The organism is Tersicoccus mangrovi, from assembly GCF_036881825.1.
Lineage (GTDB): Bacteria > Actinomycetota > Actinomycetes > Actinomycetales > Micrococcaceae > Tersicoccus > Tersicoccus mangrovi.
This window is the reverse complement of the sequence record NZ_JBAJMW010000004.1, coordinates 1-111,687: the sequence shown is the minus strand read 5'-3', so window position 1 is coordinate 111,687 and position 111,687 is coordinate 1. Positions and strand designations below refer to the sequence as shown.

Annotated in this window: 113 protein-coding genes, 1 tRNA gene and 1 pseudogene (1 of these 115 only partly in view); 62 read left to right on the top strand and 53 right to left on the bottom strand. The window is 71.7% G+C overall.

Features of this window, described 5'->3' with window-relative positions; all coding sequences use genetic code 11:
* The 3 genes in view from V6N00_RS09025 to V6N00_RS09015 are tightly spaced (at most 58 nt apart) and all read left to right on the top strand, a layout consistent with a single transcriptional unit that may run on beyond the window.
* Positions 1 to 954 carry the 3' portion of a 3-oxoacyl-ACP reductase gene (locus V6N00_RS09025; protein ID WP_334231758.1) on the top strand. It extends 384 nt beyond the left edge of the window, so 954 of the gene's 1,338 nt are visible here — the last part of the coding sequence; the start codon falls outside the window, past its left edge; its stop codon occupies positions 952 to 954.
* The gene (locus tag V6N00_RS09020; protein ID WP_334231757.1) at positions 954 to 1,868 is read left to right on the top strand and encodes a MaoC family dehydratase; all 915 of its coding nucleotides are present in this window, start codon (positions 954 to 956) and stop codon (positions 1,866 to 1,868) included. The genes V6N00_RS09025 and V6N00_RS09020 overlap by 1 nt, the downstream gene beginning before the upstream one ends.
* A gap of 58 nt (positions 1,869 to 1,926) precedes the next feature.
* Positions 1,927 to 3,516: a glycosyltransferase family 39 protein gene (locus V6N00_RS09015; protein WP_334231756.1), complete on the top strand. Its 1,590-nt coding sequence runs from the start codon at positions 1,927 to 1,929 to the stop codon at positions 3,514 to 3,516.
* A 98-nt stretch (positions 3,517 to 3,614) separates the two neighbouring features.
* Here V6N00_RS09015 and V6N00_RS09010 read toward each other — a convergent pair.
* The 7 genes and pseudogenes from V6N00_RS09010 to V6N00_RS08980 form a co-directional block, all read right to left on the bottom strand.
* Positions 3,615 to 3,699, bottom strand: a tRNA-Leu gene (locus V6N00_RS09010).
* A gap of 113 nt (positions 3,700 to 3,812) precedes the next feature.
* Positions 3,813 to 4,961 (bottom strand): cysteine desulfurase family protein, encoded by a 1,149-nt coding sequence (locus tag V6N00_RS09005; RefSeq protein WP_334231755.1) that lies wholly within the window; start codon positions 4,959 to 4,961, stop codon positions 3,813 to 3,815.
* Positions 4,958 to 5,887, bottom strand: a complete 930-nt coding sequence (gene nadC, locus V6N00_RS09000) for a carboxylating nicotinate-nucleotide diphosphorylase (RefSeq protein ID WP_334231754.1) — start codon at positions 5,885 to 5,887, stop codon at positions 4,958 to 4,960. The genes V6N00_RS09005 and nadC overlap by 4 nt, the downstream gene beginning before the upstream one ends.
* Complete coding sequence (locus tag V6N00_RS08995; protein ID WP_334232222.1) at positions 5,878 to 7,428, bottom strand: L-aspartate oxidase; 1,551 nt, start codon at positions 7,426 to 7,428, stop codon at positions 5,878 to 5,880. Before V6N00_RS08995 ends, nadC begins: the two co-directional genes overlap by 10 nt.
* A 57-nt stretch (positions 7,429 to 7,485) precedes the next feature.
* Positions 7,486 to 7,568, bottom strand: a pseudogene (locus V6N00_RS08990) (hypothetical protein); the annotation flags it as partial.
* 17 nt (positions 7,569 to 7,585) lie between these two features.
* Positions 7,586 to 8,842: a quinolinate synthase NadA gene (gene nadA, locus V6N00_RS08985; protein WP_334231753.1), complete on the bottom strand. Its 1,257-nt coding sequence runs from the start codon at positions 8,840 to 8,842 to the stop codon at positions 7,586 to 7,588.
* The gene (locus V6N00_RS08980) at positions 8,839 to 9,504 is read right to left on the bottom strand and encodes an NUDIX hydrolase (RefSeq protein WP_334231752.1); all 666 of its coding nucleotides are present in this window, start codon (positions 9,502 to 9,504) and stop codon (positions 8,839 to 8,841) included. The genes nadA and V6N00_RS08980 overlap by 4 nt, the downstream gene beginning before the upstream one ends.
* A 162-nt stretch (positions 9,505 to 9,666) precedes the next feature.
* Between V6N00_RS08980 and V6N00_RS08975 the strand changes: the two genes are divergently transcribed.
* On the top strand, positions 9,667 to 10,857 hold the full coding sequence (locus V6N00_RS08975; RefSeq protein ID WP_334231751.1) for an acyl-CoA dehydrogenase family protein: 1,191 nt from the start codon (positions 9,667 to 9,669) through the stop codon (positions 10,855 to 10,857).
* Positions 10,858 to 10,914: 57 nt separating this feature from the next.
* On the opposite strand, the gene V6N00_RS08970 is transcribed toward V6N00_RS08975, so the two are convergent.
* Positions 10,915 to 11,148: a DUF5703 family protein gene (locus tag V6N00_RS08970; RefSeq protein ID WP_334231750.1), complete on the bottom strand. Its 234-nt coding sequence runs from the start codon at positions 11,146 to 11,148 to the stop codon at positions 10,915 to 10,917.
* 40 nt (positions 11,149 to 11,188) lie between these two features.
* Between V6N00_RS08970 and V6N00_RS08965 the strand changes: the two genes are divergently transcribed.
* The 3 genes from V6N00_RS08965 (at position 11,189) to mshC (ending at position 13,851) form a co-directional block, all read left to right on the top strand.
* Positions 11,189 to 11,494: a hypothetical protein gene (locus V6N00_RS08965; protein WP_334231749.1), complete on the top strand. Its 306-nt coding sequence runs from the start codon at positions 11,189 to 11,191 to the stop codon at positions 11,492 to 11,494.
* A gap of 102 nt (positions 11,495 to 11,596) precedes the next feature.
* Positions 11,597 to 12,430, top strand: a complete 834-nt coding sequence (locus V6N00_RS08960) for an undecaprenyl-diphosphate phosphatase (protein ID WP_334231748.1) — start codon at positions 11,597 to 11,599, stop codon at positions 12,428 to 12,430.
* Positions 12,431 to 12,477: 47 nt separating this feature from the next.
* Positions 12,478 to 13,851, top strand: a complete 1,374-nt coding sequence (gene mshC / locus V6N00_RS08955) for a cysteine--1-D-myo-inosityl 2-amino-2-deoxy-alpha-D-glucopyranoside ligase (protein ID WP_334231747.1) — start codon at positions 12,478 to 12,480, stop codon at positions 13,849 to 13,851.
* A gap of 28 nt (positions 13,852 to 13,879) precedes the next feature.
* Here mshC and V6N00_RS08950 read toward each other — a convergent pair whose 3' ends face one another.
* Entirely contained in the window at positions 13,880 to 14,749 is an 870-nt protein-coding gene (locus V6N00_RS08950) for a PAC2 family protein (protein WP_334232220.1), read from the bottom strand.
* Positions 14,750 to 14,929: 180 nt separating this feature from the next.
* Between V6N00_RS08950 and V6N00_RS08945 the strand changes: the two genes are divergently transcribed.
* From V6N00_RS08945 to V6N00_RS08860, 18 genes are all read left to right on the top strand, one after another.
* Positions 14,930 to 15,628 carry an HAD family hydrolase gene (locus V6N00_RS08945; protein ID WP_334231746.1) on the top strand — a complete coding sequence of 233 codons (699 nt, stop codon included), beginning with the start codon at positions 14,930 to 14,932 and terminating at the stop codon, positions 15,626 to 15,628.
* Complete coding sequence (locus tag V6N00_RS08940) at positions 15,625 to 16,812, top strand: site-2 protease family protein (protein WP_334231745.1); 1,188 nt, start codon at positions 15,625 to 15,627, stop codon at positions 16,810 to 16,812. Before V6N00_RS08945 ends, V6N00_RS08940 begins: the two co-directional genes overlap by 4 nt.
* A 57-nt stretch (positions 16,813 to 16,869) precedes the next feature.
* Positions 16,870 to 17,973, top strand: a complete 1,104-nt coding sequence (locus V6N00_RS08935) for a tRNA (adenine-N1)-methyltransferase (protein ID WP_416385059.1) — start codon at positions 16,870 to 16,872, stop codon at positions 17,971 to 17,973.
* Positions 17,974 to 18,051: 78 nt separating this feature from the next.
* Positions 18,052 to 19,782: a proteasome ATPase gene (gene arc / locus V6N00_RS08930; RefSeq protein ID WP_416385058.1), complete on the top strand. Its 1,731-nt coding sequence runs from the start codon at positions 18,052 to 18,054 to the stop codon at positions 19,780 to 19,782.
* A gap of 22 nt (positions 19,783 to 19,804) precedes the next feature.
* Complete coding sequence (gene dop, locus V6N00_RS08925) at positions 19,805 to 21,430, top strand: depupylase/deamidase Dop (protein WP_334231743.1); 1,626 nt, start codon at positions 19,805 to 19,807, stop codon at positions 21,428 to 21,430.
* Between the two features lie 4 nt (positions 21,431 to 21,434).
* The gene (locus V6N00_RS08920; protein WP_334231742.1) at positions 21,435 to 21,635 is read left to right on the top strand and encodes a ubiquitin-like protein Pup; all 201 of its coding nucleotides are present in this window, start codon (positions 21,435 to 21,437) and stop codon (positions 21,633 to 21,635) included.
* A 6-nt stretch (positions 21,636 to 21,641) separates the two neighbouring features.
* Positions 21,642 to 22,517: a proteasome subunit beta gene (gene prcB / locus V6N00_RS08915; RefSeq protein WP_334231741.1), complete on the top strand. Its 876-nt coding sequence runs from the start codon at positions 21,642 to 21,644 to the stop codon at positions 22,515 to 22,517.
* Between the two features lie 2 nt (positions 22,518 to 22,519).
* The gene (prcA, locus tag V6N00_RS08910; protein ID WP_334231740.1) at positions 22,520 to 23,257 is read left to right on the top strand and encodes a proteasome subunit alpha; all 738 of its coding nucleotides are present in this window, start codon (positions 22,520 to 22,522) and stop codon (positions 23,255 to 23,257) included.
* Positions 23,254 to 24,702 carry a Pup--protein ligase gene (pafA, locus tag V6N00_RS08905; protein ID WP_334231739.1) on the top strand — a complete coding sequence of 483 codons (1,449 nt, stop codon included), beginning with the start codon at positions 23,254 to 23,256 and terminating at the stop codon, positions 24,700 to 24,702. Before prcA ends, pafA begins: the two co-directional genes overlap by 4 nt.
* Positions 24,703 to 24,790: 88 nt before the next feature.
* On the top strand, positions 24,791 to 25,741 hold the full coding sequence (locus V6N00_RS08900) for an FKBP-type peptidyl-prolyl cis-trans isomerase (protein WP_334231738.1): 951 nt from the start codon (positions 24,791 to 24,793) through the stop codon (positions 25,739 to 25,741).
* Positions 25,742 to 25,796: 55 nt separating this feature from the next.
* Complete coding sequence (locus V6N00_RS08895; protein ID WP_334231737.1) at positions 25,797 to 26,192, top strand: FKBP-type peptidyl-prolyl cis-trans isomerase; 396 nt, start codon at positions 25,797 to 25,799, stop codon at positions 26,190 to 26,192.
* 113 nt (positions 26,193 to 26,305) lie between these two features.
* Positions 26,306 to 28,366 carry a helix-turn-helix transcriptional regulator gene (locus tag V6N00_RS08890; protein WP_334231736.1) on the top strand — a complete coding sequence of 687 codons (2,061 nt, stop codon included), beginning with the start codon at positions 26,306 to 26,308 and terminating at the stop codon, positions 28,364 to 28,366.
* 114 nt (positions 28,367 to 28,480) lie between these two features.
* On the top strand, positions 28,481 to 28,693 hold the full coding sequence (locus V6N00_RS08885) for a hypothetical protein (RefSeq protein ID WP_334231735.1): 213 nt from the start codon (positions 28,481 to 28,483) through the stop codon (positions 28,691 to 28,693).
* Positions 28,694 to 28,721: 28 nt separating this feature from the next.
* The gene (gene tatA / locus V6N00_RS08880) at positions 28,722 to 29,063 is read left to right on the top strand and encodes a Sec-independent protein translocase subunit TatA (RefSeq protein WP_416385057.1); all 342 of its coding nucleotides are present in this window, start codon (positions 28,722 to 28,724) and stop codon (positions 29,061 to 29,063) included.
* A 48-nt stretch (positions 29,064 to 29,111) separates the two neighbouring features.
* Entirely contained in the window at positions 29,112 to 29,909 is a 798-nt protein-coding gene (gene tatC, locus V6N00_RS08875) for a twin-arginine translocase subunit TatC (RefSeq protein WP_334231733.1), read from the top strand.
* A 75-nt stretch (positions 29,910 to 29,984) separates the two neighbouring features.
* Positions 29,985 to 33,098, top strand: a complete 3,114-nt coding sequence (locus tag V6N00_RS08870; protein ID WP_334231732.1) for a DEAD/DEAH box helicase — start codon at positions 29,985 to 29,987, stop codon at positions 33,096 to 33,098.
* Positions 33,095 to 34,288 carry a hypothetical protein gene (locus V6N00_RS08865; RefSeq protein ID WP_334231731.1) on the top strand — a complete coding sequence of 398 codons (1,194 nt, stop codon included), beginning with the start codon at positions 33,095 to 33,097 and terminating at the stop codon, positions 34,286 to 34,288. Before V6N00_RS08870 ends, V6N00_RS08865 begins: the two co-directional genes overlap by 4 nt.
* An 825-nt stretch (positions 34,289 to 35,113) precedes the next feature.
* Complete coding sequence (locus V6N00_RS08860; RefSeq protein ID WP_334231730.1) at positions 35,114 to 35,857, top strand: polyprenol monophosphomannose synthase; 744 nt, start codon at positions 35,114 to 35,116, stop codon at positions 35,855 to 35,857.
* Between the two features lie 95 nt (positions 35,858 to 35,952).
* Here the strand turns inward: V6N00_RS08860 and V6N00_RS08855 are convergent, their stop codons facing one another.
* From V6N00_RS08855 to V6N00_RS08835, 5 genes are all read right to left on the bottom strand, one after another.
* Entirely contained in the window at positions 35,953 to 36,300 is a 348-nt protein-coding gene (locus tag V6N00_RS08855; protein WP_334231729.1) for an RNA polymerase-binding protein RbpA, read from the bottom strand.
* A 128-nt stretch (positions 36,301 to 36,428) separates the two neighbouring features.
* Complete coding sequence (locus V6N00_RS08850) at positions 36,429 to 37,424, bottom strand: SPFH domain-containing protein (protein ID WP_334231728.1); 996 nt, start codon at positions 37,422 to 37,424, stop codon at positions 36,429 to 36,431.
* Positions 37,421 to 37,888, bottom strand: coding sequence for an NfeD family protein (locus V6N00_RS08845; RefSeq protein WP_334231727.1), 468 nt, complete (start codon positions 37,886 to 37,888; stop codon positions 37,421 to 37,423). Before V6N00_RS08845 ends, V6N00_RS08850 begins: the two co-directional genes overlap by 4 nt.
* Before the next feature lie 192 nt (positions 37,889 to 38,080).
* The gene (yczR, locus tag V6N00_RS08840) at positions 38,081 to 39,550 is read right to left on the bottom strand and encodes a MocR-like transcription factor YczR (RefSeq protein ID WP_334231726.1); all 1,470 of its coding nucleotides are present in this window, start codon (positions 39,548 to 39,550) and stop codon (positions 38,081 to 38,083) included.
* A gap of 163 nt (positions 39,551 to 39,713) precedes the next feature.
* On the bottom strand, positions 39,714 to 40,547 hold the full coding sequence (locus tag V6N00_RS08835) for an alpha/beta fold hydrolase (protein WP_334231725.1): 834 nt from the start codon (positions 40,545 to 40,547) through the stop codon (positions 39,714 to 39,716).
* A gap of 85 nt (positions 40,548 to 40,632) precedes the next feature.
* Between V6N00_RS08835 and yczE the strand changes: the two genes are divergently transcribed.
* Positions 40,633 to 41,220: a membrane protein YczE gene (yczE, locus tag V6N00_RS08830; protein WP_334231724.1), complete on the top strand. Its 588-nt coding sequence runs from the start codon at positions 40,633 to 40,635 to the stop codon at positions 41,218 to 41,220.
* A 29-nt stretch (positions 41,221 to 41,249) separates the two neighbouring features.
* Here yczE and V6N00_RS08825 read toward each other — a convergent pair whose 3' ends face one another.
* A complete protein-coding gene (locus V6N00_RS08825) occupies positions 41,250 to 42,218 on the bottom strand; it encodes a class I SAM-dependent methyltransferase (protein WP_334231723.1) in 969 nt (322 codons plus the stop codon).
* 146 nt (positions 42,219 to 42,364) lie between these two features.
* On the opposite strand from V6N00_RS08825, the gene V6N00_RS08820 reads away from it, so the two are divergent.
* The 4 genes from V6N00_RS08820 to V6N00_RS08805 all read left to right on the top strand — a co-directional run bounded on the left by V6N00_RS08820 (position 42,365) and on the right by V6N00_RS08805 (position 48,643).
* A complete protein-coding gene (locus tag V6N00_RS08820; protein ID WP_334231722.1) occupies positions 42,365 to 44,473 on the top strand; it encodes a S9 family peptidase in 2,109 nt (702 codons plus the stop codon).
* A 160-nt stretch (positions 44,474 to 44,633) separates the two neighbouring features.
* The gene (locus tag V6N00_RS08815) at positions 44,634 to 45,419 is read left to right on the top strand and encodes a DeoR/GlpR family DNA-binding transcription regulator (RefSeq protein WP_334231721.1); all 786 of its coding nucleotides are present in this window, start codon (positions 44,634 to 44,636) and stop codon (positions 45,417 to 45,419) included.
* Complete coding sequence (locus tag V6N00_RS08810; RefSeq protein WP_334231720.1) at positions 45,416 to 46,384, top strand: 1-phosphofructokinase family hexose kinase; 969 nt, start codon at positions 45,416 to 45,418, stop codon at positions 46,382 to 46,384. Before V6N00_RS08815 ends, V6N00_RS08810 begins: the two co-directional genes overlap by 4 nt.
* Positions 46,385 to 46,465: 81 nt before the next feature.
* Positions 46,466 to 48,643, top strand: a complete 2,178-nt coding sequence (locus V6N00_RS08805) for a PTS fructose transporter subunit IIABC (protein ID WP_334231719.1) — start codon at positions 46,466 to 46,468, stop codon at positions 48,641 to 48,643.
* Positions 48,644 to 48,732: 89 nt separating this feature from the next.
* On the opposite strand, the gene V6N00_RS08800 is transcribed toward V6N00_RS08805, so the two are convergent.
* The 5 genes from V6N00_RS08800 to V6N00_RS08780 all read right to left on the bottom strand — a co-directional run bounded on the left by V6N00_RS08800 (position 48,733) and on the right by V6N00_RS08780 (position 51,073).
* Entirely contained in the window at positions 48,733 to 49,065 is a 333-nt protein-coding gene (locus V6N00_RS08800; RefSeq protein WP_334231718.1) for a DUF3140 domain-containing protein, read from the bottom strand.
* Positions 49,062 to 49,592 carry an SRPBCC family protein gene (locus tag V6N00_RS08795; protein ID WP_334231717.1) on the bottom strand — a complete coding sequence of 177 codons (531 nt, stop codon included), beginning with the start codon at positions 49,590 to 49,592 and terminating at the stop codon, positions 49,062 to 49,064. Before V6N00_RS08795 ends, V6N00_RS08800 begins: the two co-directional genes overlap by 4 nt.
* 88 nt (positions 49,593 to 49,680) lie before the next feature.
* The gene (locus V6N00_RS08790) at positions 49,681 to 50,340 is read right to left on the bottom strand and encodes an aspartate/glutamate racemase family protein (protein WP_334231716.1); all 660 of its coding nucleotides are present in this window, start codon (positions 50,338 to 50,340) and stop codon (positions 49,681 to 49,683) included.
* Positions 50,341 to 50,478: 138 nt separating this feature from the next.
* Complete coding sequence (locus V6N00_RS08785; protein ID WP_334231715.1) at positions 50,479 to 50,682, bottom strand: hypothetical protein; 204 nt, start codon at positions 50,680 to 50,682, stop codon at positions 50,479 to 50,481.
* Positions 50,683 to 50,815: 133 nt separating this feature from the next.
* The gene (locus tag V6N00_RS08780; RefSeq protein WP_334231714.1) at positions 50,816 to 51,073 is read right to left on the bottom strand and encodes a hypothetical protein; all 258 of its coding nucleotides are present in this window, start codon (positions 51,071 to 51,073) and stop codon (positions 50,816 to 50,818) included.
* Positions 51,074 to 51,156: 83 nt separating this feature from the next.
* On the opposite strand from V6N00_RS08780, the gene V6N00_RS08775 reads away from it, so the two are divergent.
* On the top strand, positions 51,157 to 51,681 hold the full coding sequence (locus V6N00_RS08775; RefSeq protein ID WP_334231713.1) for an O-acetyl-ADP-ribose deacetylase: 525 nt from the start codon (positions 51,157 to 51,159) through the stop codon (positions 51,679 to 51,681).
* 47 nt (positions 51,682 to 51,728) lie between these two features.
* On the opposite strand, the gene ybaK is transcribed toward V6N00_RS08775, so the two are convergent.
* Complete coding sequence (ybaK, locus tag V6N00_RS08770) at positions 51,729 to 52,220, bottom strand: Cys-tRNA(Pro) deacylase (protein WP_334232218.1); 492 nt, start codon at positions 52,218 to 52,220, stop codon at positions 51,729 to 51,731.
* A gap of 70 nt (positions 52,221 to 52,290) precedes the next feature.
* On the opposite strand from ybaK, the gene V6N00_RS08765 reads away from it, so the two are divergent.
* The 3 genes from V6N00_RS08765 to V6N00_RS08755 all read left to right on the top strand — a co-directional run bounded on the left by V6N00_RS08765 (position 52,291) and on the right by V6N00_RS08755 (position 53,482).
* Positions 52,291 to 52,833, top strand: coding sequence for a beta-eliminating lyase-related protein (locus tag V6N00_RS08765; protein WP_334231712.1), 543 nt, complete (start codon positions 52,291 to 52,293; stop codon positions 52,831 to 52,833).
* 84 nt (positions 52,834 to 52,917) lie between these two features.
* On the top strand, positions 52,918 to 53,148 hold the full coding sequence (locus V6N00_RS08760) for a ribbon-helix-helix domain-containing protein (RefSeq protein ID WP_334231711.1): 231 nt from the start codon (positions 52,918 to 52,920) through the stop codon (positions 53,146 to 53,148).
* 10 nt (positions 53,149 to 53,158) lie between these two features.
* A complete protein-coding gene (locus V6N00_RS08755; protein ID WP_334231710.1) occupies positions 53,159 to 53,482 on the top strand; it encodes a type II toxin-antitoxin system PemK/MazF family toxin in 324 nt (107 codons plus the stop codon).
* A gap of 57 nt (positions 53,483 to 53,539) precedes the next feature.
* Here V6N00_RS08755 and V6N00_RS08750 read toward each other — a convergent pair whose 3' ends face one another.
* The gene (locus V6N00_RS08750) at positions 53,540 to 54,148 is read right to left on the bottom strand and encodes an RES family NAD+ phosphorylase (RefSeq protein WP_334231709.1); all 609 of its coding nucleotides are present in this window, start codon (positions 54,146 to 54,148) and stop codon (positions 53,540 to 53,542) included.
* Positions 54,145 to 54,669 carry a hypothetical protein gene (locus V6N00_RS08745; protein WP_334231708.1) on the bottom strand — a complete coding sequence of 175 codons (525 nt, stop codon included), beginning with the start codon at positions 54,667 to 54,669 and terminating at the stop codon, positions 54,145 to 54,147. The genes V6N00_RS08750 and V6N00_RS08745 overlap by 4 nt, the downstream gene beginning before the upstream one ends.
* A gap of 229 nt (positions 54,670 to 54,898) precedes the next feature.
* Here V6N00_RS08745 and V6N00_RS08740 point away from each other — a divergent pair, with 229 nt between their 5' ends.
* Positions 54,899 to 56,596, top strand: a complete 1,698-nt coding sequence (locus V6N00_RS08740) for a thiamine pyrophosphate-binding protein (RefSeq protein WP_334231707.1) — start codon at positions 54,899 to 54,901, stop codon at positions 56,594 to 56,596.
* A 12-nt stretch (positions 56,597 to 56,608) separates the two neighbouring features.
* On the opposite strand, the gene V6N00_RS08735 is transcribed toward V6N00_RS08740, so the two are convergent.
* Positions 56,609 to 57,247, bottom strand: a complete 639-nt coding sequence (locus V6N00_RS08735) for a maleylpyruvate isomerase family mycothiol-dependent enzyme (RefSeq protein WP_334231706.1) — start codon at positions 57,245 to 57,247, stop codon at positions 56,609 to 56,611.
* 141 nt (positions 57,248 to 57,388) lie between these two features.
* On the opposite strand from V6N00_RS08735, the gene V6N00_RS08730 reads away from it, so the two are divergent.
* Genes V6N00_RS08730 through V6N00_RS08720 form a run of 3 tightly spaced genes read left to right on the top strand, consistent with a single transcriptional unit; the run spans position 57,389 to position 60,675 of the window.
* Positions 57,389 to 58,726, top strand: a complete 1,338-nt coding sequence (locus V6N00_RS08730) for an ABC transporter substrate-binding protein (RefSeq protein WP_334231705.1) — start codon at positions 57,389 to 57,391, stop codon at positions 58,724 to 58,726.
* Between the two features lie 34 nt (positions 58,727 to 58,760).
* Entirely contained in the window at positions 58,761 to 59,732 is a 972-nt protein-coding gene (locus tag V6N00_RS08725; RefSeq protein WP_334231704.1) for a carbohydrate ABC transporter permease, read from the top strand.
* 16 nt (positions 59,733 to 59,748) lie between these two features.
* A complete protein-coding gene (locus V6N00_RS08720) occupies positions 59,749 to 60,675 on the top strand; it encodes a carbohydrate ABC transporter permease (RefSeq protein ID WP_334231703.1) in 927 nt (308 codons plus the stop codon).
* Between the two features lie 18 nt (positions 60,676 to 60,693).
* On the opposite strand, the gene V6N00_RS08715 is transcribed toward V6N00_RS08720, so the two are convergent.
* Complete coding sequence (locus V6N00_RS08715) at positions 60,694 to 61,692, bottom strand: MBL fold metallo-hydrolase (RefSeq protein ID WP_334231702.1); 999 nt, start codon at positions 61,690 to 61,692, stop codon at positions 60,694 to 60,696.
* Between the two features lie 85 nt (positions 61,693 to 61,777).
* Between V6N00_RS08715 and V6N00_RS08710 the strand changes: the two genes are divergently transcribed.
* Complete coding sequence (locus V6N00_RS08710) at positions 61,778 to 62,008, top strand: alpha/beta fold hydrolase (RefSeq protein ID WP_334231701.1); 231 nt, start codon at positions 61,778 to 61,780, stop codon at positions 62,006 to 62,008.
* Here V6N00_RS08710 and V6N00_RS08705 read toward each other — a convergent pair.
* A complete protein-coding gene (locus V6N00_RS08705; protein ID WP_334231700.1) occupies positions 61,962 to 62,315 on the bottom strand; it encodes a VOC family protein in 354 nt (117 codons plus the stop codon). The two genes, V6N00_RS08710 and V6N00_RS08705, sit on opposite strands and share 47 nt — an antisense overlap.
* 190 nt (positions 62,316 to 62,505) lie before the next feature.
* Between V6N00_RS08705 and V6N00_RS08700 the strand changes: the two genes are divergently transcribed.
* Entirely contained in the window at positions 62,506 to 63,657 is a 1,152-nt protein-coding gene (locus V6N00_RS08700) for a metallophosphoesterase family protein (protein WP_334231699.1), read from the top strand.
* A gap of 137 nt (positions 63,658 to 63,794) precedes the next feature.
* Here V6N00_RS08700 and V6N00_RS08695 read toward each other — a convergent pair whose 3' ends face one another.
* From V6N00_RS08695 to V6N00_RS08685, 3 genes are all read right to left on the bottom strand, one after another.
* Positions 63,795 to 64,778, bottom strand: a complete 984-nt coding sequence (locus V6N00_RS08695; protein ID WP_334231698.1) for a hypothetical protein — start codon at positions 64,776 to 64,778, stop codon at positions 63,795 to 63,797.
* Between the two features lie 30 nt (positions 64,779 to 64,808).
* On the bottom strand, positions 64,809 to 65,999 hold the full coding sequence (locus V6N00_RS08690) for a hypothetical protein (protein WP_334231697.1): 1,191 nt from the start codon (positions 65,997 to 65,999) through the stop codon (positions 64,809 to 64,811).
* A gap of 430 nt (positions 66,000 to 66,429) precedes the next feature.
* Positions 66,430 to 66,891: a MarR family winged helix-turn-helix transcriptional regulator gene (locus V6N00_RS08685; protein WP_334231696.1), complete on the bottom strand. Its 462-nt coding sequence runs from the start codon at positions 66,889 to 66,891 to the stop codon at positions 66,430 to 66,432.
* 48 nt (positions 66,892 to 66,939) lie between these two features.
* On the opposite strand from V6N00_RS08685, the gene V6N00_RS08680 reads away from it, so the two are divergent.
* The 8 genes from V6N00_RS08680 (at position 66,940) to V6N00_RS08645 (ending at position 76,956) form a co-directional block, all read left to right on the top strand.
* Positions 66,940 to 68,025, top strand: coding sequence for a substrate-binding domain-containing protein (locus V6N00_RS08680; RefSeq protein WP_334231695.1), 1,086 nt, complete (start codon positions 66,940 to 66,942; stop codon positions 68,023 to 68,025).
* Between the two features lie 135 nt (positions 68,026 to 68,160).
* Positions 68,161 to 69,594 (top strand): APC family permease, encoded by a 1,434-nt coding sequence (locus tag V6N00_RS08675; protein ID WP_334231694.1) that lies wholly within the window; start codon positions 68,161 to 68,163, stop codon positions 69,592 to 69,594.
* A 1-nt stretch (position 69,595) separates the two neighbouring features.
* Positions 69,596 to 70,603: an acetamidase/formamidase family protein gene (locus tag V6N00_RS08670; RefSeq protein WP_334231693.1), complete on the top strand. Its 1,008-nt coding sequence runs from the start codon at positions 69,596 to 69,598 to the stop codon at positions 70,601 to 70,603.
* 474 nt (positions 70,604 to 71,077) lie between these two features.
* Complete coding sequence (locus V6N00_RS08665; protein ID WP_334231692.1) at positions 71,078 to 72,499, top strand: tannase/feruloyl esterase family alpha/beta hydrolase; 1,422 nt, start codon at positions 71,078 to 71,080, stop codon at positions 72,497 to 72,499.
* Between the two features lie 91 nt (positions 72,500 to 72,590).
* Positions 72,591 to 73,319 (top strand): SDR family oxidoreductase, encoded by a 729-nt coding sequence (locus V6N00_RS08660; RefSeq protein WP_334231691.1) that lies wholly within the window; start codon positions 72,591 to 72,593, stop codon positions 73,317 to 73,319.
* Positions 73,320 to 73,401: 82 nt separating this feature from the next.
* Entirely contained in the window at positions 73,402 to 74,250 is an 849-nt protein-coding gene (locus V6N00_RS08655) for a tryptophan 2,3-dioxygenase (RefSeq protein WP_334231690.1), read from the top strand.
* A gap of 107 nt (positions 74,251 to 74,357) precedes the next feature.
* Positions 74,358 to 75,881 (top strand): L-arabinose isomerase, encoded by a 1,524-nt coding sequence (gene araA / locus V6N00_RS08650; RefSeq protein WP_334231689.1) that lies wholly within the window; start codon positions 74,358 to 74,360, stop codon positions 75,879 to 75,881.
* Positions 75,882 to 75,963: 82 nt separating this feature from the next.
* On the top strand, positions 75,964 to 76,956 hold the full coding sequence (locus V6N00_RS08645) for a LacI family DNA-binding transcriptional regulator (RefSeq protein WP_334231688.1): 993 nt from the start codon (positions 75,964 to 75,966) through the stop codon (positions 76,954 to 76,956).
* A 40-nt stretch (positions 76,957 to 76,996) separates the two neighbouring features.
* Here V6N00_RS08645 and V6N00_RS08640 read toward each other — a convergent pair whose 3' ends face one another.
* The gene (locus tag V6N00_RS08640) at positions 76,997 to 78,616 is read right to left on the bottom strand and encodes a xylulokinase (RefSeq protein WP_334231687.1); all 1,620 of its coding nucleotides are present in this window, start codon (positions 78,614 to 78,616) and stop codon (positions 76,997 to 76,999) included.
* A 190-nt stretch (positions 78,617 to 78,806) separates the two neighbouring features.
* Here V6N00_RS08640 and V6N00_RS08635 point away from each other — a divergent pair, with 190 nt between their 5' ends.
* The 3 genes from V6N00_RS08635 (at position 78,807) to V6N00_RS08625 (ending at position 81,638) form a co-directional block, all read left to right on the top strand.
* Complete coding sequence (locus tag V6N00_RS08635; RefSeq protein ID WP_334231686.1) at positions 78,807 to 79,484, top strand: L-ribulose-5-phosphate 4-epimerase; 678 nt, start codon at positions 78,807 to 78,809, stop codon at positions 79,482 to 79,484.
* 87 nt (positions 79,485 to 79,571) lie between these two features.
* Complete coding sequence (locus V6N00_RS08630; protein WP_334231685.1) at positions 79,572 to 80,969, top strand: sugar porter family MFS transporter; 1,398 nt, start codon at positions 79,572 to 79,574, stop codon at positions 80,967 to 80,969.
* Positions 80,970 to 81,005: 36 nt separating this feature from the next.
* On the top strand, positions 81,006 to 81,638 hold the full coding sequence (locus tag V6N00_RS08625; RefSeq protein ID WP_334231684.1) for a cation efflux transmembrane domain-containing protein: 633 nt from the start codon (positions 81,006 to 81,008) through the stop codon (positions 81,636 to 81,638).
* Here V6N00_RS08625 and V6N00_RS08620 read toward each other — a convergent pair.
* The 6 genes from V6N00_RS08620 to V6N00_RS08595 form a co-directional block, all read right to left on the bottom strand.
* A complete protein-coding gene (locus V6N00_RS08620) occupies positions 81,554 to 81,790 on the bottom strand; it encodes an MOSC domain-containing protein (RefSeq protein WP_334231683.1) in 237 nt (78 codons plus the stop codon). The two genes, V6N00_RS08625 and V6N00_RS08620, sit on opposite strands and share 85 nt — an antisense overlap.
* Before the next feature lie 194 nt (positions 81,791 to 81,984).
* Positions 81,985 to 82,266 (bottom strand): MOSC N-terminal beta barrel domain-containing protein, encoded by a 282-nt coding sequence (locus V6N00_RS08615; RefSeq protein ID WP_334231682.1) that lies wholly within the window; start codon positions 82,264 to 82,266, stop codon positions 81,985 to 81,987.
* A gap of 119 nt (positions 82,267 to 82,385) precedes the next feature.
* Positions 82,386 to 84,089: a phospholipase C gene (locus V6N00_RS08610; RefSeq protein ID WP_334231681.1), complete on the bottom strand. Its 1,704-nt coding sequence runs from the start codon at positions 84,087 to 84,089 to the stop codon at positions 82,386 to 82,388.
* 171 nt (positions 84,090 to 84,260) lie between these two features.
* On the bottom strand, positions 84,261 to 85,928 hold the full coding sequence (locus tag V6N00_RS08605; RefSeq protein ID WP_334231680.1) for a phospholipase C: 1,668 nt from the start codon (positions 85,926 to 85,928) through the stop codon (positions 84,261 to 84,263).
* 206 nt (positions 85,929 to 86,134) lie between these two features.
* Positions 86,135 to 87,049 carry a class I SAM-dependent methyltransferase gene (locus tag V6N00_RS08600; protein ID WP_334231679.1) on the bottom strand — a complete coding sequence of 305 codons (915 nt, stop codon included), beginning with the start codon at positions 87,047 to 87,049 and terminating at the stop codon, positions 86,135 to 86,137.
* Between the two features lie 58 nt (positions 87,050 to 87,107).
* Positions 87,108 to 87,692, bottom strand: coding sequence for a helix-turn-helix domain-containing protein (locus tag V6N00_RS08595; protein ID WP_334231678.1), 585 nt, complete (start codon positions 87,690 to 87,692; stop codon positions 87,108 to 87,110).
* Positions 87,693 to 87,777: 85 nt separating this feature from the next.
* Between V6N00_RS08595 and V6N00_RS08590 the strand changes: the two genes are divergently transcribed.
* Entirely contained in the window at positions 87,778 to 88,800 is a 1,023-nt protein-coding gene (locus tag V6N00_RS08590) for an NAD(P)/FAD-dependent oxidoreductase (RefSeq protein WP_334231677.1), read from the top strand.
* Positions 88,801 to 88,951: 151 nt separating this feature from the next.
* Here the strand turns inward: V6N00_RS08590 and V6N00_RS08585 are convergent, their stop codons facing one another.
* Entirely contained in the window at positions 88,952 to 89,689 is a 738-nt protein-coding gene (locus tag V6N00_RS08585; protein WP_334231676.1) for an MBL fold metallo-hydrolase, read from the bottom strand.
* A gap of 130 nt (positions 89,690 to 89,819) precedes the next feature.
* Between V6N00_RS08585 and V6N00_RS08580 the strand changes: the two genes are divergently transcribed.
* Positions 89,820 to 90,095, top strand: a complete 276-nt coding sequence (locus V6N00_RS08580; protein WP_334231675.1) for a hypothetical protein — start codon at positions 89,820 to 89,822, stop codon at positions 90,093 to 90,095.
* 37 nt (positions 90,096 to 90,132) lie between these two features.
* On the opposite strand, the gene V6N00_RS08575 is transcribed toward V6N00_RS08580, so the two are convergent.
* Positions 90,133 to 90,972, bottom strand: a complete 840-nt coding sequence (locus tag V6N00_RS08575; RefSeq protein ID WP_334231674.1) for an SDR family NAD(P)-dependent oxidoreductase — start codon at positions 90,970 to 90,972, stop codon at positions 90,133 to 90,135.
* A gap of 107 nt (positions 90,973 to 91,079) precedes the next feature.
* On the opposite strand from V6N00_RS08575, the gene V6N00_RS08570 reads away from it, so the two are divergent.
* On the top strand, positions 91,080 to 91,646 hold the full coding sequence (locus V6N00_RS08570) for a GNAT family N-acetyltransferase (protein ID WP_334231673.1): 567 nt from the start codon (positions 91,080 to 91,082) through the stop codon (positions 91,644 to 91,646).
* A 187-nt stretch (positions 91,647 to 91,833) separates the two neighbouring features.
* Here V6N00_RS08570 and V6N00_RS08565 read toward each other — a convergent pair whose 3' ends face one another.
* Positions 91,834 to 92,601, bottom strand: a complete 768-nt coding sequence (locus V6N00_RS08565) for a PIG-L deacetylase family protein (RefSeq protein ID WP_334231672.1) — start codon at positions 92,599 to 92,601, stop codon at positions 91,834 to 91,836.
* Positions 92,602 to 92,814: 213 nt separating this feature from the next.
* On the opposite strand from V6N00_RS08565, the gene V6N00_RS08560 reads away from it, so the two are divergent.
* Positions 92,815 to 93,636, top strand: a complete 822-nt coding sequence (locus V6N00_RS08560) for an SDR family NAD(P)-dependent oxidoreductase (RefSeq protein ID WP_334231671.1) — start codon at positions 92,815 to 92,817, stop codon at positions 93,634 to 93,636.
* A gap of 47 nt (positions 93,637 to 93,683) precedes the next feature.
* On the opposite strand, the gene V6N00_RS08555 is transcribed toward V6N00_RS08560, so the two are convergent.
* The 6 genes from V6N00_RS08555 to V6N00_RS08530 form a co-directional block, all read right to left on the bottom strand.
* The gene (locus V6N00_RS08555) at positions 93,684 to 94,274 is read right to left on the bottom strand and encodes a TetR/AcrR family transcriptional regulator (RefSeq protein WP_334231670.1); all 591 of its coding nucleotides are present in this window, start codon (positions 94,272 to 94,274) and stop codon (positions 93,684 to 93,686) included.
* A gap of 30 nt (positions 94,275 to 94,304) precedes the next feature.
* The gene (locus tag V6N00_RS08550; protein ID WP_334231669.1) at positions 94,305 to 94,637 is read right to left on the bottom strand and encodes a hypothetical protein; all 333 of its coding nucleotides are present in this window, start codon (positions 94,635 to 94,637) and stop codon (positions 94,305 to 94,307) included.
* Between the two features lie 81 nt (positions 94,638 to 94,718).
* Positions 94,719 to 95,831 carry a Gfo/Idh/MocA family protein gene (locus V6N00_RS08545; protein WP_334231668.1) on the bottom strand — a complete coding sequence of 371 codons (1,113 nt, stop codon included), beginning with the start codon at positions 95,829 to 95,831 and terminating at the stop codon, positions 94,719 to 94,721.
* The gene (locus V6N00_RS08540) at positions 95,831 to 96,103 is read right to left on the bottom strand and encodes a DUF2277 domain-containing protein (RefSeq protein WP_334231667.1); all 273 of its coding nucleotides are present in this window, start codon (positions 96,101 to 96,103) and stop codon (positions 95,831 to 95,833) included. Before V6N00_RS08540 ends, V6N00_RS08545 begins: the two co-directional genes overlap by 1 nt.
* Positions 96,104 to 96,200: 97 nt before the next feature.
* The gene (locus V6N00_RS08535) at positions 96,201 to 96,794 is read right to left on the bottom strand and encodes a dihydrofolate reductase family protein (RefSeq protein ID WP_334231666.1); all 594 of its coding nucleotides are present in this window, start codon (positions 96,792 to 96,794) and stop codon (positions 96,201 to 96,203) included.
* Positions 96,795 to 96,880: 86 nt separating this feature from the next.
* A complete protein-coding gene (locus tag V6N00_RS08530) occupies positions 96,881 to 97,888 on the bottom strand; it encodes a GNAT family N-acetyltransferase (protein WP_334231665.1) in 1,008 nt (335 codons plus the stop codon).
* 82 nt (positions 97,889 to 97,970) lie between these two features.
* Here V6N00_RS08530 and V6N00_RS08525 point away from each other — a divergent pair, with 82 nt between their 5' ends.
* Entirely contained in the window at positions 97,971 to 98,528 is a 558-nt protein-coding gene (locus V6N00_RS08525) for a DUF3054 domain-containing protein (protein WP_334231664.1), read from the top strand.
* Positions 98,525 to 98,803 (top strand): Lrp/AsnC family transcriptional regulator, encoded by a 279-nt coding sequence (locus V6N00_RS08520; protein WP_076693188.1) that lies wholly within the window; start codon positions 98,525 to 98,527, stop codon positions 98,801 to 98,803. Before V6N00_RS08525 ends, V6N00_RS08520 begins: the two co-directional genes overlap by 4 nt.
* Positions 98,804 to 98,880: 77 nt before the next feature.
* On the opposite strand, the gene trpD is transcribed toward V6N00_RS08520, so the two are convergent.
* Positions 98,881 to 99,978 (bottom strand): anthranilate phosphoribosyltransferase, encoded by a 1,098-nt coding sequence (gene trpD, locus V6N00_RS08515; protein ID WP_416385056.1) that lies wholly within the window; start codon positions 99,976 to 99,978, stop codon positions 98,881 to 98,883.
* Between the two features lie 190 nt (positions 99,979 to 100,168).
* On the opposite strand from trpD, the gene ctaE reads away from it, so the two are divergent.
* From ctaE to qcrB, 4 genes are all read left to right on the top strand, one after another.
* Positions 100,169 to 100,807: an aa3-type cytochrome oxidase subunit III gene (gene ctaE, locus V6N00_RS08510; RefSeq protein WP_334231663.1), complete on the top strand. Its 639-nt coding sequence runs from the start codon at positions 100,169 to 100,171 to the stop codon at positions 100,805 to 100,807.
* A 148-nt stretch (positions 100,808 to 100,955) separates the two neighbouring features.
* Positions 100,956 to 101,753 (top strand): cytochrome bc1 complex diheme cytochrome c subunit, encoded by a 798-nt coding sequence (gene qcrC, locus V6N00_RS08505; protein WP_334231662.1) that lies wholly within the window; start codon positions 100,956 to 100,958, stop codon positions 101,751 to 101,753.
* Between the two features lie 90 nt (positions 101,754 to 101,843).
* Positions 101,844 to 102,872, top strand: a complete 1,029-nt coding sequence (gene qcrA / locus V6N00_RS08500; RefSeq protein WP_334231661.1) for a cytochrome bc1 complex Rieske iron-sulfur subunit — start codon at positions 101,844 to 101,846, stop codon at positions 102,870 to 102,872.
* Positions 102,872 to 104,554, top strand: coding sequence for a cytochrome bc1 complex cytochrome b subunit (qcrB, locus tag V6N00_RS08495; protein WP_416385055.1), 1,683 nt, complete (start codon positions 102,872 to 102,874; stop codon positions 104,552 to 104,554). The genes qcrA and qcrB overlap by 1 nt, the downstream gene beginning before the upstream one ends.
* A 111-nt stretch (positions 104,555 to 104,665) precedes the next feature.
* Here the strand turns inward: qcrB and V6N00_RS08490 are convergent, their stop codons facing one another.
* Entirely contained in the window at positions 104,666 to 105,109 is a 444-nt protein-coding gene (locus V6N00_RS08490; RefSeq protein WP_334231660.1) for a MarR family winged helix-turn-helix transcriptional regulator, read from the bottom strand.
* Positions 105,110 to 105,170: 61 nt separating this feature from the next.
* Here V6N00_RS08490 and V6N00_RS08485 point away from each other — a divergent pair, with 61 nt between their 5' ends.
* Positions 105,171 to 105,539: a VOC family protein gene (locus V6N00_RS08485; RefSeq protein WP_334231659.1), complete on the top strand. Its 369-nt coding sequence runs from the start codon at positions 105,171 to 105,173 to the stop codon at positions 105,537 to 105,539.
* A 49-nt stretch (positions 105,540 to 105,588) separates the two neighbouring features.
* On the opposite strand, the gene V6N00_RS08480 is transcribed toward V6N00_RS08485, so the two are convergent.
* The 6 genes from V6N00_RS08480 to V6N00_RS08455 all read right to left on the bottom strand — a co-directional run bounded on the left by V6N00_RS08480 (position 105,589) and on the right by V6N00_RS08455 (position 111,595).
* Positions 105,589 to 106,323: a GntR family transcriptional regulator gene (locus V6N00_RS08480; RefSeq protein WP_334231658.1), complete on the bottom strand. Its 735-nt coding sequence runs from the start codon at positions 106,321 to 106,323 to the stop codon at positions 105,589 to 105,591.
* A gap of 136 nt (positions 106,324 to 106,459) precedes the next feature.
* Positions 106,460 to 106,861, bottom strand: coding sequence for a cytochrome c oxidase subunit 4 (locus tag V6N00_RS08475; protein WP_334231657.1), 402 nt, complete (start codon positions 106,859 to 106,861; stop codon positions 106,460 to 106,462).
* A gap of 3 nt (positions 106,862 to 106,864) precedes the next feature.
* Complete coding sequence (gene ctaD / locus V6N00_RS08470; RefSeq protein WP_334231656.1) at positions 106,865 to 108,586, bottom strand: aa3-type cytochrome oxidase subunit I; 1,722 nt, start codon at positions 108,584 to 108,586, stop codon at positions 106,865 to 106,867.
* Positions 108,587 to 108,593: 7 nt separating this feature from the next.
* On the bottom strand, positions 108,594 to 109,463 hold the full coding sequence (ctaC, locus tag V6N00_RS08465) for an aa3-type cytochrome oxidase subunit II (RefSeq protein ID WP_334231655.1): 870 nt from the start codon (positions 109,461 to 109,463) through the stop codon (positions 108,594 to 108,596).
* Between the two features lie 215 nt (positions 109,464 to 109,678).
* Complete coding sequence (locus tag V6N00_RS08460) at positions 109,679 to 110,050, bottom strand: HesB/IscA family protein (RefSeq protein WP_334231654.1); 372 nt, start codon at positions 110,048 to 110,050, stop codon at positions 109,679 to 109,681.
* A gap of 144 nt (positions 110,051 to 110,194) precedes the next feature.
* A complete protein-coding gene (locus V6N00_RS08455) occupies positions 110,195 to 111,595 on the bottom strand; it encodes a dipeptidase (RefSeq protein ID WP_334231653.1) in 1,401 nt (466 codons plus the stop codon).
* Positions 111,596 to 111,687: the final 92 nt, after the last annotated feature.

Genomic DNA, 111,687 nt, shown 5'->3' with positions numbered 1-111,687 from the left:
GCGGCCCGGCGCGGTGTCGAGGGCCTGCTGCGGTCCCTGGCCCACGAACTGCGCGGCGGCGCGACCGGCAACGGCATCCTCGTCCGCGACGGGCTGCCCGTCACGGTGACCTCGGTGGTCGGCGCCCTGCGGTTCCTGCTCTCGGGCCGCAGCGCCTTCGTGGACGGGCAGTTCCTCACCGTCGTCGACGGCCAGGGCACCCCGGACCCGGACGCGGACCGACCGCTGACCGGCAAGGTCGCCGTCGTCACGGGCGCCGCCCGCGGGATCGGCGCGGCGATCGCCCGCACGCTGCACCGCGACGGCGCCCACGTCATCGCGGTCGACGTGCCGGCCGCGGGGGAGGCGCTGGCCGGGGTCGCCAACGAACTCGGCGGCACCGCCCTCCAGCTGGACATCACCGCCCCGGACGCCGGGGAGCGGATCCTCGCCCACGCCCGGGACCGGCACGGGCGGCTCGACGTCGTCGTGCACAACGCCGGCATCACCCGCGACAAGCTGCTGGCCAACATGGACGCCGCGCGCTGGGACTCGGTGATCGCGGTCAACATCGCCGCGCAGCTGCGAATGAACGAGCAGTTCCTCGCCTCGGACGTGTTCGGCGCCGGCGGGCGGATCGTCAGTCTCGCCTCGACGAGCGGCATCGCGGGCAACCGCGGGCAGACCAACTACGCCGCCTCCAAGGCCGGCGTGATGGGGATGGTCGCCGCGACGGCCGGGCTGATGCCGGCGGGCGCGACCGTCAACGCGGTCGCTCCGGGCTTCATCGAGACCGAGATGACGGCGCGGATCCCGTTCGCGACCCGCGAGGTGGCCCGACGACTGAACAGCCTGCAGCAGGGCGGACGGCCGACCGACGTGGCCGAGGCCATCGCGTTCCTGGCCAGCGACGCCGCCGGCGGCATCACCGGGCAGACGCTGCGCGTGTGCGGGCAGAACCTGGTGGGCGCCTGATGGCCGCGCCGTCGCGGACGGTCGAGTTGTCATCCCTGCCCTCCCTCGCCGGGATCTACGCCCGGCAGGTGCCCGCCGCCCTCGCCGGCGCCGTGCGGCGGGACCGGTCCGTCGGTGCGCTGCCCGCTGTCGCCTACCGGGCGACCGGCCTGCGCCCCGACGCCGCGCGGCTGACGGACTTCGGCCACCTGACCCGGGCGCCCGGCACGGACGTGCTGCCGGCCGGTTTCGTCCACGCCACCGTGTTCCCGGTCGCGATGGCCCTGATGGCCCGGGACGACTTCCCGCTCCCGCTCCCCGGCCTCGTCCACCTGCGCAACCTCTGGACGCAGCGGCGCCCGCTCACCCTGGACAGGGCGCTGGCGGTGACCACATGGGCGGAGGACCTGCGACCCCACCGGTCCGGCACGCTCGTCGACGTCGTCAGCGAGATCCGGGACGAGCGCGACGGCGCAGGCGACGCGGGGGAGCGGCCCGTCGCCGTCGACCGGTCCACCTACCTGGCCCGCGGGCGCTTCATGTCCGGGGCGGACCGGCTGCAGGGGGAGGAGCGGCCCTCGTTCACACCGCCGGTGCCGACGGGCCAGTGGCGGCTGGGCGCCGACGCCGGACGACGGTTCGCCGCGGTCAGCGGGGACTGGAACCCCATCCACGTCAGCGCTCCGACGGCACGCCTGCTCGGCATGAAGGGCGCGATCGCGCACGGCATGTACACGGCGTCCCGGGGCCTGGCGACGATCCGCCTCCCCGAGGCGTACACCTGGGACGTCTCCTTTGCGGCTCCCGTCGTCCTTCCCGCGACGGTCGCCGTGCGCGTCGACGGGACACCGCACGACACCGACGGAGCCCGGTTCACCGGCTGGAACCCGCGGTCCGGACTGCTGCACCTGACGTCGAGCGTGACCACCGCCTGACCCCGGGAGCGCCATGCTAGATTGACGCCGACCACTCGCCCCGGCATCAGGACGGTCCATGGCCACGGCATCCGCCAACCGCGTCGCCGGGCGCGCGTCGCGACTTGAGGGCATCGACCACGTGCTGGCCGCTGTGCTCGCGATCGTGGCCGGTCTCGTCAGTGCCCTCTTCTCGTGGGTGCCGTCGTTCTGGACGGACGAGGCGGCGTCGATCGCCAGCGCGGACCGCCCACTCGCCGAGATCGGCGCCCTCATCGGATCGATCGACGCCGTGCACGCCGTCTACTACGTGGCGCTGCACGTCTGGAGCCTCGTGGTGGGCGACGACGAGTTCGGCATCCGGGCGCTCAGCGTCGCAGCGGTCGTGCTGGCGACGGCCGGGATGTACTGGCTCGGCCGGCTCACCGGGGGCCGTGCCCTCGGCGTCGCCGGGGCCCTCGTGTTCGCCCTCCTGCCGCGGGTCACGTGGGCGGGCATCGAGGCGCGGCCGTTCGCCCTCGCGCTGGCCGCCGCCGTCTGGGCCACCGTGCTGCTCGTCGTGGCCGCGCGTCGTCGTCGTGCCGGGTGGTGGATCGCCTACGCCGTCGTCGCCGGCCTGGCCGTCGCGACGAACATCTATGCCGCCCTGCTCGTCGTGGCGCACGGGCTCACCCTGCTGCTGCTCCGCTCCGGTCGCGGTGTGCTGCTGCGCTGGCTCGGCGCCGCCGTGGCCGCGGCCGTGCTCAGCTCACCGGTCCTGGTGCTGGCCCTCTCCGAGAGCGGCCAGATCGCCGACAACAGGATCGGTGCGGGGGAGTGGCTGCGCAACGTCGTGGTCAACCAGTGGTTCCTCGGCGGAACCCCCACCGGGGTGCTTCCCGAACACGGCACCCCGGTGTGGCAGGTCGCCGCCCTCGCCGCGGCCGGCATCGGCTGGCTGCTCGTCCTCGTCGGTGTCGTCGGCGCGCTCCGGGGCCGGCACGGCGCCACCGGACCCGGGGTGTCGAGACCCTCGGTGTCGACGAGCGTGGCCTGGGGCGTACCGGCCGTCGTGCTGCCGACCGCCGCGCTCGGCGCCTCCCTCCTGCTGGCCGACCCGATCTACAACCCGCGGTATCTGACCTTCACGAGTTTCGCCGTCGCGGTGCTGATCGGCGCCGGCCTGCTCGTCCTGCGACGGAACGCTCTCCGCGTCGTCGCCGTGCTGCTGCTCGTGGTCGCGGTCGCGCCCGTCTGGTGGTCGCAGCGCACCCCGGATGCCAAGAGCGGCAGCGACTACCGGGCGGCTGCCGAGTACCTCCGCGACCACGCCCAGCCGGGTGACGGCATCTACTACAGCGCGCTCACGACCGAGCCCGGGCGCCTGGTCGGCGCCACGACGAGGCGCGTCGCCGTCGCGTACCCGCAGGACCTCAGTCGCCTGACGGATGTGACGTGGGCGGAGGACGCCACGTCCGCCGACACGATCGACGACCTCTCGCGTCCGCTGGCCCAGGTGTCGAATCGGCTCAGAACGGAGGATCGGCTGTGGGTCGTCCGCCGGGTCGACACGCCGCAGGCGCAGCGCTCGGCCGACGACGCGGTCCTGCGAGCGGCCGGCCTGACCGGGGGCCGCACGGTCTACTCGGGCAGCTTCGAGCAGATCGCCGAGTACACCCGGGCCGGCTGACCGAATCCGCCCACGGCCTTCGAGGACGCCGGAATCGGATGCCGGTCGTGAACGACGGAAGCCCCGGACCAGTGGCCCGGGGCTTCCGTCGTTCATCGTGCGCGGAGGGGGACTTGAACCCCCACCCTCTATGCGAGGACTAGCACCTCAAGCTAGCGCGTCTGCCTATTCCGCCACCCGCGCGAGTGGCTCTCCGTCGCCGGAGCAGCGTCAAGAACTCTAACACGGATGCGGCCTGCTTCCCGCATCGGCGGAGCCCCGCGGCGCGCCGTCGTCCGCGGGTGACCGGGCCACAGTCAGGCCAGCGACCGGACCAGGCCGACGGCGTCCCGCAGGGCGGCGGCCGTGGTCGCCAGCTCGGCAGTCGTCGTCGCCGGGCCGAGGCTCACCCGAACGGCGGACCGGGCGAGATCCGGATCGATCCCCATGGCCAGCAGGACGGGGGAGGGTTCGTCGGAGCCGGCGGCGCACGCCGATCCGCTCGAGACGGCGATGCCCCGAACGTCCAGCTCCACCAGCAGGGACTCCCCGCTGATGCCGGCGAAGCAGAACGAGGCGCTGCCGGGCAGGCGGTGCTCGTCCGAGCCGGTGAGGATCGCGCCGGGCACGGAAGCGAGCACCTCGGCGACGAAGGCGTCCCGCCGGGCGGCGAGCGCGTCGCCGTCCCGCTCCCGGGCCAGCCGGTCCTGCTCCGCGAGCCGGAGCGCGACGGCGAGGCCGACGGCGCCGGCGACGTCCTCGGTGCCGCTGCGCCGTCCCCGCTGCTGCCCACCGCCGTGCAGCAGCGGTTCGACGGGCACGCGGGACCGGACCGCGAGGGCGCCGGTGCCGCGCAGGGCGCCCACCTTGTGCCCGGCGATCGAGACGGCGTCCACGCCGAGGTCGGCCAGCCCGACCGGGAGGACACCGGCGGCCTGCACCGCGTCGGTGTGCACCGGGACACCGCCCGCGTGTGCGAGCCCGGCGAGCTCGCGGACGGGCTGGACGGTGCCCACCTCGTTGTTGGCGAGCTGGACGGTGACCAGGGTCGTGTCGTCGCGGATCGCCGCGGCCGCCGCGTCGAGATCGACGCGGCCGGTTCCGTCGACCGGCAGGACGGTGATCGCGAAGCCCTGCCGCGCCAGGGCCGCGCAGCTCTCGAGGACGGCGGGATGCTCGACGGCGCTCGTGACGACGTGCCGGCCGCGGGGACGCGCCAGGGCGATGCCCTTGATCGCGAGGTTGTCGCCCTCGGTACCGCCGGACGTCAGCACGACCTCACCCGGCCGGCATCCCAGCACCCGGGCGATGTCCGCGATCGCCGCGGTCAGCGCTCCGGCGGCAGCCACCCCGGGCCCGTGCCGGCTCGAGGGGTTGGCAGTCCCCCCGGCCAGGTGCGGCCACACCGCCTCGAGCACCTCGCGGCGCACCGGGCTCGTCGCGGCGTGGTCCAGGTAGATGGTCATGCCGGGGCGCCCTGCCGCACCGCCGCCTGGTCCTCGGCTTCGTCGTCCGCCGCGTCGCCGGCACCCTGCACGACCACGTCGTCGGCGTCCAGCCCGAGGTCCAGGGCCCGGGCGCTGTGGGTGAGGGCGCCGACCGCGATCACGTCGACGCCCGTCGCGGCGATCGCCCCCACGGTGGACAGGTCGACCCCGCCGCTGGCCTCGACGATCGCGCGGCCGTCGATCAGCGCCACGCCCGTCACCAGGTCCTCGAGCGAGAAGTTGTCCAGCATCACGGTCTGCGCGCCGCCGGCCAGCACCGCCTCGATCTGGTCGAGGCGGTCCACCTCGACCTCGAGGTGCGCCGTGTGGGGCAGCTGCTCGCGGACGCGCCGCAGGGCGGTCGTGAGGTCGGCGCCCCCGGCGGTCAGCACCGCGAGGTGGTTGTCCTTGGCCATCACGGCGTCCGAGAGGCTGAACCGGTGGTTGCGGCCCCCGCCGGCGACGACGGCGTGCCGGTCGAAGGCCCGCAGGCCCGGCGTCGTCTTCCGGGTGTCGGCGATCCGGGCACGGGTGCCCGCGACCTCGGCGACGTAACGAGCGGTGAGGGTGGCGACCCCGCTCATCCGCTGCACGAAGTTCAGCGCCACCCGCTCGCCGGTCAGCACCCCCCGCGCGGGGCCGGACACGGTCGCCAGCACGTCGCCGGCGGCGAAGGCGGCCCCGTCCGGTTCGCGCAGGGCGACCGTGATCCGCGGGTCCGTCAGGGCGAAGGCCGCCATGAACACGTCGCCCCCGGCCAGCACGCCCGGCTCCCGGGCGACGAGCGTGGCGCGCAGGGTGGCGTCGGCGGGGATGAGGGTCTCGGCCGTGAGGTCGCCCCAGGGGGCGTCCTCGGCCAGGGCGGCGCCGACGGCGCGGTCGATGAGGGTGCGGGTCAGAGCCATGGGGTACCTCCGGGAACAGGGACGGGAACGGGCAGCAGGGGCGGGCCGTCGACGGGTGCCGACGTTCCCGCTGCAGCAGGGACCGGGTCGATGACGGGGGTGTCGACCACGGGCGCGACGGGCAACCGGAGGAACCGGGAGGACGCCTGCCGAGGGTCGACGGCGGGGTGGTCACGACGGGCGTGGGCGCCGCGGGACTCGGTGCGCGCCCGCGCGGCGTGGACGAGCAGCGACCCGGCCAGGAGCAGATTCGCGTCCTCGTGGGCCAGCGGCGTCGCGGGGGAGGGGCCGGCGGCGCGCCAGGCGGTGAGGACCGCGGCGGCACGACGGAGGCCTTCGTCGTCCCGGGCGAGTCCCGCGTGGGTCCACAGCAGATCCTGCAGTGCCGTACGGGAGAACGGTGGCACGGGCTCGGGATGGGGGGTAGCGCCCGACGCGTCGAGGTCGACGGTCTCGACGCGCCCGCCGGTGACGGACGGCCCGTTCGTCACGGGCCAGGCGTGGCCACCGTCGTGCACGATCGCCCGGCCGGAGCGGTCGGCCGTCACGAGAGCCTCGAGCAGGGAGTTGGAGGCGAGCCGGTTGGCGCCGTGTACCCCGGTGCGGGCGACCTCGCCGACCGCCCACAGTCCGGGTACGGAGGTGCGGCCGTCCGCGTCGACCGCGACCCCGCCCATCCAGTAGTGCGCCGCAGGCGCCACCGGGATCGGCTCCCGGCTCCAGTCCAGGCCAGCGGCACAAACCGACGCGTCGATCGTCGGGAAGCGGGAGGCCAGGTCCGGCACGCCGCGCGCATCGAGCAGGACCGGCTCACCGCCCTGCCGCGCCATCCGGTCCGCGATGGCCCGGGCGACGACGTCCCGCGGGGCGAGCTCAGCGGACGGGTGGACGTCGACCATGAACCGGCGGCCGCCGCCGTCCAGCAGCACCGCACCGGCGCCACGGACGGCCTCGGAGACGAGGGGAGTGCCGGGCACCGCGAGCGCCGTCGGGTGGAACTGCAGGAACTCCAGGTCGGCCAGGACGGCGCCGGCGCGGGCGGCGAGGGCGACCCCGTCCGCCGTGGCACCGTCCGGGTTGGTCGTGTGCCGGAAGAGCTGGCCGGCGCCGCCGGTGGCGAGCACGACGGCGTCGGCGAGGACGTCGCGGCGGAATCCGCCGGCCAGCACCGTCGCCCCCGCGACGTGACCCCTGTCGAGGATCAGGTCCGTCACCGTCGCCTGCTCGAGCACGGTGACGGGTGATCGGCGCACGGCGGCCGTGAGCACGGACGCCAGCGCCGCCCCGGTCGCATCACCCCCGGCGTGCAGCACCCGTGCCACCCCGTGCGGGCCTCGCGGCCCCGGTCCGGGCCGTCCGGGCCGCCGTCGAAGACGAGCCCGAGCGCCGTCAGGTCCGCGATCCGGGCCGGACCGTCGGCGGCGAGCCGGTCCGCGGCGGAACGGTCGACCAGCCCCGCCCCGGCCGCGACGGTGTCCGCCGCGTGCAGCGCCGGGCTGTCGTCCGGGCCGGTGGCCGCGGCGATGCCCCCTTGCGCCCAGGCGGTGTTCCCCGTCCCCAGCGTGTCCTTCGTCACGAGGGTGACGTCGGCGGCGCTTCCGCCGGCCGGGTCGGCGACCCGCAGCGCGACGGACAGGCCTGCCGCGCCGCCGCCGACGACGAGGATGCGGGGCCGGGTCACGGGCCGCCGGGCCGGGCTCACGGCGTCGCCGCCAGCATCCGCTCGAGCGCGACCCGGGCGTGGCCCGCGGTCCGCTCGTCGACGGTGATGCGGTTGACCACCTCGCCCGCGACGAGCCGTTCGAGCACCCACGCGAGGTAGCCGGGGTGGATCCGGTACATCGTCGAGCACGGGCACACGACCGGGTCCAGGCAGAAGATCGTGTGCTGCGGGTACTGGTTCGCGAGCCGGTTGACCAGGTTGATCTCGGTGCCGATCGCGAAGGTCGTCGGTTCGGTCGCCGCCGCGATCGCCTTGACCAGGTAGTCGGTCGAGCCGGACCCGTCGGCCGCGTCCACGACCGGCATCGGGCACTCGGGGTGCACGAGGACCCGCACGTTCGGGTGCTCGGCACGGGCCCGGTCGATCTGATCGACGGTGAACCGCTTGTGCACCGAGCAGAACCCGTGCCACAGGATCACCCGGGCGGCCGCGAGGTCCTCCTCGGTGTTGCCGCCGAGGACCTTGCGCGGGTTCCACATCGGCATCGCCTCGACCGGCACGCCCATCGCCTTCGCGGTGTTCCGTCCCAGGTGCTGGTCGGGGAAGAACAGCACCCGCTGTCCCCGCTCGAACGCCCACGTCAGCACCGTGGCGGCGTTCGAGGAGGTGCAGACGATGCCGCCGTGCTCGCCGCAGAACGCCTTCAGCGCCGCGGAGGAGTTCATGTAGGTGACCGGGACGACGGGGACCCGGCCGTCGGCGTCGGGCTCCGTGCCGTACAGCTCGGTCAGCTCCTCCCAGCAGGACTCGACCGAGTCCAGGTCCGCCATGTCGGCCATGGAGCAGCCGGCGGCGAGGTTGGGCAGGATGACGGCCTGCTCCGGCCCGGAGAGCATGTCCGCGGTCTCGGCCATGAAGTGGACGCCGCAGAAGACGATCGCCTCGGCCTCGGGGTGCTGCCGGGCGGCGCGGGCCAGCTGGAACGAGTCGCCGACGGCGTCGGCGTGCTGGATCACCTCGTCGCGCTGGTAGAAGTGGCCGAGCACGACGACGCGGTCGCCGAGGGCGTCCTTCGCCGCGCGGATCCGGGCGTGCAGCTCGTCCGTCGACGCCTCCCGGTAGGCCTCCGGCAGGCCGCCCTGGCGGGGCGCCGTGCCGGGGATCGTGTCGGCCTGGCTGGCGCCTGGCCCGTAGCCGGGGCGCGTGTCGATCGCCCACGGGTCGTCCGCCAGCGCGGGGGAGCACGTCGACGCGCTCGGCGCGGTGCGGATCTGGATGTCGACTGAGGTCATCGAAGGAGCTCCTCCTGGGCGGTGGACCGGTAGAGAGCGGGCGGCCGGTGCCTGCCGCCCGCCTGGAAGCGGCCGGTCGGTTCGACCGTGCCGCTGGCCTCGACCTGACGGCGGAAGTTCGCCGCGTCGAGACGACGGGAGAGGATCGCCTCGGTGACCCCGCGCAGGTCGGCGAGGGTGAACTCGTCGGTGAGCAGGGCGTGGGCGATCCGGGTGTAGCCGACCTTCGCGCGCAGCCGCTTGAGCGCCCACATGACGATCTCGTCGTGGTCGAAGGCCAGTTCGGGCACCTGGTCGGCGTCGAACCAGGCGACGTTCTCGCCGAGCCGGGCGCGCTCGGCCTCGTCGTCGCGCACCAGCGCCCAGTAGACGATCGACACGACGCGGTCGGAAGGGCTGCGCTCGACGGCGCCGAAGGTGTAGAGCTGCTCGAGGTGGCGCGGGTCCAGGCCGGTGGTCTCGCGCAGGTTGCGGCGCGCCGCGTCCCGGAGGGACTCGGTGGGGTGGAGGGGACCGCCGGGAAGCGCCCACCGGCCCAGGTACGGCTGCCGGACCCGCCGCACCAGCGGCAGCTCCAGATGGCCGCGCTCGCCCTCCTGCTCGCGGTGCACGCGGAAGATCACCGTCGACACCGCGATCGCGGGACTCGGATCCTCGGGCATGGCCCTCCTGCCGGTTGCGGGGCACCAGGTTGTCGACCCCCGGCCACCGCTAGTTAAAGTCATGACGACTTGAACAGCGTTGAAAGGAGCCTACTCCCGTTGTGGTCCAGATGACATGAAGTCGGCCGATCCCGTGCAGTCACGCATCAGTACGCTGGAACGATGAGTGCTGCGCGCGTTCCCGACGCCGTCGTCGATCCCACCGAGCCGGGCCGACGCCTCCTGACCGACGAGCTCCTCGCCCGGATCCACGACCGCGCCCCCGGCTATGACGAGGCCAACGCGTTCTTCGCGGAGGACCTGGACGACCTGCGCGCGGCCGGTTACCTCGGCCTGTGCGCCCCGCCGGCGTACGGCGGAGCCGGCGCGGGCCTGCGGCAGACGAGCGACGCGCAGCGCCGGCTCGCCGCGGCGGCCCCCGCGACGGCCCTGGGCATCAACATGCACCTGGTGTGGACGTCGGTCGCCCGGATCCTCGCCGAGCGCGGCATCGACACCCTCGACTTCGTGCTCCGCGAGGCCGCGGCGGGCGAGCTGTTCGCCTTCGGCGTCTCCGAGCCCGCCAACGACCTGATGCTCTTCGACTCGACCACGACGGCCCGGCCCGAGGCGGGTGGTGGTTACCGCTACACCGGGCGGAAGATCTTCACCTCCCTGTCCCCGGCGTGGACCCGGCTCGGCGTGCACGGGCGCGAGGAGACCCCGGACGGCCCCCGGCTCGTGTGGGGCTTCATCGACCGCGCCGACGGCGGGACCCGCTCGCTGGGGGACTGGGACACGCTCGGGATGCGGGCGAGCCAGTCGCACACCACCGAACTGGAGGACGCGCTCGTGCGCGCGGACCGGGTGATCGCGACCCTGCCGGTCGGCCCCGTGCCGGACCCGCTCGTTTTCGGCATCTTCGCGGCGTTCGAGGTCCTGCTGGCCAGCGTCTACGCCGGCATCGCCGAACGCGCGGTCCAGCTGGCGGTGGAGGCGGCGCGCCGGCGGACCTCGCGGCGCTCGGGGGCGGCCCTCGACCAGGACCCGGACACCCGATACCGCATCGCGGAGGCGCAGCTGCTCGTCGACGGGCTGCTCGCGGACCTCGCCGCGACGGCGGACGACGTCGACGACCGCGTCGACCACGGCGCCCGGTGGTTCTCCCGGCTCTCCGGGGTCAAGGTGCGGGTCACGCGCACCGCACGGGAGGTCGTCGACCTCGCCCTGGCGGTCGGCGGCGGTGCGGGGTTCACCCGTACCTCCGAGCTGGCCCGGCTGCACCGCGACGTGACGGCCGGCGCCTACCACCCGTCCAGCGACTCGTCAGCCCACGCGACCATGGCGACCGCCCTGCTCGGGCCGCTCGCCTGAGCAACGACGCTGTCGACACGACGGCGTCGAGTGCCCGGGGAGGCGCCCGCCGACGGGTCAGGCGGTGCGCTCGATGCGCATCACCTTGCGCCGCAGCCAGTACCGGCGAGCACCGCCCATGTAGAGGCGCGTGCGCTCCAGTTCCCACTTGCCGTACTCGGCGTGCTCGGTCAGCATCTGACGCGCTTCACCCCGCGTGGCCTGCGGCGGAACACTGAGCACGAGGTATTCGTACTGTCGCGCGAAGTCCCGCTCGCGGCGCACCGAGGTCCCACCAATTTGTTGCCTCATGGCACCCCATTTTCTTTCTGGAACCGATAACGTCTAGGACATGAGCATTGATCCGCGTGTCGCCCTGCAGTCCCTGGTCGCTGCCTTCGAGGAGCACCTCGCTGCCGCCGCCGCGCGGCGTGGAGACGACGATCCCGCGGTCGAGTCGGCGCACCTGGCCATCGCCGATGCCTTCGAAGTCTACGAAGACGCTCTCTACGACACCTACAACGAGGTCACCCCGCTCGTCATCTATGAGGACGACGGCGACGACGACAGTGACGACGACGACGAGGACGACGACGACCTCGAGGAAGACGACGAGGACGAGGACGACGACGTGGAGGACAACCGCGACCGCGGCTGACGCATTCCCCGCGAGCCGTCACCGGCGCCCCTCCACCGACCGGCCCCCGCTCAGGGCCCGTCCGATTCGGTCGGCCGGACCCCGAACCCCTAGAGTCGGACCGTGACGTGGATCGAAGCGGCCATCCTCGGGTTCGTGCAAGGACTGACCGAGTTCCTTCCCATCTCCTCGAGCGCTCACCTGCGCATCGTGGGCGAGTTCCTCCCCGGTGCGGCCGACCCGGGCGCCGCGTTCACCGCGATCACCCAGCTCGGTACTGAGACCGCGGTGCTCGTCTTCTTCTGGCGTGACATCGTCCGCATCGTGCGCGCCTGGGCCGGCTCCCTCGTCGGCCGCGTGCCGCGCAACGACCCGGACGCCCGCATGGGCTGGCTCGTCATCATCGGCAGCCTGCCCATCGGCATCCTCGGCGTGCTCTTCCAGGACGCCATCGAGACGACCTTCCGCAGCCTGTGGATCGTCGCCGTCATGCTCATCGTCTTCGGCATCCTGCTCGCCCTGGCCGACATCTACTCCCGCCAGCAGCGCGAGCTCGACCAGCTGACCTGGCGCCACGGCATCCTCTACGGCCTCGCGCAGGCACTCGCGCTGGTGCCCGGCGTCTCTCGCTCCGGCGGCACCATCACGGCCGGTCTGGCCATGGGCTACACCCGTGAGGCGGCGGCGCGGTACTCGTTCCTGCTGGCGATTCCGGCGGTGTTCGCGAGCGGGCTGTACCAGCTGGTCAAGGTCGCCCGCGACGGCGGGGACAGCGGCGTCTACGGCGCCGGCCCGACCGCGCTGGCCACGATCATCGCCTTCGTGGTCGGCTACCTCATCATCGGGTGGTTCCTGCGCTACGTCTCGACCCGCAGCTACCGCCCCTTCGTGCTGTACCGGATCGCCCTGGGCGCCGCCCTGATGATCCTGCTCGGCACCGGTCTGATCGCCGCCTGACGCGGCCCTCGGCCACCCACCTCAATCGCGTCCACCCGAGGAGAAGCATGCAGTCCTGGCCCACGCCCGGCCTCACCCCGCTGGAGCCCGCGCCCGGATCGGTGCATCTCTACGACACGGCCGCGCGCCGGGTGCTGCCCGTCGAACTGACCGAGGAGCGGGGCCGTGCCACGGCCGGCCTGTACGTCTGCGGCATCACCCCGTACGACGCCACGCACCTGGGCCACGCGGCCACCTACCTGGCGTTCGACCTGCTGATCCGGCAGTGGCGGGACACGGGCGCCGCGGTGACGTACGTGCAGAACGTCACCGACGTCGACGACCCGCTGCTCGAGCGCGCCGAGGCGACCGGGGTGGACTGGCAGGACCTCGCCGTCGAGCAGACCAACCTGTTCCGCACCGACATGACCGCCCTGCGCGTGCTGCCGCCGGACCACTACATCGGCGCCGTCGAGGCCGTGCCGTGGATCGTGCCCGCCGTCGAGGCGCTCGTCACCGCCGGCATCGCCTACCGCGTGCCCGGCCGGGACGGGGAGCCCGACGGCGACGTCTACTTCGACGTCGAGGCCGCCCGCGGCACCGGCTGGCGCGTCGGCGCCCTCGGCGGGTACGGCGCGGAGGAACTGCTCGCCCTCTTCGGCGAGCGCGGCGGCGACCCCGACCGGCCCGGCAAGCGCAACCCGCTCGATGCCCTGCTGTGGCGGGTCGCCCGGGAGGGCGAACCGCGCTGGCCCGGCGGCGTGCTCGGCGCGGGCCGGCCCGGTTGGCACATCGAGTGCTCGGTGATCGCCGAGCGGTTCCTGGCCACCCCGTTCACCGTCCAGGGCGGCGGCAACGACCTGATCTTCCCGCACCACGACATGAGCGCCGGGCACGCCCAGGCCCTCACCGGGCGGCCGCTGGCCCGCCACTTCGCCCACACCGGCATGGTGGGGTTCGAGGGGCACAAGATGAGCAAGTCCCGCGGCAACCTCGTGCTCGTCTCCCGGCTGCGGGAGACCGGCGTGGACCCGGCCGCCATCCGCATCGCCGTGCTCGGCCAGCACTACCGGTCGGCGTGGGAGTACACGGACGCGCTGCTGACCGTCGCACAGGACCGCCTGGCCCGGTGGCGTGCCGCGGCCGCCGTCGGCGACGCCGCGAGCGGTGCCCTGCGCCACGAGGTCGACGACGCCGACGCCCGTCTCGTCGAGCGGCTGCGGGAGCGGTTGCGCGACGACCTGGACACCCCGGCCGCGCTTGCCGCGGTCGACGCCTGGGCCGCCACCGTGCTCGGTGCCGGCTCCGGCGACGGGGTCGACCCCGTGCCCGACGGCGGGACCGCTGCCGGCACGACCCGCGAGCCGGGTCTCGGCCGGCGCGCGGTGGACGCGCTGCTGGGCATCGACCTCGCCCCCGCCGCGGAGGACGACGCCGCGTAGCGCCGTCCAGCGTCGTGAGGTCGCCGGCTCAGCGTTCCTTGCCGCGCCGCTTGAGGTAGCGCTCGAACTCGCGGGCGATGGACTCGCCGCTGGCCTCGGGCAGCTCGGCGGTGTCCTTCGCCTCCTCGAGCTGGTGCACGTAGGCCTGGATCTCCGGGTCCTCCGTGGCCAGCTCGTCCACGCCCCGCTCCCAGGCCTCGGCGTCCTCCTTCAGGTCGGCGTCGCCGACCATCGAGACGTGCACGAGCTCCTCGAGCCGGTTCAGCAGCGCCAGCTGCGCCTTGGGGGAGGGCGCCTGCGCGACGTAGTGCGGCACGGCCGCCCACAGCGAGACCGTGGGGATGCCGGCCAGCTCCGCGACCCCGCCGAGCACCCCGAGGATCCCGGTCGGCCCCTCGTACGTGGACGGGTCGGCGTTCAGCTCCTCCTGCAGGGTGGCGTCGTCCGTGGACACCGACACCGGGATCGGCCGCGTGTGCGGGACGTCGGCCAGCAGGGCGCCGAGCAGGACGAGGTAGTCGACTCCGAGGTCCGCGGCGTGCGCCATCAGGTCCGCGGTGTACGCCCGCCACCGGTAGGACGGCTCGACGCCGTGCACGAGCACGACGTCGAGGTTCGAGTTCGGCACCGAGACGGTGGACAGCCACGTCGTCGGCCACTGGATGCGCCGCTCGGCGCCCGTGCGCACGACCATCGGGCGGGTGAACTGGAAGTCGTAGTACGAGTCGGAGTCCAGGGCAGCGACGCGGGACGCGGCCCAGCGCTCGTCGAGCCGGTTGAGGGCGTCGCTCGCCGCGTCGCCGGCATCGTTCCAGCCCTCGAAGGCGGCGATCATCACGGTGACCCGGTCCCGGCCCACCGCATCCTCCCCGGTACGGACACCGAAGACGCTGGTCAGCGACTCGCCGGCCCGCTCCGAACCCGCGTCGTCCGCCGTCTCGTCCGCACCGGGCACCTCGGCTCCGTCCTCGGGCTTCTCGTCATAGGAACTCACTCGTCCAGCGTAGTCCCGGCACCTGCACGCGATGCGTGACACACCTGGGCCCGGCGGGCGGCCCGTCCTCGTAGACTGGAGGGCATGGCCGCCCCTTCCGATCCCTTCCGCCTGCGCGCCGTCCTCTGGGACATGGACGGGACCCTGGTGGACACCGAGCCCTACTGGATCGCCGCCGAGCGCTCCCTGATGGACCGGCACGGGCTGCGGTGGACCATGGAGGACTCCGAGTCGATGGTCGGCCAGGCGCTCCCTCGGGTCGCCGCCGCGATGCAGGTGCGCGGTCTGGACCTGCCGATCCGCACGATCCTCGACACCGTGATCGGCGACGTCCTCGCCGCGGTCCGCCGGCAGATCCCCTGGCGCCCCGGTGCCCGGGAACTGCTCGAGCAGCTGCGTGACGCCGGCGTGCCGTGCGCCCTCGTGACCATGAGCGAGGCGGTGCTGGCCCGCGCCGTGGCCGACCAGCTGCCCGCCGGCACCTTCGACTTCGTCGTCACCGGCGACATGGTGACCAACGGCAAGCCGCATCCCGAGCCGTACGAGCAGGCGCTCGCCCGGCTGCGGCAGGCCGAGCCGGAGCTGCCGACGCCCGCCGTCATCGCCCTCGAGGACTCCATCCCGGGCGTCGAGTCCGCCCGCAGCAGCGGCGTGACGACGATCGCCATCCCGCACGTCGTGCCGGTCCCGCACCACCCCGACGTGCAACAGTGGGAGACCCTGGCCGGCAGCACGGTCGACGACCTGCAGCGCGCCCTGCGCGCGCGGGCCGCCCTCTCGTGAGCGGCCCCGGCGCCCCGTCGCCCGCCGAGGGCACCACCGGGACGGGGAGGGTGCGCAACGACGGCATCCCGCTCGGCCGGATCTTCGCGGTCCCGGTCACCCTCGCCTGGTCCTGGTTCCTCATCGCGGCGTTCATCGTCATCAGCTTCGGGCCGGTCGTCGCCTACCAGTTCCCGGGCATCGGCGCCGGCGCATGGCTCGTCGCCTTCGCCTACGCCGTGCTGCTGCTGCTCTCGGTGCTCGCCCACGAACTGGCGCACGCGCTGAGCGCCCGCGCCTTCGGCTGGCCCTCCTCCCGCATCGTGCTGACCCTGTGGGGCGGCCACACGTCGTTCGAGACGATGCCCACGAGCGCCGGGCGGTCCCTCGTCGTCGCCCTCGCCGGGCCGGCCGCGAACCTCGCCCTCGCCGGGGTCGGCGCCGCCGTCACCTTCGCCCTGCCCGCCGGGACGGTGGCCTGGTTGCTCGCCTCGGTGTTCACCGTGGCCAACCTCTTCGTCGGCGTCTTCAACGTCTTGCCCGGGCTGCCGCTGGACGGCGGCCGCATCGTCGAGTCCGCCGTGTGGCGGGCGACGGGGGACCAGGACCGCGGCACCGTGGCCGCGGGCTGGGCCGGGCGCGTCATCGCCGTCGTCATCCTCGTCGTGGTGCTGTGGCCGCTGTTCGTCGGCCGCGGACTGCCCAGCCTCGGCACGCTGGCCATCGGGGTGCTCATCGCGGCCTTCCTGTGGGCGGGCGCGAGCGCCGCGATCCGCAGCGGCCGGCTCCGGCAGCGGCTCGGCGCGATCAGCGCCGGCCGGCTCGCCCGACCGGCCGCCGGGGTGCCCGCGTCGGCGTCCGTCGCCCAGCTGAACGCCCTGGCCCGCGACCTGCGCACCGGCGCCGGCACCGAGCTCGTGCTCGTGGACGACCGCGGGGTGCCGGTGGCCGTGGCCGATCGCGACGCCCTCGCCGCCGTACCGTTCGAGCGGGCCGCGACGACCGGTGCCGTGGCGGTCGGCCGGCCGCTGGCCGCCGGCGCCGTCGTGCCCGCCGTCGCCGAGGGACACCAGCTCGTCCAGTACCTGGCCCGGCTCGCCGGCTCGGAGTACGCCGTGATCGACGCGCGCGGCGTCGTCGTCGGGCTCCTCACCCAGAGCGCCGTGCTCACCGCCCTGCAGGGGCGCACCGACCCCTGGTCGTGACCGCGCCGCCTTCCCGTCCGGCACTGCCCGGCACCTCTACGTACGTCTGATCAGGAGATGACCATGACCGACGCCACCACGGGCGCCGCCGCCCGCCGCGGGCCCTTCCGGGACGGCGAGCGCGTGCAGCTGACCGACGAGAAGGGGCGGATGAACACCATCACCCTCACCGCCGGGCAGGCCTTCCACACCCACCGCGGGGTGCTCGAGCACGAGACCCTGATCGGGGCCGACGAGGGCACGGTGGTGACCAACTCGGCCGGGAATCGCTACCAGGCGCTGCGCCCGCTGCTGAAGGACTTCGTCCTGTCGATGCCGCGCGGTGCGGCGGTCATCTACCCCAAGGACGCCGCCCAGATCGTCACGATGGGCGACATCTACCCCGGCGCCCGGGTGGTCGAGGCCGGCGTCGGCTCCGGCGCCCTGACCATCTCCCTGCTCCGCGCGGTCGGCGACACCGGGCACGTGCACTCCTTCGAGCTGCGCCCCGAGTTCGCCGACGTCGCCCGCGGCAACGTCACCACGATGTTCGGCGCGGACCACCCGGCCTGGCAGCTGACCATCGGGGACCTGGCCACCGAGCTCGGCGTCCACGAGGAGCCGGGCAGTGTCGACCGGATCGTCCTGGACATGCTCGCCCCCTGGGAGTGCCTCGACGCGGCCGCGACGGCGCTGGCCCCCGGTGGCGTGCTCGTCGCCTACATCGCGACCGTCACCCAGCTCTCGCGCGTCGCCGAGGCCGTGCGTGACGACGGGCGGTTCACCGAGCCCGAGTCGTGGGAGACCATGCTGCGCGGCTGGCACGTCGAGGGCCTCGCCGTCCGGCCCGACCACCGGATGGTGGCCCACACGGCGTTCCTGCTGATGACGCGGCGGCTCGCCGACGGGTCCGAGCGGCTCGCGCCCCGCCGCCGTGCGTCGAAGACCGACTACACCGAGGAGGACCTCAACGCCTGGACCCCGGGCGCGGTGGGGGAGCGGCCGGTCTCGGACAAGCGGCTGCGCAAGGTCGGCCGGGACGCGATCCGGCTCGCCGAGCGGGCACGGGAAGCGGGCGCCGACGGTGGCTCCGGGAGCGGTGCCGTGAACGGCGCCGCGGACGATGACGGTGCTGGTCACGCGCCCGTCACGGATGCCGCCGCGGACTCCCCGACGAACTAGGGTGGAAATCAGGACCGGCAGGCCGCGCCGACCGCGCGGGCGCTGCTCGGTCGCGGTGCTGCGAAGGAGGTCACGGCCATGTCCGAGCCCACACCCACGGGTTCCACCGGTGCGACGAACGGCGCGGATGCCGCCGGCCGCCAGCTGGCGGTGCTGCGCGACAAACTGCGCCTGCTGGACCGTCAGCTCGCCGGCGCCACGGCCCAGAACGGCACCCTGGTCAAGGCCCTCCAGGCCGCCCGCGACGAGATCGTCCGCCTCAAGGGCGCCCTGGAGCGCGACGGCGCCGCCCCCTTCGGCTTCGGCACCGTCATCGCGATCAACCCGGCCCGCCCTGCCGAGGCGGCGCGCGGCGTCGCCGTCGCCGCCGAGACGGTCGACATCGTCAACGCCGGCCGCAAGGTGCGCGTGGGCGTCTCCCCGCTGGTCGGCCTCGACGCCCTCGCCGTCGGTCAGGAGGTGCTGCTCAACGAGTCCCTCACCGTGGTCGGGGCGCTCGGCTACGAGCGGGCCGGCGACGTCGCGACCGTCAAGGAACTGATCGGCGCGGACCGGGCCCTCGTCGTCGGCCGGTCCGACGACGAGAAGGTCGTCCGCCTCTCCGGCGGGCTGCAGGGCGCACCCCTTCGCGTCGGGGACGCCGTCACCGTCGACGCGCGCCTGGGCTACGCCCTCGAGAAGATCACCCGCAGCGAGGTCGAGTCCCTCATCCTCGAGGAGGTGCCCGACATCTCCTACACCGACATCGGGGGCCTCGGCCCGCAGATCGAGCAGATCCGCGACGCCGTCGAACTGCCCTTCATGCACCCGGACCTCTACCGCGAGCACGGCCTCAAGGCCCCCAAGGGCATCCTGCTGTACGGGCCGCCCGGCTGCGGCAAGACCCTCATCGCCAAGGCCGTCGCCCACTCGCTGGCCGCGCGCGTCGCCGAGCGGCGCGGCACGGACGTGACGAGCTACTTCCTCAACATCAAGGGCCCCGAGCTGCTCGACAAGTACGTCGGCGAGACGGAGCGGCACATCCGCCTCATCTTCGCTCGCGCCCGCGAGAAGGCCTCGGCCGGCAACCCCGTCGTCGTGTTCTTCGACGAGATGGATTCCCTGTTCCGCACGCGCGGCACCGGCGTCTCCTCCGACGTCGAGACGACCATCGTGCCGCAGCTGCTCAGCGAGATCGACGGCGTCGAGCGGCTCGACAACGTCATCGTGATCGGCGCCTCCAACCGCGAGGACATGATCGACCCGGCCATCCTGCGGCCCGGCCGCCTCGACGTGAAGATCAAGATCCACCGCCCCGACGCGGAGGCCGCCGCCGAGATCTTCGGCAAGTACCTCACCCCCGAGGTGCCCCTGCACGAGGAGGACCTCGGCGAGAACGGCGACGACCGTGGTGCGACCGTGGACGCGATGATCCAGCGCACCGTCGAGGCGATGTACGCGACCGACGCGTCGACCGAGTACCTCGAGGTCACCTACGCCAACGGTGAGTCCGAGGTGCTCTACTTCAAGGACTTCAACTCGGGCGCCGTGATCCAGAACGTCGTCGACCGGGCCAAGAAGAACGCCATCAAGGACCTGCTGACGACGGGGCAGAGGGGCCTGCGCATCGAGCACCTGCTGCGCGCCGTGACGGACGAGTACCACGAGCACGAGGACCTGCCCAACACGACCAATCCCGACGACTGGGCGCGGATCTCCGGCAAGAAGGGCGAGCGGATCACCTACATCCGCACGATCGCCCACGCCAAGACCGGCCAGTCCCGCGGCCGGGCCGTCACGACCGCCACCGACACCGGGCAGTACCTGTGATGCCGTCCTCCACCGACCACGGATGACCGTCCACCGCATCATGGGCAGCGAGACCGAGTTCGGTGTCCTCGCGCCCAGCGCCCCCGGCGCCGACTCCACCGTGCTCGCGACCCGTGTCATCAACGCCTGGGCGGACCTGACCGGACTGAACACCCGGGCGGTCGCCTCGTCCGGGGGAGCGGGCTGGGACTACTCCGACGAGGCGCCCCTCGCGGACGCCCGCGGGTGGATCCAGTCGCGCGCCTCGGCGGACCCCAGTCAGTTGACCGACGAGCCGGACGTGCTCACCGCGGAGCAGGTGGCGGCCGTGGGAGCGGACGAGGTCGAGGACGACGGCACCGATCCGATCACCGACGGCATCCTCGTGAACGTCGTGCTCGGCAACGGGGCGCGCCTGTACGTCGACCACGCCCACCCCGAGTACGCCGGCCCCGAGGTCACCAACCCGCTCGACGCGGTGCGCTGGGACGCCGCCGGCGACGCCGTGGGCCGGGCGGCCATGGACCGGATCACCGCGACCGGTGGTACCCCGATCCAGCTCTACAAGAACAACACCGACGGCAAGGCCGCCTCCTACGGCAGCCACGAGAACTACCTGATGCCCCGCGAGGTGCCGTTCGGCTCGATCGTCGCCGGCCTCGTGCCGTTCTTCGTCAGCCGGCAGGTGATCTGCGGGGCCGGGCGCGTCGGCATCGGCGTCGACGGCGCCGCCCCCGGCTTCCAGCTCAGCCAGCGCGCCGACTTCTTCGAGGCCGAGGTGGGGCTCGAGACGACGGTGCGGCGTCCCATCGTCAACACCCGCGACGAGCCGCACGCCGTCGCCGAGCGGTTCCGCCGCCTGCACGTCATCATCGGCGACGCCAACCTCGCCGAGGTCTCGGGGTACCTCAAGTTCGGCACCACCGCGCTCGTGCTGTCGATGATCGAGGCCGGCACGGCGCCTGCCGTCCAGGTGCTCGACCCGGTCCGGGCCCTCCAGACCGTCAGCCACGATCCGACCCTGCGCGCCACGGTCGAGCTGGCCGACGGCCGGCGGGTCACCGGACTGGACCTGCAGCGGATCCACCTCGACGCGGCCCGCGCCCACTGCGCGCGCACCGGGGCAGAGGCGGACCCGATGACGGCCGACGTCCTGGACCGGTGGACCGCGATCACCGACCTGCTCGCCAGGGACCCGGCGGCGGCCGCCGACCAGCTGGACTGGGCGGCCAAGCTCGCCCTCGTCACCGCCTACCGGGACCGGGACGGCCTGGCGTGGGACGACCCGCGGCTGGCCCTCGTGGACCTGCAGTACTCCGACGTGCGCACCGGCCGAGGGCTGTACCACCGGCTCGTCGCCGGCGGTCGGATGCGGCGCCTGCTCGACGACGACGCGGTCGCCGCCGCCGTCACCGACCCGCCCGAGGACACCCGCGCCTGGTTCCGCGGGCAGTGCCTGCAGCGGTTCTCCCGCAACGTGGCGGCGGCCAACTGGGACTCCGTCGTCTTCGACCTGCCGGGCGCCCGCCGACTCGTGCGGATCCCCACGAAGGAGCCGCACCGGGGCACCCGGGCGCTGACCGAGTCCCTGTTCGCGGAGAGCACCGACGCCGCCGACTTCGTTCGCCGTCTCGGCACCGCTCCGGACCCCGGTGGCGTGGCACGATAGACGCATGAGCGAACAGCAGCGCGCCTCCGCGGCCTCCCAGGAGCAGCAGACCGAGGACGCCGTCGACCCCACGCCGCCGGCCGCCGAGGCCAGCCCGAGCGCGGCCACCGCCGGCGTCGACGACCTGCTCGACGACATCGACGGCGTGCTCGAGGCCAACGCCGAGGAGTTCGTGCGCGGATTCGTGCAGAAGGGCGGCCAGTAGGCGTTCATGGAGCACATCGGCCGGTACGGCAGAGACGGGTACGGCGGAGCAGGCTACGGTGAGGCCGGGTATGACGCCGCGGGCGCCGGGACGGGATCCTCGTTCAGCGCCTGGCTGCAGGCCGAACACCCCGACCTGCTCCCGTTCGGGCGCACCCCGCTCGGCGCGCCCGGATCCCCGGTGGCCGGTGAGTCGCTCGCCCCGCACGGCACCACGATCGTCGCCATGACCTACGGCGGCGGCGTGCTGATGGCCGGTGACCGCCGGGCGACCATGGGCAACGTCATCGCCAGCCGGCACATCGAGAAGGTGCACCCGGCGGACTCCTACTCCGTGCTCGGCGTCGCCGGCACCGCGGGCATCGCCCTGGACGTGATGCGCCTGTTCCAGGTGGAACTCGAGCACTACGAGAAGATCGAGGGCACGCTGCTCAGCCTCGAGGGCAAGGCCAACCGGCTCGGCGCCATGGTCCGCGACAACCTGCCCCGCGCCGTCCAGGGCCTGGCCGTCCTCCCGCTCTTCGCCGGATACGACACGACCCGCGCCGTCGGCCGCATCTTCTCCTACGACGTCACCGGAGGGCGCTACGAGGAGATCGAGCACCACACCGTCGGCTCCGGCTCCGCGTTCGCGCGGGGTGCGCTGAAGAAGCTGTGGCGCCCCCACCTGACCGAGGAGGAAGCGGTGCGCGTGGCCGTCGAGGCGCTGTTCGACGCTGCCGACGACGACTCCGCGACCGGCGGCCCCGACGCCATCCGCCGCCTGTGGCCCGTCATCATGACCGTCGGCTCCGCGGGGCACCGCCGCATTCCCGAGCACGAGCTCGCGGAGGTCTGCGAGTCCGTCCTCGAGGGCCGCTCCAGCGCCGGACGGGAGGCCTGAGCATGACGCAGCCGTTCTACGTCTCGCCCGAGCAGCTGATGAAGGACCGGGCGGACTTCGCGCGCAAGGGCATCGCCCGCGGCCGGTCCGTCGTCGTGCTCTCGTGCGCCGAGGGCATCGCGCTGGTCGCCGAGAACCCGTCCCCGTCGCTGCACAAGGTGGGGGAGATCTACGACCGGATCGCGTTCGCCGCGGTCGGCAAGTACAACGAGTTCGAGTCGCTGCGGCAGGCGGGTGTGCGGTACGCCGACCTGCGCGGCTACGCCTACGACCGTGAGGACGTCACCGCCCGCGGCCTGGCCAGCGTCTACACCCAGTCCCTCGGCGCCGTCTTCACGACCGAGGGCAAGCCCTTCGAGGTGGAGCTCGCCGTCGTCGAGGTCGGCGCGGTGCCCGACGAGGACCGGCTGTTCCGGCTCCTGTTCGACGGGTCCATCTCCGACCAGCGCGGCTTCGTCGTCATGGGAGGTGACGCCGAGGCCATCGGCGGGGTCCTCGCGACCCACCACGACCCGGGCGCGACCTTCGCCGGGGCCGTGAGCACCGCCGTCGACGCGCTGCGCCGGGCGGGCGAGAACGGCGAGGAGACCGCCGCGGGCCGCGAGCTGCCGGCCGAGCAGCTCGAGGTGGCTGTCCTCGACCGTGATCCCCTGACGCTGCGCGGCAGCCGCCGCGCCTTCCGGCGACTGGGCACCGAGGCGTGCGCGGCGCTGCTGGCGGGGGAGCGGGTCGGACCGTGAAGCGGCGCATCGTCGGTATCGAGACCGAGTTCGGGCTCTCCTACTCGCCCCGCGGCGGCTCCCCGCTCTCCCCGGAGGAGGTGGCCCGGTACCTGTTCCGGAAGGTCGTGCACTGGGGTCGCTCCTCCAACGTCTTCCTCGCCAACGGGGCCCGGCTCTACCTGGACGTCGGCTCCCATCCGGAGTACGCGACCGCCGAGTGCGACGACGTCGAGGACCTGCTCGCCCAGGACCTCGCGGGCGAGCTGATCCTCGACGACCTGTGCCGCGAGGCGGAGGAACGCCTGGCCGCCGAGGGCTACCACGGGTCCGTCTACCTGTTCAAGAACAACACCGACTCGGCCGGCAACTCCTACGGCAGCCACGAGAACTACCTGATCCCGCGCACCACGTCCTTCACGCGACTCGCCGAGATCCTCATCCCGTTCCTCATCTCCCGGCAGCTCGTCGCGGGCGCCGGGAAGGTCGTCACCGGTCCCGGCGGCGCCGGCTACGCGTTCAGCCAGCGCGCCGACCACATCTGGGAGGGCGTCTCCTCGGCGACCACCCGGTCCCGGCCCATCATCAACACCCGGGACGAGCCGCACGCCGATGCCGAGCACTACCGGCGCCTGCACGTCATCTCCGGGGACTCCTCGATGAGCCAGAGCACGACGGTGCTCAAGATCGTCAGCGTCGACCTGCTGCTGCGCATGATCGAGGACGGCGTCATCATGCGGGACCTGCGGCTGGAGAACCCCATCCGCAGCATCCGCGACATCTCCCACGACCCGACCGGCCGCCATCTCGTGCGGCTCGCCGACGGCGGCACCATCAGCGCCCTGGACCTGCAGCGCTACTTCTGGCAGAAGGCCACCGACTACGTCGCGACCGCCGGGGCGCACCACGACCGGGTGGGCTTCGCCCTCGACCTGTGGGACCGGGCGCTGACCGCGGTCGAGACGGGGGACACCGGCGGTATCGACACCGAGATCGACTGGGCCATCAAGAAGAAGCTGATCGACGCCTACCGTCAGCGCAGCGGCCTGCCCCTGGACTCCCCGCGCATCGCGCAGCTGGACCTGACCTACCACGACATCAACCGCGGCCGCGGCCTGTTCCACCTGCTGCAGTCCCGCGGGGCGGTGCGCACCCTGATCAGCGAGCAACGGGTCAAGGCCGCGATCGACGACCCGCCCGCCACGACCCGCGCCCGGCTGCGTGGCGAGTTCGTCCGCGCCGCCGTCGCCGCCGGCCGGGACTACACCGTCGACTGGGTGCACCTGAAACTGAACGACCGCACCCAGCAGACCATCCTCTGCAAGGACCCGTTCAAGTCCGAGGACCCCCGGGTCGAGGAGCTGATCGAGACCATCCGGGCCTCCACGCTCGCGACCGGATCGGGCGCCGGCACCGGTCCGGTGACGGGCGATGGAGGCAATACCCAGCCTGGTCCGCTACCGTAGACGGGCGCGCGGCAACCCGGTCCGGGTGAGCCGTCGAACCCGACCCCGTTCCGAGGATTTCCCTGTGCGCCGTTTGTTTGCTCTTCTGATGATCCCGCTGCTGCTCGTGCTCGCCGGCTGCTCCGGCAACAACTCGGGCGGCTCGTCCTCCTCGTCCGCGGCCGCCGCGGGCAACCCGCTGGACTCGATGAAGGTCACGAGCACCGAGGACAAGAAGGTGCCCGGCCTCGACTTCACCAAGCCGCTGATCTCCAAGGACGCCGCCGCCAAGGTGATCAAGGACGGCGACGGGCCCACGGTCAAGGCCGGCCAGTCCGTCAGCTACGTCGGTGCCGTGATCAGCGGCGCGGACGGCTCCGTCCAGAACGAGACGTTCACGACCGGCAAGACCGAGAGCCTGCTGCTCTCCGACTCGGTCAAGCAGCAGAACGAGGTGCTCTACAACGCCCTCGTCAACGCCAAGGTCGGCTCGTACGTCGCCTTCGCCGCGCCCGCGCAGACGCCCACCGCCTCGCCGAGCGCGGGTGCCAGCGGCGGCGCGAGTGCCAGCGCGAGCGCCACCCCCACCGCGTCGAACGTCATCGTGCTCAAGCTGCAGTCCGCCAAGAGCATCCCGACGCGGGCCTCGGGCACCGCCGTCGCGCCCAAGGCCGGCCTGCCGACCGTCAAGCTCGCCGCCAACGGCGCGCCGACCATCACCGTGCCCAAGACCAAGGCGCCGACGAAGCTCGTCTCACAGGACCTGATCACCGGCAAGGGCAAGAAGGTCAAGGGCACCGACACCATCACCGTGCAGTACCACGGCGTGAAGTGGTCCGACGGCTCGGTGTTCGACTCCAGCTGGAAGAACAACAGCCCCGTCACCTTCCCGCTGACCGGCGTCGTCAAGGGCTGGACCCAGGGCCTGACCGGCAAGACCGTCGGCTCCCAGGTGCTGCTCGTGGTGCCGCCGAGCCTCGGTTACGGTAGCCAGGCGGGTTCGCCGCTGCAGAAGGAGACGCTCGTCTTCGTGGTCGACATCCTCGACGACGCCTCCTGACGCCTTCTCGACCCGAGTCCACCCCTTTCACCCCCCCTCACGATTGGAGACCGACGTGTCCTTCGGCAAGCGCGAGTACGACCGGGTCAAGCCCGAGATCGAGTTCCCGGACCACGAGGCGCCCGCCGACCTGGTGATGGAGGACCTCATCGTCGGTGACGGTCCCGAGGCCACGCGCGGCAGCACCGTGAGCGCCCACTACGTGGGCGTCGCCTTCTCCACCGGCGAGGAGTTCGACTCGTCCTGGAACCGCGGCGCGCCGCTGGACTTCCGGCTCGGCGTCGGCCAGGTCATCGCCGGATGGGACGAGGGCATCGACGGGATGAGGGTCGGCGGCCGCCGTCGGCTGGAGATCCCCGCGAACAAGGCCTACGGCGACCGCGGCGCCGGCGGCGCCATCGCGCCGGGCGAGTCGCTGATCTTCGTCGTCGACCTCGTCGGCGTGCGCTGACCCCGGTCCTGCGACCCGGTTCGACCCGAGCCTCGACGGTCCGGTCCCGTTGCCCTGACGCCCCGGCGTCGGCGCACCGGGACCGGGCCGTCGCGCTGTTAGCGTAGGCGACTGTGGCACCCAAGCGGACCGAGCGACTGCTCAATCTCCTGATCGCCCTGCTGGAGCGCAAGCAGGGCTACTCCAAGGAGGAACTGCGGCGCGTCATCCCGCCGTACGCGGCCGCCGGGGACGAGGCGTTCGAGCGGATGTTCGAGCGGGACAAGGCGGACCTGCGGGACCTCGGCCTGCCGCTCGAGTCCTTCAGTGACGACTCGTACTTCGACGCCGACCTGCACACCGTCCGCTACCGCATCGACCCCCACCGGTACCGGCTGCCGGCGGTGCGCTTCACGACCGACGAGTCCGCGGTGCTCAACCTTGCCTCCCGCATGTGGCAGCAGGCCTCGCTCTCCTCGGCGGCCGGTCGGGCGGTGCGCAAGCTCTCGGCCCGCGGCGTCGACCCCGGTCAGGACGTGCTCCTCGGCGTCGAGCCCCGCATCCGCGCCACCGAGCCGGCCTTCGGGCCGCTGCTCGAAGCCATCGTGCGCCGCCGTCCGGTCAGCTTCGGCTACCAGCGTCCCGAGGCCGAGGCGCCGCAGACCCGCCGCCTGCAGCCGTGGGGGATCGGCAACCGGTTCGGCCACTGGTACGTCGTCGGCCACGACGAGGACCGCGACGCCGAGCGCACGTTCCGCCTCTCCCGGATGACGACGCCCGTGGTCTCCCGGCCCGGCACCTACACGATCCCGGAGGGCTTCACCGTCGCCGGGGCACTGGCGTCCCTCGTGCAGCGCACGCCGAGCGAGATCGCCACCGTCGCGGCCCGGCCCGGTACGGCGCTGTCGCTGCGGCCGCCCGCCGGGGGAGAACCAGCGGCAGAAGCCGAAGCCGCCCCGCACCCGGACCCGGCCGACCCGGACTGGGAGCGCTTCACCGTGCCGTACTCGGACACGGAGATCCTTGCCGAGGAGCTGGCCGGGCACGGGCCGCACGTCCGCGTGCTCGATCCTCCGACCCTGCGCGACGCCGTCGTCCGGCGGCTGCGCGCCGCGCGCGACCTGGCCGACCGTGCCCCGGTGCCGCGCGCGGACCGGGACGCGCCGGCCCCGCCGCGGACTCAGCGCACGTCCCGCGACGACCTGACGCGACTGCTGGACCTCGTCCCGTACCTGATGGAGCACCCCGGTGCCGACCTGGCCGCCACGGCCCGGCTGTTCGCCATCACGCCCGCGCAGCTGGTCAAGGACCTCGAGCTGCTGTTCGTGTGCGGGCTGCCCGGGTACGGGCCGGACCAGCTGATCGACGCCAGCTGGGAGGAGGGGGCCATCTACCTCGGCAACGCCGACGAGCTGAGCGAGCCCGTGCGGTTGAGCGTCGACGAGGCCGGTGCCCTGATCGTCGGCCTGCAGGCCCTCGGGGCTGTTCCCGGCATCGGGCAGCGCCCGGCCGTCGAGTCCGCGCTGGCGAAGATCTCCTCCGCGGCGTCGGACGCGATCGACCTGACCGCGTCCCTGCACGCCGACGTCGCCGGTGACGGGGACGGGCTGCTGCCGACCCTGCAGCGCGACGTCCGGGACGGCCGCCGGGTGGTGCTCGAGTACCTCGTGCCGCACCGCGACGAGGTGACCCGGCGCAGCGTCGACCCGTGGCGCCTGTTCTCGGCCAACGACGTCTGGTACCTGCAGGGCTGGTGCTACCGCAGCGGCGGGGTGCGCAACTTCCGGCTCGACCGGATCCGCTCGGTCAGCCCCGACGGGGACGCCCTCGTGGACCGGGAGCGGATCGCCGAGCACGACCGCACCGACACCGAGGTCGAGCTGTTCACCCGCTCCGAGGACGACGTCGAGGTCACCGTGCTGCTCTCCCCGCGCGGGCGCTGGGTGGCCGACCACTTCGACGCCGAGGCTGCCGTCGAGGCCGGGAATCCCGCCGGAGACGGTACCGGAGACGGCGCGAGCTGGGACGGCTGGTTGCTGGCCCGGTTGCGGGTCGGCACCACGGCGTGGCTGCCGGGCCTGACGACGCGGGCGGGCGGGGACGTGCGGGTGCTCGCTCCGGACGACGTGTCCGCCGCCTGCTCCACCTGGATCGACGACGCCCTCGCCGTGGCGAACGCGACCCTGCCGTCCTGATCGTTCCTCGTTCGCCGTCCGTTCACCCGGGGGACCGGTTCCGGCCACTCCGCTGCGGCACCGTCGAATGCGGTGATTGGGGGAGCCGGAGGGCCGACGCCTACACTGGCGACCGTGCCGTGGTGGTCCTGGATCCTGCTGTGGGGAGGGCTCGTGCTGGCCTCCGCCGTGGTGCTGGCCCTGGCCTGCCGGCGCGTGGTCCGTGCGGGTCTGGCGCTGGTGCGTGAGGTCGACCGTGCGGCGACCGTGCTGTCCCTTCCCGACCCGCCCGTCGCGACGGCGGACGAGGCGAACGACGTCCCGTCCGGTGCCCGCGATCTGACATAGCATGGTGACCGAGGAAAGGACCCCACCCGTGCGTATCTTCGAGAACCCGTGGCTCATCGTCATCCTGGTGGTGGCCGCGCTCCTGCTCTTCGGCGCCCCCAAGCTTCCCGGCATGGCCCGCAGCCTCGGCCAGTCGATGCGGATCTTCAAGTCCGAGGTCAAGCAGATGCGGGACGACGACGCCCCGCAGGCGTCGTCCGCGCCGCCGGCTCCCCGCCCGTCCGCCGAGGCGAACCAGCAGCTGACCCCGCCGTCGACCGACGCCACCACCACCGGAACCCCCGCCGCCGGGTCCGTCCCGCCGCAGCACGACGCCGTCCGTGACCCGCAGGGCCCGACCAGCGGCACCGGTGGCACCGCCACCCACTGACCCACGGTGACACCGAGGTCTCGTCGCCGGTCCAACCCCGAGGGCCGGATGGCTCTGCGCGACCACCTGCGGGAGGCGCGCAACCGGCTGATCGTCGCGCTCATCGCCGTGCTGCTCGGCGCCGTCGTCGGCTGGTTCCTCTACCAGCCGGCGTTCGAACTGCTGCAGCGGCCGATCCAGACGATCTCCGCGCACGACGGGCGCACCGCGCTGATCAACTTCGAGGGCGTCGCCTCCTCGCTGGACATGCAGGTGCAGGGCGCCGTCTTCATCGGCATCCTGATCGCGTCCCCCGTCTGGCTGTACGAGATCTGGGCCTTCGTCACGCCCGGGCTGACCCGGGCCGAGCGGCGCTACGCGGTCGGTTTCCTCTCCGCCGCCGTGCCCCTGTTCGCCCTCGGCGCCTTCATGGCCTGGACGGCGCTGCCCGGCGTCGTGACCGTTCTGACGCAGTTCACGCCGCCGGGCTCAACGAGCAACATCATCCGGGCGCAGGACTACCTCGTCTTCGTGATGCGGATGATCCTCGTCTTCGGGGTCGCGTTCGTGCTCCCGGTGCTGCTGGTGGGCCTGAACATGCTGCGGATCCTGCGCGGCCGGCAGATCCTCAAGGCATGGCGGATCACCGTGTTCGGCATCTTCGTGCTCGCGGCCATGGCCGCTCCCGGCGCGGACGCGCTGTCCATGTTCTACCTCGCGCTGCCGCTCGTGCTGCTCTACTTCCTCGCGATCGCGCTGTGCATGATCCTGGACCGCCGGCGGGACCGGCGCGACGCGCGGACCTCGGACGCGATCGAGCTCGACGCCGGCAGCGCCACCCCGCAGGAGCGGCTCGGCGAGCTCTGAGCACGGCGCTCGTCCCTCCGGGAGGGCAGCCGCCGGCGTGCCGGGACGGCGGTCCGACGCTTGTAGGCTGACCATATGTCCACGCCGTCCGAACGGTACGCGGCTGCCCGGGAACGGAACCAGCACGCGAAGACCCGGCTCGCCGCCTTCGAGCGGACCCAGTCCTTCGACCTCGACGAGTTCCAGCGGGAGGCGTGTCGCTGTCTCGAGGCCGGGCACGGCGTCCTCGTCGCCGCCCCGACCGGTGCCGGGAAGACCGTCGTCGGGGAGTTCGCCATCCACCTGGCCCTCGCCGACGGTCTCAAGGCGTTCTACACGACGCCCATCAAGGCCCTGAGCAATCAGAAGTTCGCCGAGCTGACCGCCGTCCACGGCTCCGACCGGGTCGGCCTGCTCACCGGCGACACGAGCATCAACCCCGAGGCGGACGTGGTCGTGATGACCACCGAGGTGCTGCGGAACATGCTGTACGCGTCCTCGTCGACGCTCGACGGGCTCGGCTACGTCGTCATGGACGAGGTGCACTACCTCGCGGACCGCTTCCGCGGCGCCGTGTGGGAAGAGGTCATCATCCACCTGCCGGACAGCGTCCGGCTCGTCTCGCTCAGCGCCACCGTCTCCAACGCCGAGGAGTTCGGCGCGTGGCTGGACACCGTCCGCGGCGAGACGGACGTCATCGTCTCCGAGCACCGGCCGGTGCCGCTGTGGCAGCACGTCATGGTCGGGGACCGGATCGTCGACCTGTTCGCCACGCCCACGAGCTTCGACGCCGCCGCGGTGCCGGCCGGGAACGGCGCGGAGGAGAACGCATCGACCACCGACCGGACCAGCACCGACCGGAACGGTGCGCGGGACGGGGCGTCCGGCCGCGACACCGAGGACGCCCGGCACCGTCCCGGCGGGGGTCGGCCGTCCAAGACCAAGGCCAAGGACCGGCGCCGCGTCGAGGCCCTGCAGCAGCAGGAGCAGCGGGCCCGCGCCGCGGCGACGCGCACCGAGCAGCAGGAGAGCGGCATCACCGTCAACCCCGAGCTCAACCGGCTCGCCCGGATGGAGAGCCGGGTGCCCCGGCAGGCCCACCGGGGCCGCGGACGCCGTCCCGACCGACCGCCCGTGCGCGAGTCCGTCCGCCGCGCCTCCCGGCCGGCGATGATCCGGCAGCTGGACCGCGAGGCGCTGCTGCCGGCCATCGTGTTCATCTTCTCCCGTGCCGGCTGCGACACGGCCGTCCGGCAGTGCGTGGATGCCGACCTGTGGCTGACCACCCGCGCCGAGCAGCGCCTCATCCGGGAGGAGCTCGACGAGGCCGTCAGCGAGCTCTCCCCGGAGGACCTGGAGGTCCTCGGCTTCTGGACGTGGCGGGACGGCCTGCTGCGCGGTGTCGCCGCCCACCACGCCGGGATGCTGCCGCCGTTCAAGGAGGTGGTCGAGCGCCTGTTCGGCGCCGGCGTCGTCAAGGTCGTGTTCGCGACCGAGACCCTCGCCCTCGGCGTGAACATGCCCGCGCGCTCGGTCGTGCTCGAGAAGCTCGAGAAGTTCAACGGCGAGGCGCACGTGCCGGTGACGGCGGGGGAGTACACCCAGCTGACCGGCCGGGCCGGGCGCCGCGGCATCGACGTCGAGGGCCACGCCGTGGTCCTGTGGCAGCCGGGCACCGACCCGTCCGCCGTCGCCGGCCTCGCCTCGCGGCGCACGTATCCGCTCAACTCGAGCTTCCGGCCCACCTACAACATGAGCATCAACCTGATCGCCCAGTTCGGGCGGGAGACGGCGCGGGAGATCCTCGAGTCCTCCTTCGCGCAGTTCCAGGCGGACCGCTCGGTGGTCGGCATCGCCCGGCAGATCCGCAGCCGGGAGGAGTCACTCGCCGGCTACGCCGAGTCGATGCGCTGCCACCTCGGCGACTTCCCCGAGTACGCCCGGCTGCGGCGCGACCTGACCGACGCCGAGCAACGGGCCGCCTCGACCCGCAGCCGCCGCACCCGCGACGCGGCCATGGCGTCGCTGGACCGGCTGCGGCCGGGCGACGTCATCGAGGTGCCCACGGGGCGCAGCTCGGGCTTCGTCGTCGTCATCCGGCCCGAGACCAACGGGTACGAGCCGCGCACCACCGTCCTCACGCTCGGGCACCAGGTCCGCCGCATCACGGCCCAGGACCTGCAGGGTGAGGTGCGCACGGTCGGCTCCGTGCGCATCCCCAAGCACTTCGACGCGAAGAACGCTCAGTCCCGGCGCGATCTGGCCTCGTCCCTGCGCAACGCCCTCCACGACCAGCGGCCGGACCGGAGCGGCCGGCGCACCGCCGTCGCCGCTGACGACGCGCAGGAGGCCCGCATCGCCGACCTGCGCCGCCAGGTCCGCTCGCACCCGTGCCACGGCTGCAGCGACCGCGAGCAGCACGCGCGGTGGGCCGAGCGGTGGCACCGGCTCAACCGGGAGACCGAGGGGCTCAAGCGGCAGATCCAGGGCCGCACCAACACGATCGCCCGCACCTTCGACACCGTGTGCGACGTGCTGGCCGGCTACGGCTACCTCACCGACGCGCCCGCACCGACCACGGAACACGGGCAGGACCCGGAGGCCAGCCGGCAGATCGGTGCGCTGCTGCGCGACGGACTGCCGCCGGAGGAGGCGGACCCGGCGTCCGCCCTCGACTGGACGCCCGGCCCGCTGCGGATCACCCCCGACGGGAGCCGGCTGCGGAGGATATACGGGGAGAAGGACCTGCTGATCGCGCTGTGCCTGAGCGACGGTGTGTTCGACGGGCTGGACGCGGAGGAGCTCGCGGGCCTCGCCAGCGTCCTCGTCTACCAGGCCAAACGCGAGGAACGAGGAGTGCGACCCACCATGCCGACGCCCGCCCTGGAGGACGCCGTGCGCGGCGTCGTCCGCCGCTGGTCCGAACTGACCGACGTCGAGGAGGCCGCGGGCCTTCCCGAGACGAGCGAACCGGAGCTCGGGCTCGTCCGGCCGATGATCGCCTGGGCCCGCGGCCGCACCCTCCAGGAGGCGCTGCGCGGCACCGACCTCGCGGCGGGCGACTTCGTGCGCTGGTCGAAGCAGGTGATCGACCTGCTGGACCAGCTGGCCGGCGTGCCCGAGATCACCGGCCGGCTGCGGAGCCGGTTGCGGTCCGCGATCGACCTGGTGCGCCGCGGCGTCGTCGCCTACTCGGCGGTGGCCGCATGAGCCGCACCCTGTACCGCAACGGCGCGATCTACTCGACGCACGACCCGTTCGCGACCGCCCTGCTCGTCGACGGGGCCACCATCGCCTGGCTCGGCTCCGAGGAGGCCGCCGACGGGATGGCCGCCGGCGACGTGACGGTCGTCGACCTCGCGGGCGCCCTGATCACCCCGGGGCTCTACGACTCGGCCTTCGCCGTCCCCGCCGACGACACCGCGCACTCGGCCGCGGCCGCCGCGACCACCGCCGGGTACGTCGCCGTCACCGCCCACGCGGCTGCCGACGGCGTCGAGGCGGCCGGTCACCTGCGGGCCCTCGCCGCGGAGGCGGAGAACCCGGCCTCGGGGCTGCCCGAGGTGCGGCTCTGGGCTCGGGCCACCCTGGCGACCCCCGAGGACACGGCACGCCTGCGCGACGCCGACGGTCCGCACCTGACCGGCCTGGAGCCGGCGACAGGGGACCGCGCCGACGCCGCCACCCTGACGGCCCACCTGACCGCCGCGACGCGTGCCGGCCTGGCCACCGGGTGGGCCGTCGACACGACCGCCGAACTGGACGCCGTGCGGGAGGCGCTGCCGGCCGCCGCCGCCGAAGGCGCCCCGCTGCGCACGGCCGGGGTGCACCTGGCCGTCTCCTGCGACCTCGACGACGCGGACCGGTCGGTCCTCGCCCGGCACGGGGTCACCGTCCTGGCAACCCCGGCCGCCGGCACACCCCTGCGTACGCCGCTGGCCGCTCTGGCCGCCGACGGCGTGCCACTGGTGCTCGGGAGCGCCGCATGGGCCGGCGACGGCAGCGCCAGCGACACCGGCAGCGCCGGCGGCGACCCCGTGTCGCCCTGGGAGCTCGTGCGGGCCTGTGTCCAGCACCCGGACCCTGCCCAGCGGCTCTCCTCCCGCGCGGCCTTCCTCGCGCTGAGCCGCGGCGGTTGGCGTGCCGCGCACGCCGCCCACCCGCTGCTCGGCCAGCTCGTCCCGGGCGCCCCGGCCAGCTACGCCGTCTGGGAGGCCACCGAGCTGATGGTCCAGACCCCGGACAGCACGGTCGCGGCGTGGAGCACCGACCCACGCGCACGCACGCCCCTGCTGCCGGCGCTGGACACGGGCCGGGATCCGCGGTGCCTGCGCACCGTCCGCGAGGGACTCGTGCTGCACGACGACGGCACCCTGGCGACTGACCCGCAGGCCCGCTGAGGACCGTCGGCACTGCTGCCGCAGCCCGTCCCAGGACACGCCGTGCTCATCCGGGACCGGGCGCTGTATCCCCATCAGCCGCTGCGTGTCGCGGGACCGGGTGCGCATCGTCCAGCACCAGAAGGGAGTCGGGACGGACCGGCCTCCCGGTGGGGCCGGCCGACGACGAGCCGGCCCGCCGGCGAGGACGTGAGGGACGTCTCACGGCTGCTCCGACCGGCCGTCGAGGACCGCGCCCGAGACGTGTCGGTGTCGTGGTCCGAACCGCCCGTCAGACGTGGCTCGGACCGGCCCGTCAGACGTGGCCCGGACCGCCCGTGAGACGTGGCGAGAACCGCCGGTGGGTCATGGGAGGACGTACAGCGCGACACACCGTAGCGACACGCCACGAGCCCGGAGGATGTCGATTCCGCGGTACCCCCGGACGCCCGCGCCACGCCGGGGCTGACCAGTGACGTCGACCTGGATCGCAGGTCAGAGGCCGATTGACACGTCGATGCCAACCCGTAATATCGATTCACAGGGCCGTCGCGCAGCGGTGGCCATCGCCGGAAAGCGGGCGTGGAGACGCGCCGTCAACCGTTCACCGGCACCAACGGGCAGGTCCCGGCGTCAGCAGAAAACAGGTCGTCCGCGAGTCCACCTCGGCGGGGGCCTGGACCGAAGGCGCCGGGGCCTGCCCGCCGTCGTCGGCGCTGCCGGAGTCCGCTGCCGCGGGGGCCGTGCGATGTCGTATATCCTGAGTGGTCCCGCCCGATCCGCGGTGGGTTCCATCTCTTCCTCGACACGCCCCGGTTCCGCCGGCCGGGGCAGGCAGGACTGCCCGTGCGCGTACTGACGATCATTCCGACCTATGACGAGAAGCTGTCGCTGCCGACGACGCTCTCCCGGCTGCGCGCCTCGGTCCCGGAAACGGACGTCCTGATCGTCGACGACAACAGCCCGGACGGCACCGGCGTGATGGCGGACGGGTACGCCGCCGAGGACGCCCAGGTGCACGTGCTGCACCGCAAGGGCAAGGAGGGTCTCGGCGCCGCGTACCGCGCCGGCTTCGCCTGGGGTCTGGAGCGGAACTACGACGTCCTGGTCGAGATGGACGCCGACGGCTCGCACCGCCCCGAGGACCTGCCGCGCCTGCTCGCCGCCGTCGAGGACGGCGCCGACCTGGCCGTGGGCTCCCGCTGGGTGCCGGGCGGCTCCGTCGTCAACTGGCCGCTGCAGCGCAAGGTGATCTCCCGCGGCGGCAGCTTCTACGTCCGTACCATGCTGGGCCTGCCGTACCGCGACGCGACCGCCGGCTTCAAGGCGTTCCGCGCCTCGACCCTGCGCCGCATCGACTACGCCTCCGTCCAGTCCGCCGGTTACGTCTTCCAGGTGGACCTGCTGTGGCGCACGCACCTGGCCGGCCTGCGGGTCGTCGAGGTGCCCATCACGTTCGTCGAGCGCGTCGCGGGCGATTCGAAGATGAGCGGCGCCATCGTGGCCGAGGCGATGCAGCGGGTGACCCTGTGGGGCCTCTCCGCCCGGGCGCGGGTGCTGAAGAACGTCGCGACGTCCGTCAAGCGCTGACGCCTCCCCGCCCACGGGGCGGGACATGACGAACGAGAGGGCCCGGACCGATGTCGGTCCCGGCCCTCTCGGTGTGTCCGTGGCTGCCGAAGCGGCTAGGCGGAGGTCTTCTCGCCGCGCCGCTCGCGCAGCAGGTTGAGCCGGTCGGTGAGGATCTGCTCGAGCTCCTCGACGCTGCGGCGCTCCAGCAGCATGTCCCAGTGCGTGCGGACGGGCTTCTCGTTGCCCGGCACCGGCTTCTCGCCGTCGACGAGGAGCGCCTCCTTGCCGGTCTTGGAGATCCACGTCGGGGGGATCTCGGCCTCGGCGGCGAAGGTCACGAACACCCGCTCGCCGTCCTGGCACCGGTACTCGACACGCTGCCGCGGCGCCGGCTCGACGCCGGCCTCGGTCTCCATGCTCTGCGAACCCAGACGCATGCCGCGCAGGCTGCGGTCACTCATGTTCCATCCTCCGAATCATCGTGTGTGCCCCGTGTGCTCCCGCCGTGGGCGGTGCCGGCGCACTCCACGCATGTCAACGCGCGGGAGCGGCCGTGTGTTCCCGGGGCCAGCCGTCCAGTATACCGGGCTCAGGCCTGCGGCGGCGCTGACGGGGCCGGCGGAACCGATCCCGACGTCGCCGTGTGCCCGGACGAACCGTTGCTCGAGGTGGCCCGCGACGCGCCGAACAGGGACGCCCCGTCGCCGCCCATCGCTCCGCCGATGCCCTTGAGGGCCTCGCTGACCTCGGACGGGATGATCCAGAGCTTGTTGGACGTGCCCTCGGCGAGCTTCGGGAGCGTCTGCAGGTACTGGTAGGCCAGCAGCTTCGGGTCGGCGTCGCCCTTGTGGATGGCGTCGAACACCTTCTGGATGGCCTGGGACTCGCCGTCGGCCCGCAGGATCGCGGCCTTCGCCTCGCCCTCGGCCTGGAGGATCGCGGCCTGCCGCTGACCCTCGGCGGTGAGGATCTGCGACTGCTTGGTGCCCTCGGCCGTGAGGATCGCGGCGCGGCGGTCACGCTCGGCGCGCATCTGCTTCTCCATCGAGTCCTGGATGGACAGGGGCGGCTCGATGGCCTTCAGCTCGACGCGGGAGACGCGGATGCCCCAGCGCCCGGTTGCTTCGTCGAGGACGCCGCGCAGCTGGCCGTTGATCTGGTCCCGCGAGGTCAGGGCCTCCTCGAGGTTCAGGCCGCCGACGACGTTGCGCAGCGTGGTCGTCGTCAGCTGCTCGACCGCCTGGATGTAGTTGGCGATCTCGTAGGTGGCGGCCCGCGGGTCGGTGACCTGGAAGTAGACGACCGTGTCGATGGAGACCACGAGGTTGTCCTCGGTGATCACCGGCTGCGGCGGAAAGGAGACGACCTGCTCGCGCAGGTCGATCATCGGCAGCAGGCGGTCGACGAACGGGATCAGCAGGCTCAGGCCCGGTTGCAGGGTGCGCTGGTACTTGCCGAGGCGCTCCACCACACCCGCGCGGGCCTGCGGGATGATCCGGATCGACCGCACGAGGACGGTGATCACGAACACCAGCACGACCACCAGCAGGACGGCGACGACGACGCCGCCGATCGAGTCGTTCATCGGGAGGAACTCCTGTTCTCGGGATGGGCGACGATGGCCGTCGCCCCACTGATCCGGCGCACACGCACCGGGCTGCCGACCGGGATGGCCGTCCCGTCCACGCTGCGCGCGGTCCAGGTCTCGCCACCGATCTTCACCAGTCCGGCGTGCTCGCCGACCGGTTCGAGCACGACGGCGGCCTCACCGATGAGGGAATCGACGTTCGTGCGCTGCCCGACGGCGGGTTGCTTGAGGTGGGAGAGGGCGACGGGCCGCACGATGACGACGAGCAGCAGGGCCACGATGCAGAAGGTGAGGATCTGGACGACCAGGTTGTCGGTCGCGAGCGAGACGGCCATGGCGGCGAGCGCTCCACCGGAGAGCATGATGAAGAAGAGGTCGAGCGTGATCATCTCGATCAAGGCCAGCACGAGGACCAGGGCCAGCCACGCGACCCACGTGTTCTGAGCGATCCATGCGAGCATCGGTGCGTCCTCACCTGTCCAGCGTCATCGACGAACCGGCGGCATCGTCGATACCTCCATTGTGGCTGCTGACCAGCGTCTCCGCCACTGTTCCGCCCTCAGCGCAGTGCCGATCCAGTGGCGAAGCAGTGCCGATGCAGGGCCGATGCAGTGCTCGTTCGGTGCCCGCTCAGCGTGGTGTCCAGCGAGCTTTCAGACGACGGGTGCGAGCGCGGACGCGGCGGAGCGTCGCCGTGCGGGTGAGCCCTCCTCGACCCGACGGACGGCCGCCGCGAGCGCCGTGAGCACCGGCTCGATCTCCGGCACGGGCACGACGGCGGGCACGCGGATGAACCGCTCGAAGGCGCCGTCGAGCCCGAACCGGGGCCCGGGCACCAGCGTGATGCCCTCCGCGCGGGCGGCGAGGGTCAGCGCCGAGCTCGACAGGTCGCCCAGGCCCACCCACAGGGAGAGGCCGCCGGGCGCCGGGGGAAGGGTCCATCCCGGGAACCGGGCGGCGAGCCCGGTGAGCATCGCGTCGCGCTGAGCGCGCAGCTGCGTGAGCCGGGCGTCCACCATGGTGCGTTCGTCGTGGAGCAGGACCGTCGCGGTGAGCTGTTCGAGGATCGGCGTGCCGAGGTCGATGCTGCGCCGCTGCAACCGGATGCTCTCGAGCAGGTCCCGCCGCCCGCGGATCCACCCCACCCGCACGCCGCCCCACGCCGTCTTGGACAGCGAGCCGATCGTGACCACGTTCTCCCCGTGCGCGGCCAGCGGCGTCCGGGGCCCGCGGTCGAGGTCGAGCATCGCCGTCGTCTCGTCGGCGATCACCACGGTTCCCGCGCTGCGCGCGGCGAGCGCGATGCGGGCGCGGTCCTCGTCGTCCAGGGAGCTGCCGGTCGGGTTCTGGAAGTCGGGCATCAGGTAGGCCAGGGGCGGCCGGTGGGCGCGCAGCAGGCCGACGACGGCCTCGACGTCGGTGCCGTGGACGTCCACGGGCGCGGCGATCAGCCGGGCCTTGAGCGACCGGAAGGTGTCGATGGCGTGGGGGTAGGTCGGCTGTTCGAGCAGGACCCGGCCGCCGGGCAGGTGGATGTGCTGGGCGACGAGCCGCAGGCCGTGCTGGGCGCCCAGGGTGATCATCACCTGATCCGGCGCGGTGGGGACGCCGCGCTCCTCGAAGTGCCGGGCCACGGCCTCCCGGAGGGCGGGCAGTCCACCGAGGTCTAGACCGGCCTCGGGCATGTAGCCGGGCAGCACCTCCAGGGCCTGCCGGTACGCGGCGGCCAGGCCGGCGTAGGCCGGGGGAGCGGACTGCGTGAGGTCCCACCGCTGAGCCTCGTGGGCGGGCCCGGCGTCCTCGGTGAGTCCGGCGGCGGTGTCGGCGCGCGTCGGCGTCGTCGTGCACTGCAGTGACAGGACGCTGCCCGAGCCGCGCACGCTGGTCAGGTAGCCACCGGCGCGCAGGGTGGCGTAGGCGCCGGCGACCGTGGTGCGGCTGACGCTCAGGGTCGAGGCGAGTTCCCGCTCGGCGGGCAGGCGGGTACCGGACGGGAGCCGGCCGTCCAGCAGCAGCAGCCGGATCCGGTCCGCGAGCGCCCGGTAGGCGGTGCCGGCGGAGTCCGTCGACCGCCACGGACCGAGCTCACGCGCGAGGCGCTGCGCGGAGTAGACGAGCGACATCGGGATCCTCGGGGGCCGGACGGACGATTGGACCGGTTGGTCGATGCCAATCATACGAGCCGGTGCTCGGACGGGGAGCCAGGCGTGCCGACGGCGTCACGGGGTGTCGCCGTTCCCGAGCACAGGCGTGCGTGCTCGGAGTAGCGAGTTCGGCTCCGGCGGTTCAGGGCGTCGTGGGTGGATCGAGCAGATGCTCGACGGCCCGCTCGACGAGGTCGCCGACCAGGTCCGGTTCCACCAGGTGGACCCAGTGCCCGGCGGCCTTCTCCGCGAGATCGACGTACCGCACCCGGTCGGTCAGCCGCGCGAGGGCGTCCGCGTCCACCGGGCGATCGCTGCGCAGGTACACGGTCGGCACGGCCAGCTCGCGCCACGTCCGCACCGAGTCGAGCCGGAGCACGGAGAGCCAGAACTGGCGGATCACCCGCTCCGGGGCGGCGTCGACGCCGGCCATGACCTGCCCCCAGGCGGTGCCACCGATGTCACGCGGGCCCCAGGAGCGACGCATCGACGCGGTGAACGCCGCGCGCAGCTCGTCGGGCGGGAGCCGGTCCAGCGCGGCGGCCCGGTCCTGTTTGTCCCGGACCTGTCGTGGATCGGTGGGCAGGTTCGTGTCGATCAGCACGGCGCCGCGCACGGATCCGAGCCGCCGCGCCACCTCGAGGGCGACGATGCCGCCCGCACTGTGCCCCACGACGACCCGCGGCGCGACCGCGTCACGGTCCAGCCGGTCGGCGATCGCGGCAGCCGTCCCGGTGACGTCGAGCCGAGGCAGCGCCTCGCCCCACGCGAGCGACCGCCCGGTGCCGGGCAGGTCGAGGCGGACCACGCGGTGGCGGTGGGCCAGGTGCCGGGCCAGCCCGTCGAGCTCGTCGGCGCTGCCGGCGGTCCCCGGCAGGAGCAGCACCGTCGCGGCCTCCGCCTGGTCGTCAACCAGGGGACCGTCGACCAGCTGCGGCGCGTCGTCCAGAGCCCCGGCCGGCGGAAGCGTCGTCACGGGTGATCCTCTTCTCGTCGTCGTCGTTCTTCCGTCACTGGCGTCGTGCCCCGTCCATCGCACCACGTCGTGATAGGACGACGAGGTGAGGACGACGGGACGGGTGATCGTGTTGCTGGCCGGTCTCGCGCTGTACGGGATGGCGATCGGCCTGATGATCCGCTCCGAACTGGGCGCGAGCCCGTGGGATGTGCTCGCGCAGGGCGTCTCGCGCCGGGTCGGCCTGAGCTTCGGCGTCGCCGTCATCCTGGTCAGCGTCGCCGTACTCGTGTGCTGGATCCCGCTGCGCGTGCGTCCCGGCTGGGGCACCCTGGCCAACGCTGTGCTCGTCGGCCTCTTCGCGGATGCGACGCTCGGCGTCGTCGCCCCGACCGGTCAGTGGCTGCAACGCACGGGCATGCTGGTCGGCGGCGTCGTGCTGATCGCGTTGGCGACCGCGGTGTACCTGCGTCCCGGGCTCGGACCCGGGCCGCGGGACGGCCTGTTCACGGGACTCGTGCGCCGCACCGGGCTGCCGGTGTGGGTGGTGCGTGGCGGCCTCGAGATCACGGTGCTGATCGTCGGGTGGCTGCTGGGCGGGACCGTGGGCATCGGCACGGTGGTGTTCGCGGCGGTCGTCGGTCCCCTCGTGCACGTGTTCCTGCGGTGGCTGCGCGTCGACGTCCGGCACTGACGCCTCCCGACCGGCCCCGGCGGGTCTCGTCAGTCGGCGTCGTGCGCCTGCGGACGCAGCGTGTGAACGGTGACCCGCGCCGTCACCCGGATCGGGGTGTCGACGCCGGCCAGCCGCTCGGCGAGGTCCTCGGGGCTCGCGTGGTGACCGGCCGGTCCCATGAAGGCGGCGTCGGCCGCGTCCGCCGTGCTCAGCTCGAGGGGCACGTCGACGTCGCGCTCGCCGGCCACGGTGAACCGGCCGGCCAGCGCGTGGTGCAGCCGTTCCTCCTTGTCCGGCTCGACGGCGAGCATGCCCGTGAGAGTGCGCAGCTCTTCCAGGTGACCCGGCCGGGGCGTGACGAGGACGAGGACACCCTGAGGCGCGAGCACGCGGGCGAACTCGAGGATGTTGCGGGGCGCGAAGACCGCGAGCACGACGTCGACGGCCGCATCCGTCAGCGGCAGCGGACGCCACGTGTCCCAGACCAGGGGAAGCGCGGTCGGCACCGCACGCGCGAGGCGGCGCAGCGCGGCGGGGGAGAGGTCGGTGGCGACGGCGACGGGGTCGGCGGCCGTCCCCCTCCCCGATCCGCCGCCCGTGAGCGCGCTCAGGACGGCGTCGAGGTAGTACCCCGTGCCGGCGCCGGCGTCCAGCACCGCGGTCCCGCCGGGCTTCGCCTCGGTGACGGCCTCGGTGACGGCCTGCGCCACGGCGCCCGCGATCGGCGCGTAGTGACCCGCGCCGAGGAACCGGTCCCGCGCCTCGACCATGGCCGCGCTGTCCGGCGTGAACCGGGTGCCCGCACCGGTGAGCAGATTGACGACACCAGCCCGGGCGGCGTCCCAGTGGTGAGCCGCCGGGCACGTCAGCCCGCCCACCCGCGCGCGTCGCGCGGTCGCCACCACGCCGTCGGCCCCGCACACCGGACAGCGCAACAGTGCGGCGGCACGCGTGAGGGCCTCCGGCAGCACGTCCTCGGTGGGCGCGGCTGACGGGGGACGGTCGTCGGAAGTCACCGGTCCATCCTAGGAACCGCTTCATCCCAGGAGCCGGCTTCATCCCAGGAGCCGGCTCCTGGGATCGGCGCCTGCGGGCGCCGCCGGCCCGAACCCGGATGTGACGTGCGCCTCGTCGCGCGCGGCAACGCCAGTAGGCTGATCGAATGCGCCCAGAACAGATCGAGCTGCTGGTCACCCCCGGCACGCCCACCATCCACCCCGACGGCACCCGCGTCATCGTCGCGACCTCCCGGCCCAGCCTGGCCGCCGACGCGTACGTGGGCCAGCTTCTCTCCGTGTCCCTCGGTGACGGCGGGAGCGGCACCCCGCACCGCCTCACCCAGGGCCGTCATGACACCAGCCCGCGGTACAGCCCCGACGGGCGGCTGGTCGGCTTCCTCCGCTCGACCGGCGGACCCGCCCAGCTCGCCGTCATGTCCGCCGACGGCGGTGAGCCGCGCGTCGTCACCGACCGGCTGCTCGGCGTCAGCGACTTCGCGTTCTCGCCGGACTCCCGGCACGTCGTGATCGTCTCCCGCGAGCCGGACGCCGGACGCTACGGCTCGCTCGACGGCGTGGGGGCGACGGCCGAGGACCCGCGGATGATCACCGGCCACCGCTACCAGGCCAACGGCCTCGGCTACATGCGGGACCGTCCCGCCCAGCTGTTCCTCCTCGACCTGCCCGACCTCGACGCCGAGCCGCCGGTCGAGCCCGTCGGCCGGGCCAAGGAGGCTGCGAAGAAGGACGCCGACACGTCCGCCGACCAGCCTGCCGACCAGACCGCCGGCAGGACCGCCGACCGCGACGACGACCACCCGCTGGTCCCGCAGGTCACGCAGCTCACCGACGGCATCGCCGACCACCGCGGCCCGGTGTTCGCCCCCGACGGGCGCACCATCTACTTCGTCGCCGCCCTGCACGCGACGCAGGACACGGACCTGCGCGCCGGCGTGTACGCCACCGACGTCGACGGCAACGGCCCCTGGCTCGTCACCGCCGGCGCGCCGGACCTCGGCGCCTCCTCCGTGGTCCCGACGCCCGACGGCCGCCACCTGTACGTCCTCGCCGGGGACACCGGGCCGGAGGGCCAGGACTTCGTCGCCCGCAACCAGGCCGTGTACGTGCTCGAGACGCCCGCCGGCCCCGACGCGACCGGCGCGACCCCGCGCCGCCTGACCGACCCGGAGACGATGGACCCCTCCGGCGGGGACGATCGGCTCGTGCCCACCGGTGACGGCGCGGTCCTCGTCGTCGTCAACGCCCGCGGACGCGGCGAAGTGGTGCGCGTCAGCGCGGGTGTCGACGGGCGCGCCGAGGTGCGCACCCTGCACAGCGGCGACGACGTCGTCACCGGAGTCGCCGCGGCGGCCGGCCGGATCGTGGTCACCGTCAGTACCCCCACCTCGGCCGGGGACCTCGCCGAGGTCACCGACGGCGACGACGAACTGCGGACCCTGACCGACCTCAGCGCGCCCCTGCGTGCGGCCACCGACGTCGTCGTGCCGGCGGAGCGCACCGTCACCGCCGCGGACGGCTACCCCGTGCACGGATGGGTGCTCACGCCGACCGGCCCGGGACCGCACCCGGTGCTGCTGAACATCCACGGCGGCCCGTACGCCCAGTACGGCTGGAACCTCTTCGACGAGGCGCAGGTGTACGTCGAGGCCGGCTACGCCGTCGTCATGTGCAATCCGCGCGGCTCCGCCGGGTACGGCCAGGAGCACGGCCGCGCCATCAAGGAGGCGATGGGCACGGTCGACGCCTCGGACGTCATCACCTTCCTCGAGGGGGCGATCGCGGCGGACCCGGCGCTGGACGGTGACCGGGTCGGCGTCATGGGCGGCTCCTACGGCGGGTACCTGACGGCGTGGCTGATCGCGCACGACCACCGGTTCGCCGGCGCCATCGTCGAGCGCGGCTTCCTCGACCCGGACGGCTTCGTCGGCACCTCCGACATCGGCTCGTTCTTCGGACACGAGTACGTCGGCCGGGACCCGGAGGCCATGCGCGCCCAGAGCCCGTTCGCCGTCGCCGACCAGGTGCGCACGCCGACGTTCGTGCTGCACTCCGAGCAGGACCTGCGCTGCCCGCTGCCCCAGGCGCAGCGGTACTTCGAGCGCCTGCTCGACCTCGGCGTCGAGACGCAGATGCTCGTCTTCCCGGGCGAGAACCACGAGCTCTCCCGCTCCGGCACACCGCACCACCGGGTGCAGCGTTTCGACGCGATCCTCGACTGGTGGAAGCGGCACCTGCCCGTCTCCGCCGGCTGATGCCGCGCCGCTGAGCTGCGGCGATCGACGACCCGACGTGGGTTCGTCTGTGTTTGTTTGGTTTTGCTTGACATACACAGATGAACCCACGTACGGTGGTGCCTGTCACACGCTGTGAGGCCCGTCACCGGCCTCGCCACGGACAGGTCGGAGGGAAGCGATGTTCGCCGAGGAACGTCAACTGCGCATCGCGCGGTGGGTCACCGACTCCGGGCGCGTCAGCGTCGGGGAACTGGCCAGCGCGTTCGACCTGACGCAGGAGACCATCCGCCGCGACCTCAGCCTCCTCGAGAACGAGGGCGTGCTGCGCCGCGTGCACGGGGGAGCGGTCGCCGCCAACCGGGTCAGCCTCGCGGAGGCCTCGCTGCCCGAGCGGCAGAACCGCAACGTCGACGCCAAGGCGCGCATCGCGGAGGCCGCCCTCGCGCTGGTGCCGACCTCCGCGACGGGCTCGGTCGTCCTGGACGCGGGCACGACGACGACGGCTCTGGCCGCCCAGCTCGGCCCGGCCTGCGCCAACCGCGGCACCGCCCTGCTGCTCATCACCAATGCCCTGCCGGTCGCCTCCGCGCTGACCGGTGCCCCCAACGTCGACCTCGAGGTGCTGGGCGGTCGCATCCGGCCCACGACGGGCGCCGCGGTCGGCCCCGTCGCCGTCGAGCGGATGAGCCGCCTGCGCCCCGACATCGCCTTCGTCGGCACCAACGGCATCGACGCGACCTTCGGTCTGAGCACCCCGGACGCCCAGGAGGCGTCGATCAAGAGCGCGTTCGTGCGCAGCGCGCACCGCGTCGTCGTCCTCGCAGACGCCACCAAGCTGGGAGTCACGGCGCTCGTCCAGTTCGCCGAGCTCGACGCCGTCGACACCCTCATCACCGACACCGAGCCCACCGGGACCCTCCGGGAGGCGCTGCACGAGGCGGAAGTCGAGGTCCTGGTCGCATGATCATCACGTTCACCGCGAATCCCAGTCTGGATCGCACCATCGAACTGCCCTCCCCGCTCGCCCGCGGTGAGGTGCAGCGCGCCGTCGCCGCGAGCCAGCAGCCCGGCGGCAAGGGCGTCAACGTCAGTCGCGCGCTCGTCGCCTCCGCCGAGGAGTCCCTCGCGCTGCTGCCCGGCGACGACGACGACCCCGTGGTCGCCGCCCTGCGCGCCGAGGGCATCCCGCACCGCACGCTGCCGATCGGGCAGGCGCTCCGCAGCAACGTCACCGTCACCGAGCCGGACGGCACGACGACGAAGATCAACGAGCCCGGCCCCACGCTGACCGGCGCGCAGCGCGCCGAGCTGCTCGCCCTGATCGCCTCGCACAGCGCGGGCGCGTCCTGGCTCGTGCTCGCCGGCTCCCTGCCGCCGGGCCTGCCGGGCGACTTCTACGTCGAGGTGATCCGCGAGGTCCGCTCCCGCTGGGGTGAGCAGGCGCCGCGCATCGCCGTCGACTCCTCCGGGGCGCCGCTGGCCACCGTGCTCGCGGCCGGGCTGGACGCGGCCCCGGACCTGATCAAGCCGAACGCCGAGGAGCTCGCCGAGCTCACCAGCGTCGGCCACGGCGACAGCCTCGAGTCCGAGCCGGAGGAGGCCGCCCGCGCGGCCGCCGGCCTGGTCGAGCAGGGTGTCGGCACCGTCCTGGCGACGCTCGGATCGAAGGGGGCGCTCGTCGTCACCGCGCAGGAGTCGTTCCGGGCCACCCATCCGCCGGTCACCGCCCGCAGCACGGTCGGCGCCGGGGACTCGTCCCTGGCCGGTTTCCTCATCGCCAGCACGCGTGGCGCCGACCTCGCCGGGTGTGCCCGGCAGGCCGTCGCCCACGGCGCGGCCGCGGCCTCGTTGCCCGGATCCACCGTGCCCACCCTCGAGCAGACGACGCCCGACGCCGTCGTGCTCACCCCGTTCGCCCGCACCGCCTGAGGCAGCACCGCTTCACGCAGCACCTCATGCACCACCGCCTGAATCGACACCCGCCGGGTGCCAACCACAAGGAGAGATGACATGTCATCGATGATCATTCCGGAGCTGGTGACTCTGGACCAGGACCTCGGCGGGGACAAGTCCGCCGTGATCCGGCACCTCGCCAGTTCGATCGTGTCCGCCGGCCGCGCGGACGACCTCGAGGGCCTCTACGGTGACGCGTGGAGCCGCGAGGCGAAGACCGCGACCGGCGTGCCCGGCGGCATCGGCATCCCGCACTGCAAGTCGGCGCACGTGACGACGCCGTCACTGGCGATGGCGCGGCTGCCGCGCGGTGTCGAGTGGGGAGCCAACGACGGTCCCGCCGACATCGTCTTCTTCATCGCCGCGACCGAGGGGGCGGACCAGGCGCACCTGAAGCTGCTCGCGAAGCTCGCCCGGTCCCTGATCAAGAAGGACTTCACGGCGGCGCTGCGCGCGGCGCGGACCCCGCAGGAGGTCGTCGACCTCGTGGAGAACGCGATCAGCGACCAGCCCGCCTCCGCGGCCACGCCGACGTCGGCCGGCGCCGGCACCGGCGTGACGGAGGCCGTCGCGGACGAGCGCCGGGCCAACGCGGGCGCCGAGGCGGCCGGGGCCACGGCCGCCGGGGCCGCCGTGGGTACCGCCGCCGGCGAGGGTGCCGGGACGGGCGCCGCGGGCGGGTCCGGGGGAGGCAAGTCCCTCGTCGCCGTCACCGCGTGCCCCACCGGCATCGCCCACACCTACATGGCCGCCGACTCGCTGCAGGCCGCGGCCGACGAGATGGGTGTGCCGCTGCAGGTCGAGACGCAGGGTTCGGCGGGGGCGACCCCGCTGCCCAAGCAGGTCATCGACGACGCCGCGGCCGTGATCTTCGCGGTCGAGGTCGACGTGCGGGACAAGGGCCGGTTCGCCGGCAAGCCCGTCATCCAGGGGCCGGTCAAGCGCGGCATCGACGAGCCGAAGCAGATGATCGAGGAGGCCCTCGCGGCCGCCGACAACCCCAACGCGCGCCGCGTCGGCGGCGCTGGGGACCCGTCGGGGGCGGTCGAGGACGACGGCGCCGGCGAGAGCCTGGGTGCGCGGACCAAGCGAGTCCTGCTCACCGGCGTCAGCTACATGATCCCCTTCGTCGCCGGTGGCGGTCTGTTGATCGCGTTGGGCTTCCTGTTCGGCGGCTACGACATCACCAAATTCGCCGACGACATCGTGCTGAAGAACCAGCTGTGGAACCTGCCGGTCGGCGTGGAGACCCACAGCCCGCTGGCCTTCCTCGGCCCGTTCGGCATCTACCTCGGCGCGGTGCTGTTCAAGATCGGCTCCCTGTCGATGGGCTTCCTGGTCCCGGCGCTGGCCGGCTACATCGCCTACGGCATCGCGGACCGACCGGGCATCGCCCCGGGCTTCGTTGCCGGCGCCGTCGCGGGTTTCATGGGTGCCGGGTTCCTCGGTGGCCTGGTCGGCGGTGTGCTCGCCGGTGCCGTCGCCCACTGGCTTGCCGGGCTGCCGGCACCGCGCTGGCTGCGCGGCCTGATGCCGGTGGTCATCATCCCGCTGGTCGCCTCGATCGTCGCCAGCGGCCTGATGTTCATGGTCCTCGGTGGCCCGATCGTCTGGCTGACCCAGTGGCTGAACACCACCCTGACCGGCATGAGCGGGGCCGCGGCGGTCGTCCTCGGCATCGTCCTCGGCCTCATGATGGCGTTCGATCTGGGTGGCCCGGTCAACAAGGTGGCCTACTCCTTCGCCGTCGCCGGCCTGGGCGCGGGCAACGTGGTGACCAACCCGGCGCCGCTGGAGATCATGGCCGCCGTCATGGCCGCGGGCATGGTGCCGCCGCTGGCGCTGGCCCTGGCGACCACGCTGGACAAGAAGAGCTACAGCCTCGCGGAGCGGGAGAACGGCAAGGCGGCCTGGCTGCTGGGCGCGTCCTTCATCTCCGAGGGGGCCATCCCGTTCGCGGCGGCCGACCCGCTGCGCGTCATCCCGGCCTCGATGCTCGGTGCCGCGGTGACCGGCGCGATGGTGATGGGCTTCGGGGTCACCTCGCAGGCGCCCCACGGTGGCATCTTCGTCTTCTTCGCGATGAACAACCCGCTGCTGTTCATCCTCTCGATCGTCGTCGGCACGGCCGTCTCGGCCGCGGCACTGATCGCCCTCAAGCGGGTGGGCAACCGCCGGCGCGAGGCCGACCGCGACGAGGTCGTCGCCCCGGCCCGGCAGACCGCCGCGGCCTGACAGATCACTTCCACCCACGCGAACGGGCGGTGACTCCGAGGAGTCACCGCCCGTTCGTCGTGCCCTGGTGGTCCGCCGGCTGTCTGCGGCTACTTCTTCAGCGGGTCGTTGCCCCAGTTCATCAGCGAGTACCGCCACCGGCTGTGCTCGACGTCGTTCTTCGGCTTCTGGGCGGAGTGCCGTTTGACATAGCCGACGACCTTGACCATGTGGTCCCAGTCGCCGTCCGTGAGATCGGCCTTCTTCGTCTTGAGGATCGTCACGATGCGTCGGCCGCTCTCGTGGCCGGTCGACTCACCGCCGCCGTCCTTCTGGCCGACCTCCTTCGCCTCGTCGGTCTTCAGCCACCGCTCCAGTTCCGACGCCGTCATGTTGACGGCCTCCCCGAAGTCCTTCCAGGTGGTCTCGCGGTCCTCGCTCACGCGTGCTCCTCTCGTCCGGTCTCGTCGGTCGCGTCCCCGGCGGCGGCGCCGGGGCGTCCGCTCCAGCCGCGCGTCGCGGCGGCGGCCAGCTGCTCGAGGCCCTTCTCGAAGTCCTCGCCGACGAGCTTGTCCATGGGCACGATCCGGGCGACCAGGCTCCAGAGGCCACGGTTCTGCCCGGTCATGGTCCAGGTGACCCGAGTGCTCCCGCCGCCGGCCGCGTCGAAGGTGAAGGTCGTGGGGTTGACCGCCTTGAACGGCTTGGTGAACTCGACGGTCAGGCCGATCCGGGTGTGCGGGACGGACTCGGTGATCTCCATCGACCCGGTCCCGGCCTTGCGGTCGCCGCGCCAGGAGTAGCGGGCACCGACGCCGGCGGTGGGCCCGGAGTAGGTGCGCTCCAGTTGCGGGCCGGCGCCTTCCCACGGCGACCAGGCGGTCCACCGGTGGAAGTCGTCGACGAGGGGGAACAGGGTCTCGGCGGGCGCGTCGATGACGCGGCTGCGGGAGATCGCGAAGCTGCTCATGCCGGTCAGTGTAGAAGGTGCGCGCTCTGCGGGACCGGGTGCGGCGCCGGGTCCGCCTCGACGAAGCCCGGCGCCGCCCCGATCCGGCTCAGACCAGATGCGCGTGCGTCTGCCGGGCGGCGACGCCGGAGGCGAGCATCGAGCCCGCCGCGATGACGGCGTCGATCACCGGCAGGTCGAGGCGGCGGCGCAGTTCGGCGGCCATCCCGATGCTGGAGAGCCCGGTGGTGCCGAGGACGATGACGTCGGCGCCCGCGTCCGCGAGCAGGTGGGCGTCGGTGATGGCGTCCAGGACGCCCGTCGGGGTGAGGTAGTCGGCCGGCCGGTGGGAGGCGCCGGCGCCGTCGATGACGAGCATCCGGTCGCCGATGGCGTCGGCGATCACGGTGGGCGCCGTGCGGCTGAGCCCGAGGACGCCGACCGTGCCCCCGAAGGCGGCGGCCGTGGCCGCGGCGGCGGACCCGGCGCCGACGACGGGGATGTCGACGAGGGAGCGGGCGATCTCCAGGCCCGGGTCGGCGGCGCAGCTGATGACGATGGCGTCGACGTCGGGCGCGAGCTCGACGGCCACGCGGGCGACCTTCGGCGCCGCGGCGGCCAGGGAGGCCTCGTCGAACACGCCGTCGGGCTGGTCCTCGATGGCGCGGGTGATCACCTCGAAGCCGAAGGTGTTCTCGAGGGCGGCACCGTGGCTGTCGAGCAGGCGGGGATCGGTGGTGGTGACGGCGCGGATCAGTCCGACCTTCATGATGGCGTCTCCTGGGGGTGGGTCGTTCGGGGACACCACCCACGCTAGGAGCCGCATGTTTCGCCCGGATGTGCGCGCGATGACGATCCGCTGTGGGGTGCGGATCACACCGGAGTCAGCAGGAAGGGAAGCGGTGCCTCAGGACGCGGCGCTGAGAGCGCTGCGCGGCTGCCGGGTCGGCGGCTCCGGGATGCGGCGCTGCGCGGCCTCCATCTGAGCCCGTGCCGCCATCCGGGCGAGGAACCGCCGGCGCTGCCACACGACGAGGAGCGTGGCGATCAGCAGACACGCGGCGAACGCGAGGACCGAGAACGAGATGACGGTGCTGACCAAGGACTCCATGACGGCGACGCTACCGACGTCCCGGTGACTCAGCGGCAGCGGGACGGTGACGATCCGGTTGCACTTCCATCACGACCTCGGAACGGCCGTGAGGAACGCTGTGAGGGGGCCGCCGCAGGGCCGCCGGGGCGGCTCAGGTGGGGTCCGTACCGCCGTCGGGCTCATCGCTGTGCGGCTCTCCCTCGTGGCGCCCGAGCGTCGGTCCACCCACCTGCTGACCGGCGTTGGTGAGGGTCGCGGCGGCGTCGGGGTCCGTGCCGTCGACGGTCTCGGCCGCGTCGCCGGAGCCCTCCTGACCGGCCCGTTCGGTGTCGTCGGTGCTGCCCACCTGCCGGCGCAGGAGCTCGGCGTCGGTGAGGTGCTCGTCCGGGGTGGGGTTCTCACTGCTCATGGGCCCAGCGAACCACCGGGGCCGCGGGCTGACAAGAGGCCGGTGTCCGGCTCCGGGCCGAGCGCTGTGCCACGATGACGGGCATGGACATCGAGCTGGCGCAGGGCGACATCACGACGTGGCGGGTCGACGCGATCGTCAACGCGGCCAACCACACGCTGCTGGGCGGCGGCGGCGTCGACGGTGCGATCCACCGGGCCGGCGGCCGCGCGATCGTCGAGGAGTGCCGGCTGCTGCGCGCGGACCGGTATCCCGAGGGGCTGCCCACGGGTGAGGCCGTCGCCACCACCGCAGGGGACCTGCCGGCCCGGTGGGTGATCCACACCGTCGGGCCGACCTGGGCGAAGACGACGGACAAGTCGGAACTGCTGCGGTCCTGCTACCGGACCAGTCTCGCGGTCGCCGACGAGATCGGGGCCGCCACCGTCGCGTTCCCGCTCGTCTCCGCCGGGGTGTACCGGTGGCCCAAGGAGGACGCGATCGTGCAGGCACTGACGACGCTCGGGTCCACGCCCACCGCGGTGAGGACGGCGACGCTGGTGCTCTACGACGAGCCCACCTACCGGCTGGCGGAGCAGGTCGCCGCCCGCTTGGCCGACCGGGGCTGACGGCGCCGCGTCGTCGTCCTCGGGGGGTCGCCCGCGTCGGTCGTTTCCTAGCCGGCAGCAAGGGGAGCGACGGTCGCCTTCGTCAGAGCCGCGAGGTCGTCCGGCGCCAGCTCGACGTCGAAGCCGCGCCGGCCGCCGCTGACGAGCACGGTGGCGTGACCCGTCGCGCTGGCGTCCAGCACGGTGGGCAGCGCCCGGCGTTGCCCGAGCGGGGAGATCCCACCGGCGACGTACCCGGTGACGCGCTCGGCGTCCTTCACGTCGGCCATCCGCACCCGCTTGGCGCCGAGGGCCGCGGCCATCTTCTTCAGGTCGAGCGTCGTGTCGACGGGGACGATGCCCACCGCCAGGCCGGCCCCCGTGTCGACGAGGAGGGTCTTGAACACCCGCGCCGGCTCGACCCCGAGCGCGGTCGCGGCCTCGAGACCGTAGGAGGGCGCGGCCGGGTCGTGCTCGTAGGGCCGCTCGGCGAAGGGCACCCCGGCGTCGGCGAGGACGCGGGTGGCCGGGGTCCCGCCGGTGCTGTGTCCGTGCCGCATCATGCCGTCACCGTATCGCGACGCCAAGCGCCGCGACCGTGCCGGGATGCCGCCGCGTCAGCCTGACCGGATGACCGACGATGCGCGCACCCGCCTGTGGACCGCCAGCCGCCGAGCGACCCGGATCCTCTCCGGCGAGCGCCCCCTGACCATGGCGGAGCGGCTCACGACTCTCGCCGCGGCACCCCTGGCCAACGGCCGGCCCGACGCGTACGGCAACGGCGTCGTCGAGGTCCTCGAGCAGCGGGTCGCGGAGCTGCTCGGTAAACCCGCCGCCCTCTGGTTCCCCACGGGGACGATGGCGCAGCAGGCGGTGCTGCGCGTGTGGGCCGAGCGCGCCGGCACGCCGCGCGTGGCCCTGCATCCCGCGCACCACAACCAGGTCCACGAGGAGGACGCCGGGCACCTGCTCACCGGCCTGGAGCCGGTGTTCCCCACCACCGAGCCCCGGCACCCCACCGCCGAGGAGCTGGACGCGACACCCGGTCCGCTCGCCGCTGCCGTTCATGATCGTGTTCGCTTTCTCGTCGGTGACCGCCGACCGCCCCCAGTCGGTGGCCCGCGAGTCGCGGACTTATCATGCCTGATCAGCGAGCTCACGGAGAGCACATAGCCGCAGGTCAGCACTTGTGTCTCACGGCTAGATGCTGCTTGACGTGGTTCCGGGCATCGGTACGACCGGAGTAGCATCGGCGGTATGAAGCTCAGTATCAGCCTGACCGATGCCGACGTGGAGGCTCTCGACCGCTTCGCCGAGCGGACCGGTCTGCGGTCTCGGTCGGCCGCCGTTCAGCGCGCTATCCGCCTACTCGGCCAGCAGCAGCTCGAGAGCGCCTACGAGGCAGCCTGGGACGACTGGGCCGGGTCCGAGGAAGCGTCGCTCTGGGATACCGCGGCCGGCGATGGGCTCACCGATGCGCCGAGGTGAGATCCGGTGGGTGGACCTCGACCCCGCGCGACCGGCGGAAGCCCGTAAGCGCCGCCCGGCCGTCATCGTCAGCAATGACAGCGCCAACAACACCAGTGCGCGGCTGGGCCGTGGCGTCGTCACCGTCGTGCCTGTGACCAGCAACACCACGCGTGTGTATCCGTTCCAGGTGGCTCTTCCTGCGGACACGACGGGGCTGCGCGCCGATGCGAAGGCTCAGGCGGAGCAGATCCGCTCGGTCTCCGTCGACCGGGTCGGGCCGGTGATCGGTGTGGTTCCGGGCACGCTCATGGCCCAGCTCGAAGACGCTCTCCGGTTGCATCTGCAGCTCTGACACCGACGGTCTGCCGACTCCGGATGGGATACCGACGCCGTCGGAGTCCACCGAGGCTCAGGCGAGGACGCGGACCCGCAGCGGCGCGCAGAAATCCCGCAACCAGCCGAGGTCGTGGGGGAGCAGGAACGCCCGGGCGAAGCTCGCGTCCTCGGCCAGATCCGACGACGCCACCCGGTCCCCGAACAGCACGTAGGCGGCGCCGTCGTTGCAGCGCCGGCTCGTCCACGCGCATCCGTCGAACCCGGCTTCGTGCGCGGCCTGAGCCCAGCGCACCGTGTCGGGGTAGGCGTCGGCCTCGGTGTCGCTGATGTCCGCCGCCTCGGCCCCCAGCGCTCGCAGGCCCGTCCCGCGGAACTTCGCCAGCCGCAGCGGCCGGGCCGGCACGACCCGGCTCATCACCGTCCGCTCGTAGGCGTGCGGCAGCAGCGCGCCGCCGGCGAGCGGGACGTCGTGCAGGAGCGTCTCACTGACCGCGACGTCCTCGGTCGACCCCGCGTAGAGCACCGGCACCACGGGGTCGCCGAAGAACGCGAACCGGGTCGGTGCGCCATGCCCGTCGTTGAATCGCGTGGCGCGCCGGGTGTTCGTGTGCACCCGGAAGAGACCGGACCCGGCGGGCAGGATCTCCTCCTGTGCGGTGAAAGGGTCCGGCGGCGTCCTCACCACTGCACGCCGACGTGCGCCGAAAGGGCGGTGACGACGGCATCCGCGTCGTCGAGCCGGTCGACCGGCCGGTCCCCGCCCAGCTGACCCGAGGGTTCGCACAGCCAGAGGGCGAGCTCGTCGTGGGGGAGACCGGCGTCGTCGGCGGCGGCGATGAGCGCCGGGATGGCCGGGCGGGTCCGGCCGCGGGCCGCGTCGAACTGGAAGCCGGGATAGAGGTACTGGTGCCGCCGGCGCACGCCGATCAGCTTGCCGGCGCTGCGCCGGTCGTTGGCCAGGGCGCCGGGCCGGCCGCGGGAGCCGAGCATCCGGCTGACGGCGGCGGCGTCGAGCAGCCCGTGTTCGGCCTCCAGGGCACGCCACGCGTTGTCCGTCTCGGCGATCGCGGCGGCGACCCCGGGCACGAGGGGGAAGTGCAGGCTCTCGACGGCGGCCCCGACGGCCCGCTTGCTGGCGGCGATGATGGTCGCGACCTCGTCGGGGTCGGCCACCGGGACGAGATGAGCGACGGTGCCGCGCATGACGACCTCCTGCTGTTTCTGCCGGACCCTTCTGCTGACAGATTCTACAGAGATGGACACCGCCGAGGGCATCGACGAGGCCGGATGACTGGTCACCAGATGACGGTTCGCGGGTCGGCGGCACCGACATTCCGTCATCGAGTGACCAGTCAGTGACCCGGGACGGTCGTGCCCAGTGACTACGGTGGTGGCAGACCCGAGCACGCCGTCACCGAGAAAGCGACCCGTCATGACCACCGTGTCCGAACGTCTCGCCACCGTCCTCGCCGCCCACGTCGACCAGGCCTTCGCCCTCATGGGCAACGGCAACGCGTGGTTCCTCGACGCCCTGCGCACCACCGACATGCGCATCACCGCGGTGCGGCACGAGACGGCGACGGTGGCCTCGGCGGACGCCTACCACCGGGTGTCGGGGCGGATCGCGATCGCGACGACGACCTATGGTCCCGGTTTCACCAATGCCCTGACGTCGCTGGCGGAGGCCGCCCAGGCCCGCACGCCCCTGGTCGTCGTCACCGGCGCCGCGCCGACCGCCGGACCGCGCCCATGGGACGTGGACCAGACGGCGATCGCCGCGGCCGTCGGCGTCCCGACCTTCACGCTCGACGCCGAGGCTCCCGGCCGGACCGCCGTCCAGGCGCTGCACCACGCCCGGGCGCACCGCGTGCCCGTGGTCCTCGCCCTGCCCTACGACCTGGTCAACGCCCCGACTGCCGAGGACGACGACGTGCCGGTGCTGCCGTTCCTGCTTCCGCCCTCGCCGCCGGCGGACGACGTCGTGGCGCGGACCGCCGGCCTGCTCGCCGGTGCCGAGCGCCCACTGATCCTTGCCGGACGCGGTGCGAAGGCCGCCGCAGCGGACCTCGGTGCTCTCGCGGACGCCGTCGGGGCGCTGACGGCCTCGAGCGCCCCGGCCCGCGGCACGTTCGCCGGCCGCCCCTACGACCTCGGCGTGGCCGGGGGCTTCGCCTCCGCCGCCTCGGCCGAGCTGATCCGCGCGGCGGACGTGGTGCTCGTCGTCGGCGCCGGGCTCAACCAGTTCACCACCGCCTTCGGCCAGTGCTTCGCACCGGACGCGCGGGTGATCCAGGTGGACCTCGCCGAGCAGGCGCTGCACGCCGTCGTGACCGACGTCGTCCGCGGTGACGCGCAGGTCGTCGTCCGGGCGCTGCTCGACGAGCTCGCCGACCACCCGCGCCCGGCCCGGCCGTGGCGCGGCGACGCGGAGGCCGCCCGCGACGGCCGCCTCAGCTTCGACCGGGAACCGGGGGAGCAGGCCGCGCCGGACGGCCGGCTGGACCCGCGCAGCGTCATGCGGCGCGTCGACGAGGTGCTTCCGGCCGACCGGGTGATCGTCTCCGACGGCGGCCACTTCATCGGCTGGGCGAACGCCTACCTGGATCTGCCGTCCACCGACAGCATCACCCTGGTGGGGACGGCCTTCCAGTCGATCGGCCTCGGCCTGCCGTCCGCACCGGGCGTGGCCGCCGGCCGTCCCGACGCGACCCTCGTGGTCGTGACCGGCGACGGCGGCGGCCTCATGGGGTTGCCGGACCTCGACTCGCTGGCGCGGACCGCGCGCAGCGCCCTCGTGCTGGTCTTCAACGACGCCGCCTACGGGGCCGAGGTGCACCAGTACGGATCCCAGGGCCTGGACCAGGGCATCATGCTCATCGACGAGGTGGACTTCGCGCAGGTGGCGGAAGGCCTGGGCTGCCGGTCGGCGGTCGTGCGGACGTTCGACGACCTCGACGCCGTCGAGGCGTGGGTGTCCGCCGGGGCGCGCGGCACCTTCGTCGCCGACCTGCGGATCTCCCGCGACGTCGTCGCCCCCTACATCCTCGAGATCATCGACGCGACGCTGAAGGCACCCAGGCCGGGCGACCCGGCGTCGACCGTCGCGGCCGGCGCCCTCTCGGAGGCCTGACGCACCGACGCCTCAGCCGGCTCGGCTCTGCAGGACGCCGACGCCGGGGCCGGTCAGGTCGGCGTGAGAGGCTGGGCGCCCGGCGACCGCCAGCAGCAGCGCCTCGGCGGGGCCCTCGATGCGTGGACCGGTGGTCGGTCCGTGCGCCCAGTTGGCGTCGCTGGCGATCAGGCGCAGCCCGTCGACCTGGCGACGCGAGGGCAGCGTCGGCGAGGTGAGGGCGAAGTCCAGCGCGGGCACGATGCGTTCCGTCGGCACCTCGCGGGGCAAGCCGAGCGGGCGACGGATGTCCTGCTGGTGGATGAGCGCGTCCGTCAGGGCGATCGCTCCGTGGAACCCGGCGGGCAGCCCGGTCGCGGTGAGCCGGCGGCCGAGCAGGTCGATCAGCTGGGCCGGCTGGTGGCCGGCATACCGGCGCAGCGCGACCGCGTTCATGCGCGGAAAGGAGAACCGTCCGCGCAGGGCCACCGACGCGACCCCGAGCCAGGAGACATCGTCGAAGGAGATGACGTGGGCGACGACGTCGCGCACGGTCCACCCCGTGCACAGCGACGGCGCCGCCCACTGCTCCGGCGTCAGGGTGCGCACGAGGGCCAGGAGGTCGGCCCGCTCGTCATGAGCAAGGCCGGTCAGGTCGGGCGAGGCGGTCATGTGTCGAGCCTACTGGCGGTCGGGGACCGTCGGATGGTGGACCAACATGATCATCAGCAGCGTTTGAATCTCGAAAAGCGAGACGTATTCTGAGCCCAACGACGGCGCCGACGTGCGGAGCCGCATCGAGGAAGGCCGACGATGTCCACTCTGCGCAGGATCGCCGCCACCGTGAGCCTGGCCGTCGCGGCCTCGCTGTCCCTGGCCGGGTGCGCCGGCTTCGGCGGGGGTGGCAACAACGGCAACGCCGGGGGAGGAGGGGCGTCGAGCGGCGGAACGCCGTCGGGCAGCATCACCTTCACGACCTGGGCGAGCAAGTCCGAGCAGACGTCGTTCGAGTCCCTCGTGAAGAAGTTCGAGGGCGAGCACCCCGGGACCACCGTCAAGCTCAACGTCGTGCCCTACGAGCAGATGTTCTCCAACATCGACGCCCAGCTCTCGTCCGGGGACGCGCCCGACGTCTTCCGCGTCGACTACGGCAACCTCGGCGTCTACTCGAGCCAGGACCAGCTGCTGGACCTCTCTAGCACGTTCTCCGCGGACGAGGCCAAGCAGTTCACGCCCGCCATGTGGGAGGCCGTCTCCAACAACGGCAAGCCCTACGGCGTGCCACACCAGACCGACGTGTCCGCGCTCGTCGTCAACACCGACATGCTGCAGAAGGCCGGCATCGACCCGTCGACCTTGCCGAAGTCGCAGAACGACGCGTGGACGTGGGACGAGTTCCAGGCCGTCGCGACGAAGCTGCGTGCCGCCCTGCCGGCGAACAAGTACCCGTTCGTCGACAACTGGCAGCAGGCCGGTGCCACCCGATGGCTGAGCTGGCTGTTCCAGGCGGACGGGAAGCTGCTCGAGGACGACCAGAAGACCCCCGCCGTCAACTCGGACCAGGGCCGGCAGGCGCTGGACCTGACGAAGAGCTTCTTCACGAAGAAGTGGGTGCCACCGACGAGCTCGGTGAAGTCCCCGACCTACGCGGACTCCCTGTTCACCGAGGGCACCACGGTGATGGCGTTCCTCGGCTCCTTCCTCATCCCGGACCTGAACAACCTCGCGAAGTTCCACTGGACCGTCGTGCCGATGCCGAAGGACAAGCGCGGCGCCACGGACCTGGGCGGCAACGCCGTCGTGGCCACGAAGGCGACGCAGAACCCGCAGCTCGCGTCGGCGTTCCTGAAGTTCCTCGTCCAGCCGGAGAACATGGCGGCGTTCTGCGGGGCCACCAACGAGCTGCCCACGCGCACCGACCTGGCCGGCAGCAAGGTCACCTACACGGTGCGCCCGGACGTCATGCCCGTCTTCGTCGACCAGGCGGCCACCATCCAGCCCAGCGACGTCAAGCAGGTCACCTCCCCGGTGATGGCGGCGGCCAACACGGCTCTGCAGGACCAGCTCGACGCGGCGTTCGTCGGCAACCAGTCGACGCAGGACACGCTCGACAAGCTGACGACGGCCATCAAGCAAGCGGCGAGCAAGTGAGCGGCAACCGAACGACCTCGGCATCGGGCGTGCAATGAGCACCGTGGCGGGGGAGCGGAGCGCCGGCGCCGTCGCCCCCTCCCGGTCGGCCGCCCGGCAGGCCGACGGGCGACGACCGAGCGGCCGCTCGCTGGGGCGGCGCCTCCGCTCCGAGCTCGCGGGATGGACGTTCCTCGGGCCCAACCTCGTCCTGCTGGTCGTGTTCCTGTTCGTGCCGATCGTCTGGGCGGCGGTGCTCTCGTTCCAGCATTCGCGAGGCTTCGGCACGCCGACGTGGGCGGGGATCGCCAATTACACGCAGATGCTGGGCGACGCGGTGTTCTGGCAGAGCGCGTGGAACACGCTGGTGTTCACCGTCTGCACCGTGCCCGTCGAACTCGCCGGAGGACTGGGCCTGGCCGTGCTGCTCAACTCGGTGTTGCCGGGGCGGACACTGTTCCGCACGATCATCGTGCTGCCCATGGTCATCTCGGGCGTCGCATCCGGCCTGATCGCGACGATCATGTTCTACCAATCCAACGGGCTGTTCAACAAGATCCTCACCGCGGCCGGGCTGCCGACCGTGTCCTGGCAGTCCGCACCGGTGCCGGCCATGTTCTCGGTCATCGTCGTCTCGATCTGGCTGCGGCTCGGCTTCACGATGATCATCTACCTGGCGGGCCTGCAGTCGATCTCCCCGCAGCTGTACGAGGCGGCGCGGATCGACGGGGCGACGCGCTGGCAGCAGTTCCGCTCGGTGACGGTGCCGCTGGTCGGACCGTCGACGTTCTTCCTGCTCGTGATGAACGTGATCGCCTCGTTCCAGGTGTTCGACGTCATCTTCGTCATGACCGGCGGCGGCCCGGGCAACGCCACCTCGGTGCTCGTCACCTACGCGTACCGCAACGGCTTCCAGATCCGGGAGCAGAGCTACGGCGCGGCGATCGGCATCGTCATCCTGGCCCTGACCCTGGTCTTCACGGTGATCCAGTGGCTGACCAGTCGGGGCAAGGACCTGGTCGAATGAGTCGGGGAGGAGCACGATGACGACGGGTGCGGCCGACGGGGCGGTCCAGGCGACGGTTGCCGAGGTGGCCGTCGACGACGCGCAGAGCAGTGCCGCGCGGAGCGAACGACGACGGCGACCGCCGTCGGAGGCGCGGCGCGGGGTCGTGTGGCGGGTGCTGATCGCGGCGGTGGTCTCCGTCATCGTGATCTTCCCGCTCTACTGGATGCTCGTCGTCGCGTTCTCGCCGCGCGGCGAGGTGTTCGAGCCGGGGCTGCACCTGTGGCCCTCGACGTTCACCATCGAGAACTTCGCCGGGATCTTCGCCAACTACCCGGTGGCCACCTGGTTCGGCAACTCGCTGGTGATCGGAGCGATCGTCACGGTGCTGACCGTGGCGGTGAACCTGCTCGCCGGCTACGCGTTCGCGCGGTTGCCGTTCCGCGGCCGGTCGCTCATCTTCCTGCTGTGCCTGGCGACGATGATGATCCCCGTGCAGGCGATCATGGTCGCCCAGTTCCACCTGATCTCCGGGCTCGGGCTCTTCGGTACGTTCTGGGGCGTCATCCTCCCGGCCGGGGCGGCGGCGTTCGGCATCTTCCTGGCGCGGCAGTTCTTCCTGTCCATCCCGGAGGAACTGATCGAGGCGGCCCTGGTCGACGGTGCGGGCCGGCTGCGGATCTTCCTGCAGGTCGTGTTGCCGCTGAGCCGGCCGCTGATCGCCGTGCTGACGCTGCTGACGTTCCTCGGCACGTGGAACGACTTCGCGTGGCCGCTGATCGCCCTGAAGGACAACGAGCTGTTCACCCTGCCGATCGGGATGCTGTACCTGAAGAACCAGACGACGCCGGACTACAACTCGATCATGGCGCTGGCGTTGATCTCGGTGATCCCGATGGTCGTGCTGTTCCTGCTGTTCCAGCGGTACTTCGTCCAGGGGTTCTCCCGCGCCGGGATCCGCTGACCTGACGCCTCCGCTGCATCACAGGTGCAGGTCGCCGGTGAGCACGGCGTCGCGGTACAGCTCGGTCTGCAGCAGGGCCGAACGGAGCCGGACGCTGCCCACCAGCTGGTCCCAGCCGGCGGTCCAGGTGAGCCGCGACGCCACCTGCCATGTGGTCGCTCCGGGATCGCCATCGATCACGTGGGCCACCTCCCGCGCGCGGGCGAGCACGTGCTCGGCCAGCTCGGCACGGCGCTCGGCGAGGCCGCGGAACCGGTACCCGTGGCCCGGGACCACCTGGTAGTCGTCCCAGGGGGCCAGGCGGTCGAGGGCGCGCAGGTAGTCGACCACCGGGTTGGTGTCCGTCGGCGCGCCGAGGCCGAGGCCGGGGGAGAGGGTCGGCAGGACGTGGTCCCCGGAGAACAGGAGCCGGCGGGTGTCGTCGACCAGGCACAGGTGTCCGGGGGTGTGGCCCGGGGTGGCGAGGACGCGCCAGGTGCCGCCGCCGACCGGCACCTCGTCGCCGTCCTCGAGCAGGTCGTCCGCGCGCGGGGGCGCCGGTCGGGCCGGCTCCTGGGCCAACCGGGCGAGCAGCGTCTCGGCGACGTCGCCCGGCACGTGCCACTCGCCCAGCCGTTCGGCCAGCCCCTCCGAGAGGTCGGGATCCTGGGCGTCGATCGACTCCTGCTCCCGTGCGGAGACGTGGATCCGCGCGCCGCTGGCCTCCCGGATCGGGTCGGCGAGGCCGATGTGGTCGGGGTGCGCGTGGGTGACGACGACGGTCGCGACGTCCTGGACGCGGGAGCCGAGGGAGTGCAGCACGTCGGCGAACCGGTCGAACGAGCCGTCCGCCGCCCAACCGGGGTCGAGGACGGTGACGGCGCCGTCGTCGCCGACGTGGACGACGCTCAGCGAGTAGGCCAGGAACCCACCGGGCATCGGCATCGGCACGGACCACAGGCCGGCTGCGATCTGCTCCGTCTCCGGCAGGCCTCCCTCGGTTGCCGCGTGATGCTGCTGGGCGCTGACCGCCTCCATGCCGCTCCTTCTGCTCGTGCCATCGGCGCCGGTGGTCATCATTTCCGGCCGCCCACTACGGTAGCGAAATGGAGTGCCGGGCACGGTGGAGCCGTATGCCGGGCCGGTGCTGCTGGTCGCCGGCCGCCGGGACGCCACGGTCGGCTGGGCCGCCACCGTCGAGCTGACCGAGGTGTACCCGCACGCGACGCTCGCCGTGCTCGACGGCGCGGGGCACGCGCTGCCGCACGAGCAGCGGGAACTGCTGGCCGCCCTGCTCGGGGACTGGGTCAGGCGGGCTGCCACAACTCGATCCGGCGGCCCTCCGGGTCGGTGACCCAGCCGAACCGGCCGACGCCGTCCATCTGCTGCGTCTCCGCGGCGACGTCAGCACCGGCGTCCCGCAACTGGGCGAGCATCGCGTCCAGGTCGCGGACCCGGACGTTGAGCATGGCCTGCTGGGTGGGGGAGCCGAGGTCGTCCGTGTCCGCCGGGAAGGCGGCGAACACCGCGGGGCCGGCCTCCTGGGTCCACTGGCCGTTCTCGTCGAGGTCCAGGCCGAGGACGTCGCGGTACCACGCCGTCGTCGACTCCGGATCCGACGACCTGACGAAGTAGCCGCCGATGCCCAGCACGTGTTCCATGGCGTCAGCTTCCCAGACCGCCGGCGAATGGGCGAGGGCGTCGACCCGGAACGACAGACCCGCCGGCGGAACTCGCCGTCGGTGCTCCCAGTGTTCACCCAGACTTCGCGTCCGCGTCGACCACCTCGCGCTGAACGGGACGACCATGGGCGAGGTCCGCCCAACCCCGAGTGAGAGACCGGTCCTTCCCATGAACACACCCCGCATCCTCGGTCTCGCCGCCGCAGCCGCCCTCAGCCTGACGACCATCGCCTCCGCCGGCGTGGCCAGCACCGCCCAGCCGCAGTCCCACGGGACGGGGGAGCATGCGACGTCGTCGGTGCTGGCCGCCGTCGGCGACGTCGCCTGCGAACCGGACACTGCGGAGAACGCCGCCAACCCGGCGTCGCTCAAGTGCGGCTCGTCCGGGCTCGGTGGGCTGCCGGCGGAGTACGCGGTGGCGGACCAGATCGAGGGGATGAAACCGCAGCTCGCGGCCATCCTGGGCGATGAGCAATACGAGGTCGGGAAGCTCTCCGACTTCCAGAACTCGTACGACAAGACCTTCGGCGCATTCAAGTGGCTGCAGCGACCGGCGCCGGGCAACCACGAGTACTACTCGTACACCAAGCACGGGGACAACGAGCCCGCCCAGAACGGCACCGGCTACTTCAGCTACTTCAACGGCACGGACGCCACGGGCGCCATCCGGCCGACCGGCCAGGCGGGGGACTACAACCACGGCTGGTACTCGTACGACCTGGGCAACTGGCACATCGTCTCCCTGAACGTCGAGTGCAAGTCCGCGGCGTTCGGCAACAACTGCGATCCGCACAGCGGTGTCCTCGGCCAGGAGACCGCCTGGCTCGCCGCAGACCTGAAGAAGAACCGGTCCGCGTGCACCCTGGCCTACTGGCACCAGCCGGCGTTCACGGCCAGCGGGTCCACCGGTACGGACCCGGCCTTCGGTTCGGACGAGGGCAAGGCCTCGGACGCCTGGTGGAGCCTGCTGTACCAGAACCGGGCCGACGTCGTGCTCAACGGTCACGAGCACCTGTACGCGCGGTTCTCACCGATGAACCCCAGCGGCGCGGTGGACAGCAAGCGCGGCATCACGCAGTTCATCGTCGGCACCGGCGGCGAGGACCTGGATTCGCTGTCGACCGGCGCAGCGCTCACGCAGGAACATGTGGTCACCGGTCAGGATCAGGCGTACGGGGCGATGAAGCTGACGCTCGGCGCCCACGGGTACCAATGGGACTACAAGCCGACGTACGCGACGGCGGGTGCCGCGTCGGGTGCGCTGGCGTACCAGGACTCCGGCAGCGCGACCTGCCATGCGGGCGAGAACGGCAACCACTGACGGGGGTTCGGAGCGGGGTCCGAGGGCGGTCCCGGGCGTCCTTTCGCGGCTGGCGGTAGATCGCCGATAATCGACATTATGTCAATTAATCGATGCAAGCTGACCACTTGGTCAAGCGTCCGCTGAAGTCGACGAGGTCACCCTCTACTTGGTCGCCCAATCTTGATGCTGGAAGTTACAGAATCTCTCACTTGCGTCGAGTAGTCCTGTCCAGCTTTCATCGTGGTGCGGATCCGGAATAGCTCGTCGCGTACTTCGCGTCGGATGCGGACCTCGTCGTAGCCGGACATTGCGGCTCGCTTCTCACGAGCGGCCTGGATTAAAGCGGGCGGAACCGATTCAAGGCGTGTCACATCGACAACTAAAGGGAGCCGGGCCGTCTCGGCGGTGGTACGTCGGAGTGGGCCGAGGCGGAGCATTTGCGAGAGGTAATCTGGGCTCAATGCTGGGGTGTGTGGCGCATCGCGACCCAGTTGCTGCTTGAGCCAACCCCCGAGCTTGAACGCAGTCTTATCGAGTGTGAGCCACCATGCCTCGTAGCCAAGTGCCGAACTCGACTTCCGACGCAGTTGTATTATTCCTACTGCACTCTCAACGTCGTGGGCCGCTAGTCGATCCGAGCGGCCCTCCCACTGCCTGCGGTTGCGTCCGGCGCGGCCCTTGGCATTATTCGCGGGATGCTTGCGCCTAAACAACTCGCTTACCGCACTGCGGAGTCTAATGTCAGCCTCATCCGCCACACTCTTCAAGTCGCTCCGCTTGATAGAAAACCTTGCTTCCAAATAGTCTTCAATGTCGCGTTCCGGATTTAGGTCTCCCCGGAAATTCGTCAGCCAGTCGGCGAACAATCTCTCATCGCGACCGGCCAGCATGTAGGCGCTAAATACAAAGGGCACCTCGCCGTCCCACTCTGATCCAGCGTGAAGATAGGCCAAGCATCTCTCGAAATGAAACCTCAACTCTTCGATGACTCCGTCGGTGACGTACAAGGCAACTCCAGACTCAACCGTCGCGCGGAGGAGTTCAGTCTGGAGACGATGTTCGGGCGCCTCGATTAACGTTTCCGCCACAACAGGCAACAACGCAGAAGTGTCAAGCCATATTTTGGCGTTGGAGAACACTCTCGAAAGTGCTTTCTGAACGTCGGGCGTTTACTGCAAAAAAGCCATCAAGGTGTACGCGTCGATGACTCGTAACAGATGGTTTCGCGTCCTGTCCGATGGCGCGGCTAATACCTCCATGATTGCTGAGGCTGCTTGATCGGGGTGCAAGTTGAGCCTTGGGCCTAGGCGGGCGATTGAGTCTGAGATCGACTGACGAGAAAGTAGATGAACTTCACCACCTTCGACAGCGGCGACGAACTGTTCGCCGTTCTCAAGCACCACGGGTTCAAGACTCGCACGCAATTTCCTACCCTCAGCGCTGAGTGCGGCAAAGTCGGAATCGAGCTTCGAATTGTATCCGTAGGCTCCTGCCGCGAGATCAGCCTCGAGCGTCTCTTGGTCAAGGAGATATCCCACGGCAGCTAATCGCCACCTTTCGGTGGCCTCAAAACTCAAATGGTAAGTGTCACTGGAGCGGTGGTGCTTCACCGGTCCGTTCTTGAGGCTCAGTCGCTGCAGTGAACTACGAACAAGTGCGTGCACTTGCTGGGCAGTCCCGTGGGGAACTAGGAGTAACACCTTACTGATGACTTCGTTCTCTGTGAGCGGCGCTTCTTGACTCGTGCCGAGGAGTGAGCTCTGGACTACGGCATCGAATGACGTTTTAGTTAGGTTCTTGTCGCCGAATCGGTCTGCCGAGTTAAGCGCCAACTGGACGAGCGCGACCCGGCCTTCCTGTATAGCGAGCGGTGCTCCAGTTACGGAAGCGATCCCCCGCGTCGAGACAATCGGGTCGACGATATGTCGACAGAAGTCCGCGGACGCGGCCTCTCTTGTCGGCGATTCCAACTCCCGGTCGCAGAACCATTCTCGGTCGCGTATATCGAGCAGCAGGCTTTGCTGCTTCCAAAGCTCTGATTTCAACTCGTCGCCCTTTGCTCCGATTCGCTGGCTGGAGCAGTAGATGAGCAGACTGTAACCCAGATTGTTTGAGTCAATTGTGGCTACAGTCTTCTTGATCTTGGACTTCCAATCTGTGGCGACGGAGTACTGGAACCCTGTACGCTCCTCCCCCGGTACAGAGAAAACCTCACCGTCGCGCCCAAGATCGCCCGAAGGCCCTGCGGTCGTCCGGATTGACGGGAATTCACTAACCAAGAATTCTGAGCATAGCCGTTCGAAGAGTTGCCATTCGCCGGTCGTGACTTGCTCGAGAGCAAATCTGAGTCTGTTCTGCACCGTGTCTGAATGTTAGAGGGTGTTCGCGCCACTTGCTCGACCTAGGGAGCGCGTCGTCCGGTTACGCCCGTCGTACACGAAGGACGGCCAGCATCGCGACTGCAGCCAGCCATCACAGTATGGGTCGTCTTAGCCTCGGGAGGCAGTCAATCTTGCCGGTCGCGAGGACTTCGTTCACCGCCTCGCGGTAGCGAAGGAACCGAACGCTGCGCGAGTACTCCCGGAAGGTCAGGTACACCGGCGGTGACGCGAAAAAGGCATCCAGATTCGTGTGCTCCGCCACGGACCGGTCGTCGCGAATTGACCGACACGAGCACGACGTACGGCGGCGGGTACCCGCCCGTCGTCGTACGCCTTCAGTTTGTCGGCTGCTTTAGCGGCAGCTCGGCCCGCGATGCTTGTGCACGCAGTCGGCGGGCCGGACGGCCGATCAGGCCAGCCGGATGTGGCGGGCAGCGGAAGCGCCATGCACCGCGTCCGCCAGCGCCTGCACGGTGCCTTCCCCCAGCGTCGTTCCCGTCGACGCCTCCCACGCGCGGACGATGGCGTCCATCCGGGCCAGCCGGGCCGCGCCGTGGTCGGACAGGCGGACGGTGATGCGCCGCCGGTCCTCTGGGCTGGCGAGTCGGTAGACCGACGCGGTGTCCTCGAGGGCGTCGACGATCCGGCTCAGCGAGGCGTTCGCGATGCCGGTGACGCCGGCAAGGTCCCCCATGCTCGGCGACTCCCGCTCCGCGACGAGCCGGAGGATCCGCCACTGCTCCACCGTGGCGCCCTCCTCGCGCAGGGCGCCGCCGAGGCCGTCCAACATGCGGGCACCGAGGTCACTCAGGGTGAGCACGAGCTCGGCCAGGGATACGCTGTGGTCGCTGTCCTCCGGCGCAACGGACACGGCATCCTCCTTGATGGCCCCGGCCCTTGATGCATCAGGATCCTACTTGTGACGTCCCCAGTCAGCCTAGCGTTCCCGAGCAGCCTGCTGCTGCGTGGGCCGATGCCCGGCACCCTCGGCATCGGGCTGCTCGCCCCGCTCTCCGGGGTGATGGGCATTGCCGGGCCGGCCATCCTCAACTGCGCCCAACTGGCCGCCGAACAGATCGCCGCGCGCACCGACCTGGTGCCCGAACTCGTTCTCATCGATGCCGGCCGGCGCCCCGCCGAGGTCGCCACGGAGGTCCGCCAACTCCTCGACGCCGGGCTGATCATCGGCCTGGTCGGCGCTCACACCTCCGACGTCCGCGTCGCCGTCTCCCGGGCCGTGACCGCGGACGTGCCCTACGTCTTCACTCCCCCGCACGACACCGCTTCACCCCGGAGCAACACCGTCTTCACCGGATCCGCCCCACGCCTGCAGCTGCGTCGCCCCCTCGCGTGGATCTCCCGCACCCACGCCCTGCGCCGCTGGGCCCTGATCGGCAACGACTACGTGTGGCCGCGCGAGGTGCACCGGGAGGCCGCCGGCCAGCTCCGCGCCATCGGCCAGGAGGTGGTGCTCGACCGGCTGGTGCCGCTCGGCGCAGTCGACACTGAGCGGCTCCTCGACGAGGCGCGGAGCCGGCGCGCCGACGCCGTCCTCCTCTCCCTCGTCGGCCGCGACGGCATCACCTTCCTCCGGGACGCCGCGGCGTCGGGCGCCGACCGCCGGTTCGTGCGGCTGAGCACCGCCCTGGACGAGAACTGTCTCCTGGCCATCGGCGGCGACACGACCGGCACGCTGTACTCCGCTATGCCCTCGTTCGTGCTCCAGCAGGACGACCGGCACCAGGACTTCCTCGAGCGGTACGTGCACCGGTTCGGGACCGCGGCCCCGGTCCCAGCGTCGTACGCCGAGGGTTGTCACGACGGCGTGCTTCTGCTCGCCGACCTGTGGCTGAGCGGCCTGCTGGAGACGATGCCGGCGATCCGTGCGGCCCACGCGCTGCGTGCGGACCGGTCCGGCGACGACGGCGCTCCCCCGTCGGGAGCCGTGCGACTCGCCCGAGCCGAGGAGACGGCGCTGGTGGTCATCGATCAGGCCGGCATGTAGGCTCCCTTTATTTTCATCTGGAAATAATCGGAGTGCTGCCGGTGTGATGCCCGCAGCCGAGTACGGATGGCAGGAACCGCGATGACCCCAGAACCGCGTCCACCCCACCAGGCTTCCTTTCTGAACGAGACCGCCGTGAACGAGGCCGCCCTGACAGAGCCCGTCGCGGGCGGCTCCGGCCACCGCATCGAGGAGTTCGGCTACCAGCAGGAACTCAAGCGCACGCTGACCTTCACCGACCTGCTGGTCTACGGCCTCATCTTCATGGTCCCGATCGCGCCGTTCGCGATCTTCGGCAGTGTGTTCCAGGCCTCCGGCGGCATGGTCGCGATGGCCTACATCGTCGGCATGCTCGCGATGATGTGCACGGCCAACTCCTACGCCCAGATGGTGCAGGCGTTCCCGATGTCGGGCTCGGTCTACACGTACGTCGGCCGCGGCATCACCCGGGTGCTCGGCTTCGTGGCCGGCTGGATGATCCTGCTCGACTACGTCCTCATCCCCGCCCTGCTGTACCTGGCCGCCGCGATCGCCATGAACGGCATGCTCCCCGACATCCCGCTCTGGGCCTGGCTGATCGCCTTCGTCGTGCTCAACACGGTGATCAACTACCTCGGCATCGAGTTCACTGCCCGGGTGAACAAGGTGATGCTCGTCCTCGAGCTGCTCGTGCTGGCGATCTTCCTGGTCATCGGCATCACGGCCGTAGCCAACGGTCACGGCACCTTCAGCTTCGACGCCTTCTTCAATGCCGGCACGTTCACGCCGTCCGTGATCTTCGGCGCGGTCTCGATCGCCGTCCTCTCCTTCCTCGGATTCGACGGCATCTCGACCCTGGCCGAGGAGAACTCCGGGTCGACCCGCTCGCTCGGCCGGTCGATGATCGCCGCGCTGCTGCTGGTCGGCGTCCTCTTCGTGGTCCAGACCTGGGTCGGCTCGATGCTCGTCCAGGACCCCGCCGGGCTGATCACGAACGGCGACCCGAGCGGGACGGCGTTCTACGACGCCGCGAAGAACGCCGGCGGGCCCTTCCTGTTCATCCTCACCGCCGCGGCCACCGCCGTCGCGTGGGGCTTCGCCAACGCCCTGGTCGCGCAGGCCGCCACCTCCCGGCTGCTCTTCGCCATGGCGCGGGACCGGCAACTGCCCGCATTCCTCAGCCGCGTGCACCCCAAACGCGGCGTGCCGGTCAACGCCACCTTCGTCGTCGCCGGTATCTCCCTGGTCCTCGGGCTCTACCTCGTCAACCAGCCCAACGGCCTCACGGAGATCTCGACGCTGGTCAACTTCGGCGCCCTCACGGCGTTCTCGCTGCTGAACATCGCCGTCGTGTGGTGGTTCGTCATCCGGCAGAAGTCGCGCCGCTGGTTCGTGCACCTCGTGCTGCCGCTGATCGGCCTCGCCATCCTCGTCGCCGTCATCATCAACGCGAACATCGCGGCGCAGGTCCTCGGCGTCGTCTGGCTCGTGATCGGTGTGGTGCTCGCCTTCGTGCTGCTGCGCACCGGCCGTATGACCGACCCGACGGCCGCGACGGCCTCCCCCATCGATGAGAAGGAAGCGCGCTGACATGGCGATCCACTCCCTCACCCCGACGCCCGACCAGTACTCGTACGTCTTCGGCGGCGTCGATCCGCTGCTGAGCGTCAAGCCCGGCGACCTCATCGAGGTCAGCACGGAGGACTGCTACGGCGGCCGGGTGCACTCCCCCGACGAGCGTCCCAGCGAGGTCGTGCCCTTCTCCGAGCTGAACCCGGTGTCCGGACCCATCGAGGTCGAGGGTGCCGAGGTCGGCGACGTCCTGGCCGTGCACTTCGTCTCGATCGTCCCCGCCCGGGCGCACGCCATCTCGAGCACGTTCCCGCACTTCGGGGCGCTGACCCCGACGCACGAGACGGCGATGATCTCCGGCGCCCTCGAGGAGCGCGTCTGGTTCTACGACATCGACCTCGAGTCCTGGACCGCCACCTTCCGTGCCCGCCGGAGCGACTACGAGGTGTCCCTGCCGCTGGACCCGATGCACGGCACGGTCGGCGTCGCCCCCGCCAGCGGTGAGTCCCGCCTCGTCGTGACCCCGTCCACCCACGGCGGCAACATGGACACCCCCGAGGCGCGGGCCGGCACGACGTTGTACCTGCCGGTCAACGTGCCCGGTGCGATGCTCTCCCTCGGGGACGGCCACGCTCGCCAGGGCGAGGGCGAGGTGTGCGGCACCGGGCTCGAATCGGCGATGAACAGCGTGATCGCGGTGGACGTCGTCAAGGGCGGCGCGCTGGCGTGGCCACGCCTGGAGAACGACGACTACATCATGAGCACCGGGTCGATCCGGCCGCTCGAGGACGCCTACCGCATCAGCCAGGCCGACCTCGTCTCCTGGGCCTCGGACCTGACCGGTATGGACACGCTCGACGCCTACCAGCTGGTCAGCCAGCTCGGCCTCGCGCCGGCGGCGAACGTGTGCGACCCCAACTACACGATGGTCGCCAAGCTGCCCAAGTGGTCGCTGAAGTCCGCGGAGGCCTACGGCGGCGTGCACCGCCGGCTGCGCAGCGCCGCGGAGGAGTACGCGCGCCGTTAGACGGCACGGCATCGAGGGAGATCCTGCACTGGCAGGACGAGAGCCGCGACGGCCCGGGACCTGACGGGGTCCCGGGCCGTCGTGCGTCCGGAGCACGCCTCACCGACCGAACGGGACCATGGTGGGCATTGTCCGCAGTAATGGTGACAAAAGTGTGGACACTCCCTTCATCGGTGTTCATAGTGGCCTTGCGGACCCCTCCCGGCCCGCGCACTACTCATCGAGGAGTCACTCATGTTGAGGAAGTCACGGGTTCGGGCGCTTGCCAGTGCTGCTGCCCTCGTCGGGTTGATCGTCACGGGGCTCTCCGCCCCGGCGGACGCATCGTCCGTCGACCACGGGGGCGGCGGTGGCGGGTACCGCCATCGCCCGGCGATCACCGCACGGAGTTGCGCGTCGCTCGGCACCACATCCGTCCCCCCACGGTCCATCGGGCTCCCGACGACGGGGGCGACGGTCACGAAGGCCACCTGGGTGGCCGATTCGGGCGGTCAGTGCCGCGTGCTCGGCGACATCCACCCGGTCGATCCGGCCGCACCGCCCATCACGTACGAGGTCAACCTGCCGGCGAACTGGAACGGCCGGGCCCTGCAGATGGGAGGCGGCGGCTACGACGGCACGCTCGTCACCGGGCTCGGCAGCTACGCCCTCCAGCCCGACGGCCAGCCGACCCCGCTCCAGCAGGGCTTCGTGACCCTCGGGTCCGACGGCGGCCACGAGGGCGCCGGGTTCGACTCCTCCTTCGGGCTCAACGACGAGGCCCTCGCGAACTACGGCACGCAGTCCATCAAGAAGACCCACGACGTCGCCATGGCCCTCATGAAGACGGCGTTCAAGCGGTCGCCCCAGCGTTTCTACTTCGTCGGCTTCTCGCAGGGCGGCCACGAGGCCATCAACGCGGCCGGCCTCTACCCGAAGGACTACGACGGCGTCGTCGCCGGCACCCCCTCCTACAACGTGACGATGATGCACGCCGGCATCGGCGGGGTCTACGCCAAGGCGCTCTACGCGAACGGCGGAGCCGGCTGGCTCGATCCCGCCAAGACGAAACTGCTCGTCAACGCGGTCTACTCCACGTGCGACGGCCTGGACGGCGTCAAGGACGGGGTCATCGCGAACACCAGGGGCTGCCTCGACACCTTCGACGTCACGTCCCTGCGCTGCCCCGGCGGTGCCGACACGGGCGACACCTGCCTCTCCGACGCCCAGATCGGCGCAACCAACGACATCGCGAGCACCCACAACCTCGGCTTCCCCATCGCAGGCAACAGCCTGGTGCCCGCGGCGCCGATCTACTACGGCGCCACCTACGGCGTCTTCACCCTCGGCACCGTCAAGCAGCCGTCCGTGCCCGCCAGTGGCAAGGAGGCCTTCCAGTACGCGGTGTACAACGCGCTCGTCACCAACATCGTGACCCGCAACCCCGCCTACGACCCCATGACGTTCAACGCCCTCGACTGGTCCGCCCGCCTGCAGGAGGTGGCCAAGCAGCTCGACAGCACCAACGTCGATCTCTCCGCCTTCGCGAAGAAGGGCGGCAAGATGCTGCTGACCACGGGCCTGGCCGACGACGGCATCTCCCCGGAGAACACGACGGCGTTCTACCAGCGCCAGGTGTCCACGTTCGGGCAGCGGACGCTGAACGGGTTCATGAAGTACTACACGATGCCGGGCTTCTCGCACGGGTTCGGCGCCTTCAACGCCCGGTACGACGCCCTCCCGACCCTGATGAACTGGGTGGAGAAGGGCAAGGCCCCGAATCACCTGACGATGGTCGACGCCAACGCGGCGACCGCCGGACGCACCCGCCCGCTGTGCGAGTACCCGCAGTGGGTCAAGTACACCGGCGGTGACGTGAACAAGGCGTCCAGCTTCACCTGCACGTCCACCAACTGACCGCCGGCCCCCGACACCACCGACCACGACGGCCCGGGACCTGAGAGGGTCCCGGGCCGTCGTGCGTCATCGTGACCCCTAGATTGGTGTCGTGAACACCAGTGGACAAGAGATCGACGGCCTCGTCGTCGCCATCACCGGCGCCAGCTCCGGTATGGGCGCGGTGACCGCCCGGCGTCTGGCGGCCCGGGGTGCCCGGGTGGTGATCGGAGCACGTCGCGAGGACGCTCTTGCGCGGATCGTCGCGGAGATCGAGGACGGCGGAGGTCACGCCGTCGCCTGCCCGGTCGACGTCACCCGCCCCGAGGACAGCGTCCGGTTGGTCGACCGCGCGGTCCAGGAGTTCGGCCGCCTCGACGTCCTCATCGCCAACGCCGGCGTGGCCACGGTCGCTCCCCTGCGCGACGGCGTCCTCGACGACTGGAACGCCATGATCGACGTGAACCTGCGGGGCGTGCTGCACGGCATCACCGCGGCGCTGCCCGTGTTCACCGTTCAGGGTTCCGGGGACTTCGTGACCGTCACCTCGACGGCCGCCGCGAAGTGGGTCCCCGGGCAGGGGGTGTACGCCGCCACGAAGGCCGGCGTGCGTGCGCTGTGCGAAGTGCTGCGCCAGGAGGTCGGGCCGCAGATCCGCGCGACCATGATCTGCCCGGGAGCGACCGACACCGAGTTCACGACCGATCCCGACCTGCGGGCACGGATGAGCGCGATCGCCATGGCGCCCGACGCCGTCGCCGACGCGATCGTGTACGCGCTCAGCCAACCGGCCTCCGTCGACGTCGGCGAGATCGTCGTGCGGTCCGCCGCCCAGCCGTAGCCCGCCGGTCACTCCCCTACGATCGACGGTGTCGCCGGACCGTCTCGTTCGGCGACACGAACCAGCGCCAGGAGGCACCGACGTGAACGACGGCACGCGCCCGCTCGAGAACTCCATCCGCACGGACTTCCACGATGCAATGTCCTACGGGCGGTATCTCGACCTGGATCGCATCCTCGGCGCCCAGCATCCCCAGAGCCGGCCCGAGCACCACGACGAGCTGCTGTTCATCATCCAGCACCAGACCAGCGAGCTGTGGCTCAAGCTGATCCTCCACGAGCTGCGCGAGTCCCGCCGGTTGCTCGACGTCGACGACCTCGGCAAGGCCCTCAAGGGCCTCGCTCGCGTCAAGACGGCGTTGCGCACCCTGATCGAGCAGTGGTCGGTGCTCAGCACCCTCACCCCGCGGGAGTACGCCGAGTTCCGCGGCTCGCTCGGGAGTTCGTCAGGCTTCCAGTCCTTCCAGTACCGGGCCGTCGAGTTCATCCTCGGCAACAAGAACGCCCGCCTGCTCGACGTCTTCACCTCCGAGCCGGACGCCCACGCGATGCTCGCCGAGCTGCTCGCAGAGCCGACGCTCTACGACGCGTTCCTGCGTGCCCTCGACCGCGCCGGCTACGCCATCCCGGCCGACATCCTCGAGCGCGACGTCGCCACCCCGTGGGTGTTCCGGCAGGACCTCGTACCGGACTTCACGCAAATCTACGAGTCGCCGGAGACGCCCTGGGTGCTCTACCAGGCGTGCGAGGACCTCGTCGACGTGGAAGACAGCGTCCAGATGTGGCGCTTCCGTCACCTGCGCACCGTCCAGCGCACGATCGGCTTCAAGACCGGCACCGGCGGCTCCTCCGGCGTCAGCTTCCTGCAGCGCGCGCTCGATCTGACCTTCTTCCCCGAGCTCTACGCGGTGCGCACCGAGATCGGCCGCTGAGCCGCGACACTCCGGCGTCCCCGGCCCTTGGTTCCGCTGCTGTGTTACCGGTAACATCGCGACCGAACCCCGTGAGACGTGCGCCACAGACGAAGGAGTGGTCGACGATGACCAGCACCAGCATCGTTCCCGATCTGTCCCAGTACCAGGTCTGGTTCCTGGTGGGCAGCCAGAGCCTCTACGGCGACGACGTGCTGCGTCAGGTCGCCGACCAGTCGCAGCAGGTCGCCGACCTGCTCGCCGACGCCGGCGACATCCCCGTCGAGGTGGTGCTACGTCCCGTGCTGACCACCCCGGACGACATCGTCACCACCATCCGCGAGGCGAACGCCGACCCGGCCGTCGCCGGCGTCATCACCTGGATGCACACCTTCTCCCCCGCCAAGATGTGGATCCGCGGGCTCGAGGCGCTGCAGAAGCCGCTCCTGCACCTGCACACCCAGGCGAACCGGGAACTGCCCTGGGGCAGCATCGACTTCGACTTCATGAACCTCAACCAGTCCGCGCACGGCGACCGGGAGTTCGGCTACATCCTCACCCGGCTCGGCGTGCGCCGGAAGTCCGTCATCGGGCATGCGAGCGACCCGCGGGTGCAGCACGAGATCGGCGTGTGGACCCGCGCCGCCGCCGGCTGGGCCTCCCTGCAGGGCGCCCGCGTCGCCCGGTTCGGCGACAACATGCGCCAGGTGGCCGTCACCGAGGGTGACAAGACCGAGGCCGAGAAGGTGTTCGGCGTCTCGGTCAACACGTGGGGCGTCAACGACCTGGTCGCGGCGGTCGACGCCGTCGACGACGCGCGGGTGACGGAGCTGGCCGCCGAGTACGACGCGACCTACGACGTGGCCGAGGAGCTGCGCCCCGGTGGCGCCCGCCGCGACTCCCTGCTGGACGCGGCCCGGCAGGAGCTGGGGCTGCGGGACATCCTCACCGAGCTCGGCGCGGTCGCCTTCACCGACACGTTCGAGGACCTCGGCGCGCTGCGCCAGCTGCCGGGCATCGCCGTGCAGCGGCTCATGGCCGACGGCTACGGTTTCGGCGCCGAGGGCGACTGGAAGACCGCCGTCCTCGTGCGCCTGGCCAGCGTGCTCGGCGCCGGGCTGCCCGGTGGGGCCACCCTGATGGAGGACTACACCTACGAACTGACGCCCGGGCAGGAACTCATCCTCGGGGCGCACATGCTCGAGGTCTCCCCCGCCATCGCCTCCGAGCGGGCCCGGCTGGAGATCCACCCGCTCGGCATCGGCGGCAAGGAGGACCCCTGCCGCCTCGTCTTCACGGCCGACGCCGGCCCCGCCGTCGTCGTCGCGATGGCGGACGTGCAGAACCGGTTCCGCCTGGTCGCCAACGAGGTCGACGTCGTCGAACCCCGCGAGCCCCTGCCGAATCTTCCGGTCGGGCGCGCCTTATGGCGGCCGAAGCCGGACCTCGTCACGAGCGCGCAGTCCTGGCTGGCCGCGGGCGCGGCGCACCACACCGTCATGAGCACGGCCGTCGGCACCGAGGTCTTCGTAGACTTTGCTCGGATCACCGGCGTCGAGCTGGCGCTCATCGACGAGCACACCACGGTGCGCGACTTCGAACGGGACCTGCTGCTGCGGACCGTCATGCGCGGAGGCCCGACGGCCGGGTGATCCCCGTGCGACGCAGGGTCCACGGACGACCGACCGGAGGGCGGGAATGGTGACGCGCGGGGAGGCCCCGAGCCTGCGGGAGGTGGCGACGCGCGCCGGTGTCTCCCACCAGACCGTGTCCCGGGTGATCAACGGCGGCGCCAAGGTCTCCGAGGCGACGCTGCGCCGAGTGCGGGCCGCGATCGACGAACTCGGCTACCGTCCCAACTCGCTCGCGCGGGCGCTCGCCCACGGCCGGTCCCAGCGCATCGGCGTGCTCGTCGGCAACTCGGACCAGCACGGGCCCGTCAGCACGATGCAGGGGCTGGAACGCGCCGCCCGGCACCACGGCTACGCGCCGACGACCTACAGCTTCCGCACGCCCGACGAGCTGAGCGCCGGCGTCGACTTCATGCTCGGCCAGCGGGTCGACGGGCTCGCGGTCATCACCCCGCACGACGCCGCCCTGGCCGCGCTCGACGGTGCGGATCTGCCCGAGGCCACCCTGCTCGTCGGTGCCGGCCCTCGCGCGGCGTCCCGGCTGCATCGGCCGAGCATCCAGATCGACCAGTCCGGCGGCGCGCGCGTCGCCGTCGAGCACCTGATCGGTCTCGGCCATCGTCGCATCGCCCACCTGGCCGGGCCCGAGGACTGGTACGACGGCCACGAACGCCGTCGCCAGTGGGCGCAGACACTGACCGCGGCGGGCCTCGACGCCACCGCGGTGATCGAGGGCGACTGGCGTCCCGACTCGGGCCACGCCGCCGCCGGCAAGGTGCTCGACGCCGGCGTGAGCGCCGTCTTCGTCGCCAACGACCAGATGGCGCTCGGGCTCGTGCACGGGCTCGCCGAGCACGGCCGTTCCGTGCCCGGCGACATCAGCATCGTCGGCTTCGACGACCTGCCGGAGAGCGCCCACTTCCTGCCGCCGCTGACCACCGTGCACCAGGACTTTGCCGCGCTCGGCGAGGACGCCGTCCGGCTGCTGCTGGGCGAGGACGGTGGGCTCGACGAGGGCGCGCCGACGGACGCGGAGCGCCTCCGGCCGTGGCTGGTCGAGCGCGAGTCCACACGCCGGCTGACCGCCGCCGACTGACTCCCGCGGGCTGAGGGACGCCCCTCGCCCGACGTCCGACTCAGCTGTTCGCGACCGCGGCCTTCTCGATCGCCAGGCCGCGGACGAAGCGCTCGAGCCACGCGTCGAAGCCGGCGACGTCGTCCGGGTCGGGTTCGACGGTGTGCAGCTCGAGGTCCGCGAACACGGTGTCCGCGAGGTGGTCGGCGAGGGAGGCGCCCGTGTCGGAGGCGGCGAACGCGGCGAGCACCGCCATCCCCCAGGCACCGCCCTCGGCGGCCGTGTCCCCCACGCTGACCGGCACCTTCAACGCGCCGGCGAGCAGCCGCTGGGCCACCTGCTTGGTCTGGAAGAGGCCGCCCTGCGCGAGCAGGGTCGTGATCTCGACATGCTCGTCCGCGAGCGAGTCCATGCCCAGACGCAGGGCGCCGAACACGGCGTACAGCTCCGCGCGGATGAGGTTGGCCAGGCTCAGCTCGCTCTCCGGACCGCGCACGACCATCGGCCGGCCCTCGTCGAGTCCGAGATTGTGCTCGCCGGAGAGGAAGTTGTAGGCGAGCAGGCCGCCCGCGTCGGCGGCGCCGCGACCGGCGGCCTCGAACAGGAGCTCGTACACGCGCCCACTGTCCAGACCGGGCCCGGAGAGCCGGGCGAACTCGCCGAAGAGGCCGGCCCAGGAGGAGAGCTCGCTCGCCCCGTTGTTGCAGTGGACCATCGCCACCGGTTCGCCGGCCGGGGTGGTGACGACGTCGATGTCGTCGTGCACGCGGGTCAGCGGTTCGTGCAGGACGATCATCGCGAAGATCGACGTGCCGGCGCTGACGTGCCCGGTGCCGGGGGCGACGGCGTTGGTCGCGACCATGCCGGTGCCGGCGTCGCCCTCGGGGGGCGCCATCGGCGCACCGGCCTCGAGGGTGCCGCTCGAGTCGAGCAGGGCGGCGCCGTGCGCGGTGAGCACGCCGGCCCGGTGCCCTGCCGGCAGCACGGCCGGGAGCAGGTCGCGAAGCGACCACGGCGTCTGCCGCGACGCGATGTGCTGGTCGTAGCGGTCCAGCTGGGCCTCGTCGTAGATGCCCGTCGCCGCGTCGATCGGGAACATGCCGCTCGCGTCGCCGACGCCCAGCACGAACTCGCCGGAGAGCCGCCAGTGCACGTAGCCGGCCAGGGTCGTCAGCCGGGCGATCTGACCGACGTGCGGCTCGTCGTCGAGCAGGGCCTGGTGCAGATGGGCGATGCTCCACCGCACGGGCAGGTGGACGCCGAACAGGTCGCTCAGCTCGTCCGCGGCGCGGCCGGTCGAGGTGTTGCGCCACGTGCGGAACGGCACGAGCAGCTCGTCGTCCGCGCCGAAGGGCAGGTAGCCGTGCATCATCGCGGAGACACCGAGCGAGCCGACACCGCTCAGCTGCACGCCGTGCCGCCGCCGCACATCGGCCGCGAGCGAGGAGAAGCAGTCCTGCAGACCCGACCAGATGGCGTCCTCGGAGTACGTCCAGGTCCGGTCGACGTACTCGTTCTCCCAGTCGTGCACGCCGGTGGCCAGGGTCGCGTGGTCCGGCCCGATCAGCACCGCCTTGATGCGCGTTGACCCGAGCTCGATGCCCAGCGACGTCCGGCGCGCACGGATCGTCTCCGCCGCACCGGCGGACGCGGCGGAAGGCTGCTGCGAGGGGTTCGGCATGGTGTCTCCTGTTCCGAGGCGGCGGTCTCGCGCGGTTCGAACGCGGGCTCGAACGTAGGTCGGCGCGCTGGTCCATCGATGATGTTACCGGTAACATAGTGATCCGCACCACGTCGAAACGCCAGTCCGGAACCGCGCGAGCGCCTCACGACGGCATCGGGCGGACCGGGAACGAGGAGGTCCCACGGCCATGTCCGGCATCCCCCCACACCTGCACCGCACGGTCGACCAGCTCAAGGAAGAGGTCGCCGCCCTGCACGCCGAGCTGCCCCGCAACAACCTCGTGGTGTGGACGGCGGGCAACGTCTCGGCGCGCGTGCCCGGCTCGGACCTGCTCGTCATCAAGCCCTCCGGCGTCTCCTACGACGACATCACGCCCGCCTCCATGGTCGTGTGCGATCTCGACGGCACCCTCGTCGAGGGCGAGCGCAAGCCGTCGTCCGACACCGCCGCCCACGCGTACGTCTACCGGCACATGCCCGAGGTGGGCGGCGTCGTCCACACCCACTCGGACTACGCGACCGCGTGGGCGGCGTGCCGCGAACCGATCCCCTGCGCGTTGACGATGATCGCCGACGAGTTCGGCGGGGAGATCCCCGTCGGCCCGTTCGCCCTGATCGGCGACGACTCGATCGGCCGCGGCATCGTCGAGACGCTGCGCGAGTCCCGGTCCCGCGCCGTCCTCATGGCAAACCACGGCCCGTTCACCATCGGCACCGACGCGCGCGACGCCGTCAAGGCCGCCGTCATGGTCGAGGACATCGCCCGCACCATGCACCTGGCCCGGCAGCTCGGCACCCCGGTCCCGATCGACCGGGCCGACATCGACTCCCTGTTCGCCCGCTACCAGCACGTCTACGGCCAGTGAGCGCCGTCCCCACCCGAGCGACCCGGGCAACCCGAGGCGGTCTCGCCGGCTGAGGCGGGACTGCCTGCAGTGCAAAGGAGCACCACCATGGCAAAGCAGACCATCGACGGCACCGGCACCGGCCGGCGTGCCCGGATCTCCCCGAAGTTCATCTGGTTCTTCGGATCGTTCGGCGGGATCCTGTTCGGCTACGACATCGGGGTGATGACCGGCGCCCTGCCCTTCATCCAGGACGCGTGGAACCTGCGCAACGACGCGGCGACCCTGGGCTGGATCACCTCCTCGGTCATGTTCGGCGCCATCTTCGGCGGCGCCGCGGCCGGCCAGCTCTCCGACCGGCTGGGCCGGCGACGCATGATCCTCGCCTCCGCCGTCGTCTTCGTCGTCGGGTCCGTGCTCTCCGGGTTCTCCCCGCACGACGGCTCGTTCTTCCTCATCGCCGTGCGCTGCCTGCTCGGCCTGGCCGTCGGCGCCGCCTCGGCGCTCGTGCCCGCCTACATGTCCGAGATGGCCCCGGCCCGGCTGCGCGGCCGGCTCTCCGGAATCAACCAGACGATGATCGTCTCCGGCATGCTGCTCTCCTACATCGTGGACTTCCTGCTCAAGAACCTGCCCGGCGACACCGCGTGGCGGCTCATGCTCGGCCTCGCGGCCGTCCCGGCGGCCGTGCTGTTCCTCGGCGTGCTGCGGCTGCCCGAGTCCCCGCGCTTCCTCGTCCGGACCGGCCGGTCCGACGAGGCGCGGCAGGTGCTCGGCCTGATCCGGCCGGACGACGCCGTCGACACGGAGCTGGCCGAGGTCGAGAAGACGCTCGCGGCCGAGGAGAACGCCGCGTCCTCCAGCGGCTGGGCCTCGCTGTTCCGCGGCAAGTACCGCTACCTCGTGATCGCCGGCGTCGGCGTGGCCGCGTTCCAGCAGTTCCAGGGCGCGAACGCGATCTTCTACTACATCCCGCTGATCGTCGAGCAGGCCAGCGGCAAGGCGGCGACGTCGGCACTGATGTGGCCGATCATCCAGGGCGTGATCCTCGTGGTGGGTTCCCTGGTGTTCATCGCGATCGCCGAGCGGTTCAACCGGCGGACGCTGCTGACCGTGGGCGGCACCGTCATGGGCCTCTCGTTCATCGCCCCCGCGATCATCAACGCCCTGCTGCCGGGCGCGAGCCCGATGCTCATCGTCGTGTTCCTCAGTCTCTACGTCGCGCTCTACTCCTTCACCTGGGCGCCGCTGACCTGGGTGATCGTCGGGGAGATCTTCCCGCTGGCCGTGCGTGGCCGCGGCTCCGGGCTCGCCTCCTCCTTCAACTGGATCGGCTCGTTCCTCGTCGGCCTGCTGTTCCCGATCATGACGGCATCGATGCCGCAGGGCGTCGTGTTCGCGATCTTCGGCGTCATCTGCCTGCTCGGCGTCGTGTTCGTGCGGCGCTGCGTGCCCGAGACGCGCGGACACACCCTCGAGGAGATCGAGGCGCAGAACACCCGGTGACGCGCGGCCGGGCCCGCGTCCGGCACGATGGTGACCATGCAGCGCACGACCCCCGCCTCCTCCGACCTGCGCACGGGCTTCGTCCTCGAATGGATCACCCTCGCGTGGAACGTCGTCGGTGTGGTCCTGCTCGCGGTGCTCGCCCTGCGCTCGTCCTCGACCGCACTGACCGGGTTCGGCCTCGACTCGCTGATCGAGATCGGGGCCAGCACCGTGGTGCTGTGGGAGCTCTCCGGCGTCGGGGAAGCCCGGCGTGAGCGCGCCCTGCGGCTCATCGGCGGCGCCTTCGTGGCGCTGGCGGCCTACCTGCTGGTCCAGTCGGTCGTCGCGCTCGTGACGGCGCACCGGCCCGAGCCGAGCCCCGGTGGTATCGCCTGGACCGCGGTGACGGCGGTGTGCATGCTCGTCCTGGCGTGGCTGAAGGGCCGCACGGGTCGGGCGCTGGACAACCCGGTGCTGCGCACGGAGGCCCGGGTCACGCTCATCGACGCGTTCCTCGCGGTCGCCGTCCTGCTCGGGGTGAGCGCCGACGCGGTGCTCGGCTGGTGGTGGGCGGACCCGGCCGCCGGCCTGGTCATCGTGTACTACGCGGTGCGGGAGGCCGTCGAGATCGCCAGGTCCACCGCGTCGCCGACGCGCAGCACGCCCGGCTCGAGCACCTCGGCGTAGACGCCCGCGCACAGGTCCCGGGTCGCGCCGAGCGGCTTGAGCCACCGGTTCCGGGCGTCCGCGCCGTCCTGGGAGAGGTCGATGGTGCGGCACCGTTCGATCCGCGAGATCGGCCGCAGGGTCGTCGTGCCGACGCGGACGGTCCGGCCCACCCAGCTCTACTCGACGAACGGCTCGTCGGTGTCCACGACGAGGTTGACGCGCAGGCGGCGCGGGTCGCTGTCGATGCCCAGTTCGCTCCGGCACCAGCGCAGCGTGGCGGTGCCGATCAGGGAGACGGCGCCGTCGTCGGCGTGCGGGACGGTCGCCTCCGGCAGGACCCGGACGGGTTCGCCGAACGCCGCGCTCAGGTGGGCGTCCAGCGCCGGGTGACCGACGGCCAGGTCGACCCGTCCGCATGGGTCACCACCACGCCGTCCGGGGTGGAGGCGGCGCCGTAGGCGAATACCTCGTCGTGCCGCCGGAACCGCCGGGTGGTCTTGCCGGACGCGACGTGGCCGGCGGCGTCCTCGACGGCGTACCAGCGGTCCCCGATCAGGCCCCGCGCGCCGAGCTCGACCGTGTCGAGGTACTCCCCCGCCATCGACTTGACCGGGTAACGACGGATCTGCACGACGGTGACGGGCATACCCGCATCGTACGGCCGCCGCGGCGGCCGCGGCCGTCATCGGCCGCCGACGCAGAAGGGGCTGCAGCGGGATGATTCCCGCTGCAGCCCCTCGGGGTGGTGCTGCTGTCGAACCGGGGTCAGCGGTGGTGGTGACCGCCGTGCCCGTTGTTGCCGTGCAGGACGGCGGCGACGGAGCCGTTCTCCTCGTTGAGCAGCACCTGGTCGCGCCGCTCGTGGTGGAAGTTGAACATCGCGGACAGCGAACCGGCGGTCGCGTCGGCCGAGGCGTCACCGACCCGACCCGTGCTCCAGTTGTCCTCGATGAAGCGCAGGATCGAGGCCTGGTCCGTCTGGGTGTGGTCTACGAAGTTCTGCTTCGAGAACGGCGAGACGACGATCAGCGGCTGGCGCGGGCCGGGACCGCAGCGGTCCTGGTAGCCACCGGCGATCGGGGTGCCCTTGGCGGCGGCCTGCTGGCACCACGCGGCGTCGTCGGCGGTGTTCGACGCGTTCTTCACCTGCGCCGCGACGTGGTCGTACCAGCCGTCCGAGTCGTCGTACGCAACGACGACGGCGGTGTCCTTCCAGTTCGGCGACTTCTCGATCGTGTTGATGGTCTTGGTGATGAAGTGCTGCTCGTCGACCGGGTCGGAGTAGGCCGCGTGGCCGTCCTGGTACTCGCCGGCCTTGAGGAAGGACACGGCCGGCAGGTTGTTCGTGTTGACCACGGAGTCGAACGCCGTCAGGTCGTACTGGTGGTTCGCCTGGCCGTTGTGGCCGATCTCCGCGGTGCTGGCCGGGGCCAGGTGGTGCGGGTTGGCGGTCGACGCGTAGTACTGGAACGGCTGGTGGTGCGGGGAGTAGTCCACGACCGAGGCGCCGGCGGCGTTGGTGTGGCTGGCCAGGCACGCGGCCGGGGTGGTCCCGGACGCCTGGGTGGTCGGCGCGAAGCCGCCCTGGAACCAGCCCCAGGAGACGCCCTTGGCGTTGAGCAGGTCACCGATGTTCTTGCCGGTCATGCCCGCGAGGTTGTTGGTCGACTTGTGGCTGCTGTTGGAGCAATCGTCGTAGACGGGGTCCGGGTCGTTGATCACGGTGCCGGTGCCGGTGGCGTCGGGCTGCCGGACGGTGTAGTCGCTTGCCGTCGGCGTCACGGGCTGGCCGGCGGCGGTGAACTCCTTGACGCCGTGGGTCTGGCCGGAGACCAGGTTCAGCGCGCCCGGGGTGGACGGACCGAAGGTGGTGCTGAAGTGGTTGTCGCTCATCGCGTAGTGCTGAGCGTAGTTCCACAGACCGGTGACGGTGTTGCCGTCGTAGTAGTCCATCGTCAGACCGGGGCGCCCGAACTGGTTCGTGCCGCACGCGTCGCGGCTCGTGTACTGGACGAACTGGTCCATGAGGCCGCCGTTGTAGGCCTTCTGCTCCGCCGTGTAGCCGTGGTCCTGGTCGCAGGTGACGGCCTGGAACGGCGAGAGGCGGGCCGGCTGGACGGTGTTCGGGTTGTTCGGGGCGAGCAGCCCGGCGCTGGCCAGCGTGTTGATGTTCTTCGGCGTGTCGGCCGAGGGCGTGAACTTCGCCGCCGGGACGTTGGAGCCCTGGAGGGTCTCACCGGGGGTGTTGGCCGCGTTCGGGTAGGTGCCGAAGTAGTGATCGAAGGAGACGTTCTCCCCGAAGATGACGACCACGTGCTTGATCGGCGTGGCGGTGGTCGAGTTGCTGGCGGCGGCGCTGGGCACGCCGACGCCGAGCACACCGCCGGCGGCGGTGGCACCGGCGACGACGGCGGCCGAGGCGACAGCGGCGAGCCGTCGCGGAATGGTGCGGTGAACGAGATGCTTCATGGTGACCCCATGGTTCATGTCCGGCCCGGCACGGGGGCGCCGGGGCTGAGGTGGCGATCCGGGTTCCCCCGGTCGGGGCGCGGGCGTCGGCCCGCGCGTCGCCACGGTAGGCCGCCGACATGACGCGAGGGTGAACGATAGGTTGCCTAAGCAGCCGGGACCGCGACGGCGTCAGCGGATGACCGCGGAGACCGTCCCGTTCTGCTCGTTCAGCAGCACCTGCTCCTGTCGCGGGTGCGCGAAGTCGAACATCCCCGCGATGGTGCCGGCACGCGCATCGGCCGAGGCGTTGCCCACGCGACCGGTGATCCAGTTGTCCTCGATGAACCGGAGGATGGAGGACTGGTCGGTCTGGGTGTGGTCGACGGCGTTCTGCTTCGCGAACCGCGAGACGACGATCAGGGGCAGCCGCGGCCCGGGACCGCAGCGGTCCTGGTAGCCGCCGGCGATCGGGGTGCCCCTGGTGGCGGCCTGCCGGCACCACGCGGCGTCGTCCGTGGTGTTCGAGGCGTTCTTCACCGCGGCGGCCACGTGGTCGTACCAGCCGTCGGAATCGTCGTAGGCGACGACGACGGCGGTGTCCTTCCAGTTCTTCGACCGCTGCACCGTGTTGATGGTCTTCGTGATGAAGTGCTGCTCGTCGACCGGGTCGGAGTAGGCGGCGTGGCCGTCCTGGTAGGCGGCCGCCTTGAGGAACGAGACCGCCGGCAGCTGGCCGGTGTCGACCACGCGGGTGAAGACGCTCAGGTCGTACTGGTGGTTCGCGCGGCCGTTGTGCCCGATCTCGGCAGCGGTGGCCGGAGCGAGGTGGTGCGGGTTGGCGGTCGACGCGTAGTACTGGAACGGCTCGTGGTGCGGCGAGTAGTCCACGACCGAGGCGCCCGCGGCGTTCGTGTGGCTCGCCAGGCAGGCCGCCGGCGTCGTTCCCCGGGCCGCCGTCGTCGGCGCGAAGCCACCCTGGAACCAGCCCCAGGAGACGCCGCGCGCGTTGAGCAGGTCGCCGATGTTCCTCCCCGTCATGGCGGCGAGGTTGTTGGTCGACTTGTGGCTGGAGTTCGAGCAGTCGTCGTAGACAGGGTCCGGGTCGTTGATCATCGTGCCCGTCCCCGTGGCGTCCGGCTGCCGGACGGTGTAGTCACTGGCCGTGGGGACGACCCGCTTGCCCGTCGCGGTGAACTCCCGCACCCCGTGGGTCTGTCCGGACACGAGGTTGAGCGCTCCGGGCGTGGAGGGACCGAAGGTCGTGCCGAAGTGGTTGTCGCTCATCGCGTAGTGCTGGGCGTAGTTCCACAGACCGGTCACCGTGTTGCCGTCGTAGTAGTCCATCGTCAGACCGGGGCGCCCGAACTGGTTCGTGCCGCACGCGTCGCGGCTCGTGTTCTGCACGAACCGGTTCATCAGGCCGCCGTTGTAGGCCTTCTGCTCGGCGGTGTACTCGTGGTCCTGGTCGCAGGTCACGGCCTGCGACGGCGCGAGGCGTGCGGGTTGGACGCTGTTCGGATTGTTCGGGGCGAGCAGTCGGGCGTGCGCCAGAGTCGCGATGGTGGTTGGCGTGGTGCGGGCGGCGGTGAACCGCGGCGCGGCGATCGAGGTGCCCTGCAGCTTCTCCCCTGCGATGTTCGCCGCCTTCGGGTAGGTGGCGAAGTAGTGGTCGAAGGAGACGTTCTCCCCGAAGATGACGACGAGGTGCTTGATCGGCGTGGTGGTGGGTGACGCCGCACCGCCGGCCACGGCGGGGCTCACCCCCAGTCCGAGCAGGCCGGTGGCGACGGTGGAGGACGCGACGACGGCGGCCGCCGATGCGGCAGCGATCCGGCGCGGGAGCGAGCGGTGCTTCATGATGACCCCGGGATTCTCGAGTCGGGTCCGGCCCGCTGACGGAGGGACCCCTCACCGGGTCGGGTCATCCCGGTCCGGGCGCGAGGCGACGACCTGCACGCGGCTACCCTATGCCCCTGCCGTGACGGATGTCTCACGTGACGCTTCCGCGTCGTCGTCTTGGTGTGTCCGACACGGCGTTGGTGCCGCGTGCCGTCGCCGACGGCTCACGCGTCCGCCGCCACCGCCGCCCACACCTGACGCTCGGTCCGCACCTCGACGTCGTCGCGGTGCAGGATGCTCTGCGGGCCGTCGGCGTCGATCAGTCGGTCCAGCGCGGCCAGGTCCTCGGGGTCCAGGCGCTCCCCGACGGTCTCGCGGATGCGGCCCAGCGTGGTCCGAGCGTAGGGCCCGACCGACGGGCTCGCGCCGGCCGCGATGACCATCGAGACGTCACGCTCGCCCTTCACCGTGAAGCCGGCGGACGTCAGCGTGCCGCTCCAGTCCGCCCCGAGGTGGGGGACGTGCTCGGTGGTGGCGGTGTGGATGACGGCGTGGCAGCGCTCCTCGAGGCCGGGTCGCTCGGTGGGCTGGTCCTCCGGCAGGAACCGCGGGAAGTCGGTCAGCTCGACGAGGGCGAGGAGGCCGCCCGGCGCGAGCAGGTCGCGGATCGTGCGCAGTGCCCCGTCCGGGTCGGCGAGGTGGTGGACCGACGCGGACGCCCAGACGAGATCCGGGGTGCCGAGATCCGGCCAGTCCGCGTCCAGATCGGCCTCGACCGTGTGCACGCGGTCCGCCACGCCGCGGGCCTCGGCATTGGCCCGCAGTCGGCGGAGGTTCTCGGCCGAGACGTCGACGGCCGTGACGTGGGCGTCCGGGAACCGGGTGAGCAGCGCGAAGGTGCCCGAGCCGGTACCGGCGCCGAGGTCGACGATCCGTTGGGGGGCGCGCTCGATCGGCAGATCGGCGACGAGCGCGGCGAGGTGATCGGCGAGGACGTCGGCGTCCAGGTCGAGCAGGTCGCCCCACTGCTCCTCGGTGAACTGCTCCTCGGTGGCCTGCTCGGCGTGCTGGTGGTGGGTGTGGGTGTGCTGGTGGTGGGTCACCCGTTCACGGTAGGCGTCGCCGGCGCTCGCGGGCATGCCGATCCCGGGATCGGCAAGCGAGGCGCGCCTCTGGTGGCCGGTCGCGCAAGACCGTCTACCCCGCCGAGACCGTCGGCTCGGTCGTGCGCTGGTGGCTGCGGCGGGCGTCCCGATCGAAGATGCCGAGGGTGTCGCAGGGGCCGCCGGCGCTGCCGATGGAGTGCGGCAACATCGTGGGGAACTCGGCGGCCTGGTTGGTCTCGATCCGGAAGCGGCGGTGGCCGAGCATCAGCACCGCCGTCCCCGCCAGAACCACGACCCACTCGCGCCCCGGATGCGCCCGCATACGGGCCGGGTCGTCCGGCGGGGGTCCCGTGAGGCGCTGGCGGATCACCGTGACGCCGGGCTCGGCCCGCATGGGCCACCGCATCTGCCCGCGGGCGGCGTCGATGATCGGGCTGATGACGACGTCGTCGGACGCGTTCTCCACCAGTTGGTCCAGCGTCGTGTCCAGCGCCCGGGCCAGGGTGACCAGGCTGTCCAGCGCGAGGCGGCGCTGACCGTTCTCGATCCGGCTCAGGGTGGACTGGCTGAGGTTCGCCCGCCCGGCCAGCTCCTCCAGGGACCACCCCTGGGCCACGCGCAGCGCCCGGATGCGTTTGCGCACCAGGCCGTCCAGGTCGTCCTCGTCTTGCTTCATGGGCATGATCCTATGCGTTTAGCGGGATCACTGCGTAGCGTCGAGCGCGGACGAATCCCCTCGCCCCGGACCGGAAGGACCTGCCATGACCACCACCACAGCCTCCCTCGCACCCCAGGACCGTCTCGACGTCCCGAGCGACGCCCTGCCCGACGGCACGGTCGATGTCGTCGTGATCGGCTGCGGCGCGGCCGGTCTGAACGGCGCCCTGATGCTCGGCCGCTCTCGGCGGTCCGTCGTCGTGGTCGACGGCGGAGCGCCCCGCAACGCGCCGGCCGACGGCGTGCACGGACTGCTCGGCCGGGAGGGCATGCCCCCGGCGGAGCTGCTCGCCCTCGGCCGGGCGGAGGTGCGCGGCTACGGCGGCCGCATCGTGACCGGCCAGGTCGCAGCTGCCTCGCCCGTCGCTCCGGTCGACGGCGATCTGCGCTTCACCGTCACACTCGCCGACGGCCGCACCATCACCTCCCGGCGCCTCCTCGTCGCGACCGGCGTCCGTGACGTGCTGCCGGACGTCGTGGGCCTGGCCGCCCACTGGGGGCACGGCATCGTGCACTGCCCCTACTGCCACGGATGGGAGGTCCGCGACCAGCCCATCGGGGTGCTGGCCACCGGACCGGCGTCGGTGCACCAGGCGCTGCTGTTCCGTCAGTTGACCGAGGACCTCGTGGTCTTCGCCGCGGGCGTCACGCTGGACGAGCAGACCCGCGCCCGGTTCGCCGCGCGGGACATCCGCGTCGTCGACGAATCCGTGGTCGAGGTGCTCACGGGTGAGGACGGTGCCCTGACTGGTGTGCGCCTGGCCGACGGCCAGGTCGTGGCGCGGCGGGCCGTCGCCGTGGCCACCACGATGCAGCCGCGCCTCGACGGGCTCGACGGCCTCGGCCTGCCGGTCGAGGACCTGCCGATGGGGTACGGCCGGCGAGTCGTCTCCGGCATGGCCGGCGTGACCGGGGTGCCCGGCGTCTGGGTGGCGGGCAACGTCACGGATCCGACGGCGCAGGTCGGGGCGGCGGCCGCCGCGGGAGCCATGGCCGGCGCCAACCTGAACGCGGACCTGGTCACCGCGGACACCGATGCCGCAGTGGCGCGGACGGCTGCTGCCTGAGGGAGCTTCACGCGTCCGGCCGGACCCCCGCCTGGGTCACCCGCGCCGCCGCGGCCGGCGCGGCCGGCCCGAACGGGGGTCGGCGGTTCGGGTGGCAAAGCACCGTCGTGCGGACGGCCGGACCGTGCGCGACCGAGTGTGGATGCGTCGCTCAGAGGCGCGCGGGGTCCGCACCCATCGCCGGCCCGTGCCCGGGCAGCACCGTGACCTGACCCAGCTCGGCGAGGCTCCGCCGCGCGGCGTCGGCCGCGGGCCGGTCGTGGTCGAACACGGCGTGGATCGGCTGGACGTGTGGGGAGCCGCCGCCGTTGAGTGCGTGCGCGGTGATCAGTGCGTCGCCCGTGGCGAGGGCGTCACCGGCGAGCCGGTAGGCGGTGTGCCCCGGCGTGTGGCCCGGTGTCGGCACCGGCTGCGGTCGGCCGGGAAGGTCCGCCAACCGGGTGCTCGACGCCTCGCCGTCGGTGGTGATGGCGTTCGGGGTGAGTCCGCCGGCCCGGACGGCGCGTGCGGTCCAGGCCAGCACCCGCGGCCGCCACAGCAGCGGCACCAGCTGGGGCAGGGCGACCTGGAACTGCTCCTCGCCGCGAACGGCGGCACGCTCCTGCGCGGCGGCGAGCACGGGGACGCCGTACTCCACGGACAGGTGCCGCGCTCCCCCGGTGTGGTCGACGTGCGCGTGCGTGAGCACGACGGCCGCCGCCTGCGCCGGATCGAGACCCAGCGTGCGGACGGAGGCCAGGACCGCCGCGGTGTCCCGCGTGTAGCCGCTGTCCAGCAGGGTGAACTCGCGCCCGTCCCGCAGCACGATCCAGTTCGACGCGGGCCCCTGGACGAAGAAGACGCCGTCGGCGACCTCGCGGGGCGTCGGCGTGGTGCGGCCTGCGGTCATGGTGTCCTCCTGGTCGGTCGGCTCGTCCCCACCGTCTCACGCGACAGGCACCCGTCCCTGGACGGCAGCGCCGGCGCGGCACACGCTGATCGAGACGGATCACGTCGAGCATCCCGAGGCAGGAGCATCCATGAGCGGCGCGAGCGAGGGGACCCGACGCGTGCAGTACTTCAACGCCAACTGGACCGGCGCCGACGAGTTCGACCTGCTCGTCGGCACGGATGACGGCGAGCGGCACGTCATCACCACCAGCGCGGCCGCCTTCGGCGCCCTGGCCGCCACGGTGCGCGACGGCGTCACCTACCTGTTCGACCCGGAGGCACGGACGCTGATCATCGCCAATCTCGTCGGTCGGTGGATCCCCGAGGACTGGACGCCGGGCGCCACCGAGCACGACGTGATGTGAGGGCGTCCCTACCAGGACCCTGGGCGAGTGTCGCGAGTCAGCTCCGCAGGTAGGACGCGCCGTTGAGGTCGACGATCGTCCCGGATGCCCAGACGGACGCGGGATCGGCGAGGTTGGCGATGGCGTGCGCGATCTCCTCGGCGCGGGCGACCCGGCCGAACGGGCTCTGCGCGGCGACGCCCTCCCCCGCCAGTCCGCGCAACCGCTCGGCGGTCCGTTCCGTCGCCGTGAAGCCGGGCGCCACCGACGTGACGCCGATGCCGTGAGGTGCGAGGGCGACCGCCAGTGATTGGCCGAGCGCGTGCAGTGCGGCCTTGGTCGCGGCGTAGGCCGGGTGGTCCGGCTCGCCGCGGAACGCGCCACGGGACCCGACGTTGACGATGCTCGCGGCGTGGCCGTCCTCGATCGCGTGGCGGGCGAACCAGAAGCTGACGTCGGAGGCGGCGCGCAGGTTGACGTCGATCATCGTGCCGAACGCGGCCGACCACGCGGCGAACGAACTCGTTGCGGGGTGGTGGCGGTTCTCCGGGCCGGTGGCGATCGCGGCGTTGTTGACGAGGACGCCGACCGGCCCGAGCGCCGCGGCCGCCTCGCTGACGATCCGCTCGGCCTCACCCGGTTCGGTCAGGTCGGCGACGACGAGCACGTGCCCGTCCCCGGGCAGGGCGTCGAGCGTCGCCCGCGCCCCGTCGACGTTGTGCGCGGCGTGCACCGCCACCCGGTGCCCGCGCTCGGCGAGGGCGACGCAGGTCGCGCGGCCGATCCCGCCGGACGCGCCGGTCACCAGCGCCGTCGGCGGCTGGTCGGCGAGCTGCTGACCGGCACTGGATCGGTCGGAGTCGGATCGGTCGGAGAAGGCGTGCTGCGCGTCGTCCACCCGCTCACCCTACGGGCGGTCGAGAACGAGCCATGCGACCGCCCGTCCGCAGTATTCTCGACCCACCACATCGAGCGGCCGTCGTGCCGGCGTCGGAAGGTGACCTCATGGCCTGGACGATCCGCGAGCTGGACGCCTCCACGTGGGACGGCTTCGCCGACCTGGTCGAACGCAACCACGGCATCTTCGGCGGCTGCTGGTGCATCGGCTTCCACCTCGACAGCAGGCAGCGCGGGCTGGACCACCGGGCCGCGAAGGAAAAACGGGTGCGCACCGACCGGGCGCACGCGGCGCTCGTGATCGACGACGACGGCGCCGTGCAGGGGTGGGCCCAGTTCGGCAGCCCCCGCGAGCTGCCCGGCATCAAGCACCGGCGGGAGTACCTCAAGGACGCTCCGCCCGTGCCGGACTGGCGTATCACCTGCGTCTACGTGGACCCGAAGCACCGCGGTCTCGGCGTCGCCCGTGCCGGGGTCGAGGGCGCCCTGGACGCCATCACCTCCCGCGGAGGCGGCCGGGTGGAGGCGATCCCCGAGGTCACCGCCGGTCGCGAGGCACAGGGTCGCTTCCTGTTCAGCGGCACCGTCGAACTGTTCGAGAGCCTCGGCTTCGCCCGGGTGCGTCAGGTGGGCAAGCACGCCTGGATCGTCGCGCGGACACTCGACGTGGTCTGAGTTCGCGCCTGAGCCCGGCAGCAGTGGTCCGCGGCGGCGTCGACCCGACCACGCGGCCGACCAGCGAGTCCGGTCCCACTACATGCCGCGCCGGATCGGGATGCGGCGTCAGATCCCCGAGAACGCGGGCGTGTCCCGAGACCGGCTCGGGCACGACACCCCGCACGAGCGGCCGGCGGTAGTCGGCTCAGGACGCGGCGGTCTCCTCACGCCCGCCGATGCCGCCGATACCCCCGAGGTCGTGGACCCGGAACAGCACGGCGTGCTCGGTGCCGAGCGCCGCACCGCCCTGGCGCAGCATCTCGGGGATGAACTCCTCCGGCGCCGGATGATTGGTCACGTGGGCCAGGTAGGCCTCGTGGCTGCGCAAGGACGCGACGCTGGCCTGCACGGCCTCGTCGTCGACGGCGAGGCCGTGTGTGGGCGTCTCGTGTCCGGAGATGAGCAGCGCCGTCGCGTGCCAGGGCGCGAGGCCCTCCTCCTCCGCGAGCTCCCGGAACACCCACGGGTTGTCCGCGTCTCGCACCGCATCCACGGTGGCCAGGCCGGCGGCCCGGTGGTCCGCCTGGTTGAGCATCCCCCACGCCTCGACGTCGAACACCCCGCCGATGACGGCGTCGGGCCGCACCTGCCGGATCACGCGGGCGATGTCACGGCGTAGGTCGAGTCCGTACTCGAGCATGCCGTCCGGCCGCCCGAGGATCCGCAGATCGGTGACGCCGACCGCCGCGCAGGCGCGGCGCTGTTCGTGCTCGCGCAACGGAGCGACGACCTCCGGCGGCTCCGCCATCCCGGCCTCGCCGGCGGTCAGCAGCAGGTACACGACCTCGACGCCGCGGCGTGTCCAGGTGGTGACGGCCGCCGAGGTGCCGTACTCCATGTCGTCCGGGTGAGCGACCACGCACAGCACCCGGGTCCAGTCGGCGTCGGGCAGGGGGCTGAGCGATTCGGACACGGTGCCTCCAGGGTCGGAGCGGTGATCAGAAGCGGTGATCGGGTCAAGGGTCAGTCCCCACGGTAGTCGGCAGCGGATCACTCGACTGTCAACTTAGTTGACACTTGGCGTCGCGGCTCGCAGACTCGACTCACGGCGTCCGCGGGACGCCGATTCCGTTCCGCCCGGGCGCGACGACCCGCCGCTCCGGGCTCCCCTGTCGAGAGGACCACGATGACCGCGTCCGAGAACCCCCAGACCGAGATCCCGCAGGCGGCTTCGCAGCCCGTCGCCTCGTTCACCGAGCGGATCACTCCCGACCGATTCGCCGGCCAGACCGTCATCGTCACCGGCGCCGGCTCGGGCATCGGGCGGGCGACTGCGTCCCGCATCGCCCGGGAGGGCGGCCGGGTGGTCGCGGTCGACATCGCCGCCGACCGGCTCGAGGCCCTCGCGGCGGACCTGGCCGAGACCGACGTCGTCACGGTGGCCGGTGACATCACGAAGGCGGAGGACGTCGAGCGGATCGTCGCCGCCGCGGGTGAGCGCATCGACGGGCTCGCCAACGTCGCCGGGATCATGGACGACATGACGCCGCTGCACGAGGTCAGCGACGCCGTGTGGGAGCGGGTGTTCGCGGTCAACGTGGACGGCCTGTTCCGCCTGAGCCGTGCCGTGCTGCCGGTCATGCTGGCCGCCGGACACGGGTCCGTCGTCAACGTGGCCTCCGAGGCCGGCCTGCGCGGTTCGGCCGCCGGTCTGGCGTACACCGCCTCCAAGCACGCCGTCGTCGGCATCACAAAGAGCTCGGCGTTCCTGTACGGCACCAGCGGGATCCGGGTCAACGCGGTCGCCCCCGGGCCGGTCGCCACGAACATCCAGGCGACCTTCGCCTCGACGCTCGGGCAGCAGCGGATCGGTGCGGCCATGGCGACGCTGCCGCCGGTCGCGCAGGCCGAGCAGCTCGCCGCCTCGATCACGTTCCTGCTCAGTGACGACGGCACCAACGTCTCGGGCGCGATCCTGCCCTCGGACGGTGGCTGGTCCGCGCAGTAGCGGCGGCGTCCGATCGCCCGTGAGGCGGGCGTGCCCGGACGAGGCCGTCAGGCCGGCGTGATGAGGTCCTGCAGCACCCGGCCGTAGTGGCGGGCGAGGTCGGCGTGGTCGGCGGCGAGCAGTCGTTCGTCGCCGACCACCCACAGCGCGTAGAGCAGACCGCCGACCAGCGCCCCGGCCAGGCTCGCGCGCAGATCCCGGTCAGCCCCGGTCAGTCGGCGGCGCAGCGGCTCGACGAAGCCCGCGTCGTGGACCTCCCGGAGCCGGGTGCTCACGTCGTCGGTGTCGCTGGCTCGCAGCAGCGCCAGGAACACCCCGCGGGTGTGCTCGTCCGCGTCGAGCAGGTAGGCGATCAGCCGCGGCCCGAGGGACTCGATCGGCCCGTCGAGGACGGCCTCGAGCTCGAGGTCGAGCTGCATCGTGGCAAGGAACAGCGGCTCCTTGCCGGTGAAGTGGCGGATGACGAGGGCCGGGTCGACGGCGGCCGCGGCCGCGATGTCACGGACCGACGTCGCGGCGTAGCCCCGTTCGGCGAACAGGCGCTCGGCCGCCGTGCGGATCGCGGTACGACTGTCGCCGCGCCGGGCGCCGGCCGTGCCGGAGGCGCCGTCCGGGGCCGCGTCTGGGGTGGTGCTCATCCGGGAAGCGTAGCGGCGATCGGCCGGCGGTCATGGCTCCTGGAGGCTGCGGACGTAGGCGCAGGCGTCGTCGACCGCCGCGCGCCAGCGCGGCTCGACCGCGGCATCGATGTCCGGTCCCCCGGCCGCACCGTCGTCAGCCGTACCGTCGGCACCGTCGGAGGCGAGAGCATCGCCGTCGGCCGCACCGGGCAGGCCGACCCATTCGCGCATCCTGTGGCCGCCCAGCTCCACCAGGTCGCCCTGCCCCGCGGCGAGGATCTGCCGCACCCGAGCGGGTGGGAGCTTGACGATCAGCCGCCCGTCGCGGCCGACGAAGGCGAACACCTTGCCGTGCACCCGCAGGTCGGGAGCGTGGAACATCCGCCCCCGTGTGACCCCGGGTCCGGTCGTGACGTCGACGGCGATCCGTTCGAAGAGCTCAGCCCCCGCTCCCACGGCCGGTCACGGATTCTGCGTGATGACGGAGGTGAGGTCGTCGTCGGCCGGCTTGCGGGGCGCAGCGATCGCCCGCACCTGATCGCTGCTCAGACGACGGGACCGTTCCCGTGCCGGCAGGTCCACCGGGCGGCCCGTCGTCAGCGACTCCTCGATCGCCTTGAGGGCCAGCACGTCGAGCAGTCCCTCCTCGCCAGAGGGCTCGGGCTCGGTTCCGCTGCGAATGCAGTCCACGAAGTAGTCGATCTGGCCGGCGAACTGGTCGACCGGATCGTGGCGGTGCTCGTCGGACTCGCCGTCCGCGTCGGTCACGGTCCAGCTGATCGCGACGTCGTCACCCCACTCGTAGCAGACGGCCGACGTGATGGCACCCGCGCTCCCCGCGAGCGTGAAGTTCTGGGTCGAGGCGGTGGCGTAGGAGACCGTGAACTGGGCGACGCGCTCCCCCGGGAACGTGAGGGCCACGGCCACCGTGTCTTCGAAGTCGAAGGACCGACCGGGGGTGCGCACGCCGTGCGCGCTGACGCGGATCGGCTCGGCGCCGAACAGGGTGCGCACCTGATTGAGGGGGTACGTGCCCATGTCCGCGACCGGGCCGCCCCAGAAACCGTTGCTGCCACGGTGGTTGCGCTCGTCGATGTCCTGGGAGAAGGCGCTCGTGAAGTAGCGCGGGTCGCCGATCACGCCGTCGCGCACCGCTTCCATCAGGGCGACCGTGCCCGGTTCCTGGTGCAGCCGGTAGGCGACCATGAGGGTCGCTCCCCCGCGGCCGGCGGCGTCGATCACCGCCTGCGCGGCCTCCGCGCTGACCTCGAACGGCTTCTCGACGAGTGCGTGGATGCCCGCTTCCAGGGCCGGGACGGCGAACTCCCGGTGCCGGAACACGGGGGTCGCGACGTAGACCGCGTCGACGGTGCCCGACGCGAGCAGCTCGCCGTACTGGCTGTAGTCCCAGGCAGTGACGCCGTGCTCACGGGCCAGCTGGTCCCGCTTCTCCGGGTCACCGGACACGAGGGCGGTGAACTCCGCCTTGTCGGTGCGGCCGATGGCGGGCAGGAAGGCCTGCTGGGAGATCTGGCCTCCGCCGACGACGGCGAAGCGCAGCGGACGCTCGGCCATCAGGCGGCCCCGTAGCGCTGGGCGCTGCGGGCACGGGCCTTGGCGGCCTCGACCTCCCGGTTCTTGGGCGGGGCGCTCGTTGTGAGGTGCTCGAGCAGGTGCGCCGTGATGTGGGCGATCTCCTCGACCGCGTCGTCGAAGGCGGCCTGGTTGGCCTGCGACGGCTTGGTGCTGCCGCTGACCTTGCGCACGTACTGGAGGGCGGCGGCCCGGATCTCGTCGCTGGTCGCCGCCGGTTCGAAGTTGTGGAGTTGCCGGATGTTCCTGCACATGCCGCCAGCGTAGGCACCGCTGGTGATCGCTGTCACGGGTCGACCACCGATGCCGACGTCTCTTCCGCCGCGAGCCCGGCCGCCGTCGGCTTTGTCATCAGCCGGCGGCCGGCGGCGCGACGTCGTAGGCGAGGTAGGCGAACGTCCCGTCGGTGTCGACGCCGGTCAGGGTCAGCCGCTGCTCCAGGCGCCGGGGCAGCAGCGGCCGGCCCGCCCCGAGAGTGACGGGCGCGATGCTCACCCGCAGTTCGTCGAGGCCACCGGCGTCGTCGACCTGCCCCACGAGGTCGCCGCCACCGAGCAGCCAGACGTCCCGGTTCCCGGCCGCGGCGCGGACCGCCGGGAGGACGTCCGCGACGGCTCCGCGCACGGGCCGGATGTCCGCGCCCTCGACGGGAGGCAGGTCCTGCGAGCTGAACACCCAACACGGCGTCGTGCCGTAGACGTCGGTCCACCGCTGAGGCTGGGCGGCGAGGTCCTCGTGCCGGTGGACCCATCGGTAGGTGTTCCCGCCCATCATCATGGCGCCGACGCCGGCGAAGAAGGTGGCGAAGTCGAACCCAGGCGGGGTGCGCTCGGGATCCGGCGCCAGGCGCAGGAGCCAGCCGAGGTCGTGGTGCTCGTCGGCGAGGAAGCCGTCGAGGGTCGCGGCCGTGTAGTAGATGGTCCGGGGCGGGCGGGACGAGGCCATGCGCTCAGCGTGGCACACGCCTCCGACAGGATCGACGGCGCGGGCCGGCCCGAGCCGGGCGCCGGGTCCCCGACCACGCGGGTGCGTCAGAAGGGCAGCGCATCCACCTCGCGGGTGAACGTCGCGAAGGTCTTGATCGCGGTGAACCCCGCCGACTCGTACAGGCGCGTCGCGCCGGTGGGACTGTCGGCGTCGACGTGCAGCGTCGCCCCGGCGAAGCGCGGGCTGCCGTCCTGCCCGCGCTGCCGCGCTGCCGCGTCCAGCGACGCGGCGATGCAGGCCCGGGCGAGCCCGAGGCCCCGAGCGTCCGGCGTCGTGCCGATCAGCGCCAGGTAGAGGGGGCCGTCCTGCCAGTCCTGCGCGAGGCAGAACGAGTGCACGCGCCCGTCATCGCCCACGGCGAGGAAGGAGCAGGACGCGACGAGGCTGCGGGCCTCGGCGAAGGCCGACCACTCCGCCTCGGAGATCGCCGTCGACCCCCAGTGGTCGGCGAAGGCAGCGTTGCGCGCCTCCCGGGCGCCGGCGGAGAGCTCGGCACGGAAGGGCACGATGCGGTAGCCGGACCGGGCCGACGGCGACATGGGCTGGGCGAGGGCGTGTGCCGTCGGCTCCGGCAGGTCCCGTCCCATCTGGACGAAGTACCGGCTGAGCCGGTAGTCGCGGTGGGTCAGGAGGCGGCGGACCGGGTCCGTCGACAGCCCGCCGGGGTTGCGGAGGAGCACCGGCACACCGGGATGACGCTCGGCCGCCAGCTCCCGGGCACGGTCCTCCATCACGTCCATCAACGCCCGCCCGATCCCCTGCCCGCGCCGGTCCGGGTGCACACCGCCGCTCAGCAGCGCCACCGCCCGGCCGTCCAGCAGGTCGGAGCGAACCCGCACCTGACCGGCGGCCAGGATCCGCGGGCCGTCCCCGTCGGTCTCGCGCAGCGCCCACGTGTCCCGCGCCGGGTCGACGTCGTCCTCCGTGAGCTCCTCCGCCAGGTCCTCGGCCGAGTAGAACTCCTCGGTACCGTCGACGTGGGCCAGCACGGTGGTCAGTTCCGCCCAGGCGGGCGTGTCCGCGGGCGTCAGAGGCGTGAAGGCCGGATCCATGGCGGTGAGTCTACGGCCGGCCGTCCGGGCCCGAGCCGGATGAGCGACGCCGTCGCCGACGCGCGGCTCGTAGACTGGCAGGGTGTCCAGCACCTCCTCCGGCTCCGCCCCCAGCACGTCCTCGACCGGCCCGTCGGACGGCCCGATGCCGGCCACCACGCCCGGCCCCCGCACCGCCGACCGCCCGGCATCGACGCCGGGCTCCGACCGGTCGGGCGGACGGAAGCCCGCGACGCGCCGACCGGGGACGAGTGCCACGGGTGCCGCTGTCGCCGACGCCGTGCTCGTCCTCGTCTTCGCGGCGATCGGGCGGGCCAGCCACCAGGAGGGCGACGCCGTGCTCGGCGTCCTCACGACGGCGTGGCCGTTCCTGGCCGGCGCCGCGATCGGGTGGCTGTTGATCCGTGCGTGGCGCGCCCCGACCCGGGTGTGGCCCACCGGCGTCGTCGTCTGGGTGGCCGCCGTCGCGGGCGGCATGGTGCTGCGTGCGGTCACCGGCGCGGGGATCGCCCCGTCGTTCATCGTCGTCGCCACCATCACCCTGGCCGTGTTCCTGCTGGGCTGGCGTGCCGTCGTCGCCCTCATCCGCCGACGCTCCCGCCGGGGCGCCGGTTCGCTTCCGAAGGAGAACCTGCTGTGATCACCGCGTTCACCCACGTGTCCGTCGAGCCGGACCGCATCCCCGAGACGGCGGAGGAGATCTCCGCGATCGAGGGCATCAGCGAGGTCTACTCCGTCACGGGCGACTGGGACCTCATCGTCGTGGCGCGGGTGCGCCGGCACGAGGACCTGGAGCGCGTCATCGCGGACCGGCTCTCCAAGGTCGCCTCGATCCGCGACACCACGACGCAGATCGCCTTCCGCGCCTACTCCCAGCACGACCTCGACGCCGCCTTCGCGCTCGGCGGGGACTGACCGCACGCTCGCCGACCGGCCCTGCGATTCACAGGGCCGATCGGCAGTGTCAGATCAGCGACCGAGGAACGTGCCGGTCAGCGGCCGCGCTCGTCGCTGAAGCGCACCCAGCGCTCGAGCACCCGCGCGGCGTCCCCGTCGTCCAGGGAGCGGCGTGCCCGGTCCAGACCGGACGCCAGGCGGTCGGCCAGCGGGCCGTCGGCGGTGCGGGCGGCCGCGGTCAGGCCCGCGGCCGCGTTGAGCACGACGGCGTCGCGCACGGGACCCTGCTCGCCGGCGAGGACGGAACGGACGACGTCGGCGTTGTGCGTCGGCATGCCGCCCCGCAGGTCGTCCAGCGTCGCGCGCGGGATGCCGAGCTGCGCCTGCGGGTCCAGCACCTCCTCGGTGATGCGGCCGTCGCGCACCTCCCACACGGTCGAGGGCGCCGTGGTCGTCAGCTCGTCGAGGCCGTCGTGGCCGTGGAAGACGAGGGCGCGGTTCCCGCGGCGCGCCAGGACGCCGGCGATCAGCGGGCCGATCCGCGGGTCGGCGACGCCGATCGCGGAGGCGTCGACCCTCGCCGGGTTGGTCATCGGACCGAGGAAGTTGAACACCGTCGGCACGCCCAGGGCCTTGCGGGCGCCGGCGGCGAACCGCATCGACGGGTGGAACACCTGGGCGAAGCAGAAGGTGACGCCGACCGTGCGGGCCGCCTCGGCGACATCATCCACCGAGAGGTCCAGATTGACGCCGAGCGCCTCGAGCACGTCGGCGGTGCCGGTCGAGGACGAGGCCGCCCGATTGCCGTGCTTGACGACGGGCGTGCCGGCGCCCGCGCACACGAGGGCGGCCATCGTCGAGATGTTGACGGTGTTCTGCCGGTCTCCCCCGGTGCCCACGATGTCCAGGGCGTCCCCGCTGACGGGGAGGCGGTTGGCGTGCCCGAGCATCGCCTCGACGAGCCCAGCGAGTTCCTCGACCGTCTCGCCCTTGGCCTTGAGCGCCACGAGGAAGCCTGCGACGGCGGCGTCAGGGAGCTCACCGGACATCACCCGGTCCATGGCCCACGCGGTCTCCGCCGCCGTCAGGTCCCGGCCTGCGAGCAGCGCCGTCAGCAGCTCCGGCCACGACCGCACCGCGGACCCCTCAGGGACGGACGAGCGGGCGGACGTACGGGAGGGCTGCGGATTCACGCGTCGATCCTATCGCCGGGTCCGCGGCGAGCCCGCTCGCGGGTCGCTGGACGGACGCTGGGAGCGCATCCTAGCGCGAGCCCCTTTTCTATCCTTCGTAGACAAAATTTCTGAGGTATCGTCCCACGTCAGAGCCATGTTCGGGCGAGTTGCGTTGGTGGCTCAGGGTTTTACCAGCCATAATGGCAAGGTGACCAGTGCAACCCACGCTCCGAGCCCCCAGGCGCACCCCGCTCTCAACCGTCCGAACATGGTGTCGGTGGGGACGATCGTGTGGCTCTCCAGCGAGATCATGTTCTTCGCGGCCCTCTTCGCGATGTACTTCACGCTCCGCTCCACGTCGCCGCAGATGTGGGCCGAGGAGACCGCCAAGCTGAACGTCCCGTTCGCCCTGGCCAACACGATCGTGCTGGTCCTCAGCTCGGTGACCTGCCAGTTCGGCGTGTTCGCCGCGGAGCGCCTGCAGCCGCGGCGGACCGGCGGCCTGCTGAACGTCGCGCGGTGGGGCATGGTCGAGTGGTTCATCCTCACCTTCATCATGGGCGCGATCTTCGTCTCGGTGCAGGCCTACGAGTACACGAACCTGGTGGCCGAGCACATCTCGCTCTCCTCGAACGCGTACGGCTCGTCCTTCTACCTGACCACCGGCTTCCACGGTCTGCACGTGACCGGCGGTCTGATCGCCTTCCTCTTCATCATCGGGCGTGCCTTCATCGCCAAGCGCTTCGGCCACTTCGAAGCGACCTCCGCCGTCGTCGTCTCCTACTACTGGCACTTCGTCGACGTCGTGTGGATCGCCCTCTTCTTCATCATCTACTTCCTCAAGTAGGCGGCCTTGACGGCAGCCGGAGGTGGACGAGAATGAGACCACAGATCTCTCGACAATCGAGATACATCGCACCATCGAGACCCGCACGGACAGCGCCGAACCAGGCCCCCGTGACGACGCACGACCACGACGGAAGAGGTACGGACAGGTGAAGTCACTCGCACAACGGCGCAGGCACCCGCTCGCGGCAGTGGCGCTGCTCCTGCTGGCGCTGCTGATCACCGGAACGGTGTATGCCGCGGCGAGCTCCGCGAACACCGCCCAGGCCTCCCAGTCGAAGGAGACGTACTCGGCCGAGGACGTCACCACCGGCCAGAAGCTCTTCATCGCCAACTGCGCCACCTGCCACGGCATGGGCGCCAAGGGCAGCACCTCCGGCCCGTCCCTCGTCGGCGTCGGAGCCGCCAGCGTCGACTTCCAGGTCGGCACCGGCCGCATGCCGATGGCGATGCAGGGCCCGCAGGCACAGAAGAAGCCCGTCCAGTTCGACGACACCCAGACGCGGCAGCTGGCCGCCTACGTCGCGTCCCTGGGCGCCGGCCCGGCCGTGCCGACCGACGAGCAGCTGGACACCAGCAAGGGCGACGCCGCCAAGGGTGGCGAGGTCTTCCGCGTCAACTGCGCCATGTGCCACAACGCCGCCGCCGCCGGTGGCGCCCTGACCCGGGGCAAGTTCGCCCCGGCGCTGAAGGGTGTCTCGGAGAAGCACATCTACGAGGCCATGGTCACGGGCCCGCAGAACATGCCGGTGTTCAACAACTCCAACATCTCGCCCGACGAGAAGCGGAACCTGATCACCTTCCTCAAGACCATCGAGGCGCAGGGCTCGCCCGGCGGAGCCGACCTCGGCTCTCTCGGTCCCGTGTCCGAGGGTCTGTTCGCGTGGGTCGCTGGCCTCGGCGTCATCATCGCCTTCACCATCTGGCTGACCTCCCGGTCCTCCTGAGCACCGCCCCGGTGCGCGGGCGGCGGGAGACCCGCCCGGCGCATCGGAACCCGACACACATCAGCACCACGACGAAGAATGAGGGGGCTCATGAGCGACCGTAGCAACGGCACCCCGGGCAACTCCGGCGCAGTCGCCACGGCAGACGGCCGACCCAACGACCTGGCACACCCGGACCCGGGCCTGCCGCCGCACCGTCCGCGCCTGTCGGACACCCAGCCGCGCGCGGCGAAGCGCAGCGAACGGCAGGTGTCCCTGCTGTTCGTCGTCTCCATCATCGGGACGCTGCTGTTCTTCTTCGGCTACTTCTTCATCCGGCTCGACGACACCGTGGCCACGCTCCGGCTGCAGAACCTGCTGCTCGGGCTCGGCACGGCGTTCGCGATGTTCGGCATCGGCATCGGCGTGGTCCACTGGGCCAAGACGCTCATGCCGGACCACGAGTGGGTCGAGGAACGGCACACCATCCGTCCCGAGGCCGACCGCCGCGACGCCGAGGGCATCGTCAAGGGCATCCTCGAGGAGTCCGGCATCGCTCGCCGGCCGCTCATCCGGAACACCCTCATCGGCGCCGGTGCGCTGGCCGTGCTGCCCGCGATCGCGATCTTCCGCGACCTCGGGCCGCTGCCGGGCGACGCGCTGCGCCACACCATGTGGAACAAGGGCGTGCGCCTGACCCGCGACCCGGACGGCACCCCCATCCGGGCGGCGGACGTGCAGATCGGCTCCGTCTTCCACGTGATCCCCGAAGGCCTCAACGAGGCCGAGGACAAGCTCGAGCAGAAGGCCAAGGCCGTCGTGCTCCTGATGCGCCTGAACCCGGAGGACCTCAACCCCTCCCCCGGGCGTGAGAACTGGGGCTACGAGGGCATCGTGGCCTATTCGAAGATCTGCACCCACGTCGGTTGCCCCGTCGCGCTGTACGAGCAGCACACGCACCACCTGCTGTGCCCGTGCCACCAGTCGACGTTCGACCTGACGCAGGAGTGCAAGGTCATCTTCGGGCCGGCGTCCCATCCGCTGCCCCAACTGCCCATCATGGTCGACGACCAGGGCTACCTCGTTGCACAAAGCGACTTCCACGAGCCTGTGGGTCCGAGTTTCTGGGAGCGTGGCTGATGTCATCCACCACCACTGATCACCGCAGTACCACCTACACGGCGCCGACCGCCGTCGGACGGATGGCCGACTTCGTCGACCAGCGCGTCGGCGGCTCCGCCATGGTCAAAGAGTTCGGCCGGAAGGTCTTCCCCGACCACTGGTCGTTCATGTTCGGCGAGGTGGCGCTCTACTCGTTCGTCATCCTGCTACTCTCGGGCACCTTCCTGACGTTCTGGTTCAACCCGTCGATGGCCGAGACGCAGTACGCCGGCACGTTCGTGCCGATGAAGGGCGTCCAGATGTCCGTGGCGTACCAGTCGTCGCTGGACATCTCGTTCGACATCCGCGGCGGCCTCTTCATCCGCCAGGTGCACCACTGGGCGGCCCTGCTGTTCGTGGCGTCCAACGCGGTGCACATGCTCCGCGTCTTCTTCACCGGTGCGTTCCGCAAGCCGCGTGAGCTCAACTGGGTCGTCGGCTCCGTCCTGCTCATCCTGGGCCTGGCGGCCGGCTTCACCGGCTACTCGCTCCCGGACGACCTGCTCTCGGGCAACGGCCTGCGCATCATCGACGGCGTGATCAAGGCGATCCCGCTGGTCGGCACCTACATCTCGTTCTTCCTGTTCGGCGGCGAGTTCCCGGGGACGCACATCATCTCCCGGCTGTTCACCCTGCACATCCTGCTGATCCCGGCCGTGATCCTGTTGATGATCGCCGTCCACCTGTTCATGGTGGTGCTGCACAAGCACACGCAGTACCCCGGTCCGGGACGCAAGGAGACGAACGTCGTCGGCTACCCCGTCGGCCCGATCTACGCGGCGAAGGCCGGTGGCTTCTTCTTCATCGTCTTCGGCGTCATCGCACTGATGGCCGCGGCGTTCACGATCAACCCGATCTGGAACTACGGCCCGTACGACCCCTCCCCCGTCTCCGCCGGCACGCAGCCGGACTGGTACATCGGCTGGGTCGACGGTGCCCTGCGCCTGATGCCGGGCACCTGGCCGTGGCACTGGGAGTTCGTGCTCTTCGGGCACTGGACGCTCACGCTGAACGTGCTGCTGCCGGCCCTCGGGCCCGCGCTCATCCTGTTCACGGTCATGTTCCTCTACCCGTGGATCGAGCGCTGGGTGACAAAGGACGACCGGGAGCACCACATCCTGGACCGCCCTCGCAACGCCCCGACCCGAACGGGCATCGGCGTCGCCGGCGTCGTCTACTACTGCGTGCTGTGGGCCGCGGCGAGCTCCGACCTCATCGCCACCCACTTCCACGTGGCCCTGAACGACGTCACGTACTGGCTGCGGGCGTTGTTCTTCATCGGCCCGATCCTCGGCTTCATCATCGCCCGCCGCATCGCCCTGGCTCTGCAGCGCAAGGACCGCGAGATCGCGCTGCACGGTCGGGAGACCGGCCGCATCGTGCGACTGCCCCACGGCGAGTTCATCGAGGTGCACGAGCCCGTCGACCGCTACCGCCTGTACCGGATGATCAACTTCGACTCCCCCGAGGTGCTGGAGGCGCGTCCGGGTCGCAACGGCAAGGTCTCCGGTGCCGAGCGGGTCCGTGGCCGGCTGTCGCGGTTCTTCTTCGAGGACCGGGTCGCACCCGTCACGCCGGCCGAGCTCGAGGCGGCGCACTCCCACGGGGGCCACGACGAGATCGAGACCGCTGAGTCGGAGCGGGCCAGCATCGGCCACTGAGTTCCGGCTCTCCGGTCACGGGGCCGGCAGGACATCGTCCTGCCGGCCCCGTGGCATGTCAGGGATCGCCACGCGCACGGGCGCTGAACGGCCCGGTCTCCCCCGTCGACCTCAGGCGCGCAGCGACCGTACCATGCTCCGCAGCACCCGCAGCGCGACAGCCTGCTCGTCGTCGGAGAGCCCGGCCAGCATCCGCAGCTCGACGGACCGCACCGCCGCCGTCGCCTGCTCCAGGCTCTGTCTGCCGCGCGCGGTGAGGCGGGCTGGCAGCGCCTTGCCAACCGGTGCCTCGGCCGGCCTGGTGACCACGCCGTCCCGCTCGAGGGACTGCAGCAGGACGTTCATCGACTGCCGCGTGACAAACGCACCGCGGGCGAGCTCGGAGTTGGACAGGCCGGGCCTCTGGGCCAGCAGCTCGAGGCACGAGTAGTGGGTCACGGTCATCCCCAGGGGCCGCAGCACCTCGTCCATGGCGGACCGCAGTGCGTTGGAGGCCTCCTTGAGCAGATAGCCCAGCGACGTCTCGAGGTCGACACCCTCAGCCTTGTGCTTCATGTCAGCATTCTGACATACTGATGCGTGTCAGATTCCTGACACTGACCGGGAGGAGCACACCATGCCCGTCACCGGACCCGACTTCATCTCCCTCCAGGCACGCGACCTGGAGGCGTCCAGAGCGTTCTACGAGCGCTACCTCGGCCTCGTGCGCTCCCCGGCCGGGCCGCCGCACGCCGTCGTCTTCACGACCACGCCGATCGCCTTCGCTCTCCGCGACGTCGTCGCGGGCACCGATCTCGACGGTGCCGCGCAGCCGGGGATCGGCGCGGCGATCTGGCTGCACGCCACGGACGTGCAGGAGATCCACGACGCCCTGGCCGCGGACGGCCACACGATCGTCGCGGCGCCCGTCGACGGCCCGTTCGGCCGCACGTTCACCTTCGCCGACCCCGACGGCTACCTCATCACGCTGCACGACCGCGCCTGAGCGCGGACAGGACGCGATCAGGACGCGGCCAGGAGGCCTGTGAGCGGCCTCAGCGACCCCGGAGCACCGGGCGGTGCTGCTGGGCGCGACGAGGGCGCTGCAGGGGCACGGAGAGCCGGTAGCGGTCCGCCCGGTAGTAGGAGACGGAGAAGTCCACGATGACGCGGCCGACGTAGGCCCGCCGCTCGATCTTCAGCAGCGGATCCCGGGCGTCGATCGTCAGCAGGCGCGCCAGCGACGGCGTCGCGGACGTCGCCTCGATGGTGTCCTCGCCCCAGTCGATCACGAGCCCGTACTCCTCGCTGAGATAGCGGTAGAGCGACGGCGGCGGGGACGCCTTGGCCATGCCGGGCACGTGCTGCGGCACGAGGAAGTTCTCGTCGACGCTCATCGGCTGCCCGTCCGCATAGAACAGGCGCCGGTATCGCAGCACGGCGTCCCCCGGCTCGAGCCGCAGCTGACGGGCCACATGGTCCGACGCGGCCACCGCACCGAAATCCAGCACGGTGGCCGTCGGGATCATGCCACGGCGCGTCATCTCCTCGGTGTACGAGGTCAGCTGGACGTGGATGTTCCGCTTCGGATAGGCGACGAAGGTGCCGACCCCCACGAGCCGGTCGATCAGCCCCTCGGTGGCCAGCTCGTCGAGCGCCCGCCGCACCGTCATCCGGGCGACACCGAACCGGATCGCGAGCTCCCGCTCCGGCGGCAGACCGTCCCCCGGCTCCAGGACGCCGAGCACGTCCTCGCGCAGATGCGCCAGCACGCGTCGGTACCCCGTCATCCCCTCGTGCACAGCTCCCCTCTCACCCGGCGTCACCGCCGGTCCTGCCGACGACGTCGCCGGTAACGGTCGCGGACACGCGAGAGGCCCGGCGCGGTCACCCGCCCGGGCCTCTCGTCACGTCCTTCGCGGAACGTCAGTGTGCGTGATCACCGCGGCTGTACTCGAACACCCAGCCGACCAGGCCGATGACGGCGAAGCCGACGCCGATGAAGACGATCCACCAGCCGACCGCCATGCCGAGCATCATGGCCGCGCAGGCCAGCGCCAGGGTCAGCGGCCACCAGCTCCACGGGCTGAAGAAGCCCTGCTCGCCGGCGCCCTCGTGGATCTCACCGTCGGTGCGGTCCTCAGGCCGGAATCCGACCCGCCGGCCGGTGTACCAGAGGTACAGGCCGATCATGGCGGCGAGTGCGGCCACGAGCCAGATCCCGAGGAACCCGACGGGCTCCATCCAGTGGGTCATGAAGCCGTAGACGGTACCCACCACGATGAAGAACGGCACCATGAACAGGAAGAGTTTGGTCTCGACGCGCATGGGTCAGCGTTCTCCTCGGTCAGCAGGGCCGAACACCGCGGCGCTGGCATTCGGCGGAGCGGAGTGCGCCGCCAGTTCGGGGTGGTGCAGGTCGAGAGCCGGGCGCTCGGAGCGGATCCGCGGCAGGGACGTGAAGTTGTGCCGCGGCGGGGGGCAGGACGTGGCCCACTCGAGCGAGCCGCCGAAGCCCCACGGGTCGTCGACCATGACCTTCTCCTTGCGGCGCCAGGTGCTGTACACGTTCCAGAAGAACGGCAGCAGGGAGGCGCCGAGGACGAACGAAGAGACCGTCGAGATCTGGTTCATCCAGGTGAAGTTGTCCTCGGGCAGGTAGTCCGCGTACCGCCGCGGCATGCCGACGACGCCCAGCCAGTGCTGGATGAGGAAGGTGCCGTGGAAGCCGAGGAACAGCATCCAGAAGTGGACCTTGCCGAGGCGCTCGTTGAGCATCGACCCGGTAAACTTCGGCCACCAGAAGTAGAAGCCGGCGAACATGGCGAACACGACCGTGCCGAACACGACGTAGTGGAAGTGCGCGACCACGAAGTACGTGTCGGAGACGTGGAAGTCCAGCGGCGGGGCCGCCAGGATGATGCCGGTCAGGCCGCCGAACAGGAAGGTGATCAGGAAGCCGATCGACCACAGCATCGGCGTCTCGAAGGTCACCGACCCGCGGAACAGCGTGCCGATCCAGTTGAAGAACTTCACGCCCGTCGGCACCGCGATGAGCATCGTCATGAAGGCGAAGAACGGCAGCATGACCGAGCCGGTCACGTACATGTGGTGCGCCCACACGGTCACGGACAGCGCGGCAATCGCGATGGTCGCGAACACGAGGCCCTTGTAGCCGAAGATCGGCTTGCGGGAGAACACCGGGAAGATCTCGGTCACGATGCCGAAGAACGGCAGCGCGATGATGTACACCTCGGGGTGGCCGAAGAACCAGAACAGGTGCTGCCAGAGGATGGCGCCACCGTTGGCCGGGTCGAAGATGTGCGCACCGAACCGGCGGTCCGCACCGAGGGCGAACAGCGCGGCGGCCAGCGGCGGGAACGCCATCAGCACGAGCATCGACGTCACCAGGGCGTTCCAGGTGAAGATCGGCATGCGCCACATGGTCATGCCGGGGGCGCGCATGCAGATGATCGTCGTGATGAAGTTGACGGCGCCGAGGATGGTGCCGAAGCCGGAGAGCGCGAGGCCGAACACCCAGAGGTCACCACCCACACCGGGCGAGAACGTCGTGTTCGACAACGGAGCGTAGGCGAACCAGCCGAACGACGCGGCACCCTGCGGGGTGATGTAGCCGGCGACGGCGATGGAGGAGCCGAACAGGTAGAACCAGAAGGCCAGCGCGTTCAACCGCGGGAAGGCGACGTCCGGGGCACCGATCTGCAGCGGCATGATGACGTTGGTGAAGCCGGCGAACAGCGGCGTCGCGAACATCAGCAGCATGATCGTGCCGTGCATCGTGAACAGCTGGTTGTACTGGTCCTTCGTCTGAAGGATCTGCATGCCGGGCTCGAAGAGCTCCGAGCGGATCAGCAGTGCCATGACGCCGCCGATGCAGAAGAAGATGAACGAGCCGATCAGGTACATGTACCCGATGGTCTTGTGGTCCGTGCTGGTCAGCCAGCTGACCACGATCCGTCCCTTGGACCGGGGCACCACCCGCGGCGCTGCAGAGACGGCCGAATCCTCAGCGGTGTAGTCGTAAGTCGACACGATTTCCTCAGCCTTCCGACACTGCGTTGGGGGTCAGGTCCGCGTTGCGGTCGTAGTCCTTGCCGATCTGGCCGCTGTGCCCGCCATCACGCAGCTGCTGCATGTGCTGGTCGAACTCGGCCTGGCTGACCACCTTGACGTTGAAGAGCATCTCCGAGTGGTACTCGCCGCACAGCTCGGTGCACTTGCCGTCGAACTGACCCTCCTTCTGCGGAGTGATCGTCAGATAGTTGGTCTTGCCGGGAATCATGTCCATCTTCTCGAGGAACGCAGGAACCCAGAAGGAGTGGATGACGTCGCGGGCGTTGAGCTGGAACTCGACGGTCTTGTTCACCGGCAGGTACAGGGTGGGCAGACGGTCCTTCGCGCCGGGCTGCCCGTCCAGGTGCGCCTGGGTGCCCGAGTCGTAGGTGTTCTGCTGGACGTAGTTGAAGTCCCAGGACCATTGCTTGGCGCGGACGTCGACGACGAGGTCCGGGTGGTCGCTGCGCTGCAGGATGTTCGTCTGCGCGACGTCCGTGAAGTAGAAGAGCACGAACACCATGGCCAGCGGCACGAAAGTGTAGAAGATCTCGATCGGCAGGTTGTAGCTCAGCTGCCGGGGGTAGCCCTTGTCGGTCTTGCGGCGGCGGTAGGCGATGATGCACCACAGGATCAGGCCCCACACCAGCAGACCGACGGCCAGCGCCGCGATCCACGAGTTGATCCAGAGATCCCAGATGTAGTGCGAGCGGTCCGTGATGTCCCGCTCGGACGGCAGCCAGCCGTTGCTGGCCTGACTGGTGCAACCGGACAGCAGCACGACCGCTGCTGTCCCGATGGCCACCGCCCCGGCGAGACGGAACCGGCGCCCGCCGTTGGGTTTCCGCGAAGTCACGAAACGGCCCTTCCTCTTCGGTACGAGATGCGGTGCCTGCCGTTCCGCTCCGTCTTTCGACGGTGCCCCGGGAACGTCACCGCTTTACTACTCCTTGTAGAGCCTACCGCCAGATCGGGTTCCCCGCCCCCACCCCGGGCCGCGTGGCGGGCACCGGTGCAGAGGTCTGATCAGCGGCGGAGCCCGGCGGGTCGACCGCCGGGCTCCGGGTGCTCCTAGTGGAACGAATCGCCGCAGGCGCAGGAGCCGGCAGCGTTCGGGTTGTCGATGGTGAAGCCCTGCTTCGCGATCGTGTCCTCGAAGTCGATGCTCGCACCAGCCAGGTACGGCACGCTCATCTTGTCGACGACGACCTGGACCCCGTCGTACCCGCGGACGGCGTCGCCGTCCAGGATCCGCTCGTCGAAGTAGAGCTGGTAGATCAGACCCGAGCAGCCGCCCGGCTGCACCGCGATGCGCAGCCGCAGGTCGGTGCGTCCTTCCTGCTCGAGCAGGCTGGCGACCTTCTGCGCGGCGACGTCGCTGAGGTTGACGTCATGGGTGGGCAGGTCTGCGGTGTCCACGGTCTCGGTGGTCGATGCGCTCACGGTGAGTCCTCTCTGTGCTGACCGGGCTCGGCACGCGTGTTCTCGCGCCCGGCGCCCGACGGCGTGGTTCCATCGTACGTCGTCACCGCAGCCGTCCGGCAGCAGGTGACGGCCCTGCCGCCGGACGGTGCGACGTGCGGATTCTCAGCGCCGCAGCCGGTGCAGCAGCAGGGCCTCGGCGACGATGGCGTTGCGGAAGTCGGCCTTGTCCATCGACTCGTTCGCGCCGTGGGCGCGCGTGTCGGGATCGATGACGCCGGTGAGCAGGATCTGCGCCTCCGGGTAGACCTCGGTCAGGTCCGCGACGAAGGGGATCGACCCGCCCATGCCGGCAGTGACGGCGGGGGTGCCCCACGCGTCGCTCAGCGACCGCAGCGCCAGCTCCGAGGCGGTGGACGTGACGTCGGCGTCGAACGCCTGGCCCCGCTCCCCCACGGCGAACTCGACCGTCGCGCCGAACGGCGCGTGGCCGGTCAGGTGCCGCTCGAGTGCCTCCATGGCCGCGTCGGGGTCCTGGCCCGGGGCCAGGCGCAGGCTCAGTTTGGCCCGCGCGGTCGGGGTGATGGTGTTCGAGGCGACGTCCACGGCGGGTGCGTCCAGGCCGATCACCGACAGCGCCGGCCGGTTCCACAGGCGCGTCGTCAGGGAGCCGGTGCCGGCCAGTTCGGTGCCCGGCAGCATCGACGCGTCGGCGCGGAAGGCCGACTCGTCGTAGTCCAGGCCCTCGGCCTCGCCCTGCACCAGGCCCTCGACGGCGACGTCGCCGTTCTCGTCGTGCAGCGTCGCGATCAGGCGGCTCAGCAAGGTCACCGCGTCCAGGACGGGGCCGCCGAACATACCCGAGTGCACGCCGTGATCCAGCACCCGCACGGTGACGGTGGCGTCGACGAGCCCACGCAGGCTCGTCGTCAGGGCCGGCACGCCCGCCTTCCAGTTCCCGGCGTCGGCGACGACGATGACGTCGGCCCGCAGCAGGTCCCGGTGCGCGTCCAGGAAGGCCCGGAACGTCGGGGATCCGGCCTCCTCCTCGCCCTCGACGAACACGGTGACGCCGACGCCGCTCTCCCCCACGGCCTGCGCGAGGGCACCGAGCGCGGCGACGTGCACCATGACGCCGCCCTTGTCGTCGGCCGCGCCACGGCCGAACAGGCGCCCGTCCCGCTCGACCATGGTGAACGGCTCGCTCTCCCACGCGTCCGGGTCGCCCGGGGGCTGCACGTCGTGGTGCGCGTACAGCAGCACGGTCGGCTGGCCGGCCGCGGCGGGGCGGGTGGCCACGACCGCGGGACCGCCGGCGCGGTCGCCGTCGTCGACGCTGAGCACCTGCGCGTCGAGCCCGAGGTCGCCGAACAGTCCGGCCACCGTGCGGGCGCTGCGCTGCAGGTTCTCCGGGTCGAAGGAGGCCCAGGCGATGCCCGGGATGCCGACGAGGCCGGCGAGGGACTCGAGCGTACCGGGCAGGTTCTCGTCGACGGCGGCGACGATGGCCGCCTCGGTGGGGTCGGAGGGCGCGGCGGGCTGAGGACGGGTGGTCGATTCGGTCATGGCGGCCAGCCTAGTTGTTGTGGGTCATGACGTTGCCGACGGTGGGGTGGGGGTGAGGAAACGGGCTCCTGGTCGGCACGATGGGAGGTGCT

Coding starts and splice junctions, on each gene's coding strand:
- V6N00_RS09020 (WP_334231757.1), top strand. CDS start 954: ATGGCCGCGCCGTCGCGGACGGTCGAGTTGTCATCCCTGCCCTCCCTC.
- V6N00_RS09015 (WP_334231756.1), top strand. CDS start 1,927: ATGGCCACGGCATCCGCCAACCGCGTCGCCGGGCGCGCGTCGCGACTT.
- V6N00_RS09005 (WP_334231755.1), bottom strand. CDS start 4,961: ATGACCATCTACCTGGACCACGCCGCGACGAGCCCGGTGCGCCGCGAG.
- nadC (WP_334231754.1), bottom strand. CDS start 5,887: ATGGCTCTGACCCGCACCCTCATCGACCGCGCCGTCGGCGCCGCCCTG.
- nadA (WP_334231753.1), bottom strand. CDS start 8,842: ATGACCTCAGTCGACATCCAGATCCGCACCGCGCCGAGCGCGTCGACG.
- V6N00_RS08980 (WP_334231752.1), bottom strand. CDS start 9,504: ATGCCCGAGGATCCGAGTCCCGCGATCGCGGTGTCGACGGTGATCTTC.
- V6N00_RS08975 (WP_334231751.1), top strand. CDS start 9,667: ATGAGTGCTGCGCGCGTTCCCGACGCCGTCGTCGATCCCACCGAGCCG.
- V6N00_RS08970 (WP_334231750.1), bottom strand. CDS start 11,148: ATGAGGCAACAAATTGGTGGGACCTCGGTGCGCCGCGAGCGGGACTTC.
- V6N00_RS08965 (WP_334231749.1), top strand. CDS start 11,189: ATGAGCATTGATCCGCGTGTCGCCCTGCAGTCCCTGGTCGCTGCCTTC.
- mshC (WP_334231747.1), top strand. CDS start 12,478: ATGCAGTCCTGGCCCACGCCCGGCCTCACCCCGCTGGAGCCCGCGCCC.
- V6N00_RS08945 (WP_334231746.1), top strand. CDS start 14,930: ATGGCCGCCCCTTCCGATCCCTTCCGCCTGCGCGCCGTCCTCTGGGAC.
- V6N00_RS08935 (WP_416385059.1), top strand. CDS start 16,870: ATGACCATGACCGACGCCACCACGGGCGCCGCCGCCCGCCGCGGGCCC.
- arc (WP_416385058.1), top strand. CDS start 18,052: ATGTCCGAGCCCACACCCACGGGTTCCACCGGTGCGACGAACGGCGCG.
- dop (WP_334231743.1), top strand. CDS start 19,805: ATGACCGTCCACCGCATCATGGGCAGCGAGACCGAGTTCGGTGTCCTC.
- V6N00_RS08920 (WP_334231742.1), top strand. CDS start 21,435: ATGAGCGAACAGCAGCGCGCCTCCGCGGCCTCCCAGGAGCAGCAGACC.
- prcB (WP_334231741.1), top strand. CDS start 21,642: ATGGAGCACATCGGCCGGTACGGCAGAGACGGGTACGGCGGAGCAGGC.
- prcA (WP_334231740.1), top strand. CDS start 22,520: ATGACGCAGCCGTTCTACGTCTCGCCCGAGCAGCTGATGAAGGACCGG.
- V6N00_RS08900 (WP_334231738.1), top strand. CDS start 24,791: ATGATCCCGCTGCTGCTCGTGCTCGCCGGCTGCTCCGGCAACAACTCG.
- tatC (WP_334231733.1), top strand. CDS start 29,112: ATGGCTCTGCGCGACCACCTGCGGGAGGCGCGCAACCGGCTGATCGTC.
- V6N00_RS08870 (WP_334231732.1), top strand. CDS start 29,985: ATGTCCACGCCGTCCGAACGGTACGCGGCTGCCCGGGAACGGAACCAG.
- V6N00_RS08865 (WP_334231731.1), top strand. CDS start 33,095: ATGAGCCGCACCCTGTACCGCAACGGCGCGATCTACTCGACGCACGAC.
- V6N00_RS08855 (WP_334231729.1), bottom strand. CDS start 36,300: ATGAGTGACCGCAGCCTGCGCGGCATGCGTCTGGGTTCGCAGAGCATG.
- V6N00_RS08850 (WP_334231728.1), bottom strand. CDS start 37,424: ATGAACGACTCGATCGGCGGCGTCGTCGTCGCCGTCCTGCTGGTGGTC.
- V6N00_RS08845 (WP_334231727.1), bottom strand. CDS start 37,888: ATGCTCGCATGGATCGCTCAGAACACGTGGGTCGCGTGGCTGGCCCTG.
- yczR (WP_334231726.1), bottom strand. CDS start 39,550: ATGTCGCTCGTCTACTCCGCGCAGCGCCTCGCGCGTGAGCTCGGTCCG.
- V6N00_RS08820 (WP_334231722.1), top strand. CDS start 42,365: ATGCGCCCAGAACAGATCGAGCTGCTGGTCACCCCCGGCACGCCCACC.
- V6N00_RS08815 (WP_334231721.1), top strand. CDS start 44,634: ATGTTCGCCGAGGAACGTCAACTGCGCATCGCGCGGTGGGTCACCGAC.
- V6N00_RS08810 (WP_334231720.1), top strand. CDS start 45,416: ATGATCATCACGTTCACCGCGAATCCCAGTCTGGATCGCACCATCGAA.
- V6N00_RS08805 (WP_334231719.1), top strand. CDS start 46,466: ATGTCATCGATGATCATTCCGGAGCTGGTGACTCTGGACCAGGACCTC.
- V6N00_RS08795 (WP_334231717.1), bottom strand. CDS start 49,592: ATGAGCAGCTTCGCGATCTCCCGCAGCCGCGTCATCGACGCGCCCGCC.
- V6N00_RS08790 (WP_334231716.1), bottom strand. CDS start 50,340: ATGAAGGTCGGACTGATCCGCGCCGTCACCACCACCGATCCCCGCCTG.
- V6N00_RS08785 (WP_334231715.1), bottom strand. CDS start 50,682: ATGGAGTCCTTGGTCAGCACCGTCATCTCGTTCTCGGTCCTCGCGTTC.
- V6N00_RS08780 (WP_334231714.1), bottom strand. CDS start 51,073: ATGAGCAGTGAGAACCCCACCCCGGACGAGCACCTCACCGACGCCGAG.
- V6N00_RS08775 (WP_334231713.1), top strand. CDS start 51,157: ATGGACATCGAGCTGGCGCAGGGCGACATCACGACGTGGCGGGTCGAC.
- ybaK (WP_334232218.1), bottom strand. CDS start 52,220: ATGCGGCACGGACACAGCACCGGCGGGACCCCGGCCACCCGCGTCCTC.
- V6N00_RS08765 (WP_334231712.1), top strand. CDS start 52,291: ATGACCGACGATGCGCGCACCCGCCTGTGGACCGCCAGCCGCCGAGCG.
- V6N00_RS08760 (WP_334231711.1), top strand. CDS start 52,918: ATGAAGCTCAGTATCAGCCTGACCGATGCCGACGTGGAGGCTCTCGAC.
- V6N00_RS08745 (WP_334231708.1), bottom strand. CDS start 54,669: ATGCGCGGCACCGTCGCTCATCTCGTCCCGGTGGCCGACCCCGACGAG.
- V6N00_RS08740 (WP_334231707.1), top strand. CDS start 54,899: ATGACCACCGTGTCCGAACGTCTCGCCACCGTCCTCGCCGCCCACGTC.
- V6N00_RS08735 (WP_334231706.1), bottom strand. CDS start 57,247: ATGACCGCCTCGCCCGACCTGACCGGCCTTGCTCATGACGAGCGGGCC.
- V6N00_RS08730 (WP_334231705.1), top strand. CDS start 57,389: ATGTCCACTCTGCGCAGGATCGCCGCCACCGTGAGCCTGGCCGTCGCG.
- V6N00_RS08725 (WP_334231704.1), top strand. CDS start 58,761: ATGAGCACCGTGGCGGGGGAGCGGAGCGCCGGCGCCGTCGCCCCCTCC.
- V6N00_RS08720 (WP_334231703.1), top strand. CDS start 59,749: ATGACGACGGGTGCGGCCGACGGGGCGGTCCAGGCGACGGTTGCCGAG.
- V6N00_RS08715 (WP_334231702.1), bottom strand. CDS start 61,692: ATGGAGGCGGTCAGCGCCCAGCAGCATCACGCGGCAACCGAGGGAGGC.
- V6N00_RS08705 (WP_334231700.1), bottom strand. CDS start 62,315: ATGGAACACGTGCTGGGCATCGGCGGCTACTTCGTCAGGTCGTCGGAT.
- V6N00_RS08700 (WP_334231699.1), top strand. CDS start 62,506: ATGAACACACCCCGCATCCTCGGTCTCGCCGCCGCAGCCGCCCTCAGC.
- V6N00_RS08670 (WP_334231693.1), top strand. CDS start 69,596: ATGGCGATCCACTCCCTCACCCCGACGCCCGACCAGTACTCGTACGTC.
- araA (WP_334231689.1), top strand. CDS start 74,358: ATGACCAGCACCAGCATCGTTCCCGATCTGTCCCAGTACCAGGTCTGG.
- V6N00_RS08640 (WP_334231687.1), bottom strand. CDS start 78,616: ATGCCGAACCCCTCGCAGCAGCCTTCCGCCGCGTCCGCCGGTGCGGCG.
- V6N00_RS08635 (WP_334231686.1), top strand. CDS start 78,807: ATGTCCGGCATCCCCCCACACCTGCACCGCACGGTCGACCAGCTCAAG.
- V6N00_RS08630 (WP_334231685.1), top strand. CDS start 79,572: ATGGCAAAGCAGACCATCGACGGCACCGGCACCGGCCGGCGTGCCCGG.
- V6N00_RS08625 (WP_334231684.1), top strand. CDS start 81,006: ATGCAGCGCACGACCCCCGCCTCCTCCGACCTGCGCACGGGCTTCGTC.
- V6N00_RS08615 (WP_334231682.1), bottom strand. CDS start 82,266: ATGCCCGTCACCGTCGTGCAGATCCGTCGTTACCCGGTCAAGTCGATG.
- V6N00_RS08610 (WP_334231681.1), bottom strand. CDS start 84,089: ATGAAGCATCTCGTTCACCGCACCATTCCGCGACGGCTCGCCGCTGTC.
- V6N00_RS08605 (WP_334231680.1), bottom strand. CDS start 85,928: ATGAAGCACCGCTCGCTCCCGCGCCGGATCGCTGCCGCATCGGCGGCC.
- V6N00_RS08600 (WP_334231679.1), bottom strand. CDS start 87,049: ATGCCCGCGAGCGCCGGCGACGCCTACCGTGAACGGGTGACCCACCAC.
- V6N00_RS08595 (WP_334231678.1), bottom strand. CDS start 87,692: ATGAAGCAAGACGAGGACGACCTGGACGGCCTGGTGCGCAAACGCATC.
- V6N00_RS08590 (WP_334231677.1), top strand. CDS start 87,778: ATGACCACCACCACAGCCTCCCTCGCACCCCAGGACCGTCTCGACGTC.
- V6N00_RS08585 (WP_334231676.1), bottom strand. CDS start 89,689: ATGACCGCAGGCCGCACCACGCCGACGCCCCGCGAGGTCGCCGACGGC.
- V6N00_RS08580 (WP_334231675.1), top strand. CDS start 89,820: ATGAGCGGCGCGAGCGAGGGGACCCGACGCGTGCAGTACTTCAACGCC.
- V6N00_RS08570 (WP_334231673.1), top strand. CDS start 91,080: ATGGCCTGGACGATCCGCGAGCTGGACGCCTCCACGTGGGACGGCTTC.
- V6N00_RS08560 (WP_334231671.1), top strand. CDS start 92,815: ATGACCGCGTCCGAGAACCCCCAGACCGAGATCCCGCAGGCGGCTTCG.
- V6N00_RS08555 (WP_334231670.1), bottom strand. CDS start 94,274: ATGAGCACCACCCCAGACGCGGCCCCGGACGGCGCCTCCGGCACGGCC.
- V6N00_RS08550 (WP_334231669.1), bottom strand. CDS start 94,637: ATGTTCCACGCTCCCGACCTGCGGGTGCACGGCAAGGTGTTCGCCTTC.
- V6N00_RS08545 (WP_334231668.1), bottom strand. CDS start 95,831: ATGGCCGAGCGTCCGCTGCGCTTCGCCGTCGTCGGCGGAGGCCAGATC.
- V6N00_RS08540 (WP_334231667.1), bottom strand. CDS start 96,103: ATGTGCAGGAACATCCGGCAACTCCACAACTTCGAACCGGCGGCGACC.
- V6N00_RS08535 (WP_334231666.1), bottom strand. CDS start 96,794: ATGGCCTCGTCCCGCCCGCCCCGGACCATCTACTACACGGCCGCGACC.
- V6N00_RS08530 (WP_334231665.1), bottom strand. CDS start 97,888: ATGGATCCGGCCTTCACGCCTCTGACGCCCGCGGACACGCCCGCCTGG.
- qcrA (WP_334231661.1), top strand. CDS start 101,844: ATGAGCGACCGTAGCAACGGCACCCCGGGCAACTCCGGCGCAGTCGCC.
- qcrB (WP_416385055.1), top strand. CDS start 102,872: ATGTCATCCACCACCACTGATCACCGCAGTACCACCTACACGGCGCCG.
- V6N00_RS08490 (WP_334231660.1), bottom strand. CDS start 105,109: ATGAAGCACAAGGCTGAGGGTGTCGACCTCGAGACGTCGCTGGGCTAT.
- V6N00_RS08485 (WP_334231659.1), top strand. CDS start 105,171: ATGCCCGTCACCGGACCCGACTTCATCTCCCTCCAGGCACGCGACCTG.
- V6N00_RS08480 (WP_334231658.1), bottom strand. CDS start 106,323: ATGACGGGGTACCGACGCGTGCTGGCGCATCTGCGCGAGGACGTGCTC.
- V6N00_RS08475 (WP_334231657.1), bottom strand. CDS start 106,861: ATGCGCGTCGAGACCAAACTCTTCCTGTTCATGGTGCCGTTCTTCATC.
- V6N00_RS08455 (WP_334231653.1), bottom strand. CDS start 111,595: ATGACCGAATCGACCACCCGTCCTCAGCCCGCCGCGCCCTCCGACCCC.